103 protein-coding genes and 3 pseudogenes (2 of these 106 running past the window's edge) are annotated in these 111,488 nt (G+C 74.5%); 41 read left to right on the top strand and 65 right to left on the bottom strand.

The window, feature by feature from the left end; translation table 11 throughout:
• Positions 1-751 carry the 5' portion of a streptophobe family protein gene (locus ACWCXH_RS11525; RefSeq protein ID WP_449801188.1) on the bottom strand. 593 nt of this gene lie to the left of the window's left edge, so the window shows 751 of its 1,344 coding nt (coding positions 1-751); the start codon lies at positions 749-751; the stop codon falls past the left edge of the window.
• A 205-nt stretch (positions 752-956) separates the two neighbouring features.
• Between ACWCXH_RS11525 and ACWCXH_RS11530 the strand changes: the two genes are divergently transcribed.
• Positions 957-2,840, top strand: coding sequence for a DUF6777 domain-containing protein (locus ACWCXH_RS11530; RefSeq protein WP_449801189.1), 1,884 nt, complete (start codon positions 957-959; stop codon positions 2,838-2,840).
• Positions 2,841-2,969: 129 nt separating this feature from the next.
• On the opposite strand, the gene ACWCXH_RS11535 is transcribed toward ACWCXH_RS11530, so the two are convergent.
• Both ACWCXH_RS11535 and ACWCXH_RS11540 read right to left on the bottom strand, forming a co-directional pair.
• Positions 2,970-4,562: an LCP family protein gene (locus ACWCXH_RS11535; RefSeq protein ID WP_449801190.1), complete on the bottom strand. Its 1,593-nt coding sequence runs from the start codon at positions 4,560-4,562 to the stop codon at positions 2,970-2,972.
• The gene (locus ACWCXH_RS11540; protein WP_449801191.1) at positions 4,555-5,154 is read right to left on the bottom strand and encodes a DUF6542 domain-containing protein; all 600 of its coding nucleotides are present in this window, start codon (positions 5,152-5,154) and stop codon (positions 4,555-4,557) included. The genes ACWCXH_RS11535 and ACWCXH_RS11540 overlap by 8 nt, the downstream gene beginning before the upstream one ends.
• A gap of 276 nt (positions 5,155-5,430) precedes the next feature.
• On the opposite strand from ACWCXH_RS11540, the gene ACWCXH_RS11545 reads away from it, so the two are divergent.
• Both ACWCXH_RS11545 and ACWCXH_RS11550 read left to right on the top strand, forming a co-directional pair.
• Positions 5,431-5,637 carry an antitoxin gene (locus tag ACWCXH_RS11545; RefSeq protein WP_449801192.1) on the top strand — a complete coding sequence of 69 codons (207 nt, stop codon included), beginning with the start codon at positions 5,431-5,433 and terminating at the stop codon, positions 5,635-5,637.
• A gap of 83 nt (positions 5,638-5,720) precedes the next feature.
• A complete protein-coding gene (locus ACWCXH_RS11550; protein WP_449801193.1) occupies positions 5,721-6,404 on the top strand; it encodes a lytic transglycosylase domain-containing protein in 684 nt (227 codons plus the stop codon).
• A gap of 65 nt (positions 6,405-6,469) precedes the next feature.
• Here ACWCXH_RS11550 and galE read toward each other — a convergent pair whose 3' ends face one another.
• The 5 genes from galE to ACWCXH_RS11575 form a co-directional block, all read right to left on the bottom strand.
• The gene (gene galE / locus ACWCXH_RS11555; RefSeq protein ID WP_449801194.1) at positions 6,470-7,489 is read right to left on the bottom strand and encodes a UDP-glucose 4-epimerase GalE; all 1,020 of its coding nucleotides are present in this window, start codon (positions 7,487-7,489) and stop codon (positions 6,470-6,472) included.
• Positions 7,490-7,595: 106 nt separating this feature from the next.
• The gene (locus ACWCXH_RS11560; protein WP_449801195.1) at positions 7,596-8,219 is read right to left on the bottom strand and encodes a hypothetical protein; all 624 of its coding nucleotides are present in this window, start codon (positions 8,217-8,219) and stop codon (positions 7,596-7,598) included.
• Positions 8,220-8,300: 81 nt separating this feature from the next.
• A complete protein-coding gene (locus tag ACWCXH_RS11565; RefSeq protein ID WP_449801196.1) occupies positions 8,301-10,511 on the bottom strand; it encodes an RICIN domain-containing protein in 2,211 nt (736 codons plus the stop codon).
• Between the two features lie 279 nt (positions 10,512-10,790).
• Positions 10,791-11,231, bottom strand: a complete 441-nt coding sequence (locus ACWCXH_RS11570; protein ID WP_449801197.1) for a hypothetical protein — start codon at positions 11,229-11,231, stop codon at positions 10,791-10,793.
• 146 nt (positions 11,232-11,377) lie between these two features.
• Positions 11,378-12,160, bottom strand: coding sequence for a sigma 54 modulation/S30EA ribosomal C-terminal domain-containing protein (locus ACWCXH_RS11575; RefSeq protein ID WP_449801198.1), 783 nt, complete (start codon positions 12,158-12,160; stop codon positions 11,378-11,380).
• Between the two features lie 356 nt (positions 12,161-12,516).
• Between ACWCXH_RS11575 and ACWCXH_RS11580 the strand changes: the two genes are divergently transcribed.
• Positions 12,517-15,006 (top strand): cytochrome P450, encoded by a 2,490-nt coding sequence (locus ACWCXH_RS11580; RefSeq protein ID WP_449801199.1) that lies wholly within the window; start codon positions 12,517-12,519, stop codon positions 15,004-15,006.
• Between the two features lie 13 nt (positions 15,007-15,019).
• Here the strand turns inward: ACWCXH_RS11580 and ACWCXH_RS11585 are convergent, their stop codons facing one another.
• Positions 15,020-15,163 carry a DUF6126 family protein gene (locus ACWCXH_RS11585; RefSeq protein ID WP_449801200.1) on the bottom strand — a complete coding sequence of 48 codons (144 nt, stop codon included), beginning with the start codon at positions 15,161-15,163 and terminating at the stop codon, positions 15,020-15,022.
• 85 nt (positions 15,164-15,248) lie between these two features.
• Positions 15,249-15,596 (bottom strand): ArsR/SmtB family transcription factor, encoded by a 348-nt coding sequence (locus ACWCXH_RS11590; protein WP_449801201.1) that lies wholly within the window; start codon positions 15,594-15,596, stop codon positions 15,249-15,251.
• A 332-nt stretch (positions 15,597-15,928) separates the two neighbouring features.
• On the opposite strand from ACWCXH_RS11590, the gene ACWCXH_RS11595 reads away from it, so the two are divergent.
• Positions 15,929-16,633, top strand: coding sequence for a polysaccharide deacetylase family protein (locus ACWCXH_RS11595; RefSeq protein ID WP_449801202.1), 705 nt, complete (start codon positions 15,929-15,931; stop codon positions 16,631-16,633).
• 135 nt (positions 16,634-16,768) lie between these two features.
• Here the strand turns inward: ACWCXH_RS11595 and ACWCXH_RS11600 are convergent, their stop codons facing one another.
• Complete coding sequence (locus ACWCXH_RS11600; protein ID WP_449801203.1) at positions 16,769-17,914, bottom strand: glycoside hydrolase family 3 N-terminal domain-containing protein; 1,146 nt, start codon at positions 17,912-17,914, stop codon at positions 16,769-16,771.
• Between the two features lie 155 nt (positions 17,915-18,069).
• On the opposite strand from ACWCXH_RS11600, the gene ACWCXH_RS11605 reads away from it, so the two are divergent.
• Positions 18,070-18,351, top strand: coding sequence for a hypothetical protein (locus ACWCXH_RS11605; RefSeq protein WP_449801204.1), 282 nt, complete (start codon positions 18,070-18,072; stop codon positions 18,349-18,351).
• A gap of 1 nt (position 18,352) precedes the next feature.
• On the opposite strand, the gene ACWCXH_RS11610 is transcribed toward ACWCXH_RS11605, so the two are convergent.
• Positions 18,353-19,282: an NAD-dependent epimerase/dehydratase family protein gene (locus tag ACWCXH_RS11610; RefSeq protein ID WP_449801205.1), complete on the bottom strand. Its 930-nt coding sequence runs from the start codon at positions 19,280-19,282 to the stop codon at positions 18,353-18,355.
• Positions 19,283-19,301: 19 nt separating this feature from the next.
• The gene (locus ACWCXH_RS11615) at positions 19,302-19,799 is read right to left on the bottom strand and encodes a MarR family winged helix-turn-helix transcriptional regulator (RefSeq protein ID WP_449801206.1); all 498 of its coding nucleotides are present in this window, start codon (positions 19,797-19,799) and stop codon (positions 19,302-19,304) included.
• 136 nt (positions 19,800-19,935) lie between these two features.
• Here ACWCXH_RS11615 and ACWCXH_RS11620 point away from each other — a divergent pair, with 136 nt between their 5' ends.
• The 3 genes from ACWCXH_RS11620 to ACWCXH_RS11630 all read left to right on the top strand — a co-directional run bounded on the left by ACWCXH_RS11620 (position 19,936) and on the right by ACWCXH_RS11630 (position 23,208).
• Entirely contained in the window at positions 19,936-20,826 is an 891-nt protein-coding gene (locus ACWCXH_RS11620; RefSeq protein WP_449801207.1) for an EamA family transporter, read from the top strand.
• A gap of 29 nt (positions 20,827-20,855) precedes the next feature.
• Positions 20,856-21,494 carry an NAD(P)-dependent oxidoreductase gene (locus tag ACWCXH_RS11625; protein ID WP_449801208.1) on the top strand — a complete coding sequence of 213 codons (639 nt, stop codon included), beginning with the start codon at positions 20,856-20,858 and terminating at the stop codon, positions 21,492-21,494.
• 139 nt (positions 21,495-21,633) lie between these two features.
• Positions 21,634-23,208 (top strand): alpha/beta hydrolase, encoded by a 1,575-nt coding sequence (locus ACWCXH_RS11630; RefSeq protein WP_449801209.1) that lies wholly within the window; start codon positions 21,634-21,636, stop codon positions 23,206-23,208.
• A gap of 37 nt (positions 23,209-23,245) precedes the next feature.
• Here the strand turns inward: ACWCXH_RS11630 and ACWCXH_RS11635 are convergent, their stop codons facing one another.
• Both ACWCXH_RS11635 and ACWCXH_RS11640 read right to left on the bottom strand, forming a co-directional pair.
• Positions 23,246-23,533 (bottom strand): hypothetical protein, encoded by a 288-nt coding sequence (locus ACWCXH_RS11635; RefSeq protein WP_449801210.1) that lies wholly within the window; start codon positions 23,531-23,533, stop codon positions 23,246-23,248.
• An 18-nt stretch (positions 23,534-23,551) separates the two neighbouring features.
• On the bottom strand, positions 23,552-23,977 hold the full coding sequence (locus tag ACWCXH_RS11640; RefSeq protein ID WP_449801211.1) for a hypothetical protein: 426 nt from the start codon (positions 23,975-23,977) through the stop codon (positions 23,552-23,554).
• 465 nt (positions 23,978-24,442) lie between these two features.
• Here ACWCXH_RS11640 and ACWCXH_RS11645 point away from each other — a divergent pair, with 465 nt between their 5' ends.
• Entirely contained in the window at positions 24,443-25,900 is a 1,458-nt protein-coding gene (locus tag ACWCXH_RS11645) for a lytic transglycosylase domain-containing protein (RefSeq protein WP_449801212.1), read from the top strand.
• 69 nt (positions 25,901-25,969) lie between these two features.
• Here ACWCXH_RS11645 and ACWCXH_RS11650 read toward each other — a convergent pair whose 3' ends face one another.
• Entirely contained in the window at positions 25,970-27,004 is a 1,035-nt protein-coding gene (locus ACWCXH_RS11650; protein ID WP_449801213.1) for a DUF5954 family protein, read from the bottom strand.
• Positions 27,005-27,112: 108 nt separating this feature from the next.
• Entirely contained in the window at positions 27,113-27,604 is a 492-nt protein-coding gene (locus tag ACWCXH_RS11655; protein WP_449801214.1) for a GbsR/MarR family transcriptional regulator, read from the bottom strand.
• A 101-nt stretch (positions 27,605-27,705) separates the two neighbouring features.
• On the opposite strand from ACWCXH_RS11655, the gene ACWCXH_RS11660 reads away from it, so the two are divergent.
• Entirely contained in the window at positions 27,706-28,626 is a 921-nt protein-coding gene (locus ACWCXH_RS11660) for an ABC transporter ATP-binding protein (protein ID WP_449801215.1), read from the top strand.
• Positions 28,623-30,290 carry an ABC transporter permease gene (locus ACWCXH_RS11665; protein ID WP_449801216.1) on the top strand — a complete coding sequence of 556 codons (1,668 nt, stop codon included), beginning with the start codon at positions 28,623-28,625 and terminating at the stop codon, positions 30,288-30,290. Before ACWCXH_RS11660 ends, ACWCXH_RS11665 begins: the two co-directional genes overlap by 4 nt.
• A 246-nt stretch (positions 30,291-30,536) precedes the next feature.
• On the opposite strand, the gene ACWCXH_RS11670 is transcribed toward ACWCXH_RS11665, so the two are convergent.
• The 11 genes from ACWCXH_RS11670 to ACWCXH_RS11720 form a co-directional block, all read right to left on the bottom strand.
• A complete protein-coding gene (locus tag ACWCXH_RS11670) occupies positions 30,537-31,205 on the bottom strand; it encodes a histidine phosphatase family protein (RefSeq protein ID WP_449801217.1) in 669 nt (222 codons plus the stop codon).
• Positions 31,202-31,843 carry a class I SAM-dependent methyltransferase gene (locus tag ACWCXH_RS11675; protein WP_449801218.1) on the bottom strand — a complete coding sequence of 214 codons (642 nt, stop codon included), beginning with the start codon at positions 31,841-31,843 and terminating at the stop codon, positions 31,202-31,204. The genes ACWCXH_RS11670 and ACWCXH_RS11675 overlap by 4 nt, the downstream gene beginning before the upstream one ends.
• Positions 31,844-32,041: 198 nt before the next feature.
• Positions 32,042-32,812, bottom strand: coding sequence for a bestrophin-like domain (locus ACWCXH_RS11680; protein WP_449801219.1), 771 nt, complete (start codon positions 32,810-32,812; stop codon positions 32,042-32,044).
• Between the two features lie 97 nt (positions 32,813-32,909).
• Positions 32,910-33,770: a hypothetical protein gene (locus ACWCXH_RS11685; RefSeq protein ID WP_449801220.1), complete on the bottom strand. Its 861-nt coding sequence runs from the start codon at positions 33,768-33,770 to the stop codon at positions 32,910-32,912.
• Positions 33,771-33,996: 226 nt separating this feature from the next.
• Positions 33,997-35,403, bottom strand: a complete 1,407-nt coding sequence (locus tag ACWCXH_RS11690) for a family 2B encapsulin nanocompartment shell protein (RefSeq protein WP_449801221.1) — start codon at positions 35,401-35,403, stop codon at positions 33,997-33,999.
• Between the two features lie 451 nt (positions 35,404-35,854).
• The gene (locus ACWCXH_RS11695; RefSeq protein ID WP_449801222.1) at positions 35,855-36,703 is read right to left on the bottom strand and encodes a DUF1963 domain-containing protein; all 849 of its coding nucleotides are present in this window, start codon (positions 36,701-36,703) and stop codon (positions 35,855-35,857) included.
• Positions 36,704-36,864: 161 nt separating this feature from the next.
• Positions 36,865-37,377 (bottom strand): hypothetical protein, encoded by a 513-nt coding sequence (locus ACWCXH_RS11700; protein ID WP_449801223.1) that lies wholly within the window; start codon positions 37,375-37,377, stop codon positions 36,865-36,867.
• 163 nt (positions 37,378-37,540) lie between these two features.
• Positions 37,541-39,028, bottom strand: coding sequence for a MocR-like pyridoxine biosynthesis transcription factor PdxR (pdxR, locus tag ACWCXH_RS11705; protein WP_449801224.1), 1,488 nt, complete (start codon positions 39,026-39,028; stop codon positions 37,541-37,543).
• A 75-nt stretch (positions 39,029-39,103) separates the two neighbouring features.
• A complete protein-coding gene (locus ACWCXH_RS11710; protein ID WP_449801225.1) occupies positions 39,104-39,622 on the bottom strand; it encodes a hypothetical protein in 519 nt (172 codons plus the stop codon).
• Between the two features lie 73 nt (positions 39,623-39,695).
• A complete protein-coding gene (locus ACWCXH_RS11715; protein ID WP_449801226.1) occupies positions 39,696-40,208 on the bottom strand; it encodes a universal stress protein in 513 nt (170 codons plus the stop codon).
• A gap of 229 nt (positions 40,209-40,437) precedes the next feature.
• Positions 40,438-41,010 (bottom strand): hypothetical protein, encoded by a 573-nt coding sequence (locus ACWCXH_RS11720; protein WP_449801227.1) that lies wholly within the window; start codon positions 41,008-41,010, stop codon positions 40,438-40,440.
• Between the two features lie 239 nt (positions 41,011-41,249).
• Here ACWCXH_RS11720 and ACWCXH_RS11725 point away from each other — a divergent pair, with 239 nt between their 5' ends.
• Both ACWCXH_RS11725 and ACWCXH_RS11730 read left to right on the top strand, forming a co-directional pair.
• Positions 41,250-41,693 (top strand): GNAT family N-acetyltransferase, encoded by a 444-nt coding sequence (locus ACWCXH_RS11725; protein WP_449801228.1) that lies wholly within the window; start codon positions 41,250-41,252, stop codon positions 41,691-41,693.
• Between the two features lie 74 nt (positions 41,694-41,767).
• Positions 41,768-42,391: a DinB family protein gene (locus ACWCXH_RS11730; protein WP_449801229.1), complete on the top strand. Its 624-nt coding sequence runs from the start codon at positions 41,768-41,770 to the stop codon at positions 42,389-42,391.
• A 160-nt stretch (positions 42,392-42,551) separates the two neighbouring features.
• On the opposite strand, the gene ACWCXH_RS11735 is transcribed toward ACWCXH_RS11730, so the two are convergent.
• Positions 42,552-42,986 carry a CBS domain-containing protein gene (locus tag ACWCXH_RS11735; protein WP_449801230.1) on the bottom strand — a complete coding sequence of 145 codons (435 nt, stop codon included), beginning with the start codon at positions 42,984-42,986 and terminating at the stop codon, positions 42,552-42,554.
• A 276-nt stretch (positions 42,987-43,262) separates the two neighbouring features.
• On the opposite strand from ACWCXH_RS11735, the pseudogene ligD reads away from it, so the two are divergent.
• Positions 43,263-44,141 (top strand): annotated as a pseudogene (ligD, locus tag ACWCXH_RS11740) (non-homologous end-joining DNA ligase); the annotation flags it as partial.
• Positions 44,142-44,195: 54 nt separating this feature from the next.
• Positions 44,196-45,047: an ATP-dependent DNA ligase gene (locus tag ACWCXH_RS11745; protein WP_449801345.1), complete on the top strand. Its 852-nt coding sequence runs from the start codon at positions 44,196-44,198 to the stop codon at positions 45,045-45,047.
• A gap of 95 nt (positions 45,048-45,142) precedes the next feature.
• Here ACWCXH_RS11745 and ACWCXH_RS11750 read toward each other — a convergent pair whose 3' ends face one another.
• The 5 genes from ACWCXH_RS11750 to ACWCXH_RS11770 all read right to left on the bottom strand — a co-directional run bounded on the left by ACWCXH_RS11750 (position 45,143) and on the right by ACWCXH_RS11770 (position 47,733).
• Positions 45,143-45,724 carry a type 1 glutamine amidotransferase domain-containing protein gene (locus ACWCXH_RS11750; RefSeq protein WP_449801231.1) on the bottom strand — a complete coding sequence of 194 codons (582 nt, stop codon included), beginning with the start codon at positions 45,722-45,724 and terminating at the stop codon, positions 45,143-45,145.
• 3 nt (positions 45,725-45,727) lie between these two features.
• On the bottom strand, positions 45,728-46,036 hold the full coding sequence (locus ACWCXH_RS11755; protein ID WP_449801232.1) for a PRC-barrel domain containing protein: 309 nt from the start codon (positions 46,034-46,036) through the stop codon (positions 45,728-45,730).
• Complete coding sequence (locus ACWCXH_RS11760; protein ID WP_449801233.1) at positions 46,036-46,446, bottom strand: DUF3040 domain-containing protein; 411 nt, start codon at positions 46,444-46,446, stop codon at positions 46,036-46,038. Before ACWCXH_RS11760 ends, ACWCXH_RS11755 begins: the two co-directional genes overlap by 1 nt.
• A 68-nt stretch (positions 46,447-46,514) precedes the next feature.
• Entirely contained in the window at positions 46,515-46,958 is a 444-nt protein-coding gene (locus tag ACWCXH_RS11765; RefSeq protein WP_449801234.1) for an HAD family hydrolase, read from the bottom strand.
• Positions 46,959-47,154: 196 nt separating this feature from the next.
• A complete protein-coding gene (locus tag ACWCXH_RS11770; protein ID WP_449801235.1) occupies positions 47,155-47,733 on the bottom strand; it encodes a GNAT family N-acetyltransferase in 579 nt (192 codons plus the stop codon).
• A gap of 77 nt (positions 47,734-47,810) precedes the next feature.
• Here ACWCXH_RS11770 and ACWCXH_RS11775 point away from each other — a divergent pair, with 77 nt between their 5' ends.
• Complete coding sequence (locus ACWCXH_RS11775; protein ID WP_449801236.1) at positions 47,811-48,347, top strand: GNAT family N-acetyltransferase; 537 nt, start codon at positions 47,811-47,813, stop codon at positions 48,345-48,347.
• Between the two features lie 216 nt (positions 48,348-48,563).
• Here the strand turns inward: ACWCXH_RS11775 and ACWCXH_RS11780 are convergent, their stop codons facing one another.
• Complete coding sequence (locus ACWCXH_RS11780) at positions 48,564-49,883, bottom strand: geranylgeranyl reductase family protein (protein WP_449801237.1); 1,320 nt, start codon at positions 49,881-49,883, stop codon at positions 48,564-48,566.
• A 104-nt stretch (positions 49,884-49,987) separates the two neighbouring features.
• The gene (locus ACWCXH_RS11785; RefSeq protein WP_449801238.1) at positions 49,988-50,524 is read right to left on the bottom strand and encodes a transporter substrate-binding domain-containing protein; all 537 of its coding nucleotides are present in this window, start codon (positions 50,522-50,524) and stop codon (positions 49,988-49,990) included.
• A 268-nt stretch (positions 50,525-50,792) separates the two neighbouring features.
• On the opposite strand from ACWCXH_RS11785, the gene ACWCXH_RS11790 reads away from it, so the two are divergent.
• Positions 50,793-51,806, top strand: a complete 1,014-nt coding sequence (locus ACWCXH_RS11790) for an LPXTG cell wall anchor domain-containing protein (protein ID WP_449801239.1) — start codon at positions 50,793-50,795, stop codon at positions 51,804-51,806.
• Between the two features lie 91 nt (positions 51,807-51,897).
• Here the strand turns inward: ACWCXH_RS11790 and ACWCXH_RS11795 are convergent, their stop codons facing one another.
• The 3 genes from ACWCXH_RS11795 to ACWCXH_RS11805 form a co-directional block, all read right to left on the bottom strand.
• On the bottom strand, positions 51,898-53,007 hold the full coding sequence (locus ACWCXH_RS11795; protein ID WP_449801240.1) for a calcium:proton antiporter: 1,110 nt from the start codon (positions 53,005-53,007) through the stop codon (positions 51,898-51,900).
• Between the two features lie 92 nt (positions 53,008-53,099).
• The gene (locus tag ACWCXH_RS11800) at positions 53,100-54,584 is read right to left on the bottom strand and encodes a serine/threonine-protein kinase (RefSeq protein ID WP_449801241.1); all 1,485 of its coding nucleotides are present in this window, start codon (positions 54,582-54,584) and stop codon (positions 53,100-53,102) included.
• On the bottom strand, positions 54,581-55,342 hold the full coding sequence (locus ACWCXH_RS11805) for a serine/threonine protein kinase (RefSeq protein WP_449801242.1): 762 nt from the start codon (positions 55,340-55,342) through the stop codon (positions 54,581-54,583). Before ACWCXH_RS11805 ends, ACWCXH_RS11800 begins: the two co-directional genes overlap by 4 nt.
• A gap of 299 nt (positions 55,343-55,641) precedes the next feature.
• Between ACWCXH_RS11805 and ACWCXH_RS11810 the strand changes: the two genes are divergently transcribed.
• From ACWCXH_RS11810 to ACWCXH_RS11835, 6 genes are all read left to right on the top strand, one after another.
• Positions 55,642-56,064 carry a hypothetical protein gene (locus ACWCXH_RS11810; protein WP_449801243.1) on the top strand — a complete coding sequence of 141 codons (423 nt, stop codon included), beginning with the start codon at positions 55,642-55,644 and terminating at the stop codon, positions 56,062-56,064.
• Positions 56,065-56,218: 154 nt separating this feature from the next.
• The gene (locus ACWCXH_RS11815; RefSeq protein ID WP_449801244.1) at positions 56,219-56,662 is read left to right on the top strand and encodes an RrF2 family transcriptional regulator; all 444 of its coding nucleotides are present in this window, start codon (positions 56,219-56,221) and stop codon (positions 56,660-56,662) included.
• Positions 56,663-56,737: 75 nt separating this feature from the next.
• Complete coding sequence (locus ACWCXH_RS11820) at positions 56,738-57,922, top strand: globin domain-containing protein (RefSeq protein WP_449801245.1); 1,185 nt, start codon at positions 56,738-56,740, stop codon at positions 57,920-57,922.
• A gap of 100 nt (positions 57,923-58,022) precedes the next feature.
• Positions 58,023-58,784 (top strand): (Fe-S)-binding protein, encoded by a 762-nt coding sequence (locus ACWCXH_RS11825; RefSeq protein WP_449801246.1) that lies wholly within the window; start codon positions 58,023-58,025, stop codon positions 58,782-58,784.
• A 17-nt stretch (positions 58,785-58,801) separates the two neighbouring features.
• The gene (locus tag ACWCXH_RS11830) at positions 58,802-60,211 is read left to right on the top strand and encodes a lactate utilization protein B (RefSeq protein ID WP_449801346.1); all 1,410 of its coding nucleotides are present in this window, start codon (positions 58,802-58,804) and stop codon (positions 60,209-60,211) included.
• Positions 60,208-60,849, top strand: coding sequence for a LutC/YkgG family protein (locus ACWCXH_RS11835; RefSeq protein ID WP_449801247.1), 642 nt, complete (start codon positions 60,208-60,210; stop codon positions 60,847-60,849). The genes ACWCXH_RS11830 and ACWCXH_RS11835 overlap by 4 nt, the downstream gene beginning before the upstream one ends.
• On the opposite strand, the gene ddaH is transcribed toward ACWCXH_RS11835, so the two are convergent.
• Positions 60,836-61,663, bottom strand: coding sequence for a dimethylargininase (gene ddaH / locus ACWCXH_RS11840; RefSeq protein WP_449801248.1), 828 nt, complete (start codon positions 61,661-61,663; stop codon positions 60,836-60,838). The two genes, ACWCXH_RS11835 and ddaH, sit on opposite strands and share 14 nt — an antisense overlap.
• Positions 61,664-61,862: 199 nt before the next feature.
• The gene (locus ACWCXH_RS11845; RefSeq protein ID WP_449801249.1) at positions 61,863-62,756 is read right to left on the bottom strand and encodes a 4Fe-4S domain-containing protein; all 894 of its coding nucleotides are present in this window, start codon (positions 62,754-62,756) and stop codon (positions 61,863-61,865) included.
• 272 nt (positions 62,757-63,028) lie between these two features.
• Between ACWCXH_RS11845 and ACWCXH_RS11850 the strand changes: the two genes are divergently transcribed.
• Positions 63,029-63,811 carry an SGNH/GDSL hydrolase family protein gene (locus ACWCXH_RS11850; RefSeq protein WP_449801250.1) on the top strand — a complete coding sequence of 261 codons (783 nt, stop codon included), beginning with the start codon at positions 63,029-63,031 and terminating at the stop codon, positions 63,809-63,811.
• Between the two features lie 309 nt (positions 63,812-64,120).
• Here ACWCXH_RS11850 and ACWCXH_RS11855 read toward each other — a convergent pair whose 3' ends face one another.
• The gene (locus ACWCXH_RS11855) at positions 64,121-65,410 is read right to left on the bottom strand and encodes an MFS transporter (RefSeq protein WP_449801251.1); all 1,290 of its coding nucleotides are present in this window, start codon (positions 65,408-65,410) and stop codon (positions 64,121-64,123) included.
• Positions 65,411-65,585: 175 nt separating this feature from the next.
• Here ACWCXH_RS11855 and ACWCXH_RS11860 point away from each other — a divergent pair, with 175 nt between their 5' ends.
• Positions 65,586-66,884: a DUF5685 family protein gene (locus tag ACWCXH_RS11860; RefSeq protein ID WP_449801252.1), complete on the top strand. Its 1,299-nt coding sequence runs from the start codon at positions 65,586-65,588 to the stop codon at positions 66,882-66,884.
• Here ACWCXH_RS11860 and ACWCXH_RS11865 read toward each other — a convergent pair whose 3' ends face one another.
• The gene (locus ACWCXH_RS11865) at positions 66,885-67,040 is read right to left on the bottom strand and encodes a hypothetical protein (protein ID WP_449801253.1); all 156 of its coding nucleotides are present in this window, start codon (positions 67,038-67,040) and stop codon (positions 66,885-66,887) included. It lies immediately after the preceding gene.
• Between the two features lie 248 nt (positions 67,041-67,288).
• On the opposite strand from ACWCXH_RS11865, the gene ACWCXH_RS11870 reads away from it, so the two are divergent.
• Both ACWCXH_RS11870 and ACWCXH_RS11875 read left to right on the top strand, forming a co-directional pair.
• Entirely contained in the window at positions 67,289-68,494 is a 1,206-nt protein-coding gene (locus ACWCXH_RS11870; protein WP_449801254.1) for an alginate lyase family protein, read from the top strand.
• Between the two features lie 99 nt (positions 68,495-68,593).
• Entirely contained in the window at positions 68,594-69,481 is an 888-nt protein-coding gene (locus tag ACWCXH_RS11875; protein ID WP_449801255.1) for a chitosanase, read from the top strand.
• A 90-nt stretch (positions 69,482-69,571) separates the two neighbouring features.
• On the opposite strand, the gene ACWCXH_RS11880 is transcribed toward ACWCXH_RS11875, so the two are convergent.
• The 3 genes from ACWCXH_RS11880 to ACWCXH_RS11890 all read right to left on the bottom strand — a co-directional run bounded on the left by ACWCXH_RS11880 (position 69,572) and on the right by ACWCXH_RS11890 (position 72,893).
• Positions 69,572-70,786, bottom strand: a complete 1,215-nt coding sequence (locus ACWCXH_RS11880; RefSeq protein WP_449801256.1) for a serine hydrolase domain-containing protein — start codon at positions 70,784-70,786, stop codon at positions 69,572-69,574.
• A gap of 153 nt (positions 70,787-70,939) precedes the next feature.
• Positions 70,940-71,614 (bottom strand): response regulator, encoded by a 675-nt coding sequence (locus ACWCXH_RS11885; RefSeq protein WP_449801257.1) that lies wholly within the window; start codon positions 71,612-71,614, stop codon positions 70,940-70,942.
• Positions 71,615-71,633: 19 nt separating this feature from the next.
• The gene (locus ACWCXH_RS11890; protein ID WP_449801258.1) at positions 71,634-72,893 is read right to left on the bottom strand and encodes a sensor histidine kinase; all 1,260 of its coding nucleotides are present in this window, start codon (positions 72,891-72,893) and stop codon (positions 71,634-71,636) included.
• A 461-nt stretch (positions 72,894-73,354) separates the two neighbouring features.
• Here ACWCXH_RS11890 and ACWCXH_RS11895 point away from each other — a divergent pair, with 461 nt between their 5' ends.
• On the top strand, positions 73,355-74,038 hold the full coding sequence (locus ACWCXH_RS11895; protein WP_449801259.1) for a hypothetical protein: 684 nt from the start codon (positions 73,355-73,357) through the stop codon (positions 74,036-74,038).
• 225 nt (positions 74,039-74,263) lie between these two features.
• The gene (locus tag ACWCXH_RS11900; RefSeq protein ID WP_449801260.1) at positions 74,264-76,096 is read left to right on the top strand and encodes a phospholipase C; all 1,833 of its coding nucleotides are present in this window, start codon (positions 74,264-74,266) and stop codon (positions 76,094-76,096) included.
• A gap of 85 nt (positions 76,097-76,181) precedes the next feature.
• On the opposite strand, the gene ACWCXH_RS11905 is transcribed toward ACWCXH_RS11900, so the two are convergent.
• Positions 76,182-76,772: a TetR/AcrR family transcriptional regulator gene (locus ACWCXH_RS11905; protein ID WP_449801261.1), complete on the bottom strand. Its 591-nt coding sequence runs from the start codon at positions 76,770-76,772 to the stop codon at positions 76,182-76,184.
• Between the two features lie 91 nt (positions 76,773-76,863).
• On the opposite strand from ACWCXH_RS11905, the gene ACWCXH_RS11910 reads away from it, so the two are divergent.
• Positions 76,864-77,334, top strand: coding sequence for a nuclear transport factor 2 family protein (locus tag ACWCXH_RS11910; protein ID WP_449801262.1), 471 nt, complete (start codon positions 76,864-76,866; stop codon positions 77,332-77,334).
• A gap of 174 nt (positions 77,335-77,508) precedes the next feature.
• Here the strand turns inward: ACWCXH_RS11910 and ACWCXH_RS11915 are convergent.
• Positions 77,509-77,901, bottom strand: a pseudogene (locus ACWCXH_RS11915) (DUF1775 domain-containing protein); the annotation flags it as partial.
• A gap of 32 nt (positions 77,902-77,933) precedes the next feature.
• Between ACWCXH_RS11915 and ACWCXH_RS11920 the strand changes: the two are divergent.
• The gene (locus tag ACWCXH_RS11920; protein ID WP_449801263.1) at positions 77,934-78,431 is read left to right on the top strand and encodes a signal peptide protein; all 498 of its coding nucleotides are present in this window, start codon (positions 77,934-77,936) and stop codon (positions 78,429-78,431) included.
• A gap of 12 nt (positions 78,432-78,443) precedes the next feature.
• Here the strand turns inward: ACWCXH_RS11920 and ACWCXH_RS11925 are convergent, their stop codons facing one another.
• Complete coding sequence (locus tag ACWCXH_RS11925; protein ID WP_449801264.1) at positions 78,444-78,968, bottom strand: hypothetical protein; 525 nt, start codon at positions 78,966-78,968, stop codon at positions 78,444-78,446.
• A 69-nt stretch (positions 78,969-79,037) separates the two neighbouring features.
• Between ACWCXH_RS11925 and ACWCXH_RS11930 the strand changes: the two genes are divergently transcribed.
• The 3 genes from ACWCXH_RS11930 (at position 79,038) to ACWCXH_RS11940 (ending at position 81,332) form a co-directional block, all read left to right on the top strand.
• Complete coding sequence (locus tag ACWCXH_RS11930) at positions 79,038-80,000, top strand: alpha/beta hydrolase (RefSeq protein ID WP_449801265.1); 963 nt, start codon at positions 79,038-79,040, stop codon at positions 79,998-80,000.
• A complete protein-coding gene (locus ACWCXH_RS11935; RefSeq protein WP_449801266.1) occupies positions 79,997-80,191 on the top strand; it encodes a hypothetical protein in 195 nt (64 codons plus the stop codon). The genes ACWCXH_RS11930 and ACWCXH_RS11935 overlap by 4 nt, the downstream gene beginning before the upstream one ends.
• A gap of 79 nt (positions 80,192-80,270) precedes the next feature.
• Entirely contained in the window at positions 80,271-81,332 is a 1,062-nt protein-coding gene (locus ACWCXH_RS11940; RefSeq protein WP_449801267.1) for a hypothetical protein, read from the top strand.
• A 7-nt stretch (positions 81,333-81,339) separates the two neighbouring features.
• Here ACWCXH_RS11940 and ACWCXH_RS11945 read toward each other — a convergent pair whose 3' ends face one another.
• Positions 81,340-81,852 (bottom strand): hypothetical protein, encoded by a 513-nt coding sequence (locus ACWCXH_RS11945; RefSeq protein WP_449801268.1) that lies wholly within the window; start codon positions 81,850-81,852, stop codon positions 81,340-81,342.
• Positions 81,853-82,084: 232 nt separating this feature from the next.
• Between ACWCXH_RS11945 and ACWCXH_RS11950 the strand changes: the two are divergent.
• A pseudogene (locus ACWCXH_RS11950) lies at positions 82,085-82,255 on the top strand (hypothetical protein); the annotation flags it as partial.
• Between the two features lie 247 nt (positions 82,256-82,502).
• Here ACWCXH_RS11950 and ACWCXH_RS11955 read toward each other — a convergent pair.
• Both ACWCXH_RS11955 and ACWCXH_RS11960 read right to left on the bottom strand, forming a co-directional pair.
• Positions 82,503-83,393, bottom strand: a complete 891-nt coding sequence (locus ACWCXH_RS11955; protein WP_449801269.1) for an alkaline phosphatase family protein — start codon at positions 83,391-83,393, stop codon at positions 82,503-82,505.
• Between the two features lie 127 nt (positions 83,394-83,520).
• Positions 83,521-84,516 carry a phospholipase D-like domain-containing protein gene (locus ACWCXH_RS11960; protein ID WP_449801270.1) on the bottom strand — a complete coding sequence of 332 codons (996 nt, stop codon included), beginning with the start codon at positions 84,514-84,516 and terminating at the stop codon, positions 83,521-83,523.
• A 269-nt stretch (positions 84,517-84,785) separates the two neighbouring features.
• Here ACWCXH_RS11960 and ACWCXH_RS11965 point away from each other — a divergent pair, with 269 nt between their 5' ends.
• Positions 84,786-86,072, top strand: coding sequence for a serine hydrolase domain-containing protein (locus ACWCXH_RS11965; protein WP_449801271.1), 1,287 nt, complete (start codon positions 84,786-84,788; stop codon positions 86,070-86,072).
• A 6-nt stretch (positions 86,073-86,078) separates the two neighbouring features.
• Here ACWCXH_RS11965 and ACWCXH_RS11970 read toward each other — a convergent pair whose 3' ends face one another.
• Both ACWCXH_RS11970 and ACWCXH_RS11975 read right to left on the bottom strand, forming a co-directional pair.
• Positions 86,079-88,472: an ATP-binding protein gene (locus ACWCXH_RS11970; RefSeq protein WP_449801272.1), complete on the bottom strand. Its 2,394-nt coding sequence runs from the start codon at positions 88,470-88,472 to the stop codon at positions 86,079-86,081.
• A gap of 330 nt (positions 88,473-88,802) precedes the next feature.
• Complete coding sequence (locus ACWCXH_RS11975) at positions 88,803-91,604, bottom strand: AfsR/SARP family transcriptional regulator (protein WP_449801273.1); 2,802 nt, start codon at positions 91,602-91,604, stop codon at positions 88,803-88,805.
• A 309-nt stretch (positions 91,605-91,913) separates the two neighbouring features.
• On the opposite strand from ACWCXH_RS11975, the gene ACWCXH_RS11980 reads away from it, so the two are divergent.
• Complete coding sequence (locus ACWCXH_RS11980) at positions 91,914-94,766, top strand: BTAD domain-containing putative transcriptional regulator (protein WP_449801274.1); 2,853 nt, start codon at positions 91,914-91,916, stop codon at positions 94,764-94,766.
• Positions 94,767-94,788: 22 nt separating this feature from the next.
• Here ACWCXH_RS11980 and ACWCXH_RS11985 read toward each other — a convergent pair whose 3' ends face one another.
• The 3 genes from ACWCXH_RS11985 to ACWCXH_RS11995 form a co-directional block, all read right to left on the bottom strand.
• Positions 94,789-95,469 carry a sigma-70 family RNA polymerase sigma factor gene (locus tag ACWCXH_RS11985; RefSeq protein WP_449801275.1) on the bottom strand — a complete coding sequence of 227 codons (681 nt, stop codon included), beginning with the start codon at positions 95,467-95,469 and terminating at the stop codon, positions 94,789-94,791.
• 152 nt (positions 95,470-95,621) lie between these two features.
• Entirely contained in the window at positions 95,622-95,984 is a 363-nt protein-coding gene (locus ACWCXH_RS11990) for a hypothetical protein (protein WP_449801276.1), read from the bottom strand.
• A 186-nt stretch (positions 95,985-96,170) separates the two neighbouring features.
• Positions 96,171-96,596, bottom strand: a complete 426-nt coding sequence (locus ACWCXH_RS11995) for a hypothetical protein (protein WP_449801277.1) — start codon at positions 96,594-96,596, stop codon at positions 96,171-96,173.
• Positions 96,597-97,015: 419 nt separating this feature from the next.
• Between ACWCXH_RS11995 and ACWCXH_RS12000 the strand changes: the two genes are divergently transcribed.
• On the top strand, positions 97,016-97,354 hold the full coding sequence (locus ACWCXH_RS12000; protein ID WP_449801278.1) for a hypothetical protein: 339 nt from the start codon (positions 97,016-97,018) through the stop codon (positions 97,352-97,354).
• A gap of 7 nt (positions 97,355-97,361) precedes the next feature.
• Here ACWCXH_RS12000 and ACWCXH_RS12005 read toward each other — a convergent pair whose 3' ends face one another.
• Positions 97,362-98,825, bottom strand: coding sequence for an FAD-dependent monooxygenase (locus ACWCXH_RS12005; protein ID WP_449801279.1), 1,464 nt, complete (start codon positions 98,823-98,825; stop codon positions 97,362-97,364).
• Positions 98,826-98,892: 67 nt separating this feature from the next.
• Between ACWCXH_RS12005 and ACWCXH_RS12010 the strand changes: the two genes are divergently transcribed.
• A complete protein-coding gene (locus ACWCXH_RS12010; protein ID WP_449801280.1) occupies positions 98,893-99,573 on the top strand; it encodes a TetR/AcrR family transcriptional regulator in 681 nt (226 codons plus the stop codon).
• Between the two features lie 422 nt (positions 99,574-99,995).
• On the opposite strand, the gene ACWCXH_RS12015 is transcribed toward ACWCXH_RS12010, so the two are convergent.
• The 5 genes from ACWCXH_RS12015 to ACWCXH_RS12035 all read right to left on the bottom strand — a co-directional run bounded on the left by ACWCXH_RS12015 (position 99,996) and on the right by ACWCXH_RS12035 (position 107,383).
• Positions 99,996-101,111, bottom strand: a complete 1,116-nt coding sequence (locus ACWCXH_RS12015; RefSeq protein WP_449801281.1) for a S8 family serine peptidase — start codon at positions 101,109-101,111, stop codon at positions 99,996-99,998.
• Between the two features lie 344 nt (positions 101,112-101,455).
• Positions 101,456-104,830: a right-handed parallel beta-helix repeat-containing protein gene (locus ACWCXH_RS12020; RefSeq protein ID WP_449801282.1), complete on the bottom strand. Its 3,375-nt coding sequence runs from the start codon at positions 104,828-104,830 to the stop codon at positions 101,456-101,458.
• 63 nt (positions 104,831-104,893) lie between these two features.
• A complete protein-coding gene (locus ACWCXH_RS12025) occupies positions 104,894-106,330 on the bottom strand; it encodes a hypothetical protein (RefSeq protein ID WP_449801283.1) in 1,437 nt (478 codons plus the stop codon).
• Between the two features lie 64 nt (positions 106,331-106,394).
• A complete protein-coding gene (locus tag ACWCXH_RS12030; RefSeq protein WP_449801284.1) occupies positions 106,395-106,832 on the bottom strand; it encodes a hypothetical protein in 438 nt (145 codons plus the stop codon).
• Positions 106,833-106,927: 95 nt separating this feature from the next.
• On the bottom strand, positions 106,928-107,383 hold the full coding sequence (locus ACWCXH_RS12035) for a hypothetical protein (RefSeq protein WP_449801285.1): 456 nt from the start codon (positions 107,381-107,383) through the stop codon (positions 106,928-106,930).
• Positions 107,384-107,618: 235 nt separating this feature from the next.
• Here ACWCXH_RS12035 and ACWCXH_RS12040 point away from each other — a divergent pair, with 235 nt between their 5' ends.
• The gene (locus tag ACWCXH_RS12040) at positions 107,619-107,927 is read left to right on the top strand and encodes an immunity 53 family protein (RefSeq protein WP_449801286.1); all 309 of its coding nucleotides are present in this window, start codon (positions 107,619-107,621) and stop codon (positions 107,925-107,927) included.
• 276 nt (positions 107,928-108,203) lie between these two features.
• On the opposite strand, the gene ACWCXH_RS12045 is transcribed toward ACWCXH_RS12040, so the two are convergent.
• Positions 108,204-110,813 carry a hypothetical protein gene (locus ACWCXH_RS12045; protein WP_449801287.1) on the bottom strand — a complete coding sequence of 870 codons (2,610 nt, stop codon included), beginning with the start codon at positions 110,811-110,813 and terminating at the stop codon, positions 108,204-108,206.
• Positions 110,814-110,886: 73 nt separating this feature from the next.
• On the bottom strand, positions 110,887-111,488 hold the 3' end of the coding sequence (gene eccCa / locus ACWCXH_RS12050; protein ID WP_449801347.1) for a type VII secretion protein EccCa. Its footprint extends 3,334 nt past the window's final position; the window shows 602 of its 3,936 coding nt (coding positions 3,335-3,936); the start codon falls outside the window, past its right edge; the stop codon is at positions 110,887-110,889.

Genomic DNA, 111,488 nt, shown 5'->3' on the forward strand with positions numbered 1-111,488 from the left:
GCACGACGGCCATCGTCTGCCGGGCGTTGCCGTGCACGATCACGGTCAGCACGCCCGCCACCACCCCGATCGCCACGTACGCGAGCAGCAGCATCCAGAGCGCGAACGCGGCCGGGCGCACGGCCTGTTGGTAGGGCAGCAGGGCGGCCGGCAGCGGCGCCCGCCGGGACACCGCGAACGTGCCCGCGAGCACCACGAGCAGCCACACCAGCCCGATCCCGACCGTGCTGGGCCCGTCCGCGTGGAAGCCCACCTCGGGGGTCAGGCCGAGCGCGTTTCCGATGGCCTGCTCGATGCCGCCGCCGAGCGGGACGACGAAGGTGTGGGAGGCGCCGAGGGTGAGCACCACGAGGGCGAGCAGCCAGAGCACCACCGTTCGCACGATCCGGCCGAGCAGCTCGTCGCCGCCGGCCACCGCGCGGAACCGCAGTTGGCGCAGGAACACCTCGGCCATCACCACCGCACCGGCCAGGCCGACGGACAGCGGCATGGCGGTGATCCCGGCGTCCACGGCGGCGAACTGACCAGCGCCGCCGTCGAGTTGGACGGAACCGCCGACGGCGAGCGCCATCGTCGCGGCGAGCACGGACGGGAATCCGCCGTCCGGGAGGTCGTCCGCGCCGGCCAGCCAGAGGCCGAGCGCGGCCACCGCCGCCATCGCGGCGAGCCCGGCCACCACGACGGCGAGCGCGTCCAGCCAGCCGCGCACGGCGCCCGGCGGTCCGGCGGGGGCGGTCGCGGCCTGCTGCATGTCGCCTCCTGGTGTGCCCGGCCCCTGGGATCGGCCGCTTCGTTCGACCGGCTTCCAGGGTGGCCGAAGCGGGGTCGGCACGCGCGGCGACGGTGCGCGTGCCAGCTGTTGCGGCATCCGGGGCACGGGGGGAGAAATGGAACCCAGTGGCAGAAGCGTTCCCCGCCGGCCCCTCTGCGCCGGCCGCATGTGAAACGGAGCCACCATGAGTTACGAACCCCCTCCTTCCGGCCCGCCCAGCGTGCCGCCCCTCGGCCCCCCGTCCGGTCCCCTCTCGGGCGGCCCGCCGCCGCCCTCCGGGCCGCCCGGACCACCCACCGGCGGCGCCGGGCGCGGGCCGAACCGGCCGTGGTGGCGCTCCAGACGCGGCATCGCGGTGGGCGCGGGCGTGCTGGTGGCGGCCGTGGTGGCCACCGTGCTGGTCGTCAGCAACAGTGGCAACAAGACCGAGATGGTGCCGGCCGCCAATGAGGTCGCCCTGCAGACACCGGCCGATCCGGGCCCGGACCCGTTCACCCAATCGGTGGAAACCGCGCCGGTGACTCCCCCGGCCCCCGCCCCGGCGACCTCCCAGGCCCCCGCCCCGGCGACCTCCCAGGCACAGCAGCCCGGGCAGAGCGCGCAGGGCGGGCAGGGCGGGCAGGGCGGGCAGAGCGGGCAGAGCGGGCAGGGCGGGCAGAGCGGGCAGAGCGGGCAGGGCGGGCAGGGCGGGCAGGGCGGGCAGAGCGCGCAGGGCCGGCAGGGCGGGCAGAGCGCGCCGCCAGCCGCCCTCCACAGCGTGCAGGGCACGTCCTCCGGGCTCTACGCCGGGACGATGACCAAGTCCAGCTGCGACACCGAGCGGCTGATCTCGATGCTCTCGGCCGGCGACCGTGGCAGGGCCTGGGCGTCGGCCGCGGGCATCGAGCAGTCCGCGATCCCGGGCTACCTGCGCTCGCTCACCTCTGCCGACCTTCGCGTGGACACCCGGGTGACCAACCACAACTACAAGAGCGGCGCGGTGACGGAGTACCAGTCGGCGCTCCAGGCCGGCACCGCCGTGCTGGTGGACGCGCAGGGCGTGCCCCGGGTGCGCTGCTCGTGCGGCAACCCGCTGAAGCCCCCGCAGCTGGTGTCCAACGCCAAGTACATCGGGAAGCCGTGGGCGGGCTTCCAGCCGGCCACGCTGATCATCGTTGTCCCAGCGCCGCAGCCGGTGACCGAGATCGAGCTGGTCAACGTCGAGACGGGTGGCTGGTTCGTCCGCCTGACCGGGCGGATCGAGGTGATCGACCGGCATGCCGAGCCACCCAAGGGCCCGCTGGCGCCGGGCGTTCCGCCGCCTGCGCCGATGAAGCCGCGCACGCCGTCGGCGACGAGTTCGACGTCGACCAAGGGATCCACGTCAGCAACGCCGTCCGGTGCGACGACGCCCGGCCCGACCACCTCCGGCCCGACGACGCCCGGCTCCACCACAACCGGCCCGACGACGCCCGGCTCCACCACAACCGGCCCGACGACGCCCGGCGCGACCACAAGCGGCCCGACGACGCCTGGTGTCACGACGCCCGGTGTCACGACGCCCGGCCCGACGACGCCCGGTGTCACGACGCCTGGTGTCACGACGCCCGGCCCGACGACGCCCGGTGTGACGACGCCTGGTGTCACAACGCCCGGCCCGACGACGCCCGGCCCGACGACGCCCGGTGTGACGACGCCCGGTGTGACGACGACCGGCCCGACCACCTCCGGCCCGACGACGACCACCAAGACACCGACCGAGACCGCGACGACGACCACCAAGGCGCCCACCACCACCCAGTCGACCCAGGCGCCGACCGCCACCGTGACGGCTCAGACGCCCACCATGCTCACCAAGCCGCCCACCACCACCCAGTCGACCCAGGCGCCAACCATCATCACCAAGGCACCCGCCACCACCCAGTCGACCCAGGCGCCAACCGTGATCACCAAGCCCCCGACCAACACGGGGGGCGTCACGACCGGACCGACCGGAACCACGGGCACAACCGCTGGCCCGACCATGCCGGGCCCGACCCCACCGGGCCCGACCATGCCAGGCCCGACCATGCCGGGCATGACCCCCTGATCGCATGACTCCCCCGCTGCCACCGGCCGTTGCGAACGCCGGTGGCAGCGGCTCGTCCCAGGGCAGCAGGACAGCGGTGTCCTCGGGCCCGAGCACCCGCCCGTCCGCCGCCCCGCGCACGGCCGACTCTCAGTCCACGCAGGGGATCCCGCCGGCCTTGACCGCCGGCCCCTGCATCGGGAGGCCGGCCGCCGGATCGCCCGGGTCACCGGAGGGGGCGGCGGAGGGCGCGGCGCTGGGGGTGGCGGCGCGGGCGCTGCCGAGGGTGACCACGACGTGCCCGGCGGGCACGGCCGAGGCGGCGGTCGCGGTGACGCCGTAGCGGGCGGCGATCGTCTGGGCGTCGGCCTTGGCGCCGCTGCCGTACGTCACCGTGGTGGCCTTCGTCCGGCCCGACGCGTCGCCCACCTTCCCCGCCGGGTAGCCGAGTTCGGTGAGCGCCTTGGACTCGCCGGCCGCCGCGCCCGGCCCGGCGGCCGTCACCGCGAGGACGTCCACGGTCGCCTTGTCCTTGGCCGGCGTCGTCGCCGCCGTACTGGGCGCGGCGCTCGGCGACGCGGTGTCCCCGGCGTCCGGCGCGGCCTGGACGGGCGTCTTGTCGTGGCTGAACAGCTGCCGGACGATCTTCTTGATCAGGTCGGGGTTGACGGTGTTGACCTCCTGGCCCCCGACCGTCTTGAACCCGGCGATCGGCAGGGTGTTGAACTCGACGTTGCCGCCGGTCAGGTTGGGCGCCTGCTGGGCGAAGTCGAGGATGTTCCACTCGTTGTCGATGACGACGTCCTTCTTCACCACCCCGAACAGCTTCTGCATCTGCCCGAAGTCGTTGAGGATGCCCTGCTGCTTGAGCTTGTACTCGACCGAGGAGATGAACGCCTGCTGGCGGTGGGTGCGGTCGAGGTCGCCGTTGGTGAGGTGGTGGCGCTGGCGGACGAAGGAGAGCGCCTGGGCCGCGTCCAGCGAGCTGATGCCGGCGGGCAGCTTGAGCCCGGTGCCGCCGCCCTCGTGGGTCGCGGTGCGGGCGATGATCGGGTCGTCGACCGGGTGGTTGAGGCAGACCTGGATCGGCTCGACCGCCTTGGCGATGTCGTAGAAGCCGATCAGGTTGACCTCGGCGAAGTGGTCGATCGGGACGTCCAGGAAGCTCTGTACGGTCTGGATGGTGGCCGAGCGCCCGGCCTCGCGGCTCTGCCGCTCCGACTCCGCCTTGGAGAGCCCCTTGTTGGCGAGCTTCGCCTCCGCGGCCTCCTTGGCGATCCCGTACGCCTCCTTGATCTTGTGCATCTTGCCGTCCGCGCCGACGGTCTGCACGTAGTCGTCGCGCGGGACGGACAGCGCGGTGACCTTGCCGCCGTTGGCCGGGATGTGCAGGACGATCAGCGCGTTGGTGTTGTACCCGCCGATCTCGCTGGAGCCGGCGTGCAGTTCGTCCTCGACGAACTGCTTCGGCAGGTCGTTGCCGTCCATGTCCTTGCGGCTGTCGAGGCCGATCAGCAGCAGGTTCACCGACTTGTCGAGGTGCGGCGGGGCGTTCTTCTTGGCCTCGCCGAGCGCACCGGACTTGGTCATGCCGTCGTCGAGGCTGCGGTACTCGTACCAGGTGAAGCCGCTCGCCCCGAGCACGGCCACCGAGACGGCGCAGGCGATCGTGCGGCCCGCGACGGCGAGCGGGGCCGGGCCGCCGCGCGGGGCGCGCCCGCGAGTGGGCCTGCGGTCAGCCACGTCGGCTCCTTCGGTTGCCGTCCGGCGCTCCGCCTCCACCGGCCCGGCCCTCCGGCTGCCGCCGGGCGATCACCGCCTTGACCAGGGTCACCACGAGCGCGGCTCCCACCGCCGCGGCCATCACCGGGAACGCTCCGACGACCCAGCGCAGCGCGCCGGTGCCGAGCTGCTTGGTGTCCTGGTACTTGTCACCGTTGAACACGTACTCCGTGGCGGAGGCCGTGACCAGCACCACGAGCGGCGCGCCGGTCACCACCCACCAGCGGCCCGCCCTGCTGGCCAGCCCCGTCGCGAGCGCCGTCCCGAGGACGGCGGCCACGGCGAAGCAGATCCCGACGCCCGGGCCGTTCAGCTCGTCGGCGACGGCACCGAGCAGCGGCAGGACGACCGCCGCCAGCGCCACCAGGAGGCTCCGGCGCTTCCTCGCCTGCTGCCTGCGGCGCGTGGCCGCGCTCGCGCGCTGGCCACGGGCGCCGGACGCCGGGACCTGCTCGCCCCCGCCGGCCGAGCGCGACCGCTGCGCGGGGACGGTGGCGTCGTCGGGGCGCGGCCCGGCCTCCTGGTACGGCGTTCTCGCCCGCTGCCCGGCCATGCGCACTTCCCTCGATCGTTTCGGCTTACCGCTGCCACGGCGCGAGCGCGCCGCTCTGCGTGCCGGGACGCGAACCGTCCTGGCTTCGGTTCCCGCCTCTACAGGGTTGTAGAAGCGGGACTGGAGCATACAAACCCATTTCAGCAAAGTCACCCGTCGCACTCCGCACCCGCGGACCGTCCGGAGGCCGTCGCTAGGATGGTCATGATCCGAACGATCATGCCCCCGCCACGTCGGCACATCTACAGGAACGCATCAGAGGAGCGGAGCGTCACCATGTTTGAGAGTCTGAAGAACCTCGCGGACAAGGCCACCGACCTCGCCCGCGAGCACGGCGACGTGATCGGGCAGGGGCTGGACAAGGTCGGCGAGGCCATCGACGACAGGACGGACGGCAAGTACAGCGGCCACATCGGCACCGGCGTCGAGAAGGCGAAGGGCTTCCTCCGCGACCTCGACGGCGGGCAGAAGCCGGGCGAGTAGCACCTGCCGGAGGCGCGTCCGCACGTACGGTCGTCGAACGAATTCCGCACGAAGTTCCGAGCGAACGGGGAGGGCCGACAGCGGTGGGCGAAGAACGGAACGGACCACGCTGGGGGCGCTGGATCGCCGTCGGCCTCGTCGTCGCGGTCGGCTGGGGCACGATCCGCGGCGGCGACCACCCCGGTTCACCGTCCGCGGCCGCCTCGGCCTCCCCCTCCTCGTCCGCGTCCCCCTCGTCCTCCTCGTCCTCACCGGCCTCGTCTCCCCCGTCGCCGCCGTCGGGGCGCTACGACCCCGCCGACTACGCGAAGCCCGTGCGCGAGTACGCGGCCCAGGCGGGCGTCAACCCGCAGCTGGTGATGGCGATCCTCTACAACGAGTCCTACAAACCGCACGACCCCGACCTCGAACGGGCCTGGCAGCGCGGCAAACCCGACGCCTCCTTCGGCATCGCCAACATGCACCGCGCCGCGTTCGACGACACCAAGCAGGGCCGCGACTTCGCCACCCGCCGCTGGGAGGAACTCCCCGACGACCGCAACCTCGCCATCCAGGCCGAGGCCTGGCACCTGCGCGACCTCGCCGACCGGCTCCCCGCCAAACCCGCCGCCACCTACACCCGCGACGAACTCCTCGCCCTCGGCTACAACACCGGCGCCGCCAACATGCTCGCCTTCGCCCGCGGCGCCAAACCCGGCCCCCAGGCCCAGTCCTACCTCGACCGCCTCCACGACAACTGGCCCCGGTCCGCCGACGCGGTGAAGTGATCCGGCAGGTCCGCGCCCGCCCGGCCGTCGCGTCGCGGGTCGACTCCTCGACCCGCGGCGGGTGGTCAGGCCCCGGTCGTCAGGTGGGTGGTCCACTTGGTGCGCCAGGCGAGGGCGTCGGTGACGGCTTCGGTGATGGTGCGGCGCGGGGTCCAGCCGAGGAGGGTGCGGGCGTTGTCGATGGCGGCGTAGCAGCCGATGACGTCGCCGGGGCGGGGACCGGCCTCGCGGATGTCGAGGCGGGCGCCGACGGCCGCTTCGAAGGCGGCGACCAGTTCGCGGACGGTGGTGCCCTCGCCGGTGCCGATGTTGACGACGCGGTAGCGCTCGGCGGCGGCCGGGGCGATCACCTCGTCGAAGCGCAGGAGCGCCGCCACGTGGGCGTCGGCGACGTCCTGGACGTGGATGTAGTCGCGGATTCCGGAGCCGTCGCGGGTGTCCCAGTCGGTGCCGGTGACGGTGAACGGGGTACCGGCGCCGTGGGCCTCGATCAGCTTGCCGAGGGCGTGCGAGGGGTGGAGGTCCTGGAGGCCGGTGCGCAGCTGCGGGTCGGCGCCGATCGGGTTGAAGTAGCGCAGGGTGATGACGCGCTGGTCCTCGGCGTCCTCGCCGCGGGTCCAGTCCTGGAGGATCCGTTCCATCACCTGCTTGGTGCGCGCGTACGGGCTCTGCGCGTCGACGACGCAGGTCTCGTCGACGCGTCCGTCCGGGGTGGGCGCGTAGATGGAGGCCGAGCTGCTGAAGACGACGCGGGTGCAGCGGTGGCGCTGGAGGGAGTCGAGCAGCTCGACGGTCTTGGCGACGTTCTCGCGGTAGTAGTACAGCGGCTTGGCGACGGACTCGGGGACGACGATCCGCGCCGCGCAGTGCAGGGTGGCGTCGATGTCGGGGTGCTCGGCGAAGACCCGGTCGAGGAGGTCGGAGTCGGCGATGTCGCCCTGGTAGAAGATCCGGTCCTCGACGAATTCGGCCCGGCCCTTGGAGAGGTCGTCCAGCACGACGGGGGTGACTCCCTGGTCGAGCAGCGTGGACGCGACCGTGCTGCCGATGTAGCCCGCTCCGCCGGTGATGAGGACCTTCTTCATAGGCTTCGCTCCCTGTCGCGGGCCCGGCCACCGGGTGGTGGTCGGTCTTGAGAGCAGGGACGGCGGCGCGCAGTGGGCGGTTCCACCGGTTGCCCGGCAGGCACGGTCAGCGGCGGGCGCGGACGCGGAGCCAGTAGCCGACGGCGACGAGGAGGACGGCCGCGGCGGCGGTGCCGATGGCGGCCCAGGTGGTCGCGTCGGAGGTGGTGTCACGGGCGGTGGACGTGGAGGCGAGGGCGGCCGCGGAGGCGGCCGGCACCACGCTGCTGACAACCGGTGAGACGGTCGGTGCGGCGGACGACGGAACGGACGGGCCGGCCGGGGTGGCACCGCTCATCGCCGGCGCCGGGTCGGTGATCGCCGCCGCCTCGACGTCGAGTTCGCGCTCACCGTGCCCGAGCGAGGGGAACGCGCAGTCGACGGTGATCCGCCAGTGCCCGGCCGGGAGCGTCTCGCGCGTGGTGTACGTCCCGGGGTGGCCCGGGACGGCGACGAGGGGCCAGGGGCCGGCCGTGCGCCCGTCGCCGGAGGTCGCGGCGAGCGTGCCGGCGAACTCCTCGACGACCGGCTCGTGGTCGTTCTCGAAGGTGGCGACGGCGGCCACGTGGCCGTTCTGCACGCCGGAGATGTCGAGGTGGACGGTGTCGCCGTGGGCGGAGGCCGGGAGGGCGACGATGCCGAGGGCGGTCACGGCGAGCGCGGGGGCGGCGAGGAGCGTTCGGGTGCGCATGGCGGGTTCCTCGTGGAGAGCGGGTGCGGGGGGCAGGGCGGGGCCCTGGGTGCGTCCACCGCACCCAGGGCCCCGGGGGACTCAGCTGGTCTTCTGCAGCGACCAGTTCTGGTACGGCTGGCCGTTCGGCTGCTGGAGCTCCAGCAGCCAACCACCGTAGTACCAACGGTCGCTGATCCCGAGCACGAGCGAGCTGCCGGCCGCGGTCAGGCTGAACCCTCCACCGGAGGCGTTGAGCTGCCACTTCTGGGCGGCAGCGTCGGAGCACGGCCGCTGTGCGACGTACTGACCGGCGACCGGATCACCGCCCAGCTGCAGGCACTTGTCGGAGCGGACGGACTTGATCCGCACCGCGCCGTCGCCCGCGTCCTCGAACACCCACTTCTGGTTGGCGTAGCCGGTGCGCTGGTAGGCGATCGCGACGGTGCCGTCGTTCAGCGAGCTGCCCCACAGGTCGGCGGCCTGGCCGGTGAGGCCGTTGACCATCGTGTAGTGGGTGCCGGGCTGCGGGCGCCCGGCGTCGGCGGCGGTGCGGAAGGTCACGGCGCGGCCCGGCTTGGCGACCGCGCCGGCGGCGTCGCGGACGGCGACCGCCACGGTGTACGAGGTGCCGGGCGCGAGTCGGACGAGGCCGACGACGGTGGAGCGGACGGTGCCGATGGTCTGTCCGCCCAGCACGACGTCGTAACCGGCCGCGGACGGGACGCCCGGCCAGCTCAGCATGACGGAGTTCTGGGTGATCTGGCTGACCGTCACGTCGGGCGAACCGGTCCCGGTGGTGGGAGTGCCGGTCGGGGTCGGGGTCGTGGTCGGGGTCGCGGTCGGCGAGGGCGAGCCGGTCGTGCTGCTGCTGGGCGTCGGGGACGGCGACGCCGTCCGGGTGGGCGAAGCGGTCGGGGACGGCGTCGGGGTCGCGGTCGGGGTCGGCGAGGGGCCAGGACCGGTGCCGTTGCCCGCGATGAGGAAGCGGTTGTTGGCGACGTTCCAGTGCGAGGAGAGGTAGCTGCCCGGCTTCGGGTCGGTGCTGTAGTAGTCGTCATGCGTGCAGTCGAGCCGGTCGTAGTGCGAGCGGTCCGGGCAGACCAGCTTCATCTGCGGGTAGTACGGGTAGTCCGAGTAGCACATCAGGTCGTAGTCGTAGACGCAGTGGCCACCCTTGCTGGTGCTGGGCGCGCTGTTGTTCACCGCGCCCAGGTTGTGGCCGAGTTCGTGCGCCGCGGTGTGCCCGCCCCAGCAGCCGGAGTCCGTCCGGCCGTACGAGGGGCCGAAGTTGCTGAGGTTGTCCTGGCCGGAACGCTCGTCGCCGGCGAAGGTGCCGATGCCGCAGTACACCTTGGCATCGGTGAACATCATGTACTTGCGGTCCTTGCGGTTGAACCCCTGCGCGGCGAGGGCCCGGTTGCTCGCGTTGAAGTCCTGGATGTCCGCGTCGGAGACCTGCACGTTCAGCACGGAGGCGGAGCAGTCGGAGTCGGTGACGAAGCGGACGTGCCGCACGCCGCCGGTCTCCTGGGCGCTCGCGTTGTAGATGACGTCGACGTCGGCGGCCCACTTCTTGAAGGAGGCCAGGTACTGGGCGTAGCGGTCGTTGCCGGGGGCGTGGACGTACACCACCTGGATGCGGTTGCCGCTGCTGCCGTCGCCCTCGCAGACCACCGACGAGCCGCCGGACGCGGCGGGGGTGTTCTGCTGCGGGGCCCCGGCCGGGTCGCCGAGCAGCGCCTTCTGACCGGCGTCGAGGACCGGCGCGGCGCCCTTCAGCAGGTCGGCGGCGGACGGGGGCTGGGCGTTCGCGGCCGGGGTGAGCACCGGCGTCTGGGCGGCCGCGGCAGCCACCGGCGCGACGTCCTTGTGGATGTCGACGTCCTTCGGCGGTGCGTCCGGGCCGTGGCTGCACAGCTGGCCGCCGGTGACCTCCAGCGCGCCGGCGCAGCGGTCGCCGTTCGGCAGGCTCAGGCCGGCGTAGACCATGCCGCGGTCGGGCTGGTCCTTGGGTATCTCCTTGAGCGGGGCGGCCTTCTGGTCGCGCTTGGGCGCGGGCGCCTGGGTCGCGCCCTCGGCGGTCCCGGTCTCGCCGCTGCCCTCGTCGGACACCACGCCCGCCTGGTTGCCCGACGCCGGACCGTCCGCCGCGGCCGTGGCGTTGGTGCGGCTTCCCGCCGGTTCGAGCGCGCTCGAGATGCCGAGCGCACCCGCGACCAGACCGGCCGCGACCGCCGCGGCGATCAGCGTCGTCCTGCGGGTGAACCGCCTCCGCCTGCGTCGACGGAGCTCCGTGCTGCGGTGTCCCATCGCGTTCCTTTCCTCGTGCGACGGCTCGCGCCCCTGTGGTGACGGGCGCCGAGCCTTCCGACACATGGGAGAGCGGATGGGACGGGTGGGAATAACAGAAACTTCTTTCGAAAATTTTCGGGGCTCGTGAACGGGCTCCGTTCGAGGCCGCGTCAGAGCAGCGGCAGGGCGGAGACAGGACGGAAACAAAGCCGCGCCAGAGCGGCATCAGGGCGGCGACAGGGCCGCGCCAGGGCTGCGCCAGAGCGGCGTCAGGGCGGGCGAAGGCAGGGCCCCGCGTCAGGCGGCGGCGTGGGCGGCCTGTCGAACGGCCGGGACCGGGACCGGCCGGGTGCCCCGCCCGCAGCGCAGGCGGGCGAGTGCGGTGGCCAGCACCGCCGGGTCACCCGCGAGCCAGAGCCGCAGGGCAGCGGACAGCGCGGCGCTCGCCGGGCCCGCCGCCGGACCACCCGTCCGGGAGATCCGCTCGCCCAGCAGCGGCAGCAGGTCGGCGACCGGCGCGGGCAGCCACAGCGTCACGGCGCAGGGTGCGGGCCGGGCGAGCACCCGGCGCAGCCACAGGGCGGCGGCGTCGCCGTCCAGGGTGGGGATGACGTCCAGCAGGCCGTCCACCGCCACGTCGGAGACGTCGCCGCCGCGGCCGCGCGCCAGGGAGCGCAGCAGAGCCCGCTCGGCGGCGCTGATCCGGACGGTCAGCATGACCTCGTCGTCGCAGTCCATGGATCCCAGTTCCCGTCTCGTGGCGTCGGACCGGTTCGGTGGCGGAGCGGCGTGCGGGGGTTTCCTGCCCCTCGGCCGTCCCGTCCTCACCTCCCGGCCCTCGGCTTCGTGTCCACACCATTCCGAGCGCCGCTTCGCGCCGCCCCTCAACCGCCGTCCGGCACCGGTGCGATCAGGCCGTAGTGGCCGTCGTACCGGCGGTACAGCACCCGGCCGCGGCCCTCGCCGGGGTCGGTGTGGAAGACGAACGGCCGCCCGGTGAGCCAAAGTCGCCGGGCCGCCTGGCGCAGGCCGAGGCAGGGCACGGGCTCCAGGTGCTCGCCGAGCGGGAGGGTCGCGCAGGCGGCGGCGCCCTCGACCCGGACCGCCCGCAGCAGCCCGAGCCCGCCGCCCAGCGGCTGCCGGTGGACGACGCTGTCCTGGCCGCTGCCGGAATCCGTGAAGAGGTGGAACGAGCGGTCCAGCGCCAGCATGTCGCGTGCGGCCTGCTCGGGCGTGCGCAGCGCGAGGACGACCGGTTTGCGCCGGGCGATCCGCCGCTCGGCGAGCGGGCGGGCGGCGAACTGCGGACGGTAGGCGCTCTCGTGGACGGCGGCGAGCCCGATGTGGCCGTGCTCGCGCAGCCGGACGGCCCGGCCGGCGAGGGTGCCGAGCGCCAGGTCGACGGCCTCCCGGGTGGTGACGGCAGCGAGTTGCACCCGGACCGGCCCGACCTCGTCGAGGTCCACGTCGGCCTGCGCCACGGCGGGCCGGCTGACGGCCCGGCCGCGCACGCGCGTGAGCCGGACCCGGGCCGCGCGCATGCCGGTGCCGATCGCGGCGACCAGGTCGAGCGCCCGGCTCCGGGCGTACTCGGCGTCCTCGCGCGGCAGTTCGCCGCGGATCTCCACGCGCACGTCGAGGGCCGGCCGGGGGCGCAGACGCGTCATCAGGGAACCTCCTTGTCCGGCAACCATGCTGGACCGCCCGCGGCCGACCGGCGAGGGCCGAAAGACCCTGCTGCGAGGCAACCGGGGACGGGTCGGCGCACCGGCATCGCCACAGGTCGAGGCGGCCGCGCCCGCCGGGCGCCGGGAGCGCGCGGCCGGGTGTTGTCGATCGACCATTGGGGTGATCCGCCCGCGCGCGGCGAAACGCCCGTCCAACCGGCGCGTTTCTCATGTCGTGCGCCCTCTGGGAAGGGTGTACGCGGGGCTCCGTGCTGACCGGTCCCCCGCCTCCCGGCCGGCGCGACGGCGCATCCCGCGGTACCGCCGCCCCGGCCCATCTGGATAGAGGTAGTGTCATGACCCTGACGACAGGGGCACTCACGGCGAGCAGCACACCGGCGGCCGACCGGACACCGGTGGCGAACGGGACACCGACGGCACCCGACCGGTCGAGAACCGCCCCCGCGGCCGCGTGCCCGAGAACCGCGACCACGCCCGCGACCATCACGCCCACCACCACGACGCCATCGGAAACCCTGCTCCCGAAGGCCGCGAGAGCCGCCTCGCTCGCGGCCCGGGCGGCCGTCCCGCCGCTCGCCCCCGGCGCGCTCCCCGGCCTCGGCCACGCCGCCGCCCTGCTGCGCGACCCACTCGGCTTCCTCGGCTCGCTCGCCCGCCACGGCGGCGTGGTCCGCATCCGCCTCGGCCCGCGCACCGTCTGCGTGGTCACCGACGCGACGCTCGTCCACAAGCTGCTCGTCGCCCGTGCCCACGACTGCCCGCGCGGTGCCGTCCAGGACACCCTCAAGACGGCCTTCGGCGACGGCCTGCTGATGTCCGAGGGCCAGGCCCACCGCGACCGCCGCCGGGTGATCCAGCCCGCCTTCGGCGCGGACCGGATGGCCGAGTACGTCGCCGTCATGCACCGGGTCACCGAGGAACGGGCCGCACGCTGGCGGCCCGGCCAGGTCCTCGACGTGGCCAAGGAGATGAACCACCTCGCGCTGGAGATCGTCACCCGCTCCCTGTTCGACGCCCGGCTCAGCGAGGACGCCACGTCCGCCTTCCACCGCGCGCTGCCGGACCTGGTCAAGGGACAGATCATCCAGTCCCTCTACCCCCACCCGGCGCTGGCCCGGCTGCCGCTGCCCGTCAACCGCCGCTTCGACGCGGCCGTCCGGGTGCTCAACCAGGTCGTCGACCAGGCCGTCAACGGCCCTACCGGGCAGGCGGGTTCGGACGGAACGCTACCCGCCCTGCTGCGCGCCGCGACCGACCCCGCGACCGGCCGCCCGCTCACCGAGGCCGACGTCCGGTCCGAAGCGATCACCATGTTCGGCGCCGGGACGGAGACCGTCTCCACCACCCTCACCTGGCTGGTCGACGAACTCCTGCGCCACCCCCAGGTGGAGGCCCGTGTCCTCGCCGAACTGGACGAGCACCTGCCCGCGGGCACCGTCCCCACGCCCGACGCGCTCGCGCGCCTCACGTACACCCGCGCCGTCGCCCAGGAGGTGGTGCGGCTGCACGCGCCCAACGCGTTCCTGATGCGCACCGCGCAGGTGCCCGTCGAGCTCGGCCCCTACCGGATCCCGGCCGGCACCGAGCTGCTGTACAGCCTCACCGCACTGCACCGCGACCCGGTCCGCTACCCGAACCCGCTGAGCTTCCGCCCCGAGCGCTGGCGGGACGGCGGCGCCGGACGGCAGTCCTTCCTGCCGTTCGGGGCGGGCAAGCACAAGTGCATCGGCGAGGCCTTCGCATGGGCCGAGCTGACCGTCGCGGCGGCCGCGATCCTGCGCCGCTGGCGGCCGGTGGCCGTCCCCGGGGCGCGGGCCCGCGAGGTGGTGTGGACCACCGTCCAGGCCCAAGGGCTGCGGGTCCGGCTGACCCCGCGCGAGGGCGGGCAACGGCGCGAGGCCACGCCCGGCCGGTGTCCGGCCACCGCGCGCCGACCCGCCCGCCCGGACGGCGAACTGGCCGCCGCCACCGCCCGGCACGCCGACTGGACGCTCGACCGCGGACTGCTCACCCGCGCCGAGCTCCCCCGCTACCAGGCCTACGCCCTGCCCGAGTTGATCGGCCACGCGTACCCGCGCACCCGCGGCGCCGACCTCGACCTCCTGGTCGACCTCCTCGGCTGGTTCACCATCCTCGACGACCGCTTCGACGGCTCGCCCGGCCGCCGATCCGCCGAGGCGCGGGCGATCGTCGACCCGCTGATCGCCGTCCTGGACGGCGCCGAACCGGCCGCCGGCGAGGACCGGCTCACCGCCGTCTGGCGGGAACTGTGGGATCGCCAGAGCGGATCCGCCTCCCCCGTCTGGAGCGCCCGGGCCGCCCGCGAGTGGCGGGCCTGCCTCGCCACCTTCCCCGCCGAGGCCGAGCACCGCGCCCACGGCACCGTCCCGCGCCTCGGTCTCGCCGAGACGATGCGGCTGCGCCGCCACGGGAGCTGCCTCTACCCGTTCATGAACATACTGGAACGCGTCCACGGCGCCGACGCGCCCGCCGCGCTGCACGCCGAACCCGCCCTGCACCGGCTGCGCGCCCACACCGCCGACGCCGCCACGCTGATCAACGACCTGTACTCGCTGCAACGGGAGGAGCGCCAGGGCGCCGCCGCGTTCAACACCGTGCTCACCCTGCAACGTCTGCGCGGCTGCGGCCGCACGCACGCCGTCGGCGCGGTCCGCGCCCGGGTCGCGCAGCTGCGCACGGAGAGCGCGGTCCTGCGCCGCGAGCTCCTCCGGCGCCACCCGGAGGCCGACTGGTACCTCGACGGCACCCGGGAACTGGTCGACGGCGTGCAGACCTGGACGAGCACCAGCCACCGCTACCGATAGGCTCCGGGCGGCCCTACTTGCGCCCGCCGAGCGCGAACAGCAGCAGCACGAAGCCGGCGAACAGGTGCGTGGCGAAGATGTAGATGCCCGCACGGATGAGCATCGCCTTGCGGCGGCGCTTCTCCTCGCTCGTGCTGTCGGGCGTGCTGTCGCTCATGGCGGCGGGTTCTCCTCGGGGAATTGGTCGGTCGGGCCGAGCGGCTCGGGACCTCGGCTGATCAGGGCCTCGGCGGACCAGGGCCTCAGCGGCCCGGTAGCGCGATCCCGGGCGCGCGCAGCTCGGTGAGCAGCGCGCCCTGGTCGGTGATCAGCTCGGTCAGGATCCGCCGCGCGGCCCTCAGCAGCTCGGCGACGTCCGGGGTGCTGAGCGCGTACACCACGGTGTTGCCCTCGCGGGTGGCCGTGACCAGCTGGGTGCGGCGCAGCACCGCGAGCTGCTGGGAGAGGTTGGAGGGCTCGACCTCGATCTCGGCCAGCAGCTCGCGGACCGGCCGGGGGCCGTCCTGGAGCAGTTCCAGCACCCGGATCCGGACCGGGTGGCCGAGGGTGCGGAAGAACTCCGCCTTGGCCTGGTACAGCGGGACGGGCATCGTCCGCTCTCTCCCTCGTGTGTGGCTGGGTCGGCGGCCGGGCGCGGGTCGCGCGGCCGGCAAGCATCATCCCTGCGGATGAAGAATTCTTCAAGTCTTCACGGTGCCGGCACGGCACCGCCGCAGCCCGAGGGCGCGCCGCCACCTCGAACACCCTTCGCGGGGGCCGAGCCTGGATGCTGTCAACTTCCGTTCTCAGCTTTCGAGGTGACGTGTAGTCAGCATCACCCTACCGGCGTAAACGGCACCTTCGGGGCACAGATGCGCGAAAAGTGCCACGCGTGAGGTCGGCCCGGGCGTACCCCGCAGGGCGACGGCCTCGTTGGACGGGCATGAAGCGCCTCCTCGCCGCCGCGACCGTGCTGGCCCTCGTCGCCGCCGCGCCACCACCCGCGGCCCTGCTCGGCACCGCGATCCGCCGCATCCCCACCGACGACCGCGTCGTCGCGATCACCTTCAACGCCGCGTGGGACGAATCCGGCCTGGACGGCGTCCTCACCACGCTGCGCGACCGCGCCGCGCCGGCCGCCTTCTTCCCCACCGGCGACTTCGCCGACCGGCACCCCGGCGCCGTCCGCACCATCGCCGCCGCCGGCCACGGCCTCGGGAACCACTCCTACAGCCACCCGCATTTCACCGGCCTCGACCGGCAGGAGGCCCGCACCGAGGTGCAGCGCGCCGACGCCGCCATCCGCCGCGCCGCCGGCGCCGACCCGCTCCCGTTCTTCCGCTTCCCGTACGGCGAAACGACCCCCGAGGCGATCGACACGGTCAACGACCTCGGCTTCGCCGACATCGAGTTCACCCAGGACACCAACGGCTACCTCGGCCCCAACCACGGCATGACCGCCGCGAGCGCCACCGACCGCGCCCTCTCCGCCCTCACCCCGGGCGCGATCCTCCAGCTCCACGTCGGCGCCACCGACGAGGGCGGCCCCGGCCGGTGCCTCGACGCCGAGGCCCTCCCGGCGATCATCGACGGCGCCCGCGCCCGCGGCTACCGCATCGTCTCGCTGCGCACCCTCCTGCATGAGTGAGCCGCTCCGCGAACGGGCGCCGCTGCCCGGCAGGCATCTCGCGCCGATCGCGCGCAGGGCGGGCGTCCGAGCGACGCGCGTCAGTGGTCGGAGCACGACCTGCGCGCCATCCCACCCCGCCCGGACGTCCCGGCCTCAGTCGAGCGACGCTCGCAGCGCCGTGATGCGGGCGAGGGCGGCGTCGAAGGCCGACCGGTCCAGGCGGCCGGAGTCGAGGGCCGCGGCGACGGCGGCGGCAGCGTCCTCGCCCTGCTGCGGGTCGCGGGCCGAGCACAGGAGGAGGTCCATGCCGGCGTCGGCGGCGGCGACCGCGCGGGCGCCGGTGTCGCCGTACGGGGTGAGGGCGCCCGCTTCGAGCGCGTCCGTCACCGTCACGCCGCCGAAGCCGAGGCGGTCGCGGAGCTCACCCCGGACGACGGCGGGCGAGAGACCGGCCGGGCGCTCGGGGTCGAGCGCCGGGTACACCGCCCAGGAGGCCATGACCAGGCGGACGCCCGCCGCGATCGCCGCCCGGTACGGTTCCTCTCCGCGGGCGCGAAGCTCGGCGAGCGGGACGGGCAGGGTGACCGGGCGCTCGTCGGTGTTCTCGTCGCGGGCGGCGGAGCCGAGGCCCGGGAAGTGCTTCGCGGTGGCGGCGACGCCCACGCCCTGCTGCGCGGCGGCGAAGGCGCTGCCCAACCGGCCCACCACGGCGGGGTCCTGACCGTACGATCGTTCGTGGCCGTCGATGAAGTTGCCGGGGGTGTCGTAGACGTCGAGCACCGGCGCGAGGTTGACGTTCAGGCCCGCGTCCGCGAGGTTCTCCCCCGCGCCGACGCCCGAGCGTTCCGCCTCGGCCGACGGGTTGGGCGACAACCCGGTGGCGCGCGCGGAGAGTTCGGGCGCGCCGGGCAGCCGGCGGACCTTGCCGCCCTCCTGGTCGGTCATCAGCAGCAGCGGCTCCGCCACCGGCGACTCGGCCGCCGCCTGCCGCAACATGCCGACGGCCTCGGCCAGTTGCTCCGGGCTGGTGACGTTCTCGCCGAACAGGATGACCCCGGCCGCGCGGCCCTCGCGGATCGCCTGGAGCACGACGGGCGGCGGGGTCGGCCCCGGGTAGGAGTAGACGATCCGGCGGCCGGCGAGCAGACGGGAGTCGAGGCTGGACGGCATGGCCGTCCTCTCCGCCGGGCCCCACGCACGCGTCGGCGCCGTCGCCGAACCGGCCGTGACCGGCCCGAGCGCGGCGGCCAGGACCGCGAGCACCGCCGCGAGCCGGGCGGGCCGGCGGAGCGGGGACATCGGACCTCCCGGAACGGGGACGACGGGAAAGGGAACGCTTGCGAACACCAGACGCACACGGAACGACGGCGTACAGTCCGCCAGCGTACCCAACCCCCCACCGGCGCGCCCGGCGGGCCAACGGACCCTCCCGCTCCTCGACCAGACGCTCCCCGGTGGGACCGGCCACCCCGACCGCCGCGCCGGCCAGCCCAGCACCGCCACCCCTCGGCTCCGCGTTCTTCCACCCGGACAGCCCGGCCGCCCGGGCCGCCGCCTGCCACCTCGTCCGCGTCCAGGCCGACGCGGGCGGCGACGCGCTGGTCGGCCGCCCCCTGCACCCGCTGCTGACCGCCGCCGGGTCCTCCGACGTGACGGTCCGTCCGCGCACGGTCCACGCCGACGCCTCCCGCCCGTCCCTCGTCACGTCCTTCAAGGCGGTGGGGGTCAGGCCCTGACTCAGCGCCGCCCGCGCCACCACTCGACGGTCGTGCGGAACTGCTCCTCGACCGGGGTGGCCCGCAGGGCGAACGCGGCCTCGTAGGCGGCGGAGTCCATCACGAACGGGCGGTCGAACTGGTAGAGCGTCTCGCGGAGTTCGCGCAGCAGCGGGGAGACGAGCGACCCGACGCCGAGGACGGCCGGGGGCGTCCGGCGGACGGCGACCGGGCCGGTGCCCGCCTCCGTCGCGAGACCGGCCACCATCTCCCGGGCCGACCGCGGCGCCACCGTCGGCACGTGCCACGCCCGGCCCCAGGCGCGCTCGTCGCCCGCGGCCTCGGCCAGGGCGGCGGCCACGTCCGGGAGGTAGGTCCAGCTGTGCGGCGCGTCCGGGTCGCCGAGCACCGTGACGGGCCGGCCGGCCAGGACGCGGGGCACGACCCGGGCGGCGAGGTGGCCGCGGTCGGTCACGCCGGGGCCGAAGAAGTCGCAGGCCCGGACCTCGACCGCGCGGATCCGGCCTGCCTCGTGCAACGCCCGCGCCTGCTCCCAGACCGCGGCCCGCACCCGGCCCTTGCGGCCGGTGGCGGCGAGCGGCAGGTCCTCGGTCAGCGGACCGTCGACCGGGCCGTAGCCGTAGAGGTTGCCGAGCAGGACGAGCACCGCGCCGCTCGCCTCGGCCGCGGCGCACAGCGCGTCGGCGAGCGGCGGCAGTTCGGCGGCCCAGCGGTGCAGGGGCGGCGCGGCGCAGCCGTGGACGGCGACGGCGCCGCGCGCGGCCGCGGTCAGCCGGGCCGGGTCGGACGCGTCCAGCGCGAGGTGTTCGATACCGGGTTCGGCGGGCCGCCCCGACCGGGTGACGACGCGCACCTCGTGCCCCTGCCCGGCCAGCAGCCGCGCCGTGGCCGCCCCCGCGGGCCCGTATCCCACTACCAGATGAATACTCACGCGGACACCTTACGGTCCGTCACTCCGCGCTGTCGCCGAGGAAGGCCAGCATCGTGCGCATGGCCTCGACGAAGGCGGCGGTCTGCGCGTCGTCGAGGCCGGCGAGCATGCGGAACTCGGTGGCGAGGTGGGCGGGCAGGGCCCGGTCGATCAGGGCGTGACCCTCCGGGGTGAGAGCGACCTCGCGGCTGCGGCCGTCCTGCTCGCTGCGGGTGCGGGTGACCAGGCCGCGGGCCTCCAGCCGGTCGAGGCGCTGGGTGATGGCGCCGGAGGTGACCATGGCGGACTCCATGAGCCCGGTGGGCGTGAGCCGGTAGGGCGGGCCGCTGCGGCGCAGGGTGGCGAGGACGTCGAAGGAGGCCGCGTCCAGGCCGTGCTCGCCGAAGGTGCGGTTGAGCTCCGTGTCCACCAGCCGGAAGAGGCGTTTGAGCCGGCCGAACACCTCCATCGGGGAGACGTCCAGGTCGGGGCGCTCGGCGCCCCACTGCGCGACGACGCGGTCCACATGATCTGCCACGGATCCAGAGTAGGGGATCCACCCCTGGATTTCTTAGCAGTGAGGTAACCGTGAGCCACCTCACGTCGCCGGAGCGGCACGAAATGCCTTAGCGCTGAGATACATTGGCTTAGTGCTAAGAAATCGACTCGGGATCGTGCTGCTGACCGCACTGGCCCCCGCCGTCTGGGGGTCGACCTACCTCGTCACCACCGAATACCTGCCGCCGGACCGGCCGCTCCTCGCCGCCGTCCTGCGCTGCCTGCCCGCCGGACTGCTGCTCGTCGCCCTCACCCGCAAGCTGCCCCAGGGCGGTTGGTGGTGGCGTGCGCTGATCCTCGGCGCGCTCAACATCAGCCTGTTCCAGGCCCTCCTGTTCGTCGCCGCCTACCGCCTCCCCGGCGGGATCGCCGCGACGGTCGGCGCCATCCAGCCACTCGTCACCGCCGTGCTCTCGTCGGCGGTGCTCGGGGAGCGGATCACACTGCGCACCGTCCTGTCCGGCATCGCCGGCGTCGCGGGCGTCAGCCTGCTCGTCCTGCGGGCCGGCGCCCGGCTCGACGCGGTCGGCCTCGCGGCCGCGATCGGCAGCGCGGTCGTCATGGCCGCCGGCCTCGTCCTCGCCAAGCGCTGGGTCTCCCCCGCGCCCGTACTCGCCACCACCGGCTGGCAGTTGACCGCCGGCGGGCTGCTGCTCGTCCCGGTCGCCCTGATCACCGAGGGCGCCCCGCCGTCCCACCTGACCGGCACGAACGTGCTCGGCTACCTCTACCTCAGCCTGATCGGCGCCGCCCTCACGTACGTGCTGTGGTTCCGCGGGCTCCGGGCGCTGCCGCCGAACTCGGTGTCCTTCCTCGCGCTGCTCAGCCCGGTGGTCGCCACCGCGCTCGGCTGGCTCGCCCTCGGACAGGACCTCACCCCGATCCAGGCGCTCGGCGCGCTCGTCGTCCTGGGCTCGCTGATCGCCGCCCAGCGGCAGCGCCCGCGCGCCGCCACCCCGGCGAGCACCACACCCGCCGCATCGGCCCCCGCCCACGAGAACGCGTGAATCCCCAACCCACCGAAGGAGAAACCCCCATGCGCATCACCGTGTTCGGCTCGACCGGCAACGTCGGCGGCCGGGTGGTCGCCGAGGCGCTCGCCCGCGGCCACGAGGTCACCGCCGTCGTCCGCGACCCGGGCAAGCCGCACGGACTCCCCGCCGCCGCCGTGACCGCCGTCGGCGACGCCCGCAACGCCGAGGACGTGGCCCGGCTCGCCGCCGGCCAGGACCTCGTGATCACCGCCACCCGCCCGGCGCCGGGCAGCGAGGGCGAACTCGCCGTCGCCACCCAGGGCCTGCTGGCCGGCCTCGCCGGGACGGCAGTGCGCCTGCTCGCGGTCGGCGGCGCGGGCAGCCTCACCGTCCCCGGGACGGACGGCACGATCCTCGTCGACACCCCGGACTTCCCCGCCGCGATCCGCCCGATCGCACTCGCCTGCAACGAGCAGCTCGACCTCTACCGCGCCGACGACCAGGTCGACTGGACCTACCTGAGCCCGGCCGCCCTCCTCGAACCCGGCACCCGCACCGGCCGGTTCCGCCTCGGACGCGACGAATTGCTCGTCGACGCCGACGGCAACTCCGCCATCTCGATGGAGGACCTCGCCGTCGCCCTCCTCGACGAGGCCGAGACCCCCACCCACCGCCGCACCCGCTTCACCGCGGCGTACTGACCGGAACCGGCGCCCGGTCCGTCACCACACACACGACGGACCGGGCGCCGGCACCCCAGCAGAGGTGTAGCCAGCACCACCCCGGAAACGGATGCGTACGTGATCGCCTGTCAGTCGCCGGTCCGACAGGATTTCTGCCGTGAAGACAGCCATCAACACCGCCGCCACCGTGAAGTCCTCCGCATCCCGCGCCCGCCGTGCCGCGGTCGCCGTCGCCGCCGCCGTGGTGGCCGGGCTCGCGGTGCCCGCTTCCGCGAGCGCCGCTCCCCAGGACGCCCGCGACCCCGGTGACGCCGTGGCCGTGCCGGCCCGCTACAGCCAGCAGCACCTCGACTGGCAGCCGTGCGCCGGGCAGCCCGCCCTGGAGTGCGCCACCATGACCGTGCCGCGCGACTGGCACCACCCGGGCGCCGGGGCCGACCTGTCCATCGCCGTCTCCCGGCACCGCGCCGGGGACCCGGCCCACCGCAAGGGCACCCTCCTCATGGCCGCCGGCGGCCCCGGCGCGTCAGGCCTGCTGCGCCCGGCCGGCCTGGCCACCAGCGCCCCGAAGGTCGCCGGCGCGTACGACATCGTGAGCTTCGACCAGCGCGGCGTCGGGCGCAGCACCCGGGCCGAGTGCCAGAGCCCGGAGCAGTTCCAGGAGTTCCTGGCCGGCGACTACCGCGACCAGTCCCCCGAGGCGGTCGACCGGGTCATCGCCAACGCCAAGACGCTCGTGGCCAGTTGCGAGGAGCACAGCGGGGACCTCCTGCCCTACCTGACCACCGAGCAGACCGCCCACGACCTCGACCTGTTCCGCTCGCTGCTCGGCGAGCAGAAGATCAGCTACTACGGCCCGTCCTACGCATCGATGATCGGCGCCTACTACGGGACGCTCTTCCCGCACCGGGTCGAGCGGATGGTGCTGGACAGCAACATCGGCTTCGAGGGCACGTGGGAGGAGTTCGAGCTCGGCCAGCCGATGAGCTTCCAGCGCCGCTTCGACGAGGACTTCGTGCCGTGGCTCGCGGCGCGCGACAGCACCTACCACTTCGGCTCGACGCCGCAGGAGGTCGAGGACCGCTGGGAGAAGCGGCGCGCCGCGCTGCACGACAGCCCGATCGTCGAGGGTTCGCTGACCATCGGCCCGAACCAGCTCGACAACGGCGCGATCGGGGCGATCTACGAGGAGGCCAACTTCCCGTACCTCGCCCAGGCGCTGGCGGCCGTGGACAACTGGCAGGGCGCGGACGCCGCGGGCCGGGCCATGGCCGGGCAGGTGTTCGGCCACTACCTCAGCCCGGAGTTCCTCGCCGAGTACTTCTCGGTGACGTGCTCCGACACCCCGTGGACCAGGGACATGGACACCTGGGTCGAGCGGGGCGCCGAGAACACCGCCCGCTTCCCGCTCGGCGGCGCCCGGACGCTCGCCTTCAGCGCCGTCTGCGCGTCCTGGCCGAAGACCCACGCGCCGCACGTCAAGGTGACGGGCGCGCACCTGCCGCCGACCGTGATGCTCAACTCCGTGCACGACCCGGCGACGTACTACGAGGCCGCCCTCGGCGCCCACCGAGCGCTGCGCGGCTCGCGGCTGGTCACCGTCACCGGCAACGGCGACCACGGCCAGTACCCCACCGCGAACACCTGCGTGACCGACGTCGTCGAGCGCTACCTGCTGGACGGCGAGGCCCCCGAGCACGACCTCACCTGCCCTTCCCCGCAGGCCGGTTGATTCCTCCGCCGGGGCGCCCGGCGACCGGATCGAACGGTCAGCGGGCGCCGCGCCGCGTGCGCAGCCAGGCGACCGCGGCGACGAGTCCGGCCGCACCGCCGACGGCGAGCTTGATCCCGAGCTTGGCGACGAGCACGCCGAGCCCCGGAACGCTCCAACCCAGCCAGTGGAAGACCGCCAGCACCACGGCCGCACCGCACACGATGGCGAGGACGGTGGCGGCGACGGCGGCGGGGCCGGAGAGTTCACGCCGTTCGGCGACGGCCCCGCCGGACGGCCGGCCGGAGGAAGTACCCGTCAGATCGTCAGCATCCCCATGACCCATGCGGGCCATCGTACGCGGTCACCACCGGGCGTGGTGCGTGTCCCCGCAGTGCTCGCCCGTCTCCTCGTCGGGGAAGCTGACGGCCAGCGTGAGGCGGTACTCGTAGACGTCGTCGCGGTGCCCCGGCACGCGGGCCCAGGCGAGCGAGTGCACCTCCGCCCCGGGCGCCTGGTGGCACCACGCGGCGGCCTCCTCCAGCGCCCGCGCCGCCGAACGGCCGGTACACACCACGGCGGTGTACGCGGCCACGGCGACGTCGCCCCCGCTCCGGCCGGCCCGCGACACCGCCCGGACCGCGGCCGCCGCCTGGGTCAGGTCCCGGGCCAGGTCGTCCACCACCCTCGGGGGCGCCGGCAGGACCGGTCCCTCGGCGACGGCCTCCGGCAGGTTCGCGCTCACGATCGGGGCCTCCGTCCACATCTGCGCCTCTGTCCGCACGGTCACGGGCACAGCATGCCGGTCCCGGTTTCCTGGCATGCCCACTTTCATCACAACGTCACCCGTCCAGGGCGCAGTTGGGGCCGAGACCTGGCGCCGGCGCGTCCGCCCTGGTAGGGAGACGGCCCTCGCCGTCCGCGATCCGGGCAGGTCAGGCAGGTGGCCGACGGGCGGCGCCGGGGCGCCCTGTGGGCCGCGCACGCACCACCCCCTGCCCCGGACCGCCGGTCCGCCCCCCGCGTACGCCGGCCCCGCGCCGGTGCGCCCACGACCGAACGCCGCCCAACTGCCGTGCCCCGGCCGGGACCTGCGGAGTCGACTCCGGGATACCCGGCGGACACTCGGGTGCTGTCGGATCGTCGTGATACTAATCATCCGGGCGGCGGGATCGTCATCGACCGGCAGGCACGATGATGACGGCCCGTCCGTTCACGGGAACGACCGGACAGGCACACGGGGAGGGGCAACGGCATGACGGCGAGGTTCGTCAGCGCGGACAACGGGCGCAAGGTGCGGCTGGGCAAGCGGGTCACGGGGACGGCGGCGGCGTTCACCGCGCTCGCGGCCCTGACCGGCTCCCAGATGACCAACCTCGGCCTGGCCCAGGTCGCCGCCGCCGACTCCGTCACGGCCCAGGCCGACGACGGCACCACGGCCGCCACCCCCGGCATACCGGGCGGCGGCACCGTCCCCGCCCCCGGTACCGGTGCACCCGCCGACGGCGGCGGCACCGTCTCGCTGCCCCAGCCGCCCGGTGCCGTGCCCGGCGCGCCCGCCGCCGGCCCGTTCGCCGCCGCCGGCGCCTCGCTGCCCGCGACCGTCTTCGCCGCCTACAAGCAGGCCGAGGCCTCGCTCGCCACCCGCTCGCCCGGCTGCCATCTGCCCTGGCAGCTGCTCGCCGGGATCGGCCAGGTCGAGTCCGGCCAGGCCGACGGCGGCCAAGTGGACGCCAACGGGACGACCCTGCGTCCGATCCTCGGCCCGGTGCTCGACGGCACCGGCGGCAACGCCGCGATCCCCGACACCGACGGCGGCCGCTACGACGGCGACACCCGCTGGGACCGCGCGGTCGGGCCGATGCAGTTCATCCCGTCCACCTGGGCCGCCTGGGGCGTGGACACCCAGGGCAAGGGCAAGGCCGACCCGAACAACGTCTTCGACGCCGCCGAGGCCGCCGGCCGCTACCTGTGCGCCAACGGGCGGGACCTCTCCGACCCGGCGCAGCTCGACCGGGCGATCCTCAGCTACAACTACTCGGGCGAGTACCTGCGGACCGTCAAGAACTGGATGGCCCACTTCGGCAGCGGCTCCGTCACCACCTCCCCGGACCTGCCGGCCCCGCTGCTGCCGCTGCCGCCGTTCCCGACGTTCCCGCTGCCGGGGACGTCCACCGGGACCACGACCGGTACCGGCACGGGCACCACGGGGACGACCCCGGTCCAGCCGCAGCCGCAGCCCTCGCCGAGTGCGCAGCCGCCCACGCCCGGCACCCCGACCGCGACCGCGACACCGACCGCGACGACCGGCCCGAACCCGAGCCCGAACCCGACCGGGCAGCCGAGTCCCACCGCGGACCCGAAGCCGACGCCCAGCGGCTCGCCCTCGCCGTCCGCCACCCCGAGCGGCAGCCCGTCCCCGACGGCCACGCCCACCGGAACGCCCACGCCCACCGGGACGCCCACCCCGACCCCGACCGGCACGCCCACCGCCTGCCCGTCCCCGACGGCCACGCCCGCGCCCACCGGCACGCCGTCGCCGACCGCGACCCCGAGCGGCACCCCGACCCCGACGGCCACGCCGAGCGGCACGCCGACCCCCGGCTGCGCCACCGCGACGCCGACCGCCACCCCGAGCACCACTCCGAGCAGCACGCCGGCCACGACCCCGAGCGCAACGGTCTCCCCCTCGGCGACCCCGTCCGGTCGCTGAGGCGGAAGCACTGCGAGGCCCGGCCCCTGTCGAAGGGGTCGGGCCTCGCGGCCTTCCGGGAGGACGACGTCAGTCGTCGTCCTCCGGCCACAGCCCCGCCGCGCGGTCCCGGGCCTCCTGCACCATGATCGGCGGGTCCGGGTCCGGGTCCGAGGGCCGCGGCGGCTCCGGGCCGTCCGGGCCGAGCCGGATCACCGGCTCGACCCGCACCAGCCGGAACCTGCGCCCGGCCGCCTCGACGGTGTTCGCGCGTAAGGCGTCCAGCCGGTCGGCCGCGGCCGCGTAGGCGGCGAGATCCTCCTCGCCGAGGCCCGGGTCGGTCATCGGCGCGAACTCGCGCAGGTAGGCGGCGAGGATGTCGCGGGCGGCCTGCGGGGTCTCGCAGGCGCCGGTCATCGGTCCCCAGCGCCCGTCCCGCTGCTCGGCGACCGCGCAGTGCGCGGGCAGGACGAACACGTCGGGGTGGCGCGCGGAGGCGCGCCGGGCGTCCTCGCGGACCTCCTCGGTGATGGAGCGGCCGCTCGGCACCAGGGTCATCAGGTCGAGCCGGACGATGCCGTCGACCAGGGAGACGGCCGCAGCCGGGTCGATCACGAAGCCGTCGACGCGGGAGGGCGTCCGGTGGCCGTGGCCGACGGGCGCCGGGTCCGGATCGGTGGGGCGCGGCGGTTCGACCCCCTCCGGGCCGCCGCGCAGCACCTGTTCGGCACGGAAGACCCGGTACTGCCGCCCGGCGACGGTCAGTTCGTCGAGCTTCTCCCACTCCAGCCGCTCGTAGGCGGCGGTGTAGGCGGCGCGCTCGGCGTCGGTGATGTCCCAGGGGGCGGCCCACTGACCGCCGGGCTCACCGTGCGCCCAGCAGCGGAAGACGTGCCCGAGGTCGTCGCGGGCGCCCTGCGGGGTGCCGGCGTGGAAGCAGAGGATCCGCCAGGCCCCCTCGGGGGTGCGCTCGATCGAGCCGAAGACCGGCGGCATCATGAGCAGGTTCGGATAGCGTTCCCGCGATTCCCACGCCTCCAGGCCGGCCACGGCGGAGACCGGGTCGTCCGCGTGGGTGACCCGGATGGTGAGGTGGTCGGGGAAGGGCACCACGTCGTCGTCCATGCGGCCAGTGGTAGCGCGGCGGGCCGCCGCGCGGGGCGGCCTTGCGCGAACCGCCCTCGCACCGTGGGAGGTTGTGGGATCCTGCGGGCTGCTACGGACTGCTGCGGGCTACTGCGGGCCGGACTCCCCGGCCGCCTCCGCGGCCCGCCGGGCCCGCTCGACCCGCCAGCGGCCGAGCATGCCGTGCAGCTCGTCGATCATGAACTCGAAGAACTCGGCACTCTCCGCGAGCCGTTCGCCCGCCGCGGTGCCGGCGCCGACGATCGACTCCCCCTCCTTGAGGACCCGGATCCAGCGCATCATCATCTCGTCCCGCCGGGTCAGCGACTCGAACCAGACGTCACCCCGCACCCGGTAGCGGTCGCGCCGCGAGCCGGGCTCGCGCTCCTTGGAGACCAGGCCGACCTGGGTGAGGTAGCGCATCGCGCCGGAGACGGCGGCCGGGCTGATCTGCAGGCGCTCGGAGAGCTCGGCGGAGGAGAGCACGCCGCTCTCCTCGGCCATCAGGCAGGAGAAGATCCGCGACGGCATCCGGGCCATGCCCGCGACCACCAGCTCCGCCGCGAACCGCTCGACGAAGTCCGCCTTCTCCTGCTCCACCAACGCGCACCGTCCCGAGTCCCGTTCTCGATCTCTCCCGAGCGAACTTTAACGCCTTCCCAATATTCATGTTTTTCTGAAACTACGGTACCTTCAGCAGCATGACGAAGGCAATCACGCTTTCCGGCCTCCGCAAGAACTTCGGCCGGACCACCGCGCTGGACGGCCTCGACCTCGACGTCGAGACCGGCGAGGTGCACGGCTTCCTCGGACCCAACGGCGCCGGGAAGTCCACCACCATCCGGGTCCTGCTCGGCCTGCTGCGCGCGGACGGCGGCACCGCCCGCATGCTCGGCAAGGACCCCTGGCACGACGCCGTCGAGCTGCACCGCCGCCTCGCCTACGTCCCCGGCGACGTCGAGCTGTGGCCGGGCCTCACCGGCGGCGAGACGATCGACCTGCTCTCCCGGCTGCGCGGCCGCCTCGACCGCCGCCGACGCGACGAGCTCGTCGAGCGCTTCGACCTCGACCCCACCAAGAAGGGCCGCAGTTACTCCAAGGGCAACCGGCAGAAGGTCGCCATCGTCGCCGCACTCGCCTCCGACGCCGAGCTGCTGCTGCTCGACGAGCCCACCTCCGGGCTCGACCCGCTCATGGAGGTGGTCTTCCAGGACGTCGTCCGCGAGGCCAAGGAGCAGGGCCGGACCGTCCTGCTGTCCAGCCACATCCTGGACGAGGTCGAGAAGCTGGGCGACCGGGTCAGCATCATCCGGCGCGGCCGGGTGGTCCAGAGCGGCACCCTCGGCGAGCTGCGCCACCTCACCCGCACCACCGTCGAGGCCGAGACCCGGCAGCCCGTCGCCGGCCTCGACGCACTGCCCGGCGTGCACGACGTCCGCACCGACGGCGCCCGGGTGCACTTCGCCGTGGACGGCGCCGAACTCGACGCCGCCGTCCGGAAGTTGAGCGAGGCCGGGCTGCGCAGCCTGGTCAGCCACCCGCCCACGCTGGAGGAGCTCATGCTGCGCCACTACGGCGACGAGCTCGCCGACGAGCAGCGCCGCACCGGGGCCGCGCGATGACCGCGACCACCACCGCCCCCGGCACCCGCCGCGACGCCACCGCCGGGCGCGACCCCGGCACCCGCTCCCGGTTCGCCGGCACCGGCGCGCTGCTCCGCTTCGACCTGCGCCGCGACCGCGTCCGGCTGCCCGTCTGGGTCCTCGGCCTCGGCCTGCTCACCCTGGGCACCGCCAACAGCCTGCACACCGTCTACCGGACCGCCGCCGACCGCGCCTCGATCGGCCACGCCTCCGCGAACCCGGCCGTGCTCGCCATGACCGGCCCCCGGCACTACCTGGCCGACTACACGTGGGGCGCCATGCTCGGCCACCGGATGCTCGGGCTGACCGTCGTCCTCGCCGGCCTCATGAACGTCCTGATCGTCACCCGGCACACCCGGGCCGAGGAGGAGACCGGCCGTGCCGAGCTGGTCCGCTCCGCCGCCGTCGGCCGGCACGCCCACCTGGCCGCCGCGCTCGGCACCGCCGCCACCGCCGACCTCGCCCTCGGCCTGCTGCCGGCCGCCGGCCTGCCCGGCCTCGGCATCCCCGGCCTCACCACCGGCGGCGCCCTGCTCTACGGCACGGCGCTCGCCACCGCCGGGCTGCTGTTCGCCGCGGTCGCCGCCGTCGCCGTCCAGACCACCGCGCACACCCGGACGGCCTCCGGCCTCGCGCTCGCCGCGCTCGGCGCCGCCTACGCGGTGCGCGCGGCCGGCGACGCCGCCGACAGCGGCCTCGTCTGGGTCTCCCCGATCGGCTGGCTCCAGCACACCTACCCGTTCGTCGACGACCGCTGGTGGCCGCTGCTGCCCGCGCTCGCCCTCACCGCCGCCACCGCCGCGGCCGGGTTCGGGCTGAGCACCTGCCGGGACGTCGGCGCGGGTCTGCGCGCCACCCGCCCCGGGCCGCCCACCGGCAGCCCCGCCCTCGGCACCCCGCTCGGCCTCGCGCTGCGCCTGCACCGCGGCCTGATCGGCGGCTTCGCGACCGCCCTCCTGCTGCTGGGCGCGATGTACGGCTCGCTGCTCGGCGACGCCGACTCGATGCTCAAGGACGTCGACCAGATCCGGGAGGCCCTCGCCCGGCTCGGCGGGCACACCCTGTCCGACTCGTTCGCCGCGCTCACCATGCTCGTGGTGGCCGTCGTCGGCGCCGTGTACGCGGTCCTCGCGATGCTGCGCCCGCGCGCCGAGGAGACGGCCGGGCGGGTCGAGCCGGTGCTCGCGACCGCCGTGTCCCGGGCCGGCTGGCTGGGCGGGCACGTGGCGGCCGCGCTGATCGGCTCGACGGCCGTGATGCTCGCGGCGGGCGTCGGGTTCGGGATCGCGGGGGCCGCCTCCACGGGTGACGGGGGCGAGTTCCTCCGGCTGACCGGCGCCGCCCTGGCGTTCGCGCCCGCCCAGTGGGTGACGGTCGGCTTCGCCGCGGCCGTGTACGGCTGGCTGCCCCGGGCCACCGCGCTGGCCTGGCTGCTGCCGGCGTACGGGTTCGTGATCGGCTACCTCGGGCCGCTGCTGAAGTTCCCCGAGGGCCTGGACCGGCTCTCGCCCTTCGGCCACGTGCCGCGGCTGCCGGCGGCGGGCATGGACTGGACGCCGCTCGCCGTGCTCACCCTCGTCGCGGCCGGACTGGTCGCCTTCGGGCTGGCCGGGTTCCGCCGGCGCGATCTGGACGCGGGCTGACCACTCCGGGGCCGGCCCCGCTTCCTCGGGCCGGCCCCGACCTCTGCTCGTGGCACATGAGTTGCCGAGATCCGTGCATGGCCTCCACCGAGCGTCAAGCCTCCCGGCGAGCAGGTCACGTGCCAGCTGCGTGCGATCAGGGCCCCGCGGGGCGGCGTGTGGCCGGACGTCTGGCGTAGCCGGTGGGCGGGGACGAGACGGACGGGGCGCGGCCGCTCAGGGTCGGTGTCCGGTCCGGCCCCGCGCTCAGGAGTCGCCGTCCAGCAGGTGCTGGTGCACCTCCTGGAACGTCCACGGGCCGCCGGCGGTCCGGGAGAACACCCAGACGAGGTCGAAGCGGTCCGGCCACACCGACGGCGCACCGCTGCCGGTCGCGCCGAGCGCCTCGACGATCCGCGGGATGCGCCCGTGCTCCCAGCTGATGAGCACCGGCTGGTCGCCCGTCAGGACGGCCCCGGCGAGCTCGGTCTCCTGCGACTCGGCGTACGTCGTGTCGACCTTCAGCCCGAGCGCGGCGCCCAGCGGGGTGACCGTCTGCCGCATCCGGTGCGCCCCGGCGAGCGGGCCCTGGTCGGAGGCGGCGTGGATCCGGGCCGGCTTGCGGAGCCCGGCGGCGGGCGGGTCGAACAGCTTCGGCAGCGCCTTGGCCCGGGCCCAGCCGCGCTCGGTCAGTGACTTGTCGTCGTGCTTGCCGTTCTCGTCCAGGCCCGGAGTGCTGCCATCCGGCTTCTCGCCGTGCCGGATGATCATGATGAACGCGTCGCCTCCCGGGTCGCTCGCGCGGGCGGCGCTCGCGTTCGCGGCCTTGGCCGACTTCTTCGAGCCCTTCGAGTGCGAGGAGCAGCCGGTGAGCAGCACGGGGACGGCGGCGGTCAGGCCGGCGAGCAGGGCGCGGCGGGAGAGCGGGGCGGTCACGCGGCACCCCGCTCCAGACGGACCAGCAGGTCGACGGCCGTGTCGCCGTCTCCCCCGCCGCCCTTGTGTCCGTGGTCGGCACCGACCGGGCGCAGGACGCGCTCCGCGCGAACGGTCGTCAGGCCGTGGTCGGCGACGTCGGCGAGGACGTCCTCCGGGGTGTACAGGACGCGCGGGTCCTGCGGGCCTCCGACGCCCTCGGTGAGGTTGCGCAGGTCGTGCCCGATCACCAGCAGGGTGCCGCCGGGGGCGAGCGCGTCGGCCGCACGGCGCAGCGCGGCGCGGCGGTCACGGGCGGGCACCTGGAGGTAGGCGACCAGGACGAGGTCGTAGCCGGCGGCCGGCGGGTCGAAGGTGCGCGCGTCGTCGTGCCGCCAGGTGAGCCGGTCGGCGACCTCGTCGGGCAGGTCGGCGGTGAGCCGCTCGGCGCGCTCGATGGCGACGGCGGAGAAGTCCAGCCCGGTGACCTCCCAGCCCCGGGCGGCCAGCCAGATGGCGTTGCGGCCCTCGCCGGCGGCGACGTCGAGGGCGTGGCCGGGGGTGCGGCCGGTCAGTTCGCGGACGACCCACAGGTTGGGACCGGCACCCCACACCAGTTCCTTCGCGGCGTAGCGGTCGTCCCAGTCCTGACTGTCCATGGCGAGTCCTCCGTTCGGCGGGCCTGCGAGGTACCGGTCAACTTACCGGTCCGCGCAACCGGCGAGCTGGAAGGGCCCGGTGGCCCGGCACCCCTGACCGGAGCGCCTTGGCATGCTCCGCAAGGGGACGGTCGTCGAAGACGGCTCGGGGCCGCACGGATCGCTCACCGATCCGCACGGCCCCTCGGGCGCGTGCGTCTAGTCGCCGCCGAGGTTGAGTTGGGGAAACAGGTCGGTGAACGGCTGCGTGGTGACGGAGACGCTCCGGCCGAACGGTTCGTCGAAGTCCCAGATCATGAACAGCAGGAAGGCGATCAGCACGCTGAAGCAGCCCGCCAGGACCAACTCCCTTGGGGTGCGCCGGATCTGGAGCGCGAACAGCATGCCGAAGGTGACCAGCGCGCCGGCGATCAGGCCGAACCAGACCACCCCGGGCATGGTCGGCCCGGCGTTCTGCCCGCGCGCGTTGCGGGCTTCGTCGGCCGCGCTGATCCGGTCCATGACGGGCTGGTAGGACTGCGCCTCCAGCTCGTTCGCGGGCTGCCGGGTGGCGACGTCCGCACGCACCTGGTCCAGCAGTTCGGTCCCCTTGTCGGAGATCGCGCCGTGGTCGCGCATGTACTTCCACTCGGTCTGGACGACGTACGTCACGTAGGCGTCCACGTCGGCCCGGATCTTGTCACGGACCTCGGCCGGGTAGACCACCACCCGGTCGCTCACCTCCTGGAGCGACTGGGCCTCGCGGAGCACGTCGTCCTGGGCGGCGCCGCGCGCCTCCCAGACACCCGCGATCGCGAGGCCGAGGACGATCGCGTAGACCACGCCGATCATCATCGTGATGTAGTCGATGACGTCCGGGGTCTCGTGGGGCTTCACGATGCCCACCCGGCGGTGCCGCAACAGCACCACCGCCACGACGACAGCGCACGCCGCCGCCATGGCGATGGCCAACGCCACCCACTCGTCCATGGGGACTCCCTTCTCTGGCTCTGCTCGGTGACGGGGAATGTCGGGGTCGGGCCCGGACACGACCGGTCCGGGCCCGCAGGGTGTTCGGGAGTGGCGATCAGGAGCCGTTCGACCGGCCTCGGCCGCTGCCGCGGCCCGGGCGCAGCGCCGCCGCCACGAGCACCGCGGGCACGGTGACGATCAGCAGCGTCGTGGTGGGCTTGGCACTGCGGTGGTGCACCGGGACGGCGGCCAGGGGCTTGCCGGCCGGTACGTGGAACCGGAGCGGCGGCTCCGGGGCCGGCAGCGCGGGGCTCGGGGCGACCGGGCTGGGCGCGGGCGGGCTGGGGAGCGCCGGGGCGGGGCTGGGGGAGGCCGTCCGGGGAACGGGTGTCGCTCGCGGGGGCGCCTGCGGCGCAGTCGGGTGCGGCGAGGCCGGGGCGGGGGGCTGCGCGGCCGGCGCCGGTACGGGCGCGGGTGGCGGCGGGGGTGCCGGTGACCGGGGCGGCGGGGTGGGCACCGGGGTCGGGGTCGGGGACGGGGGCTGCGGCGTCGGGGTGGGGGTCGGCGTCAAGGTGGGTGACGGCGTGTGTGTCGGGGTCGGCGTCGGACTCGGGCACGGGCACGGGCACGGGTGGCGTCCCCAGTGGCCCCCGTGGTGCCCGTGGTGCCCGTGCTCACCGCGCTCGCCGTTCGGATCGACGGTGACCTCGACCTGGACGCCCACGTCGACCCCGACGCTCACGTCCTTCCCTCCCGGCCCGGCGTCCACCGAGACGTCCGTGTCGGTGCACACGCAGATGTCGACGACCGGTCCGTGCCGGTGCCCCCCGCCGTGCGGCTCCGCGCCGGCCGCCGAAGCGCCACTCAGCAGCGCACACATGGCGACCACGCCGACCGCGGCGCCGGCCAGCCGCACCTGTCGCCCGCGGACGGCGCCCCCTCCGTCGTCCACCGGTATCCGTCGGGGCTGCGGCATGGGATCCACACACCTCTCGGTCTCGTCGCATCGGGAACCAGTCGGGAAGAGGCGCCGGACTCGCTCGCCGAAGCACCCCCCGCCAGGCGGACGGCCCGCCTCCGGGGGCGGGCCGTCCGTCATCAGGTCAAACGATCTTCGAGCGGGCCGGTTACGGCTTCGGCTCGGTTCGGGAGCAAAAATCGACCGCCGCTGGCGGGCGGAGGCTCGGATTCCGGCCGCACGCTCAGTGGCGGCCGTGCGCGATCTCGACGTTCTCCAGGACGCCGACCGCGTCCGGCACCAGGATCGCGCACGAGTAGTAGGCGCTGACCAGGTAGGAGATGATCGCCTTCTCGTCGATGCCCATGAAGCGGACCGACAGCGACGGCTGGTACTCGTCCGGGAGGCCGGTCTGGTGCAGGCCGATGACGCCCTGGTTGTCCTCGCCGGTACGGATCACGAGGATCGAGCTCGTGTTCTCCTTGGTGATCGGGATCTTGCTGCACGGCAGGATCGGCACCCCGCGCCAGGCCGGCACCTGCTGCCCGCCGAGGTCGACGTGGTGCGGGTAGATCCCGCGGGAGTTGAGCTCGCGGCCGATCGCCGCGATGGCGCGCGGGTGGGCGAGCAGGTAGTCGGGGTCGCGGCGGCGGTTGAGCAGCTCGTCCAGGTCGTCCGGGGTGGGCGGGCCGGAGTGGGTCTGGATCCGCTGGTCGAAGTCGGCGTTGTTGAGCAGGCCGAACTCCGGGTTGTTGATCATCTCGAACTCCTGGCGCTCGCGCAGGGCCTCGATGGTCAGCCGCAGCTGGTGCTCGATCTGGTTCATCGGCTGGTTGTACAGGTCCGCGACGCGGGTGTGGACCTTGAGGATGGTCTGGGCGACGCTCAGCTCGTACTCGCGCGGCTTCAGCTCGTAGTCCACGAAGGCGCCGGGCAGTTCGAACTCGCCGTGGTGGCCGGCCGACATGGCGATCTCGGCCTCGCCGCGCTCGTTCTGCGCCTGCAGCGGCAGGGCCAGGAACTCCTGCAGGTGCTCTTGGAGGCTCGGCGCGTTGTCGCGGATCTGCTCGAAGTCGCGGCGGCTCAGGGTGAGGACGACACCGGAGGTGGCGCTCTTGACGGTGTACTCCCAGACGGCGTCCGGGTTCAGGATGGCGTCGTCGCCGAAGCGGTCGCCGTCGCCGAGCACGCCGACCACGGTCTCGTCGCCGTACTTGCCGGTGCCGATCTGGTTGATCTTGCCGTGCGCGATCAGGTGGATCCGGTCGGCCGCCTCGCCCTGGGTGACGAGCACCTCGCCGGGGCCGAAGTTCCGCTGCACGCAGCGGTCGGCGAGGGCGGTCAGCACGTCGTCGTCCTCGTAGCCGCGCAGCAGGGCGAGTTCGCCGAGCTCGCGGGGGATCACGCGGACCTCGGAGCCGGTCTTGATGAACTCGACCACGCCGTTGCCGACGGTGTAGGTGAGACGACGGTTCACCCGGTAGGCACCACCGTGGGCCTCGACCCAGGGAAGCACCCGGAGCAGCCAGCGGGAGGTGATCTCCTGCATCTGCGGTGCGGACTTGGTGGTGGTCGCGAGGTTGCGGGCAGCGGCAGTGGCGAGGGACTGCTGCTGTGCCTGCTGTGTCTCCGGGCTGATGTCCACGGGCATCGGCAGGGGTCTCCTTCATCTGGTCGTATCACACGGTCGGGTCGAGCCGAACCGCCCTGGGCGAAGGGCCATGACGGATCATCAGATGCGTGTATTGGTGGGGGCGTTCGCGAAGTGTGCGCGGCTGGGGGCGCCTCCTCCCGGCGGCCCATCCGGAACCCTAGATCACCGGCGCCCGGCCGGACCCGAATGGCGGCCGACTGCCCCCCGATAGGGTGAATCTGATCCGGATCCCCCCGGTCCGTGCCGAAGACCTGGCAAACCTCCGTCCGCCGCGCGGTTCCGCTTGCGGCAAGGGCGTGTTCAGGCGCGTGTTCCGGGCGTCCGCGGGCCCGGTCCGACCGCTCGGGGAGGCGGATCGCGGGACGACGGGAGGCGTGCGGCATCAACACGACGCACCGCCAGGCCGGTTGCGGCGTGGCGGTGCGTCGGTTCGTGCGCGGGCCGGTGGTCAGGCCACCTCGATGCCGTGGCGGACGCGGTCGAAGCACCCGGCGGCCAGGTCCTCGTCGGTGATCCAGAAGGAGACGTTGACGGTCTCGCCCCAGTGCGCGCCGACCGCCGAGGCCTCGACCTGGAGCAGCGGGCGGTGCCCCTCGTGCCGCCCGGTGTCGGTGTCGCACCAGCCGAGCACCCGGACGTCGGGGCTGGGCAGGTGGTCACGGAAGTCGGAGGCGAGGTCGAGCGCGACCATGAAGTCGTCGGGGAACAGGTCCTCCAACTCGCGGTCCTGGTACGACGGCGCGGACAGCGCCCACCTCGCCCGCACCGGGACGACGGCGAGCGGGGCGAAGCCGCTCCGGGCGGCCGGCTCGGACCGCGGCGGCGCCCCGGCGGGGACGTGCAGGACCCGGCAGCCGCGGCCGGCGTAGTCGGTGAACAGGTCGTCGTGGAAGAACAGCAGCAGCCCGTCGGCCGGCAGCGGCCACCGGCCGCCGGGCCCGGTGGTGCGGTGGGCCTCGGTCAGCCCTGCGCAGTCGAGTTGGGCGACGAGCTGCATCGGGTGCTCGCCGTGGACGGGCCACTCGACGTCCGCGGGCAGCGCGGCCGGCCCGCCGAGCCGGCCGACGGCAGGGCCCCCGGCGGACTCGTCGCCGCGGTCCGGGGTCGGGGCGAGGTCCGTGGACAGACCCTCCGGGGACAGGGCGAGATCCGGGGACAGGGCGAGGGAGGACCGGAGCAGCCGGTCCACGAGCGGGGCGGTCCGCTCTCCGGCCCGCTCCCGGATGGCGGCGTACACGCCGTACGGCATCGGCACGAGCAGGTCGTCGACGGGTTCGGTGCGCAGCGGTTCAGCCATGGTCCCCAGCCTGCCACCCGCCACCGACAGCACCGGGGCACGGGCCGGTGGGGTCACGAACGGCCCGTCAGGTGCCGGTACGGGGGGCGGCCGGCACCTGACGGGAGATCGGGGGATTCCGGGGGACGGGCGAGGGGTCAGGGGGGTCTACGGGAGCCGGGTCAGGCGCAGGACACCTGTGTGCCGGGAATGTTGACGATGCCGGAGTTGCTGGCCAGGCCGGTGTTGTACTCGTAGTAGAGGTAGGTGTACAGGTCGATCCGGGTACCCGCGCCGCAGGCGGAGTCCGGGGCGACGGTGTAGGTGATGGTGAAGCTGCTGGAGGTGCCGGGCGCGAGCGGCACGTTGTAGCGGGCGATGCCGCCGTGCACGTTCTCGCTGCACCCGTTGGTCTGGGTGCCGCAAGCGGTCGCGGTGAACGTGAGGCCCTTCTCCAGGGTGGTCGGGTAGGTCGGCTGGACGCTCTGGTAGACGAACTGGATCGGTGTGTCGTACGGGTTGGAAAGCGTCAGCGTCAGCGTGAACGCGCCGCCCGGGGTGGTCGTCGCCCGGTCCACGACGGCCGTGAGCGGCAGTGGCGCGGCGGCCTGGGCGGGGGCCGCGGAGAGGAGCAGACCGGCGGCCACGGCCGGGATCGCGGCAAGAGCGGAACGCCTCGGATGTGTTCTGCGCATGACCATGGAGCGTAGGGGCCGGTACCGGTTCCGTTGCACGCCTCCGCCCCGGCTCGTACCGGGTGACGACGCACGGGCGGACGCGGCGGGCCATTGCGCACGCGTTCCGTCCCGCGCCGCCGCCCGGCGCCGTACCCTGCCCGCCACGCGGCCGGCGCACGACTCAGGCCAGGGGCGGCAGGATGTCGCACAGGGCGGCGAGCGCCGCCGGGTAGGCGTGGTCGGGCGGGGTCGCGTAGCCGACCACGAGGCCGTCGGCCGTCGGCATGTCGGCCGCCGCGAGCCCCGGGTGCCGGTAGTCGGCGAGCCCGTCCACGGCCAGGCCCTGGTAGGCGGCGGCCTTGAGCACCGAGCGCTCGGTGCCGGGCGCGAGCCGCAGCACCGCGTGCAGACCGGCCGCGATGCCGGACACCGCGATGTGCGGGGCACTCTCGGCGAGGGCGGCCACCAGCCGGTCGCGGCGCTCCCGGTAGCGGCGGCGCATCCGGCGGACGTGCCGGTCGTAACCGCCGGAGTCGATGAACTCGGCGAGGGTCAGCTGGTCCAACGCGCTGGCCCAGCCCTCGCGTTCACCCTTGGCCGCGAGCACCCGGTCGACCAGGTGGTCGGGCAGCACCATCCAACCGAGGCGCAGCGCGGGCGACAGGCTCTTGCTCGCCGTGCCGAGGTAGACCACGCGCTCCGGGTCGAGCCCCTGGACGGCGCCGACGGGCTGGCGGTCGTAGCGGAACTCACCGTCGTAGTCGTCCTCCAGGACGAGCCCGCCGCGCCCGCGCGCCCAGTCGACGACGGCGGCGCGCCGGGCGGGGTGCAGCGGTCCGCCGGTGGGGAACTGGTGGGCGGGGGTGAGGAGGACCGTGCGGACGTCCTGGCGGCCGTGGCGCTGCGTCAACTCTCCGACCTGGGCGCCGTGCTCGTCCAGCGGGAGCGGCACGGTGGCGACGCCCGCCCCCGCGAGCAGCGCACGGTGGAAGGACAGCCCGTAGCCCTCGACGGCCAGCGGCCCGTTCTCCCCGGCGGGCAGGACGGCACCCGCGCCGTCGAACAGCAGCCGCACCGCGTGCGCGAAGCCGGAGCAGACGACGATCCGGTCGGGGTCGGTGCGCACGCCGCGGGCGCGGGCCAGGTAGTCGGCGAGGACGGTACGCAGTTCCCGCCGCCCCTGCGGATCGCCGGGCCCGAACGCCTCGTTGGGCGCGGCGGTGAGGGCGCGGCGGCCGGCGGCGAGCCAGGCGGAGCGCGGGAAGGAGGCGGCGTCCGGCTGCCCCTGGCGCAGGTCGTGGACGGGCCCGGGGCGGACGGAGGGGCGGCGGGCCCGGGTGGTCGGCACGGGCTCGGCCCGCTCGGCGACGGTGGTGCCGGAGCCCTGGCGGGCGGTGAGCCAGCCCTCGGCGACGAGTTCGGCGTAGGCCTCGGCGGCGGTGTTGCGGGCGAGGCCGAGGTCGGCGGCGAGCGAGCGGTAGGGCGGCAGCCGGGTGCCGGGGGCCAGCCGTCCGCTGCGGATGGCCTCGCGCAGGGCCGTCATCAGGGCCGCTCTGCGGCCGCCGGTGGCGGGCAGGTCGAGGTGGAGGTCATTGCCGGTCTGGTGGGCGGGGTCGGTCGGGCGGGCGGGATCGGGCTGGCGGGGGTGCGTGACCGGCGTGTCCGTCATGGTCATGCAGCCTATCTCCGCCGCGCCGCCCGCCCTCCGGTCGGCCCCGGCCCCGCTGCGCGGCGGTGGGCCCGGTCAGCGGACGCCGTACTGCTGCGGCGAGGGCCGGAACATCCGGTCGAACGCCTGGTACAGCTGCGGCCCCTTGGCGCCGGCCACGCTGAACCGGACGACGTCGCCGTCCGCCTTGCGCACGGCGGCCCGCAGGCCGCCCTGCGGGTCGGTCTGCTCGTACTGGATCCCGGCGATCTGCTCGACCGCGAGGGAATACGCTTTCGGCCTGCCGCTGCCGAAGAAGTCGGTGATCTGCTCGCTCAGCCACGCCAGGGCGGCGAACAGCATGGCGAGCCCGAGGCACCCGAAGAAGAGGACGGCGTTCGGCCCCTCCAGCTTCGTGAGGTGGGCCTTGTGGATGACGAAGCCGAAGCCGAACAGCGACACCAGCATCAGGACCAGGCAGATGCCGGTCCCGGCCAGGAAGATCCCGTGCCAGTCCCGCCCCGACTCTTCCGGCTCGGCCTTGAATCGTCTGTCCTCGAAGCTCAGCGTGACGCTGCCACCAGGCTCGGCCTGGACCCCCGTGATCTCGATCATGGGGGTGGAGCCTAGCGCCCGGGCGGGGACGGCCCCGCGCCCGGGTCGGCCACGGGGCCCGACACGGGGTCCGCTACGGGACGACGGTCACCGGCCAGCGCCCCGCCTTCACCAGTCGGACGGCCACCGAGCCGATCACCCGGTGCCCGGCCTGTTCGGAGGCGCCGACGACGACGGCGTCGGCCCGCAGCTCGTCCGCGAGCTTGGCCAGCCCCGTATAGGGGTCGCCGCGCATGGTCAGGAAGCGCCACTCGACCCGCCACACGTCCTTCATCCGCTGCTCGGCGTCGCGCAGGGCCGCCAAGAGGTCGTCGGCGATCTCCCGGGTGGTCTCCTCGACCGCCGCCCCCGCCAGCGCGGTGGCCGCGCCGAGCACGGGCTGCACGTAGGCCACCGCCAGGGTCGCGCCCTGCCGCCGGGCCAGGCCTGCCGCGTAGGCGGTGGCCCGCCACGAGGAGTCCGAGCCGTCCAGCCCGGCCAGGATCACCTTCGGCCCGTCCGTCCCCAGTTCGAACCCGGCGGGTGCGACCGCCGCCTCGTGCTCCTCGGCGCCGCCGGGGGCCTGTGCATCGCTGTCATTGCTCATGTGCCCGCCCCTCCCTCAGCCCCCGGCCGGGAGTGTCCCCACCCCTTGGCAGGGACATTCGCCCACACGCACCTCTTGATGGTTCTCCCCCGGCCTCCGGCCAGGGGGACCCCCATGCTTCGCTCGCTCATGGCCAGAGGCTATGCCCGCCGCCCGGAGTGAGGACACGGGGCGCTCCGGGTGAGGCCTGTGGTGCGGGCCACCCCGAGCGGCAGCCCCGTCGCGTTCCCTACTTCCCGGTCGGGCCCGTCGGGTAGTCCCAGTCCGTGCCGTCCCCCGCCGTCAGCAGGTGCTCGGCGATCGCCAGCGGCAGCGCGACCAGCGGGACGCCCGAGTCCAGCGGGATCCGTATCCGGTGCGTGCCGCTCGGCGCGCACACCTGCACCACCACCGCCGTCGCCCCGCCGACCAGCCGCACGGCGTCGAGCCGCGCCGCCGCCTCCGGACGGCCGACGTCGGCGGGGTAGGTGGTGAGCGTGAAGACGAGGTCCCCGAGGTCGTCCAGCAGATCCGCGTAGACCGCCAGCGGGGGTGCCGGGGCCGACACCGGCAAACGCGGTGCCACCCCGCGGTCCGGCTCCGCCCACCCTGCGACCTCCCCGCCGAGCGCCGCGAACAGCTCGTCCCGCGAGGCGCTCACGTCGAGCCGCACCTCTCCCCCGGACGTCCCGACGACCGCGACACCCGCCCCCGGGAACACGATGCGCTCCAACCGCCGCGCACCACCGGCATTCGCCCGCTGCAACGCGGCCGCCTCCCGCAGGAAGTACCCCCGCGCCAGGCTCTGCCGTCCGCCCCCCATGGCACGCCCCCCTCATCGGCCTTGACGGATGCTCACCAAGGCGCACGGTACCTCCGCGGGCGCGTCGGCCGTTAGCCGATTTCCGTCCAACTTCCCGCCACTGGAGGTGCGGTGAGGAGCGGGGAAGCCCAGCGGGGGCCTGGCGGGACGCCGCCCGACGAAGGATGCGGCCCACGCGCACCCGGGAGGGCGGGCAGGACGCCGACGAGGGGGCGGGGGCGCCCGCTAGCATCCGGCGGATGAGCCCTGAACAGATCCTCGAACAGCGCGACGGCTACGACATCGACACCGACCCCGCCCGGATCGACCTCGACCGGGTGCACCACTGGCTCTCCACCGACGCGTTCTGGGCCCTCGGGCGCAGCCGGGAAGTGGTCGAGCAGTCCGTCCGGGCGTCGCTGCCCTTCGGGGTGTACGCGGCGGAGGGCGGCGAGCAGGTGGCGTTCGCCCGGGTGGTCACGGACCTCGCCACGTTCGCCTGGCTGTGCGACGTGTACGTGGACCGCGCCCACCGGGGCCGCGGGCTGGGCACGCGGCTGGCCGCGGCCGTGGTCGAGCACCTGCGGCCGTACGCGCTCAAGCGCATCCTGCTCTCGACGGTGGACGCCCACGAGGTGTACGCCCGGGCCGGTTTCGTGCCGTTCCCGGATCCGGGGAACCTGATGATCGTCGGCGACCGGTAAATCCGCTCGCGGGCGCGGGCCGGGTGTGGCAGCGTTCGACCGTCCGCACCCCGCCACCGCCCGGAGGCGTCCCGATGCCCCTGCCGCCCCGACTCGTCCCGCTGCTGGCCGAGTTCGACTTCGCCCGCACCCGCCTGCACGGCCGGCTCGCCGGTCCCGCCGTCGACAGCGGCAACGGCACGGAGGTGGCCGTCGGGCCGCTGACGGACGACGAGTACCGCTGGGAGCCGGTGCCCGGGTGCTGGTCGGTGCGGCGGCACGCGGACGGGCCGGGCGAGCGCGCCACGCTGCTGGTCGGCGCGGGCGAGTGGGGGCGGGACACCGCCGGGTGGCCGCACCCCGAGCCGCCGCCGTTCACCACCCTGGCCTGGCGGCTGACCCACCTGACCGAGCTGCTGCTGCTGCGCGCCGACCACACGAACGGCACCCGCTCGCTCACCCGCGAGGCCTTCCCGGTGTGCGGCGACGCGCAGTCCGCGCTCGCGGCCTTCGACGCCGCCGCGAACGCCTGGCGGGAGGCGCTGCTGGCCGCCGACGACGCCGCGCTCGACACCGTCGGCCACAGCGCCTACCCGTACGGCGGCGACCCGGAGGAGGCGTTCCTGGACGTCGTCTGGTGGGTCAACCAGGAACTCCTCCACCACGGCGCCGAGATCGCGCTGCTTCGCGACCTCTACCGCTACTCCCCGCGCCGGTAGGCCGCCCGGGGCCTCGTCGCCAACGGCGCCGTCTCCCACGCCTGCAGCACCGACGGCAGGCCGCGAAACACCTGACGCACCGTCAACATCGACACGGCAACGGCGGGCCTCCGCACGGTCGTTCGCGCGGGGGCCCGCCGTCGCGGGGGCGTCCGGCCGGTCAGGCCTTCACGTAGACGCCATCCATGAAATCGATGATCTGCTGGTCCGTCAGGCGCTGGCCCTCGCGCCGGCCCATCGCCAGGTCGGCCTCGCTGATCATGCCGACCAGCCGCTCGCCGTCGATCACCGGGATGCGCCGGATCTGGTGCTGCTCCATCTTCCGCAGCACCGCGTCCATGTCGTCGTCGGCGCGCACGCAGTGCAGGTGGCCGGAGAGCTCCATGGCCGTCATCTTGGCCGGGTCCTTGCCCTCCGCCAGACATCGCACGACGATGTCGCGGTCGGTGATGATGCCCTTCAGCCTCTGGTCGTCGCCGCAGATCGGGAGCGCACCGACGTTCTTGTCGCGCATCATCTTCGCGGCCTCGGTGAGCGTCTGGTGCGCGCCGATGCACTGGGCGCCGGTGTGCATGATCTCTCGGGCAGTGGTCACGGGGACTCCTTCGTGAGTGGTTCCCCCCAGGTGGTTCCCCCCGCTCGCTCCCCCGTCAGCACCGCGAACCCGCGGTGTGACCGCACGATCACCATAGGCAACATCCCGCCCGCCCGCGACCCCGGGCTTTCGCCGAAAGCCGCCGCCCGGGTGAGACAGACCGCACGCCGACCGGTGTGCGGCCCGTTCGGAGGGAAACCCTCATGCGCAAGCGCCCGCCCCACGACCCGGGCAGACTGGCAGCGGGGGCCAGACCGACGGCTTCGGAGGCGGCCCATGCCGCAGATGGTGGTGGACGGGCGCACGCTCGCGCTCTCCCACCTCGACAAGGTCTACTACCCGCGGACCGGCACGCTGAAGGGCGAGGTCCTCGGCTACTACGCGGCCGTCCACACCGCGCTCCTCCCCCACCTGCACGACCGCCCCGTCTCCTTCCTGCGCTGCCCGGACGGCGTCGAGGCCGAGGTGTTCATCGCCAAGAACCCGCCCGCCGGCACCCCGCACTGGGTCCGCACGGTCGAGGTGCCCAGCGACAGCGGCGACCTGCGCCAGGTCGTCCTGGACGACGGCGCCGCGCTGCTCTGGGCGGCCAACCTCGGCTGCCTCGAACTGCACGTCCCGCAGTGGCACACAGCCGCGCCCGGGCTGGCCGACCGGCTGGTCCTCGACCTCGACCCGGGCGAGGGCGCGACCGTCCTCACCTGCCGGACGGTCGCCGGGCTGCTCCGGGAGCGGCTGGCCGCGGACGGGCTCGCCGCCTGGGTCAAGACCTCCGGCTCCAAGGGCCTCCACCTGCTCGTGCCGCTCGAACCCACCCCGAGCACCCGCGTCTGCGCCTACGCGAAGGCGCTGGCCGCCGCCCTGGAGGCGGACCACCCCGAGCTCGTCGTCCACACCATGGCCAAGGCCCGCCGGGCCGGACGGGTCTTCGTCGACTGGTCCCAGAACAACGCCAAGAAGACCACCGCCGCCCCCTACACGCTGCGCGCCCGCCCGCTGCCCACCGTGTCCACCCCGCTCACCTGGGCGGAGCTCGCCGAGGCCGACTCCGAGGACGACCTGGTGTTCACGCTCGGCGACGTCCCCGAGCGGCTCGCCGCCCACGGCGACCTCCTCGCCCCGCTGCTCGACCCCGAGCGTGCCCGCCCCCTCCCGGCCGGCCCGCCGCTCGAACCCACCCGCCAGGTGCTCCAACCGCCCGTCGAGGTCATGCGCCCGGCCGCCGTCGCGGCCGTCCCGCCGGCGGACGGGCTCGGCGGCGGGGGCGTGCAGTACGAGCTCAAACTGGACGGCTTCCGCTGCCTCGCCTTCGCCCGCGGGAGCCGCCCGGCCTACCTCCAGTCCCGCAGCGGGCGCGACCTCGCCCCCGAGTTCCCGCCGATCGCCGCCGCCGTCGCCCGGCTGCCCGAAGGGCTCGTGCTGGACGCCGAGCTCGTCGCGTGGCGGGCGGGCCGGTTCGCCTTCGAGGAGCTCCTGCGCACCCGCCGGGCCCGCGCGGGCGACGACGTCGCGCTCGGGCTGATCGCCTTCGACGTCCTCGCGCTCCCCGGGCGCGACGTGCGCCGGCTGCCGCTGGCCGACCGCCGCCGACTGCTGCTCGCGGCGCTCGCGGACGTCCCGCCGCCGATCCAGCCCGTCATGGCCACCACCGACCGGGCGGAGGCCCTCGTCTGGATGGAGCGCCTCGCGGCCACCGGCGTCGAGGGCCTGGTCTGCAAGGCCGCCGGCTCGGCGTACCGGGCGCAGGGCGCGGGCCGGGTCTGGGTGAAGTACCGCCGCACCGACACCGTCGACGCCCTCGTCCGCGCGCTCACCGGCCCGGCGGCCCGCCCGCACGCCCTCGTCGTCGAACTCGACGACGGCCGCGTCCTCCTCACCACCCCGCGGCTGACCGCCGTCCAGGCCCGCCAGATCGCCGAGGCCGCCCGCCCCCACCTCGCCCCGCCCGTCCGCGACCCCACCCACGGCACCGTCCACCCGCTCGGAACCCCCCTCCGCGCCGAGGTCACCCTCACCGGCCGCCCACCGACCGCCACCTACACCCGCCTGCGGGGCGACTGAACTCCAAGGCCCTTGCCCAGCCGAGCCATTGGAGGGAAGACCGGTTCAATTCACCTCGGTACCCCGCCTGCTGGGCCCCGCCGGCCCCCATCGGCTCACTGCCTCCGCTCCGTCGCGTGGGCGAACTCGGTGACCAGGGTGTCGTCGAAGACCGGGAGGTCGGCGGGCTTGCGGCTGGTGATCAGCGGGCCGGGGCCGTCGTGGCAGACGTGGACCTCGGCGTCGACCCAGTGGGCGCCGGCGTTGACGAGGTCGGTGCGCAGGCTGGGCCAGGAGGTGAGGGTGCGGCCGCGGACGGCGTCGGCCTCGATGAGCGTCCACGGTCCGTGGCAGATCGCCGCGACCGGCCGACCCGACGCGCAGAAGACGTGCACGAAGGCGACCGCGCCCCGGTCCTGCCGCAGGTGGTCGGGGCTCGCGACGCCACCGGGCAGGACGAGCCCGTCGTACTCGGCGGCCTCCGCGTCCGCGACGACCGCGTCCACCGCGAAGGTGTCACCCGGTGCCCGGTGCCGGACGGCCTGCACCCGGCCCGGCGCGGTGGACAGCAGCCGGGGCGTGCCCCCGGCCTCGGCCACCGCCTGCCACGGGGAGGTGAGTTCGATCTCCTCCACGCCGTAGGGCGCGACGAGGAAGGCGACGGTCCGGCCGGTGAGCGTGGTGGCGGGCCAGCGCATGGCTCACCGCGGGCCGGGGCCGGTGAGCCCGAGGACGTCGACGGCCACGGGCGGCGGCGCGGAGCGCACCCGGGCGCGCGGGCAGTCGAGGTGGACGACCAGCTCCAGGTGGTCGATCCGGGCGACCAGGCCGACCGGCACGAGCACGCGGGAGCCCGGCACCCACGACCCGGCGTCGACCAGCAGGTGGTCGCCGGTGTCCTGCTCGACCCGCCCGAGCGGGCCGTCGGTCGCCTCCACCTCGTAGCCGGTCAGGCTGAGTTCGGCGGCGTGGTGGGAGCCCGGGCGGTACTCCCACAGGTCGGTGGTCATCACACCTCCGGTTGGTCCCAGGGCCGCCGCTGGCGCCCCTCGGGGCGGTCGGGGCCGTCGGGACGGTCGAACGGGTCTCGGCGCCGGGCGCCGGCACGGCGGCGCAGCAGGACGGCCGCGGCAACGGCGACGGCCAGGGAGGCCGACCAGACCACGCCGAGGGCGGCGAGCACGGCCACGGTCGGGGTCCGCACCCCGACGCTCAGGCAGATCCCCGTCATCACGAGCGCGGTCACCACCACTCCGACGGGGATCCGGCGGGCCGCGCGGCGCAGAGAGGTCCGGACGCGGCCCGGCCGTTTGGCACCCATGGCGCTCAGCTTCCGGTCGAGGCGGGTGTCCTGGCGCAGCTCGGACTCGATCTCCTCGAGGAGCCGCCGTTCCCGTCCGCTCAGCGAGGGTCCGTCCATCTCGGTCACCTCCGACACACTTCCGGTGACGTGCTCGTACCCGGGCGGTTGCCCGGTACGGGCCTGCGCTAACCGCCTCCGGGACGGCCTGTTCCCGCGCCGACGGGCCCGAAGGCCCGGGGGCGTGCGAGCAGGCTGTCGTCCAGTACCCGCAGCAGGGCGGCGGAGTCGCGGTGGACCTCGGCCGCGCCCGCGGCCCGCAGGTCACCGGCGCCGTCCCGGCCGGTCTCCAGGGCGAGGCACAGCAGCCCGGCGCGGCGGGCGGCGAGCACCTCGCGGACGCTGCCGGCGACGTACACGGCGTGTTCGGCGGTGCCGCCGACGAGGTCGAGGGCGGCCCGCACGGGGTCGCTCCCGGGGGTGGTCACGGTCAGCGCGGGTGCCCCGGCGGGGCCCGGGGCGGTCAGGACGACCGTCCAGCCCCGGGCGGCGCATTCGCGCAGCAGGTCCGCGGCACCGGGCGGCGCGGGACGCCAGTCGGTGCCGAAGAGTGCCGTCGAGACCACGGTCATGGCCCACCGCTTCCCTTCCGGCCCCGTGCGCGGACGCGGGCCGCACACGGAACGCGCCCTTCCAGGTTAGGCCTCCGCCCCACCCGGCGCGCTGCCGGCCGACCGCCGGTTTCCGCGCCCGACCCGCCGGTGCGGACGCCGGCCCCGACCGGCCCCGCCGGACGGGACGGGCATGACCCTGTCCGCACTCGGCGCATCACCAGGGGTCGGTGGCCAGGCGGGCGTGGAGGTGTTCGTCGGTGTACTCCCGGCCGGCGGGGCGGTAGGACGCGCGGAGGGTGCCCTCGTAGGGGAAGCCGCAGCGCTCGGCGACGTGGCAGGAGGCGTCGTTGCCGACCGCGTGGGCGATCTCGATGCGGCGGGCGGCCGCCGTCTCGACGGCCCAGCGGGTGACGGCGGTGGTGGCACGGGTCGCGATGCCGCGGCCGCGGGCGGCGGACAGGAGCCAGTAGCCGATCATGGCCAGCCCGTCCTCGCGGTCCGTCCACTTCAGGGCGACGTTGCCGCACAGGGTGCCGTCGACGGCGCCGGTGATCGCGAAGGCGGCGGTGCGGCCCTGCGCCCAGCCCGTGTCGCAGCGGTCGAGGTAGGCCTCGGCGGCGGCCGCGTCGGCGGCGGAGAGCGGGTTCCAGCGGACGATCTCCGGGTCGGCCGCGGCGGCGACGAGGGCCTGCGCGGTGCCGCCCGGCAGGTCGAGGGCGCGGCCCCACGGGCGGAGCGCGACGTCCCCGAGGTCGAGTGTGGTGGGGCGGAAGGTCCGCTGGTCGGTGCTCATCCGCTCTTCCTATCCCGCTCCCCGGCCGCCCTGCCAGCGAATTTCCGGCAGCGGGGCGGCAGTGCGAGGATCGGCCCGTGATCGAGCTACTGACGGCCCGCACGGCCGAGTTGGACGGATCCGCGCTGGGCGGGGCCCGGGCCCTGCTGTTCGACGTCTTCGGCGCCGACATGACCGAGGCCGACTGGCAGCACGCGCAGGGCGGCGTGCACGCGCTGCTGCGGGAGGACGGCGTGCTGATCGGGCACGCGGCGGTCGTGCCGCGGGTGTTCCGGCACGACGGGCGGGAGTTGCGGGCGGGGTACGTCGAGGGCGTCGCCGTCCGGGCGGACCGGCAGGGGCGCGGGCACGGCACGGTGCTGATGGGCTCGATCGCGGGTCTGATCCAGGGCGCGTACGACCTCGGCGCGCTCAGCGCCTCGGACGCGGCCGTCGAGTTCTACGAGCACCGCGGCTGGCAGCGGTGGCACGGCCTGCTGTCGGCGGCCACCCCGCGCGGCGGGGAGCGGCCGACGCCGGACGACGAGGGCGGAGTGTACGTCCTGCCGGGGACGGCCCCGCTGGACCTGAGCGGTCCGCTGACCTGCGACTGGCGCTCCGGCGACCTCTGGTGACGGAGGGCGGCGCAGGGGCCGGCGTACACCTCGAACGCCTTGAGCATCTTGCAGTCGTGGTCGTTGCAGCCGGCGTCGGGACTGCGGTCCGTACGAACGGGGCGTTCCCCCACCCTCCATGTCCGGACCGGCACCAGGCAGGCGGAGATCCGGTCATCCGCCGATACGGCCCTGTCGATGCCGTGCCGAATCCCCGGCTTTCGGCCGACCTGCCGGTCACCTTCCCGGCGCGACCCTCCCGACCAGGTGGAGCAGCCGGTCGAGGGCGTCCTTCGCGTTCGGCTCGGTCAGGTTGACCATGAGCCGGAAGGCGATCTTCAGCAGGGCCGGGTGGCCGAGCCCGGCCGCGCCGGCGGCGGCGAGCAGCTTCGGGCGGCCGAGCAGGTCGGCGGCGAGCCGGCCGAGCGCGAAGTAGCCGGCGTAGGCGGAGCGCAGCGCCTGCGGGTAGGCGCTCAGGGCGAGTTCGCGGCTGCGGTCGGTGCGGCGGGCGAGCGCCTGGACGATCGTCTCGGCGGCGTAGCGGCCGGACTCCATCGCGTAGGCGATGCCCTCGCCGGTGCCCGGGCTGACCGTGCCGCCGGCGTCGCCGATCAGCAGCAGGCCCTCGGCGTAGTGGGGTTGGCGGTTGAGGCCCATGGGGAGGGCGGAGCCGCGGACCGGTTCGGTGACGGCGTCGGGGGCGTACTCGTACCGGGGCGGGAGCGCCTCGCACCAGCGGCGCAGCAGGTCGCGCCAGTCGAGGTCGATGCCGGCGGTGTCGAGCACCCCGAGGCCGACGTTGGCCGTGCCGTCGCCCATGCCGAACACCCAGGCGTAGCCGGGCAGGAGGCGGTGGCCGGGACCGGTGAGGTCGCGCAGGTCGAGCCAGCCCTCGAGGTAGGGGTCGTCGTGGCGCGGGGTGGTGAAGTAGGTGCGGTAGGCGACGCCCATCGCGCGGTCGGTGCGGCGGTAGCGCTTCATGGCGAGCGAGAGGCGGGTGGAGTTGCCGTCGGCGGCGACCACGACGGGGGCGTGGTAGGAGACGGGCCGGCGTTCGTCGCCGAGCCTGGCGGTGACGCCGGTGATCCGGCCGGTCCGGTCGTCGACCAACGGGCTTGCCACGTTGGCCCGTTCGATCAGCCGGGCGCCGGCCGAGGCGGCGCGGCGGGCGAGCAGTTCGTCGAAGTCGGCGCGCCGGCGGACGGCCCCGTACCCGGGGTAGGCGGAGAGCTCGGGCCAGTCGAACTCCATCGTGCGGCGGCCGGAGATCAGGCGCAGCCCGCGGTTGTGCAGCCAGCCGGCCTCCTCGGAGACGTCGATGCCGAGGTCGGTCAACTGCTTGACGACGCGCGGGGTCAGGCCGTCGCCGCAGACCTTCTCGCGGGGGAAGGCCGCCTTCTCCAGGAGGAGGACGTCGAGCCCGGTGCGGGCCAGGTGGTAGGCGGCGGTGGAGCCGGCCGGGCCCGCGCCGACCACGATGACGTCCGCGCAGTGATCCGTCCTGGCCGGCCCGGGGCCCGGACCTGGGTCGGTCAACTGCTGCTCTGGGCCGGGCATCGCGCACTCCCACGGGTCTGATCGGCTGCTGGGTCGGCGGACCCGACGATAGGGAACGCCGGCGCCCACCGCCGCCCGACACGCGGTCCCGCCCCGACGACCGGTCAATACCGGCCACCGGGGCGGGACCTGGGAGATCGGGCCAGAGGCCCGAAGGGCAGGTCGGTGAACTCGACGCGCAGGCCGAGGTGGTCGGCGACGGCGGCGATCTCCGGGTCGAGGCCGGTCGGCTTGCCGTCGCCGTCCCGGAAGTCGACCGGCGGGTAGTTGAGGTAGGAGCCGATCCGCAGGACGCCGGCGGCCTTGACCGCCTTCGGGAGGCCGGCGCGCAGGTCGGCCTGGCTGCCGGGGTCGGTGGCGGCACCGCTGCCGCAGCCGGTCAGCAGGAGGCCGCCGAGGACGGCGGCGGCGCGGAGCGGGAGGGGGTGGGGCGAAGGGACCCTGGGCAGGGTTGAAGGTGCGGTGCATCGCGATGCGTCTTCTTCGCAGGAATGCGGGCAGGGAGACGCCGCGCCGGAGTGGCTGCCGGGGTACGCAGCGCGGACCTCGTCGCCGTGTGCCCGGTTCGGGCCGCCCCGGGGTGCGGGGGCGGCCGGTCGGCGGAGGTCCGCCGTCGGGGGCGGTCGGGGCCATCCTCGCACTCCACGCCGAGGGCGCGTGCGGCGGGCCGCATCGCGGGACGAACACGGCTTCACCACAACCCGGTGATCCGATTGTTGTAACGGACTAGTCGGAACTTCCGTCCGAAATCGGGCAAGTGACACAAACGCGCCTTGCGCCGGGTTTCCGGGTGCGGGAACTTGTGTGCCCTCCCTTCGTACGTTTCCAGCCATCTGGCCGAAAACAGCCGGGGGTTTCCTCCCCACCGTGCAGGCTCGTCCCGGCCTGCCACACCCGATGGAACGACCCATGCACATCCGCTCCACCGCAGCACGCTCGCTCGTGGCCGTCCCGACCGCCGCCGCGCTGATGCTGCTCGCCCCCGCCGCCCACGCCGCCCCCGGTGGCAAGAACGCTCCCGGCAACAACGGCACCGTCAAGATCCACGACGCCGCCACCGGCCAGGAGGACACCCGCAACGAGCCCAAGGTCTGCACCTTCTACCTGGACTCGTTCGGCTTCGACGCCAACCAGGACGTCATCTGGGCGATCGCCGAGGTCCACGGCAACGACGAGACGATGGTCGCCTACGGCGACCTGCCGGTCGACGCCAACGGCGACGTCCGCACCGACGACATCAACCTGCCGGACGGCCAGTACAAGCTCTACTGGGCCTCGGTCCCGATGGTCGACGGCGTGCCCTCGCAGGACGACCCGGCCCTGGACAACCCGAAGCACAAGGTGTTCAAGGTCGACTGCGGCGCCGCGAAGCCGTCGAAGGGCCCGACCTCGGTGCCGAGCACCCCGGCCACCGGCAAGCCGTCGGAGAAGCCGAGCGGGAAGCCGTCCGAGAAGCCCTCCGACAAGCCGAGCGGCAAGCCCTCGGACAAGCCGTCCGAGAAGCCCTCCGACAAGCCCTCGGAGAAGCCGTCCGAGCAGCCGAGCGAGAAGCCGACCGGCGCCCCCACCACCGCCCCGGCCACCAAGCCGGCCGAGACCCCGTCGGCCACCGCCGCGCCGACCACCCCGGCCGCCGGCGGCACGGCCACCGGCGCCCCGACGGCCGGCCCGAGCACCGCGCCGACCGCGACCGTCCCGGTGCAGACCCCGCCGGCCGGCACCACGGTCAACCCGGCCAAGCCGCTGATCGTGCCCGCCAAGGTCAGCGTCCCGACCCCGATCAAGGGCGCCCCGGCGTCGGACGGCAAGAAGCTGGCCAGCACCGGTAGCGACGGCACCCTGCTGTACGCGGGCGTCGGCACCGCGCTGCTCGTGGGCGGCGGCGCCCTCGTCTTCGCGCGCCGCACCCGCCGCTCCTCCTGAGCGGTCCCACGGAACGGCTGAGCCCCTGGCACCGCCCGCCCTACCGGGTGGTGCCAGGGGCTCCCCTGTCCGTCCACGGCCTCCGTGGTCCTCACGGGTTCACCGCGAGGACCACGTAGGCCGCGAGGATCGCGATGTGCACCGCGCCCTGGAGGGGAGTGGCGCGGCGCGGGATGACGGTCAGGGTGCCCACCACGACGGTCAGGGTGAGCAGCACCATGTGGGCCGGGCCGAGGCCGAGGAGGAGCGGGCCGGTGAGCCACGAGGACGCGATGGCGACGGCCGGGATGGTGAGGCCGATGCTGGCGAGCGCCGAGCCGAGGGCGAGGTTGAGGCTCGTCTGCACGCGGTTGCGCAGGGCGGCGCGCAGCGCGGCGATGGTCTCCGGCAGCAGCACGAGCAGCGCGATCACGACGCCCACCACCGAGGACGGCAGCCCGGCCGAGGCCACCGCCGACTCGATGGCCGGCGACACGCCCTTGGCGAGGCCGACCACCGACACCAGGGCGACGCCGAGCAGCAGCAGACTGACCGCGGCGGCGCCGACGGCCGGCGGGCCGGCGTGCTCCTCCTCGTCCTCCTTGGCGAGCACCCGGCCCTCGGCGGTCACGGGCAGGAAGTAGTCCCGGTGGCGGACGGTGATCGTGGCGACGAACAGCCCGTAGACCACGATCGACGCGGTGGCCGCGAAGGCGAGCTGGGTGGTGGAGAACTGCGGGCCCGGCGAGCTGGTGGTGAAGGTCGGCAGCACGAGGCTCAGGGTGGCCAGGGTGGCGACGCAGGCGAGCGCGGCGCCGGTGCCCTCGGCGTTGAAGACGGCGGTCCGGTACCTGAGCGCGGCCACCAGGATGGACAGCCCGAAGACGCCGTTGCAGGTGATCATCACGGCGGCGAAGACGGTGTCCCTGGCCAGGGTGACGGCCTTGTCGCCGCCGTCGGCCATCAGGGTGACGATGAGCGCGACCTCGATGACCGTGACGGCCACCGCGAGGACGAGTGATCCGAAGGGCTCACCGACCCAGTGCGCGATGACCTCGGCGTGGTGCACGGCGGCCAGCACGGCGCCGGCCAGGAAGCAGGCGACGACGCCCACCACCCAGCCGGGGAGGTCCCGGTGCCAGGTCAGGGCCAGGTCGACGAAGGACAGCACCGGAACGACGACGGTCCATCGCGCGGTGGCCGCGCGGAGCTTCGTGATCATGCCGCGAGGATCCCAGACGGAGAGTCGCCCGGCCGGGTGCCCGCGCCGGTCCGGCGGGGGTCGCGGCACGACTCGTCCCCCGACCTGCCTGGTCACCCACCGTAGTCGCGGAGGTACGCGAGGACCCGGTCGACGTGCGCGCGGACCCGCTCCGGGACGCCGCCCGCGGCGGCCACGGTCTTGTCGCTGGTCCGGTAGGCCGCGGTGACGAGGGCGGGGAGGTCCCGCGTGAAGCCCCGGTGCTTGAGCTGCTGGTCGAGCCAGCACACGTAGTTGCCCATCGCGGCGATCGCGTCGCCGGGGTTCAGGTAGTCCTTGGGGCCGGGGTGCGCGGCGGCCTTGCTCCAGGCGTCGAAGACCGAGGGCGTCCACATCGCGATGCCGTACTCGCCGGTCTCGGGGCGGGCGGCGTTCGGGTCGAAGCCGCTCTCGGCCTTGAGCATCGCGGCCAGCAGGACCGGGGTGACCTCGGGCTCGGGGCAGCGCCGGGCGGCGTCCTCGATCATGCCGCGGTAGGCGGCCGGGACGTCGGAGCCCGCCGGGATCGCCCCGGACGGCGGCGGCGGTGCGGCGAGCGGCGCGGCGCCGGTCGGCTCGGGGCGTCCGGTCAGGGCGAGGACGACGAGGGCACAGGCCGCCAGCCCCGCGAGCGTGGCCCGGCGCAGCCGGCGGGCGCCCGCGCGGGCGGTGGCGGTGGCGACCAGCGCGGCGAGGTCCGCGCGGGCCCGCTCCTCGCGGTCGGCGGCCAGGCAGGTGGTGACGGCGGGCCGCCAGCGCCCGGGCAGGGCCTCGTCCAGCCGCAGCGGCGCGGCGCCCCGCGCGTACGCCTGGGCGGCGAGCGAACGGGCGCGGGCGGTGGCGCCGAGGAACGGGTGCAGGCCGCCGGTGAGCAGCTGGTGGGCGAGCACCCCGAAGGCCCAGACGTCGGCGCTGGGGCGCAGGGCGACGCCGCGCGGGCCGGTGCGCTCCGACCACCACTCGGGCGGGACGTGGTCGGGCGAGCCGAGCGGCGGGGCGTAGGCGTGGGTGCCCTCCAGCTCGGCGGTGAGGCCGAAGTCGGCGAGCTTGGCGGTGCCGTCGGGCATCAGCAGGATGTTGGCCGGTTTCAGGTCCCCGTGCACCCAGCCCGCCCGGTGCATGTGGGTGAGGCCCGCGCAGACCTGGGCGAGGATGCGGTCCGCGCCGGGGACGGCCCGGCCGGGGCTCGCGGTGGCGAGGACGTCCTGGAGGCTGTGGGCGGCGCGTTCCATGACGAGGGCGAGGGCACCGTCGAGCGCGGGGTGGGCCGGGTCGTCGACGGTGGCGACGGCGAGGGTGCGGATCAGGTGGGGGTGGTCGGCGCGGCTGCTGAAGCGCAGCTCGCTGCGGGCGACCTGGGCCATGGTGCGGCGCTGGCCGGGGCTGAGCCGGGCGGGGCCGAGGAGTTTGACGGCGACCGGGGCGCCGTCCGGACCGTGGGCGGCGTAGACGCTGCCCCAGGCGCCCGCGCCGAGGAGTTCGCCGATCCGGTAGCCGGCGACCGGGTAGCCGGCCGGCACGTCGATCGGCCGGTGCTCGGGCCGACCGGCGGGGCTCACGGCCGGGTGGCCGGGTGCCGGGGTGGGAGCAGGGCCAGGTGTTCCTCCCGGACGAGGTCGAACTTCAGGGCGAGGGCCGCGAGTTCCTCGCGCTTGCCGCCGCCGCGGTCGTCGTCGAAGGGCTCGCGCAGCCGCAGCTTGGTGAACACCAGGTAGTCGATGTGGTAGTTCACCGCCGAGCGGGTGAGCCCGTGGCAGGAGGGCAGGACGCGCAGCCGCGCGACGACGTCGGTGGCGCCGGGCACGGTGGCGGCGGAGGGCGAGCGCAGGCGGGGTTCGCAGAGCGCGAGCAGGACGAGGAAGTACTTGGCGGTGGGGTCGAGGGCGAACGGGCTGACGGTGCGTTCGCCGCCGATGCCGTCCGACTCGCTCTCCAGGTAGGCGTGTTGGGGGGCGAAGACCTTGAACGAGGCGGGCTCGCCGAGCGCGGGCAGCAGGACCCGGGAGAACTCGAACGGCACGGGTGCGCCGAGCCGGCCGGGTGCGACCTTGACGTGCTCGCCGGCGCCCTCCAGGTTCTCCACGACGTAGGTGGCGGTGGCGGAGAAGTTGGACAGCCGCCAGTAGTCCTCGGCCGCGGTGACCTCGCCGGCGCGCCGGGAGACGCCCTGGTCGGGCAGCGGGATGGGGACGGCCCGGCCGGGCTCCCCGCGCCCGAACACCGCCGTCTCGCCCGGGCCCATCCGCAGCAGTCCGGGCCGTCCGGCGGGCGCCACCGCCGTTGCCCGGTCGGGCAGTTGCACGATGACCGTGTCCACGTCGCCACCTCCGTGGGTCGGGTTGATGGTATCCGTCCGATCCGTCCCCGCGGCAAGCCGCCACCCGGACGAGTGAACCGGCACGAAACCGCCGCACCGCACTGACGTTCCATCGCACCGCACTGACGCACCGTCGCAACGGGACCCTTTCCGCGCGCTGAACGTTCGGCCACGATATTGCTGCACGTAGCTGAACGGTCACCATGAGTGTGACGCAACACACATGAGACATCGCCACGATCCGTGCAAGACTCATCTCACTCAGTGAGATCCCCTTAGTTTCCAAGGAGGTTCCGATCATGCGCGCTCGGATCGCAGCTGTGATGGCGACAGTGACAGGGATAGCGGCGTTGATCGCCGGGCCTGCCACGGCCGCCACGGCCGCCACGGCGACGTCCGAGAACAACCCGGCAGCCTGCGCCGCCGTGCTCAACCACCCGTGCGTCTGGCAGGAGAAGGACGCCACCGGTGTGGCCGGTGTCGCCCAGGTCTCCGCCGACCCGGGCCAGCTGACGCTCGTTCAGGTCGAGGTCAGGACGCAGAAGGCGTGGGGCAGCCCGTGGGAGACGGTCGCGAGTGCGACCACCGTCCAGCTCGGCTCCGCCCGGGCGGTCACCCCGCGCGTCGTCACCACCGACCTGAAGATGGTCTGCGCCACGGCCGGCCCCGCGCTGGACGCGACCAGGCAGACCACCACCTGTACGTACCCGTTCGCGGGCTGACCCGCCCCCGAACGGAGCCCAGGGCCGGCCGCCGGGACCACTCTCCCGGCGGCCGGCCCGCCGCCGTCCACCGCGCTGCCGCGCCACCGGGCCATCGGGCACGGGGTGTGCAGAAAATTGGAGCTCCAGAGTCGCATTCGGTACCGTTTCGCATGTGAGGCTGACCAAGAGCACCGACATCGCCCTCCGCATCGCCATGCGGCTGGCCGTCCTCGACGAGGAGGCCAACCCGACCACCCGCGAGGTGGCCGAGGCGGTCGGCGTGCCGTACACGCACGCGGCGAAGGTGGTCAGCAAGCTGCAGCACCTCGGAGTGGTCGAGGCGCGGCGCGGACGGGGCGGGGGGCTGGTGCTCACCTTCGCCGGACGGACCGGATCGCTCGGCCTGCTGGTCCGCGAGCTGGAGGGGGTCGGCGACGTCGTCGGCTGCGAGGACGACCCGCCGTGCCCGCTGCGGGCCGCGTGCCGGCTGCGCGGGGCCCTGCGGGGCGCACAGGAGGCCTTCTTCGCGGCACTCGACCCGCTCTGCATCGACGACCTGGTGGCCTCCCCCACCGGACCGGTGCTGCTGAGCCTCTCCACCAGACCCACCGACTGATCCGGCCCCACCCAGGGTCGCGCCTTTTGCGCGGCCTTTAATACGCATCTCAGATACCAGTTTGGAGCGAGCCTGATGCTGTCCGCCAAGAACGCCGAGGTGGTCGAGGCCACCCTGCCCGTCGTGGGCGCCGCCATCGGCGAGATCACCCCGCGGTTCTACGACCGGATGTTCGCCGCCCACCCGGAGCTGCTGCGCGACCTCTTCAACCGCGGTAACCAGGCCAACGGCACCCAGCGGCAGGCCCTCGCCGGGTCGATAGCCGCGTTCGCCACCGCGCTGATCGCCAACCCCGACCGGCGGCCGGACGCGATGCTGGCCCGCATCGCGCACAAGCACGTGTCGGTCGGCATCGCCAACGACCAGTACAAGATCGTCCACGAGCACCTGTTCGCCGCCATCGTCGACGTGCTCGGCGAGGCCGTCACCCCCGAGGTCGCCGCCGCCTGGGACGAGGTCTACTGGCTCATGGCCAACGCCCTCATCGCCGTCGAGGACCGGCTGCGCGCCGAGCTCGCCGGCCCCGACGGCGACCCGGCCGACCTGTGGCGCCGGTACACCGTCGTCGCCCGCCACCAGGAGACCGAGGACGTCACCAGCTACCTCGTCCGCCCCGCCGACGGCGACCCGGTGCCCGCCGGCCGCCCCGGCCAGTACGTCTCCGTGCGCACCGAACTGCCCGACGGCGCCCACCAGATCCGCCAGTACAGCCTCTCCGGCACCGCTGACGGCGCCCTGCGCTTCAGCGTCAAGCGCGAGGCCGGCGGCGAGGTCTCCGGCCACCTGCACGACCGCCTGCGGGCCGGCGACACCGTCGAACTCGCGCCCCCGCTGGGCGACATCAGCCTCGCCGACGGCGAAGGCCCGCTGCTGCTGATATCCGCCGGGATCGGCAACACCCCGATGACCGCGATGCTCGCCCACCTCGTCGACACCGGCTCCACCCGCACCGTCGTCTCGGTGCACGGCGACCGCGACCAGCTCGCGCACGCCTTCCGCGCCGACCTCGCCCGGCTCACCGCCGAACTGCCGGACGCCGCCGCGCACGTGTTCTACGAGCGCCCGCTCGGCGAGTGGCCCGCCGAGCGCACCGGCCTGGTCGACCTGAGCACGGTCGCGATCCCGGCCGGCGCCACCGCCTACCTGTGCGGGCCGCTGCCCTTCCTCCGCGCGGTACGCGGCCAGCTGCTCGACGCGGGCGTCCCGGCGGCGGACATCCACTACGAGGTCTTCGGCCCGGACCTCTGGCTCGGCGCCTGATCCGACGCCTGCCTGATCCGTCGTCAAATGGCCGCATCCGGGCGGTCCGCCGGATACGATCCCGGCGGACCGGCCGGTCCTGCAAACGAGAGGAGAGCGGATGCGGGTCGCGCTGTTCGCCACGTGCGTCAACGACGCGCTGTTCCCCACCACGGCGATCGCCACCGTCCGTGTGCTCGAACGCCTCGGCGTGGAGGTGGACTTCCCGTCCGAGCAGAGCTGCTGCGGACAGCCGCAGTACAACACCGGCTACCGGCAGGCCTGCGAGCCGCTGGTGCGCCGGACCGCGAGGGCCTTCGCCGACTACGACCACGTCGTGACGCCCTCCGGCTCGTGCGCGGCGATGGTCAGGGAGAACTACCCCCGCATCGGCGCCAGGGCCGCCGCCGAGGGGCGCGGCACCGGGCTCGCGGACGCCTCCCTCGCGCTCGCGCCCCGGGTGTACGAGCTCACCGAGTTCCTCACCGACGTGCTCGACGTCGAGGACGTCGGCGCGTACTTCCCGCACAGCGTCACCTACCACCCCTCCTGCCACGGCCTGCGCGTCCTCGGCCTCGGCGACCGGCCGCTGCGGCTGCTGCGCGCCGTCAAGGGCCTGGAGCTGCGGGCGCTTCCCGGGGCCGAGGAGTGCTGCGGCTTCGGCGGCACCTTCGCGGTCAAGAACGCGGCCGTATCGGCGGCCATGGCCGAGGACAAGCTGACGAACGCCCTCGGCACCGACGCCCAGGTGCTGTGCGGCGCCGACAACTCGTGCCTCCTGCACCTCGGCGGCATGCTCCGCCGGCGCGGCGGCTCCCTGCGCCCGCTGCACCTGGCCGAGATCCTGGCCAGCACCGAGCAGAACCCGTGGCGGGCCGCGTGAGTGACGTCTTCCTCGGCATGCCGGCCTTCCCGCAGGCCGCCGAACGGGCCGTGCGGGACGGGCGGCTGCGCGCCAACCTGCGGCACGCCACCCACACCATCCGGGACAAGCGCGCCCGCGCCGTCGCCGAACTCCCCGACTGGGACCGACTCCGCGCGGCCGGGAAGGCGATCAAGGACCACACGCTGCGCCACCTCGACCGGTACCTGGTGCAGTTGGAGGAGGCCGTCACGGCGGCCGGCGGCACCGTGCACTGGGCGGCCGACGCCGAGGAGGCCAACCGGATCGTCGCGGAGCTGGTGCGGGCGACCGGGCAGAGCGAAGTCGTCAAGGTCAAGTCCATGGCCACCCAGGAGATCGGGCTCAACGAGGCCCTCGCCGCCGAGGGCATCACCGCCTACGAGACCGATCTCGCCGAGCTGATCGTGCAGTTGGGCGACGACCGGCCCTCGCACATCCTGGTGCCCGCGATCCACCGCAACCGGGCCGAGATCCGGGAGATCTTCGCCGAGCGGATGGCCGCCTGGGGCCGCCCCGCGCCCGAGGGGCTCACCGACACGCCCGCCGAACTCGCCGAGGCGGCCCGGCTGCACCTGCGGGAGAAGTTCCTGCGCGCCAGGGTCGCCGTCTGCGGCGCCAACTTCATGGTGGCCGAGACCGGCACCCTCGTCGTCGTCGAGTCCGAGGGCAACGGACGGATGTGCCTCACCCTCCCGGACACCCTGATCTCCGTGGTCGGCATCGAGAAGGTCGTGCCCACCTGGCGCGACCTGGAGGTCTTCCTCCAGCTGCTCCCCCGCTCCTCCACCGCCGAGCGGATGAACCCGTACACGTCGCTGTGGACCGGACTGGGACCGTCGAAAGGGGCGCAGGGCGACGGCCCGTCCGACGTCCACCTCGTCCTGCTCGACAACGGCCGCACGGCCGTGCTCGCCGACCAGGTCGGCCGCCAGGCGCTGCGCTGCATCCGCTGCTCGGCCTGCCTCAACGTCTGCCCGGTCTACGAGCGGGCCGGCGGGCACGCGTACGGCTCGGTGTACCCGGGCCCGATCGGCGCCATCCTGACGCCCCAACTGCGCGGCACGGCGAGCCCGGTGGACGCGTCCCTGCCGTACGCCTCCTCGCTGTGCGGGGCCTGCTACGAGGTGTGCCCGGTGGCGATCGACATCCCCGAGGTGCTCGTCCACCTGCGCGAGCGGGTGGCCGGGCAGGGCGGACACGCACTGGAGCGGGCCGCCGTCGCCACCGCCGGGTACGTCCTCGACCACCCGGCACTGCTCACCGCCGCCGAGCGCCTGGCCGGGCGGACCCGCGCCCTGCACCCGCGCCGCCTGCCCGGGCCCGGGCGGGCCTGGACCGACACCCGGGACCTGCCGGAGGTGCCGGCCGAGCCGTTCCGCGACTGGTGGAGGAAGAACCGCCCGTGAACTCGAGGGACTTGATCCTCGGCCGGATCCGCGCCGCCCTCGGCGAGCCCGCCCCGCCGGACGAACAGCCGCTGGTGCGCGACTACCTGGAGAGCCATGCCCCGGACGACCCGGCGGCGCTGCTCGACCTGCTGCACCACAACCTCGCCGACTACCGCGCCCGCGTCCACCGCTGCACTGCTGCCGAACTGCCCGAGCGCGTCGCCGAGTTGCTCGCCGCCCGTGGCACCCGCACGGTCGTCCTGCCCCCGGACCTCCCGGCCGCCTGGCTCACCGCCGCCGCGTCCGTGCAACGGCTGGTCGACGACGGCACGCTCACCGCCGCCCGCCTCGACACCGTCGACAGCGTGGTCACCGGCTGCGCGCTCGCGATCGCCGAGACCGGGACGATCGTGCTGGACGCCGGCCCCGGCCAGGGCCGCCGGCTGCTCACGCTCGTCCCGGACCACCACGTGTGCGTCGTGCGCGCGCCCGAGCAGGTCGTCGCATCCGTCCCGCGCGCGCTGCCGCTCCTCGACCCGGCCCGGCCGCAGACCTGGATCTCCGGCCCGTCCGCGACCAGCGACATCGAACTCGACCGGGTCGAGGGCGTGCACGGGCCGCGCGCGCTCGACGTCCTCCTCGTCACGCCGGCCTGAGCTCCAGCGTGCAGCACTTGGCCCCGCCGCCGCCCTTGAGCAGCTCCGAGACGTCCACCGGAACCGGCTCGTAGCCCTCGTCGGCGAGCCGGCCGGCCAGGTTCTTCGCCGCCTCCGGCAGGAGCACCCGGCGCCCGTCCGAGACCGCGTTGAGGCCGAACACCTCGGCGTCGGCGCGGTCGGCCAGGATCGCGTCCGGGTAGAGGGAGCGCAGCGTGGCCCGGCTGTCGGCGTCGAAGGCCTCCGGGTAGTACATGACGTGGTCGTCGGCCAGGACGGCCAGCGCGGTGTCCAGGTGGTAGAACCGCGGGTCGACCAGGGTGAGGGTGGTCACCGGCACGCCGAACAGCTCGCCCGCCTCGGCGTGCGCCGCGCGCGAGGTGCGGAAGCCGGTGCCGGCCAGCACCCGGCGGCCGACCACCAGGTGGTCGCCCTCGCCCTCGTTGACGTGCCCGGCGCGGCGCACCTCGCGGTAGCCGCGGTCGCGGAACCAGTCCTGGTAGGCGGACGACTCGGGGGCGCGCTCCGGGTGGCGGAAGGTGGCCACCAGCGCCCGGCCGTTCAGGACGGTCGCGCCGTTGGCGGCGTACACCATGTCGGGCAGGCCGGGCACCGGCTCGATCAGCTCGACGGTGTGGCCGAGGCGGCGGTACAGCCAGTACAGGCGCTCCCACTGGCGAATGGCGAGCGCGGTGTCGGTGGGCTGCGCCGGGTCCATCCAGGGGTTGATCGCGTAGTCCACAGTGAAGTAGGTCGGCCGGCACATCAGGTAGCGCCGCGGCCGGGCGGTGCGCTCCGGGTTCTGACGGGTCATTTCTCTACCGTCCTTGGACAGCAAGGGTGTTCGGGTCCTGTTGCGGCTGCCCCGGCCACGCCGTCCGCACACCCGCGCAGCCTCCCCCGCCGGGCGCACTCCCCCGCGCACCCGGCGCGAGCCCCGGCGCACACGCACCACCGGGGACTCAGGGCCAAGGCTCCTCGGATGACCGGGGGACCTTCGCCCGGCGGGGCGGCTACCAGCGCACCGCCGAGAAGTCGACCGGGGCCGGACGCAGGGTCCGGCAGTACTCGGCGACGGCGCGCATCCGTTGGACGGCCTCGTCGACGGGCATCCGACGCCGCTCGCCGTGGCCGGGCAGCAGCCACTCGAAGCGCAGCGCGTCCACCGTGCGGTCGAGCGACGCGGAGAGCTCCTCGACGGAGTGCCAGACGACGGTGTCGAACACGGCGATGTCCCCGGCGGCGCGGGACCAGTGCAGGGTGTCCCCGGTGAAGAGGTGGCGCTCGTCGGCGAGGTAGAGCACGCTGCCGCGGGTGTGGCCGGGGAAGGGGTGCGCGACGACGCCCGGGGCGACTTCGGCGGGGTCGGTGCCGCGCAGCACCCGGTCGGCGTCGGGGGCTGCGTCCAGGTCGCCCTCGTGGATCCAGAGCCGGGCGCCGAGGCGGTCGGCCCAGGCGCGGCCGTGCACGGCGTGGTCACGGTGCGTCAGGAGGATGTCGGTGACCGGGCCGAGGGCCTCGTAGCGGGCGGCGAGGGACTCGGCGAACCGGGGCGTGTCGACCATCATCCAGCCGGTCGGGCGGCGCAGGAGGTAGGAGTTGGCGCCCGCGTTGCGCGGGGAGTTGTGGCCGAGCAGCAGCAGCCCGTCGTCGAGGGCCATCGGGAACGGGTCGGTGGCCGGTTCGAGCCGACCGCCGCCGGGGCGGATGGAGCGCGTGGGGCACGCGTGGGCGGCGGCGTACAGCTGCCGGCGCTCGGCGTCGTCACTCGGCTGGCGGACGAGCTCGGAGCGGCCCTCGCGCTCGCGGATCAGGCCGGGCGCGAGCTGGCGGGCGACGTCGCAGTTGGTGCAGCGGTCGTCGATGGTCCAGTTTCCGGGCACGCCGGAGGGACGGTTCTCAGTCATCGGGCTCCCCACTGGGCGGCGGCCGAGCGGCCGCTCCCCTCAAGCCTCGCCTTCGCGGGCCCGAAACCGGAAGGGGGCGGCCTCCTTGCGCTTTCCGAACCCGTCTGATCACCAGGGCTTTTGGGGGAGCGTCGACACGCTCCCGTCGTCCGCCCGGAGGGCGGGCCGGGCAGGAGTGCGCCGACGCTCCCCAGGGACGTGGCCGACGTCACGTCCCGGCAAGGGCCACCTACGGTGGCGTAGGTCACTTGATGCAGTGAACTATCTTCTTCATGCCGAATCTCCAGGAGACCCTTGACATCAGTTCGTATGCCGCCCTCGGCGACAGCTTCACCGAGGGCCTGAACGACCCCGGGCTCGACGGCGCCTTCTTCGGCTGGGCCGACCGCCTGGCCGGGATGCTCGCCGTGAGCAGGCCGAAGGGCGAGTTCCGGTACGCCAACCTCGCCGTGCGCGGGCGCCTGCTGGACCAGATCGCGGCCGAGCAGGTGCCCGAGGTCTGCCGGCTCCAGCCCGACCTGGTCACCTTCTGCGCCGGCGGCAACGACATCCTGCGCCCCGGCAGCGACCCGGACGAGGTGGCCGAGCGCTTCGACCGGGCCGTCGCCCAACTCGCCCAGTCCGCGGGCACGGTGCTGATCTGCACCGGCTTCGACACCAAGGACGTGCCGCTGCTCAAGCACCTGCGCGGCAAGATCGCCACCTACAACGGGCACATGCGCGCGGTCGCCGACCGGCACGGCTGCAAGGTCGCCGACCTGTGGTCGCTGCGTTCGGTGCACGACCGCCGCGCCTGGAGCGACGACCGGCTGCACCTGTCCCCCGAGGGCCACCAGCGGGTCGCCCTGCTGGCCGCCCGCTCGCTGGGCCTGCGCACCGAGGAGGACCCGGAGGCGCCGTGGCCGGCCGCGCCGTACGTCTCCGCCGCCGACCAGCGGCGCGAGAACATCCAGTGGGCCCGCGAGTTCCTGCTCCCGTGGGTCGGCCGGCGCCTGCGCGGCGAGTCCTCGGGCGACCACGTCGAGCCCAAGCGCCCTGACCTGATGCCGCTCTGACGTTCCGTCAGTGCGCGACAGGACGATCGTGGAACCACCGTTTCCCGTCGATCGCCACTCCCCTTGCAAGCATTGGCGCAGGTCGCGCACGGGCGAGTGACGAAAGGCGGGAGACGGTGACACAGCTGACCGACACCGCGGACGGGGCCGGGACGGACGCAGTGGACGGCGTGGACGGCGTGGACGGCATGGACCGCGCGGAGGCCGACCACGCGGACCCCGTCGCGGCGGTGCGCAGCGGCGGCTGCCGTCGGAGCCGGGGATCCGAGCGCTCAGTCCCGGGCCTGGGCCAGGAACGGCGCCACGCCACTAGGCGGTGTCGGGAAGCGGGACCTCGTCGGGCCGGCCACGCGTCGCGCCGGCCGTGTCGCGGCTCGATGGGCGGGTGCGCTCCGCCCATGCGGCCACCGGCGGGCCCGCCGCGCCCAGAGCCGCGAAGAACACGCCGAGCAGCAGCCAGCCCGCGTGGCCGAGTCCGAGGACCGCTGTCGTGAGGACCGCCGGAGCCAGGGCCTGCCCGGCGTCGAAGCCGACGCCGAAGAGGCCCTGGTACTGCCCCTGGGCGTGGTCCGGGGCGAGACCGAAGCCGAGCGCGAAGCCGCCCGAGGACTCCCACACCTCTCCGAGGCTGTGCACACCGACGGCGAGGACGGCGAGCCCTGGCGCGATCCAGGCCGGAACGTCCGCGGTCAGAGCCATCAAGGGGCAGCTGACCAGGAAGAGCAGCCCCGCGAGGCGGAACGCCCGGCCGCCCTGGCGCGGTGTTTCCACCCGGGAGCCGATCCTGCTCTGGAGCAGCACGCACACCCCGCTGTTGACCGCGTAGACCGCCGCCACGGTCCAACGGGGCGCGCCGGTGTGGGCGGAGAGCCAGATCGGCAGCAGGAGGGAGACGGCCTGGTACTGCAGGCCCATCGCACCGTAGAGCACGACGAAGGACACGAACGGCCGGTCGGACAGGACGGCCCCGCGGTGGTGCTCCTCGGGCCGGGGCAGGGGCCGGTAGTTCGGGACACCGCCCAGGGCGATCAGGCCGGCGCAGGCGAAGCTTGCGGCATTGGCGAGGATGAGCGCGGTGTAGGCCGGGCGGGTGCCGGCCGAGACCGCGAAGGCGGCGCCGAGGGTGCCCAGAACCACGCCGAGGTTGACGAACGTGCGGAGCTTCGCCCTGAAGGCGGCCGGGCGTTCACCGCCGGCACGGGCGATGAGCGCACCGCCCGCGGCGCCGCCCGCCGTTGCTCCCAGCCGGTCCAGGGTGGCGATGAGCGTGAACGTGACCCAGTCGTGGATGAAGACGAACGCGGCCATCGTCACGGCCTGCATCGTGAGGGCCGTCAGCCAGACCGTGCGCGGCCCGTACCGGTCGGCCAGGTTCCCGGCCGGGATCCCGGCCAGCAGCCCGACCAGCCCGGCGATCGTGAGGCCGACACCGACCCGTGCGGCGGGCAGGTGCACCACCAGCGTGAAGTAGAGCGCCGCAGCGGCGTTGAACAGCCCGTTGCCCACCCGGCTGACGAAGCTCGCGGCGATGAGGGCACGCTGTGGACCGCTTGGCGCCGGTAAGCCGGACATCCGCAGGCCGGCGCTCTTCCCGATCATGCGGCACAGGCTAGCAGCGCCCCGCGATCACGGTCGGCCGCCTGGGCACGCCCGCGGCGTGACCCGGCCCCGGCGTGTGCGGATGTCGTGCGGCCCCTCGGCCCGACGGGGCCGCTGATCATATGATGTGCGCCGGATCGGGGCTGGTCAGAGGCCCGAACAGCGAGGGGGAACCATGTTCGGCATCATCAGACCGTGCAAGCACCGACTGTCCGAGCGGCTCCAGAGCTCCTGGATGGCGCACCTGTGCGGGCTCTGCCTCGCGCTGCGCGACGACCACGGGCAGCTCGCCCGGACGGCCACCAACTACGACGGTCTGATCATCTCCGTGCTGGTCGAGGCGCAGAGCGCCCGCGACGACGCCTCCTGGCGGCGCACCGCCGGACCGTGCCCGCTGCGCGGAATGCGGACCGCCTCCGTCGCCAAGGGCGAGGGCGCCCGGCTCGCTGCGGCCGTCTCGCTCGCGCTCGCCTCGGTCAAGATCCGCGACCACGTCGAGGACCGCGACGGCGTCTTCGCCCGCCGGCCGGTCGCGGCCGGGGCGCGCGCCGTCACCCGGCGCTGGGACCGGCAGAGCGCGGGCAGCGCCTCGGCGGTCGGCTTCGACACCGCCGTCCTGCTCGACGCCGCCGCCCGTCAGGGCGAGCTGGAGCGCGCGCTGCGCCCGGGCGGGTCCGTCCTGCTGGTCACCGAGCCCACCGAGAGCGCCACTTCGGCCGCCTTCGCGCACACCGCCGGTCTCGCCGGACGCCCCGGCAACGCCGCCCCGCTCGCCGAGGCCGGGCGGCTCTTCGGCCGGCTCGCCCACCTCCTCGACGCCGCCGAGGACCAGGCCGCCGACGCCGCGAGCGGGGCCTGGAACCCGCTCACCGCCACCGGCACCGACCGCGCCGAGGCCGAACGCCTGTGCCGCGACGCCGTCCACGGCATCCGGCTGGCGCTGCGCGAGGTCGAGCTGACGGACCGGGCGCTGGTGCACGTCCTGCTCGCGCACGAGACCGGGCGCGCCGTCGACCGGGTCTTCGGCCAGTCCCACCACACCGCTGCCTGCCGCACCCGGACGGCCTCCGGCGACTACCCCCAGGACGCGCCCCCGCACCGGCCGTCGGAGAAGGCACCGGCACCCCCGTGGGTCCCGCAGGGCCCCGGCTTCGGGCCGGCTGGGCCCAAGCCCCCGAGCCCGCGCAACGTGCTGGCCGGCTGCGCGGTGTGGGCGCTGATGGCCTGCACGTGCCAGCTGATGTGCTGCGAGCACAACGACCCGTTCAGCCGGGAGCGGCGCAAGGGCTTCTGCGATCGGCACGACTGCTACGACTGCGGGTGCATCGGGTGCGACGACTGCTGCCGGTGCGTCAGTTGCTGCGGCGACGGGTCCAGCGGGTCCGGCGGGTCCAGCGGGTGCGACGGGTGCGACGGATGCGACTGCTGTGATGGTTGCGACTGCTGCGACGGGTGCGACTGCGGCTGCAACTGATCAGCCGTCCCGCCGCGCCACCACCGCCTCCCGGTCCGACGCCAGCGAACTCTCCAGCCCCGCCAGCAACCGCCGGAACCGCTCGGCGTCCTGTTCGCTCATCCGCCCCTCGGGCGGCAGCCCCGTCCCCGGCCACTCGGCCGCGCTCTCGTCCATGCCCTGGACGCTAGGCGCAAACGATCAACGCTCGATAAACGCGAACAACCGGTGGGCGCCCATCCCTTGAGGAGGGCGCCCACCGGCGTTTCCGGAGCCGGTTCACCGAACCCACACCACCAAGCCCCTTGGCGTGTCCATGGGGTGATGGTTCAATACGGCCCAGATGAAGTTAGGAAAGTTTCCTAACGAGATCTGACGTTTTCCCGATTCCCCATGCTCCTCCCCACGGAGAGGACGACTCCCCCATGAGTCGTAGGATCTTCAGGACCATCATCGCCACGGCGGCCGTCGCCGCACTCCTGCCTCTAGCCGGCGCGAGCACGGCGGCCGGCACGACCGCCACCGCCGCCGCCCGCCCGGCGGACGCCGCCTTCCAGCACCCGGGCGTGCTCGTCGGCGCTCGGCAACTCGCCTTCGCCAAGGGCCAACTGGACGCCGGAGCCGAGCCGTGGAAGTCCGCCTTCGCGAGCCTCCAGGCCGACCGGTTCGCGTCCCTCGACTGGCAGGCCAAGCCCCGCGAGAACGTCGAGTGCGGCTCCAGCTCCCACCCCAACAACGGCTGCTCCGACGAGCGAAACGACTCGATGGCCGCCTACGCGGACGCGCTCCAGTGGGTCTTCACCAAGGACCAGCGCTACGCCGACAAGGCCATCCAGATCATGGACGCCTGGTCGGGCGCGATCCAGGAACACACCAACAGCAACGCCCCACTGCAGACCGGCTGGTCCGGCAACAACTGGTCGCGCGCCGCCGAGCTGATCCGCTACTCCGGCGCCGGCTGGCCGGCCGCCTCGGTCGACCGCTTCGCCACCATGCTGCGCACCGTCTACGTGCCGCTGCTCACCCCGGGCAGCCCGCGCAAGAACGGCAACTGGGAGCTCATCCAGACCGACGCGCTCATCGGCATCGCCGTCTTCCTCGACGACCATGACCTGTTCGACCAGGCCGTCACGATGTGGCGCAACCGCCTGCCCGCCTACGTCTACCTCTCCTCCGACGGCCCGCTGCCGGTGCCCCCGCCGAACGCCGGGATCGACGGCCAGGACGCCATCGTCAAGTACTGGCAGGGCCAGTCGACCTTCGTCGACGGCCTCGCGCAGGAGACCTGCCGCGACTTCGGCCACACTGGCTGGGGCCTGGAGGCCGCCGCCCAAACCGCCGAGACCGCCCGCCTCCAGGGCCTCGACCTGTGGAGCGAGGGCCGCGAACGCCTCGTCAAGGCACTGGAGTTCCACGCCGCGTACGACAACGGCGCGAGCGTGCCGGACTGGCTGTGCGACGGCTCGCTGAAGACCGGCCTCGGCCCGACCGCCCAGGTCGCCTTCAACGAGTACCACGGCCGCGAGGGCATCGCGATGCCGCAGACCGAGCAATTCGTCACCGCGAACAGCCCGTTCGGCGCGAACTACTTCATCGGCTGGGAGACGCTGACGCACACCGGCACGCCCTGACCGACACCCCCACCCCCGCAACCCCGGAGAACCCCCGCAACCACGGAGAACCCCCGCAGCACCGAACAATCACCGCAAACCCGGAGAACGGAGTACATCATGCGAGTTACCCGAATCGCCCGCCTCGCCGTGGTCACCGCCGCGGTGGCCCTGGCCGCCGGCCCGGCCTGCGCCGCCACCGCCGCACCCACGACCCCCGCCACCGGCGCGGTCTCCGCGACCGCCTCGGTCGAGGCGGCCGCCGCCCGCCCGCTGGACGCCGGCGGCATGACCGCCGACCAGCGCCGCCGGGCCGACCAGCTGATCAGCATCTTCGAGAACAGCACCACCGAGATCCAGTACGGCTACGCCGAGAACATCAACGACGGCCGCGGCGTCACCGCCGGGCGCGCCGGCTTCACCACCAACGACGGCGACGCGCTCAAGGTCGTCCGCGCGTACACCGCCGCCGTCCCGGACAACCCGCTGGCCCGCTTCATCCCCGAGCTGGAGCGCCTCGCCGCCGCCGGCAGCGGCGACACCAGCGGCCTGCCCGAGGACGACTACATCACGGCGTGGAAGCAGGCCGCCGAGGACGCCGCCTTCCGCCAGGTCCAGGACGACCAGGTCGACCAGCGCTACTTCTCCCCCGCCATGAACCAGGCCGACCAGCTCGGGCTCACCACCGCGCTCGCCCGCGCCGAGCTGTACGACGCCTCGATCCAGCACGGCAACGGCAGCGAGTACGACGCGCTTCCCGCGCTGATCGGCCGCACCAACGCCAAGGTGGGCACGCCGTCCAGCGCCGGTGAGAACGCCTGGCTCGACGCCTTCTTCGACGTCCGGATCGACGACCTCAACAACCCCGCCAACGGCTCGACCGCGGACGAGTGGCGCAAGTCCGTCGACCGCGTCGAGTGCCTGCGCCGCATCGCCGCAACGGGCAACTACACCCTCGACGGCCCGCTGAACGTCACCGCCTACGGCTCCAGCTACACGATCGGCTGACGCACCCGCAACAAATGGCCGCCCTCGCCTGAGCGCGCGACCAGGTCCCCGGCCGGTGGCGGCCGGGGACCTGGTCGTTCAGCCCGGTTGTCAGGCGTGGCCGCCCAGCCCGAAGGCGGTGACGAGCACCTTCAGCGCGTACGGGTTCTCGGCGCCGGCCAGGCCGGTCGGGTTGACCGAGTAGACGACCTTGCGGCTCAGGTCACGGCTGGCGAAGACGCCGCTGGTGTAACCGGGGCGCGAGCCGGTCTTGCCCCAGGCCACGAGGCCGCCCTGCTCCAGGCGTTCGAGGCCCATGCTCATGCACGCCTTGTTGCCCGGGCAGTGGCTGCTGCCCGCGGCGACCGGCACGTCCGGGACGGTGAACAGCTTCTCCTGCTGGGCCGGCGGCAGCAGGCTGCCGCGGAACAGGGCGGTCATGAAGCGGTCGAGGTCGGGGGCGCTGGAGATCATGCCGCCCTCCGCCCACGGCCAGGGGCTCTGCTCGGTGACGTCCACCCGGTGCGAGCCGCCGTCCGGGTCGGCGACGGTCAGGTACGGGTGGCTCGCGGGGTGGCGCAGGCGCGCGTCGTCGGCGTCCGGCAGCGAGGTGTCGTGCAGGCCGAGGGGGCGGATGACCCGCTCGCGCAGCTCGTGGGCGTAGCTGCGCCCGGTGACCTGCTCGACGAGCAGCCCGGCGACGAAGGTGTTCATTCCGTTGTACTGCTGCTCGGTGCCCGGGTCGAAGGCCATCTTCTGGCCGGCCATGGTGGCGACGACGTCCTCCGGGTCGGGCCCGTCGAGGCGGTGGTCGGCGAACCACGCGGTGGTGCCGTCGCCCCAGAACCCGTCGGAGCCGCCGGGCAGTCCGCTGGTGTGGTCGAGCAGCTGGCCGACCTTGACCGGCGGGAAGTCCTTGGGGAGGACGTCCGGGAGGTACTGCTGGACGGTGCCGTCCAGGTCGATCCGTCCTTCGGCGGCGAGCTGGAGGACGACGGTGGCGGTGAAGACCTTCGAGATCGAGCCGATCCGGAAGCGGCCGCCGGTGTCCACGTCATCCCCCGACGTGGCGTCCAGGCTGCCGGCCGATCCGGTGACGCGGACGAAGGCGGCCGACACGTCGGCCTCGGGGCGCGCGTCGAGCGCCTTGCGGACGGCGGCCGGGTTCAGCGGCGGCAGCGCGGACGCGGTCGCCGAGACGCCGGCCGGGGCGGCGGACGGCTCGGCCGCCGGCGCGGGGGTGCCCGCTGCCACCGTCAGGGTGGCCGCCAGTGCGCCGGCGGCGGCGAGGACGGCCCAACGAGTGCGGTTGGCGTAGGGGTTCACGTGTGGTGCAACTCCAGACTGATCGTCAGACGAGCCGACTGTCCTTCGGCTCGGCGACGAGTCTGCCGACTCCGCCCCGTCAGGATCAATAAGGGTCCTGGTCGGTTCGACCCTGATCTTCCGTCAGGGTCGAACCCGATAACCGGAGTCGGGTCACCCCGGCAACGGGCGGCGCGGCGTGATGAGGCCGCTCTCGTAGGCGAGCACCACGGCCTGGGCCCGGCTGGAGATGCCGAGCTTGGCCATGATGCGGTTGAGGTGCGTCTTCACCGTGCCGACGGTCACCACCAGGTGGCCGGCGATGTCGGAGTTGCTCAGACCCGCGCCGACCAGGCGGAGCACGTCGAGTTCGCGCGAGGTCAGCGGGGTCAGCTCCCGGGGCGGCTCGGCCGCCCGGTCGACGCGCTGGGCGAAGGCCTCGATCAGGCGGCAGGTGACGCTCGGCGCGAAGAGCATGTCGCCGCCGGCCACCACCTCGATCGCGGTGAGCAGCCGCTCGGGCGGGGTCTCCTTCAGCAGGAAGCCGCTGGCGCCGACCCGCAGCGCGCCGTAGACGTACTCGTCCAGGTCGAAGGTGGTGAGGACGAGGACGCGCGGGCGCGGCTCGACGGCCCGGGCGAGGATGCGCTCGGTGGCGGCGATGCCGTCGACGTCGGGCATCCGGATGTCCATCAGCACCACGTCGGGCCGCAGTTCGGCCGCGAGGGCCACCGCCTGCTCCCCGTCGGACGCCTGGCCGCACACGGCGAGACCGGGCGCCGCCTGGATGAGCGCGACCAGTCCGGCCCGGATCAGGACCTGGTCGTCCACCACGAGCACGGTGGTCAATGGGTGCCCGCCCTTCCCGCTACCCGCCGCCGGGTCCGCCCCCCGCGGACGCCGGGCCCGGACGCGGCAGGGTGAAGGCGACCTCGAATCCCCCGTCCGGCGTCGGACCCGCACGCAACATACCACCGTGCGCCTTGACACGTTCATGCATGCCGATCAGGCCGTGGCCGCCGCTGTCGGTGACCGCACCCGGCGTGCGGCCGGGGGCGGGACCGGCGTCGCGAACGGCGACGGCGAGGGCGTCGGGCTCGTAGGACACGCAGACCCGCACCCCGGTCGGGCCCGCGTGCTTGACGGTGTTGGTGAGGGCCTCCTGGACGACGCGGTAGGCGGAGAGGTCCGGGCCCGGCGCCAGCGCGTACGGCTCCCCCTCGATCGCGAGCTCCACCGACAGACCGGCGCCCTCCACCCGCCGCACCAGCGCGGGCAGCCGCGCGAGACCGGGCGCGGGTTCGTCCGGCCCCGCGCCGCCCGCCGCCTGCGACTCCTCGGGCGGCACGCGCAGGACGTGGAGCAGACCGCGCATCTCCTCCAGCGCGTCCCGGCTGCTCCCGGCGATGGTGTCCAGGGCCGCCCGCGCCGTCGGCGGGTCGCTCTCGAACACGTAGCCCGCGAGACCGGCCTGCACCGCGATGACGGAGATGTGATGGGCGATCACGTCGTGCAGCTCCCGGGCGATCCTGATCCGCTCCTCGGTCACCGCCTGCCGGGTCCGGGCGGCCTGCGCGTGCTGCAGCTGCAGGGAGAGTGCGGCGAGTTGGACGTTCCGCTCGCCGAGTACGCGCAGGCTCAGCCCGAACGCCCACGCCGTCCCGACCCCGAGCGCCACCTGGGCCAGCGCCACCTCGGGAGACAGCACCCTGGTGGCCATCGCACTGTGGAGCCAGACCGGCGCGGCGCAGCAGGCGCCCGCCACCGAGACCCGGGTCGGGCGCAGCGCGGCCAGCGTGAAGACCGCGAACAGCGGCGCCCAGATGTTGGCCGAAGGCTGGTACCCGCCCGCGGTGTAGCCGGCGAGTCCGGCGCACGAGAGCAGCAGGACGGCCACCGGGGCGCGGCGGCGTAAGGCCAGCGGCAGGTTGGCCAGGAGGCTCAGCAGGTGGGCGGCGAGGTCGAAGCGCGGCCACCCCGGCGGGTGGTACTGGTGCGCGAACGACAGCGAGGCGGCGGCCAGGAGCAGCGCCAGTACGGCGTCGATGACGAGCCGGTGGGCCTCCCCGAGCCGCACCGGCCTTCGCAGGAGCCCCCTGAGCAGAGCGGGCTGCGCGTCTGTCTGCACCCGGGCAGCCTAACGACTCGACCTGTGAGGGAACTTGACGATCCGGAGGCCGGCAGGCGAGGCGCGGACCGGAGGGCCCCCGTCCCGCCTCCGGTCCGCACCCGCCCATCGGCGGCCGCTGCGCGCCGCCGCCCCGGACCCGGGACCGGGACGTTCCCCGCCGGGTCGCGGAAGACGGTGTCGCCCCACGGGTCCACGGACCGGACGTCCCCCGTGAGGTTCCGGCTCCGCCGGACCCGGGCCCCGGGCACGAGCACGACGCTACGAGCCGCATGCCGGCCCCGGCGTCCGCCTGCGGGTGGAACCTCCGGCACAGCCCCTGCGGCAGCCGGGCCTGCGCGTCAACCAGCGCGGCAGGCCGTTCCGGTGGAGCGTACGAACGGCCCGCTCGGCGACTGTGTCCGGGGGCGCTGGTACGATCCCGCGCAGTCCGAGACGAAGATCGAAAAGGCGGGACACAGGTGCAGGACGGCAGAGACACCGGTGCGCACGGGGACGAGCACGCGGCCGACCAGGAGCCCGAGACCACGCAGGCCGCCCGGCGCCGCAAGCTCGCCCTCGGGGTGGCGGCCGGGATATGCGCCCTCGCAGCGGTGGGCGGCGGCGCGGCGCTCCTGACGGGATCGGGCTCCTCGGGGGCGGCGCCGGTCGGCGCGGAGGTCTCCCCGACGGCCGAGCCCTCCCCTACGGCGTCCGCGTCGCCGACGCCCGCCCCCTCTGCGCCCCCGTCCGCGACCGTGACGGCCGAGCCGGCGGCCGCCGAGACACCGGCCGCGCCCACCGCCGACGCCACCGAGGAGGCACCGGGCGCGCCGAACGCGCCGGAGCCGTCCGCGAAGAAGTCCGCCCCGGCCGCCCCGGCCGCCCCGCCCGCCGCCGCGAGTCCGACGACGGCCCCGCACCCCAAGGGCGGTGCCACCAAGCCCCCGGCGGCCGAGCCGCCCGCCGACCGCCCGGCGCCCGGCATGCCGCCGGGGTGGACGGTCGCCCCCCGTCCGGAGCCGGTCCTGCCGACGCCGCCCAAGTCCTGCCCGCCCGGCTACCTCCCGCCGAGCTGGGACGGCTGCCACAAGCTCCCGCCCCCGATCGTGATCCCCCCGGCCACCATCCCGCCCGGGGCGCCGTTCACCCCGTCGACCTCCTGAGCGCGGATCCGGGCCGTCCAGGTCAAGGAATCGTCAACTCCTCCCCAAGAAGCGATGGTTGGCCGTCAACCGGGATCACCCTGACGGACGTCTCTGGTTTACTGTCCGGTAATCTGCGGCCGGGAACCGCGTTCACCTGTTCCCTTTAGCGTCTTGCCGCCGCCGGAGAGCGACTGCTCGCCCCGTGCGACCCCACTCATTGACGACATGTTCGAGGATCACAGCATGCACGCAGTCCCCACCCGCAACCGGTGGCTCCGGTACGGTGCCGGCCTCGTCGGGGCGATGTCCCTGACCGCCCTCGGCGGCACGCCGGCCGCGTTCGCGGCGGACGACCCGCAGACCGCCACCCCGATCAAGCACGTCGTGGTGATATTCCAGGAGAACGTCTCCTTCGACCACTACTTCGGCACCTACCCGAACGCGGCCAACACCGCCGACGACAAGGTGAAGTTCACCGCCAAGCCCGACACCCCGAAGGTGGACGGCCTCGGCGACGACCTGCTGAAGCACAACCCGAACCAGTTCCAGCCCAAGCGGCTCGGCCCGGCCCAGGCCGTCACGTGCGACCAGGACCACACCTACAAGGACGAGCAGCTCGCCTTCGACGGCGGCAAGATGGACAAGTTCGTCGAGCACACGGACGTCGAGAGCTGCAAGGCGCCGATGTTCACCCAGCAGGGCCTGGTGATGGACTACTACGACGGCAACACCGTCACCGGTCTGTGGAACTACGCCCAGCGCTTCTCGATGAGCGACAACTTCTTCGGCACCAACTACGGCCCGTCCACCCCCGGCGCGCTCAACCTGATATCGGGCCAGACCCACGGCGGCTACGCGGTCGACCCCAAGACCGGCCAGAAGACCACCGACGCGTACGCGGTCGCCTCCCCGGACGCGGGCGGCGTCGGCACCGTCATCAACGACCCCGACCCGGGCTACGACGACTGCTCCAGCACCGCGCACAACCAGCTGGTGATGACCGGCAAGAACGTCGGCGACCTGCTCAACGACAAGGGCGTCACCTGGGGCTGGTTCCAGGGCGGCTTCAAGCCGACCGCCAGCAAGGACGGCAAGGCCGTCTGCGGCACGTCCCACAACAACGTCGCCGGCGGCTCGTCCGTCGACTACAGCCCGCACCACGAGCCGTTCCAGTACTACAAGTCCACCGCGAACCCGGGCCACCTCGCCCCGAAGACCGTGGACGAGATCGGCCACAACGGCCAGGCCAACCACCAGTACGACCTGTCCGACTTCGACGCCGCCCTCCAGCACGGCAACCTGCCGGCCGTCTCCTACGTGAAGGCCGCCAGCTACCAGGACGGCCACGCCGGCTACTCCGACCCGCTGGACGAGCAGCACTTCGTCGTCGACACCGTGAACAAGCTGCAGAAGTCCAAGGACTGGGCCTCCACCGCCGTCGTCATCGCCTACGACGACTCGGACGGCTGGTACGACCACAAGTTCGCCGAGCCCGTGAACGGCTCGCACGACGCGGCCAACGACGGCCTGAACGGCGCCGGCCAGTGCGGCAAGGAGGCCGCCGGCGGCTACGCCGACCGCTGCGGCTACGGCCCGCGCCTGCCGCTGATGGTGCTGTCCCCGTACTCGAAGTCCAACTTCGTGGACCACACGCAGACCGACCAGACCTCCGTCCTGCGCTTCGTCGAGGACAACTGGAAGACCGGCCGCATCGGCGACGCCTCCTTCGACGAGCGCGCCGCCTCGATCGAGGGCATGTTCGACTTCAAGAACGCCCAGTCGTCCACCCTGATCCTCGACCCGACCACCGGGCAGGCGGCCAGCGGCACCACGCCGACCGGTCAGCCCACCGGTCAGCCCACCGACGGCTCCTCCACCGCCGCCGGCTCGCCGTCCGCCGGCGCGGGCAGCACCACCGTGACCACGGCCGCCGGAGCCTCGGCGAGCGGCCCGGCCCTGGCCGCGACCGGCGCCGACTCCAACACCGGGCCGATCGCAGCCGCGGCCGCGGCGCTCGTGGCGCTCGGCGCGGGTGCGGTGGTCGTCGCCCGCCGCAAGCGCGGTCGCCGCGCCTGACCCTCGCGCAGTCCTGACACCGCCGGGCCCTCCCTGGGCCCGGCGGTGTCGTGCGTTCGGGCCCCGGCCGTTCGGGCGTCGCCGGTCAGGCCTCGCGCGTTCCGGCCCCCGCCTGTCGAACGCCGGCCGCCCGCAGCAGCACGCGGGCGGCCTCCTTGGCCTCGGCGGCCGGCGTGGCGTCGCCGCGGACGGCGGCGGCGGTGATGGCGCCCTCGGCGAGGAGGGCCAGGTGGGCGCCGGTGGCGGGCGGGGCGCCGGCGGCAGCCGCGAGGCGGGCGAGGTAGCCGGCGAACTCGTCCTTGTGGTGGCGCGCGGCGGCGGCCACCGCCGGTGCGGCGGCGCCGAGTTCACCGGAGGCGTTGACGAACGCGCAGCCGCGGAAGCCCGGCTGGGCGAACCAGTCGGCCAACCAGTCGAAGACGGCGAGGAGTTGCCCGGCGGGACCGGTGGCGGCCCCGGCGACGTGGGCGGCGAGCTCGCCGCGCCAGCGCTCGTCGCGGCGCAGCAGGTAGGCCTCGACCAGGTCCCCCTTGGACGGGAAGTACTGGTAGAGGCGGCGCAGGGTGACGCCGGAGGCGGTCCGCACGGCGTCCATGCCGACGGCCTGGATGCCCTGGCCGTAGAACAGCTCCTCGGCCGCGTCGAGGATGCCGGTGCGCGTGACGTCGTGGTCCATCTGCCGTGCCCTTTGCGTGAGAACGTTGGTTCTCCTAGGGTAGCCGAGGAAGTGAGAACGATGGTTCTCGCCGCATCCGAGGAGATTGCGCATGTCCGCACAGCGCCCGCCCCTGCCCCCGTTCACCACGCAGACCGCCCACGAGAAGGTCCGCGCCGCCGAGGACGGCTGGAACACCCGCGACCCGCACCGCGTCGCCCTCGCCTACACACCCGACAGCCGCTGGCGCAACCGCGCCGAGTTCGTCACCGGCCGCGAGGAGATCGCCGCCTTCCTCACTCGCAAGTGGCAGCGCGAACACGAGTACCGCCTGATCAAGGAGCTGTGGGCGCACGACGGCCACCGCATCGCGGTCCGCTTCGCCTACGAGTGGCGCGACGACTCCGGGCAGTGGTACCGCTCGTACGGCAACGAGAACTGGGAGTTCGACGGGGACGGCCTGATGGCCCGTCGGCACGCCTCCATCAACGACCTGCCGATCACCGAGGGCGAGCGCCTGTTCCACTGGCCGCTCGGCCGCCGCCCCGACGATCACCCCGGCCTGACCGACCTCGGGCTCTGAGGCCCGGGTAGGAGGCCGCCTACGGGCCAGGGGCCGGTGCGGGCCGCAGGGCCCGCACCGGCCGGGGGTCAGGCCCGGGCGTCGGTGTCGCGGCCGCGGCGGCCGAGCTGGAGGCCGGCGGCCACGCCCAGGGCGCCGAGGACGATGCCCGCGATGCCGAGCGTGCGGGCGGACCAGGGCGGACGGGACCGGGTGGTCGGTCGGGAAGTCGATCTCCACCTTGACCGTGCTGTTCTTGTCGTCCTCGTTGGGCACGCGGAACGCGAAGGTCTGGTCGGTCGCGTTCTTCGGCACACTGGACGGCTGCACGGTGACGAGAGGGCCGCCTCGCCGCGCCGTAGCCACCACCCGTCGGCGACGGTCGCGGCGAGGTGGGCCGCGAAAGCGGCAGGCCCGGCGGGCGGCGCGGCGGGCGGCGCAGCGAGGGCGGAGCGAGGCGGGAAAGCGGCAGGCCCGGCGGGCGGCGCGGCCCGGGCGGATGCGGCGGATGGCGTTGGCGTGCACCGTGGATACGTACAGCCCGCCCGCGCGGCGACGGTCCGTGTACCCGCGGATTGCTTCGGTCACCGGGTGTGCTGTCGACGACCGAAGGAGGCGCCATGCCCAGCAGGAGGATCCCCCGGAGAGGTCTCGCCCTGACCGCCGTCGCCCTCGCCGCCCTGCCGGCCGCCGCGTTCACCTCGCCCGGGCCGGCGGCGGCCTCCGCTTCCCCGCCGGCTGCGGCGGCCGACGCCGCGCCGTCCGGTTTCGTGGACCTGTCCAGCAGCCCGCTGCCGACCGACCGCGCGGCGCACCTGATCACCATCACCTACCGCAACCCCTCCTCGGCGGACCAGACCGTCGCCCCGCAGGTCCTCGTCGAGTCGCCCGACGCGGGCCCCTTCCTCGATCCGTCCGACGTCAGGCTCGAACAGCTCGGCTCCGACGGGCAGTGGCACGCCGTTCCGCTCGCCAGCCAGACCGGCACCCTGTACACGCAACTCCCCTCGGCGAAGACCGTCCTCCACGGCGACCACACGCTCACCAAGCACTACCGGCTCACGGTCACCGATCCGGTCCAGGGCACGATCGAGCCGCGCGTGGCGCTGTACTCGTAATCCGCGGCCCGATCAGTCCGGGCGGCCGCCGGTGTGCTCCGCGAGGAAGGCCCCCGCGTGGGCCGCGGCCTCCTCCGCGCTCGCGTGGTGCGCCCCGCCGTCCGCAGCGCCGCAGGCCCCGTCCGCGCCGGTGGCCGTCCAGTGCCAGCCGCCGTCCGACGTCTGGACCAACCGCGCCGTCCCGCCGAAGAGTTCGAGGGTGCTCGCCGGTTGCGCGGGGCGCTGGACGGCGTCGGGCCACTTCTTGCGCGCGCCCTGCCGGGTGATGCCCCACACGGCGCCGAGTTGCTCGTAACTCGCCCCGTACGAGCCGGCGGTGCCCGCCGCCGTCGCCGTCAGCTGTTTGACCGCTCCGTCCACCACCTTCCACGCGGCGAGGACGGACAGGGCCACCTCGACCGGATCCGCGTCCCACATGCGGTTCCGTGCGAGCCCGGTCCGCCGCGAGCGGATGGCCGCGGCCAGGGGGTCCAGGGCGTCGCACAGCGCCTGGTCGAGTGCCGCCTGTTCTTCTCGGGTGATCTCGGGCATCATCATGCGACAACCATAGTTCACGATTGCGCTTCTGGTAACTAAAGTTACCGACGCGAGGGGGAGGTCCGTTTCATGGGTGTCGCATTCGACCCGGAACTGCACGCCGCGCTGGCGGCCGTCGGCGCGCCGGGGCCGCTCACGCCGGAGGGGCTCGCGCCCTGGCAGGCGCGGGACGCGGCGGCCCGACCCCGGCCGACGGTCGAGCAGCTGCGCGACGGCGGCCGGTTCGAGGTGGCGGAGCTGCGGGCGCCGGTCGCGTGGGACGGGAGCGAGGTCCGGCTGGTGACCGCGCGGCCCGCCGGGCTCGCCGGGCCGCTGCCGGTGCTGTACTACCTGCACGGCGGCGGAATGGTCTCCGGCAACGCGTGGTCCGTCCTCCCCCGCCTGCTGCGCGAGTCGGCCGCGCCGCTCGGACTCGCCGTCGTCTCCGCCGAGTACCGGCTGGCACCGGGGGCGCAGTACCCCGCGGCCGTCGAGGACTGCTACGCCGGGCTCGCCCGGGCAGCCGAACTCGCCGACGACCTGGGCCTCGACGCGAAGCGCATCGTCCTCGGCGGCAAGAGCGCGGGCGGCGGGCTCGCCGCGGCGCTCGCCCTACTGACGCGCGACCGCGGCGGGCCGAAACCGATCGGTCAGCTGCTCCTGAGCCCGATGCTCGACGACCGCGGCACCACCTTCTCCAGCCACCAGATGGCCGGCCGCGACACCTGGGACCGCACCTCCAACGCCACCGCCTGGCAGGCTGTCCTCGGAGACCGGTACGGCGTCGCCGATTTGCCGCCCTACGCCGCCCCCGCCCGTGCGACGGACCTGTCCGGGCTGCCCCCGGCCTACGTCGAGGTCGGGTCGGCCGAGACCTTCCGGGACGAGGCCGTGGCCTACGCGGACGCGATCTGGCGGGCCGGCGGCGCCGCCGAACTCCACGTGTGGCCCGGCGCGTTCCACGGCTTCGACACCCTCGCGCCGCAGGCGGCCCTCAGCCGGGACGCCCGCGACGCCCGCACCCGCTGGCTCCGGCGGATCCTCGGGCGGTGACCACCGGCCTGGTGCAGGTCGCCGGAGAACCCCACCAGTTCGGCGCGGGCTTGCGGGCGATGGTCATCACGCTCTCCGCTCCCGGTCCGGACACCCGGACGGACGTGACGGGCCGCCACAACGGTTCCACCGCGTCCGATCCGGACGACGGCACGGAGTTCCCCGCCGACGGGGCTGTTCCACGGCTGTGACACGTCATCGACCTGGCGCGGACCTGCGACTGGGAGGCTCCTTCCTGAAACGAGCAAGCGCATGAGGGGGACCTGGAAGATGTCCGTTCGCACCGCAATCCGCAACCGATTCGGCACCGTCGCCGCGATAGCCCTGATGACCACCGTCGGCACCGTGCTGGTCTCCGCCTGCGGCCCCAACGACAGCGGCAACGGCCCCGAGCCGACCACCGCTGCCCCGGGCACGGCCGCGCCGGGCAAGAGCGGCGGCACGGGCGGCGCGGGTGGCACGGGCGCCACCGGCGGTACGGGCGGCGGCAAGGAGACCAACGGCACCACCGCGGCCAACCACCTCACCATCAGCACCGGCAGCCAGACCGTCGTGATGAACGGCACCACCGTCGACTTCGGGACGGTCGTGCGCGACCTCGCGTGGTCGCCCGACGGCAAGCGGGCCGCGTTCATCAACGCCAACGGCGACCTCGTCACCGCCAACCCGGACGGCAGCGGCAAGGTGACCGTCGCCAAGAACCCGGGCGGGGAGACGTGGTCCCACCCGAGCTGGCAGCACGCCGAGCCGAGCGCGAGCGTCACGGACAGCCCCGGGTTCCTGGAGCACTTCAACAACATCGTGTTCTCCTCCGCCAAGGGCGGCGTCCTGACCATGGAGACGGTCCCCGTCAAGGGCGCCACCGCGCCCCAGGTGCTCACGCCGGCCATCTCCGACGGCGGCGGCCCGGGCGTCCCGCAGCCGCCCAAGACCGGCAACACCTGGTCGAACGCCGGCGGCAAGCGCGGCGAGGTCGCGTACGCCAACACGCCCGCGGGCGAGGTCTACATCTACGACGACTACATCCGGCCCAACACCCGCGACATGGGCAAGGGTTCACAGCCGGCGCTCTCCCCGGACGGCGAGCAGGTCGTCTTCGTCCGCTCCGTGAACGGGCACGACCACCTGTTCTCGAAGGACGCGCAGAACCAGGGCAAGGAGAAGGACCTCACCCCCTCGGCGACCACCGACTACACCGAGCCCGCGTGGTCCCCGGAGGGGAAGACCATCGCCGTCCGCACGCCGGACGGGATCAGCACCCTGCCCGCCGACGGCTCCGCCGCCCCGACGCCCGTCTCCACGTTCAAGGGCCTGCCCGCCTTCCGGCCGTGACCTCGCGTCAGCTGCGCGCCAACTCGGCGCGCAGCTCGGCGAGGTGCTCGTCCGCGTTCTCGTGCGGGAGGTACTCGACCACGTCGAGGAAGCGGAACAGCACCCGGGTCTCGGTGACGGCGTACTCGTAGTCCCCGTACCCGACCACCGCACCCGTACCACCACGCACGGCGCCCCGGACGACAGCGGCAGTCAGCCCGTCCGGGGCGCCGTCGGCCGTGTTGCGCCGACGGGCGTTGGGCCGGGCCAGGTACGGGCAGACCATCGAGGCGTACAGCATGCAGGCCCGGTGCCCCGGCCCCTCCATCGTCGGCGCGAGGTTGCGGTACGGCTGCCCGGCCGCCAGCGCCTCGGCGATCGCCGCACTCTCCGCCGCGCCGACCACCCGCCACACCGGGCCCTGCGGCATCAGCGCGTCGCACACCGAACAGCGCCGCTCCAGCGCACAGTTCGCGCTGCGCCCGTAGTCGGTCAGCGCGAACTGCGGCTCGTCCCCCTCCCACGGAGTGATCGCCGGCACGGGATACCCGCGCACGTCACGGGGCCGGCCCTCAACGGCCGGCGGCATCGGAACGGAATCGAAGCGCACGGGCCATGCTTACCACGGACGGCTCGTCCCGCGGTCACCCGGGCTACTCCTCCCCACCGATCAGCAGGCGTGACGCGCTCTCCGTGGCGCCCTCGCCGCCGCCCCTCAGGAGGACCTCGCCCAGCAGCGTGACGTGGTGCACCACCGCGCCGCCACCCTGGCCGTGGGCGCGGCCGCCGCCATCGCCCTGACCACCGGTGCCGCCAACGCCGCGAGCAGCCTCTCGCTCAACAGCTCCGGCCCGGCCGTCGCCTGCCTCCAGCGCGGTCTCGACGACATCAACAGCGCCGGCCTGAAGGTGGACTCCCAGTTCGGTCCGCTCACCCAGCAGGCCGTCGAGAACTACCAGAGCGGGCACGGCCTGCAGCCGGACGGCATCGTCGGCCCGCTCACCGGCGGCTCCATCAAGAACCTCATCAGCCAGACCTACTACGGCCTGCACCGCGCCGGCGACCCCACCGGGGACTCGGTGGCTGGCTGGCGGACTGCAGCGGCCAGCTGCCGGGCTGATCCCCGCACAGCGGAACGGGTCCGGCACCAGGTGGTGCCGGACCCCCTCCATCGACCACGACTCCGGCGTGTCAGTTCCAGATGCCGGAGATGTCACTGGCGTTGGCCGCGTTGCCCGCGTGGGTGCTCAGGCCGGCCAGGTCCTCCAGGGTGTGCAGGACGTCGTAGTGGTTGTAGGTGGTGGCGGCGCTGCTGCCGGGGGCGACGTGGGCGCCGTACAGGACGGTGGGGATGCGGTTGCCGGCGAGGCGGTTGTCCTCGTCGAAGGTGACGAGGAGCAGGCTGTTGTGGCTCGCGGCCCAGGTGGCGTAGGCGCCGAGGTTGGTCCTGAGCCAGGTGTCGCCGGTCTTGACCGAGCAGTCGTGCATGTCGTTGCACAGGTTCGGCACGACGAAGGAGACCTTCGGCAGGGTGGTGTAGTCGGTCGGGAACTGGGCGAAGGTGCGGGCCGAGTTGAGGTCGACGTTGCCGAAACCGAACCACGGGTCGTGCTTCTGCGCGTAGTTGCCGCTGCTGCACACCGTGCTGCCCTGGGCGGGCAGGGACTCGTTGTAGCTGGCCCAGGTCTTCCCGGCGGAGGTGAGCTCGGAGGCCAGGTTCGGGGCCTGCAGCCCGCCGACCGTCACACAGCTGTCGTCGGTGATGCCCTGGGTCGAGCCGGAGAACAGCGCGTAGTAGTTCGGCTGGCTCGGGTGCGTGATCGCGTACGACCGGGTGAGCGTCGCGCCGCCCTTGGCCAGGGAGTTGATGTACGGGGCGCTGGTGCTGCCGATGACCTGGCTGTAGGCGTGGTTCTCCAGCACGACCACGATGACGTGGTCGGGGGCGGGCAGGGCGGCGGCCTGCGCGGTGGGGGCGGTGGCGGCCCACAGGCCGGCGGAGGCGGCGACGAGGGCGGCCGCCGAGGCGACGGCGGTCGCGGTGCGGCGGGAGCGCGGACGGGGCTTGGCGGGCGTCGGCATGACGGGTCCTCACGGGAGCGGGAACGGGAAGGGTCCGGCGGGAGGCCGCCCGGCGGCAGTGCGCCGGGCGGCCCTCCTGGGCGTGTTCTGCGTGCTCCTGGTGCGTGACGTGCGCGATGGGGCTCGACTAGTACGGCTGGCCGTTGGCGAAGTCGGTGCCGAAGGTCGACTCCAGGGTGTCGAGCACACCGGCGTCGGTGGTGATCAGGCCGAGCTCGCGGTTGTTGTTCAGCGAGTTGTCGGAGAAGTTCTCCGAGCCGGCGAAGACCTTGGCCGTCGACGTGCCGTAGTCGGCGACGATCGCCTTGGCGTGGATGTACAGGCCCGTGGTGGACGAGTACGTGACGATCTTGCCGCCGGCCGCCGTCACCTCGTCGAAGTAGCTGCCGTAGGTGTCGGGGCTCATGCCGACGACGCGCACGGTGACGCCGCGGCTCGCGGCGGCGGCGACGGCGTCCACCAGGGCCTGGTCGCCGAACTCCAGCTCCTGGACGTCGAGGGAGGTCTGCGCGCCGTTGATCAGCGCGAGCAGGCGGTCCTGCGAGTCGGTGGGCGACCAGACCAGGTTGTCACCGTCCGAGGGGGCGATCGAGGTCTTCGCGTAGTCGGCGTTGAAGACCTGCTCGACCGCGGCGACGTCGTTCGCGTCGGAGTCGAAGACGCCGTAGTCGCGGCTGGACGAGTAGTAGGTGGAGTCCAGGTTGCCCGTCAGGATCAGGGACTTCGCGCCGTCCACGGTGACGGTCTTCTGGTGGGTGTAGACGTACGCCGACGAGGAGTACGTCACGCCGACGCCCGCGGACCTGAGCGCCGAGTAGGCGGCGCCGTTGACCGAGGTGTGCTTGGCGTCCAGGATCACCCGCACCTTGACGCCCGCCTGCTTGCGGCCGATCAGGGCGTTCACCGCGGCGGTGTCGCGCAGCTCGTACATCGTCACGTCGACCGACTTCGTCGCGGAGTTGATGAAGTCGTGGACGAGGCTGTGGCTCTGGTCCGGGAACACCACCGCCGAGTAGGTGCCGGTGAGGGTGTCGGCCTGGGCGGTGCCGGCTATCGACGCGACGCCACCTGCGGCGGACAGCAGGACGGCGCAGGCGCGGCGGGCGATTCGGGACAGGGGCATGCGGAACTCCACGTTCGACGGTGGGGGCTGTGGGGGCGCACAGGAGCACTTGAGGTGTGCCGAACAAGTATGCGGCCCATCGGTTTACGCGGGTAGAACCCAACAGGTAAAGCCTTGACCCCCGTTCGGGAAACGGAGCATGGAGTCGATCGGGTTCACCGGCCGGTCGCGTCGCGGCTCACGTTGCGGTGACGGCCCCGGCCCGTGATAGTGGATCTTCGAACGGGCGCGGTCCGACGCCGCGTCAGCAGACCGGAGAACAGAGGAACATGGCGAAGATCAGCCTCCTGCGCCCCCTGGCGGTGGCCGCCGCCGGCGTGGTCCTGATGGCGGCCGGCGCCGCGCACGCGGCCGCCGACGGCCAGGGCACCCCGAGCGCGCCCGCACCCGACACCGCCGCGGTGCTCGCCGCGCTGCAGACCACGATGAAGGCGGGCGCGCCCGGCGCCTTCGCCGTCGTCCGCGACCACGACGACCCGTCGCTCGACCGGACGCTGACCGTCGGCAAGGCCGACCTGGACGGCACCCCGATGAAGGCCGACCGGCGCTTCCGGGTGGGCAGCAACAGCAAGATGTTCGCGTCCGTCCTCGTCCTGCAGCTCGCCGAACAGGGCCTCATCGACCTCGACAAGCCGCTGCGCGACTACCTCCCGGCCGGTACCCTGCCCGACGGCTGGACGATGACGGGCCGCCAGGTCATGGAACACCGCGCCGGCATCTACGACCACACCAACGACCTCCTCGAACAGCCCGGCGAGGAGACCACCGCCGCGTTCGAGGCACGCATCCGCAACAACGTCTACGACCCGCGCGACCTCGTCGCGATGTCCGTCAAGCACGGCATCCAGTACACGCCGGGTACCCAGTACTCGTACTCCAACACCGACTTCGTGCTCATGGGCCTCGCGGTCGAGCACCTCACCGGCCGCCCCTACGCCGACGTGCTCCAGGACCGCGTCCTCGACCCGCTCGGGCTGCACGACACCTCCTTCGTCGTCCCCGACGAGAAGATCCGCGGCGCCCACGTCACCGGCTACCTCACCAACGACGACCGCACCAAGCCGCTGCTCGACTCCACCGAGCAGACCGCCTCCTGGCTCTGGGCCGCGGGCGGGGTCATCTCCTCCGCCGAGGACCTCGACACCTTCCTCACCGCCCTCATGGCCGGCAGCTCCGGCGGGCTCGTCTCCGACGACTCGCTCAAGCTGATGGAGGCCGCGATCCCGACCCCCAGCGCCCACGTCTCCTACGGCCTCGGGCTGCGCCGGATCTCGCTCAGCTGCGGTGACGTGTACGGGCACGGCGGGATCGTCCAGGGCTTCCAGACCCAGTCGTTCACCACGCCGGACGGGCACCGCACGGTCGTCGTGTTCGCCAACGCCTCCAACAACGGCGCGGTGACGCAGGGTCTGATGGGCGCGCTGGAACCGGCGTTCTGCGGGAAGAAGCCGACCCCCGCCGCGCCGCGGTCGAACGTGCGCTCGGCGGTGCCGAACGGCACGGCCCCCGCTGCGCCCGACACCACGATCCCGGCGGTCGAGGACAGCCGGATCTGACCCCGCTCAGCCGTTGACGGATGCCGCGCCCGTCCGGCGGCGACCCGGGCGGCTGTCCGTGCTGAGGTCCGTGAGCGCCTCGGTGAGGAGCTCACGGGCCTCGTCGGCGCGGCCCTGCTCGATCAGGGCCGTGCCGAGCTCGGTCAGCGTCCTCGTCATGCTGTCCGGGCGGCCGATGGCCTCGTAGTGCGTGAGCGCCTGCCGGAAGGCCTTCTCGGCGGCCGGCCACTGCTTCAGGGCCGCCCGGTCGAGGCCGAGTTCGTGCGCCGTCATCGCCGCCAGGAAGTGCATCAGCGGTGTCTCCCAGCGTTCCACCAGTTCCAGCGCACCCGCCAGCGCCAGCCGGCGGGACTCCACCGCCCCCTCGGCCCGGCCCACGTCGCGCAGGCAGTTGGCGGCGCCGCGCAGTGTCACCAGCCGCCCGATCCGGGCGGCCCGGTTGTCCACGGCCGCGAAGGCATCGGCCGCCCGGTGGTAGGAGTCGGTGGCCTCCTGGTGCCGGTGCAGCCTGCGCAGGCCGCTGCCGAGATACGTCAGCGCCCAGCCCTCCTGCTCGCGGTCGCCGATCTCGCGGGCCGACTCCAGCCCCTCACCGGCCAGTTCGATGCCACGCTGGTAGCGGTGCAGACAGGTGACGTACGTCCAGGCCAGGTAGTTCAGGTGGACGGTCTCGGCGCGCCGGTCGCCGAGGGCCCGCGCGGAATCGACGGACAGCTGGAAGACCTCCCCCCAGATGTCCCAGCTCAGCAGGCGGTCCGAGAACCAGTGCATCGCCTCGGCGGTGTCCACCACCTCCTGGTGCCGGCCCGCCCCCGCCGCCCGGTACATCGCCGCCAGCCACTCCGGGTGCTCCTCCTCCAGCCAGCGCGCCGCGTCCGCGATCGTCAGGGGCGCCGTCGCCGGATCGGGGTCGCCGGGCGCCTCGTCGCCACTGGTGTCCGGAGCGAACCGCAGGCCCGCCGCCGAGGCGCGCGCCAGCAGGCGCCCGGCCGCGCCCAGTTCGGCGGCGCGCACCTCCTCGGCGCTCTCGTCGGCTGCCAGTCGCTCCCCCGCGTACAGCCGGACCAGGTCGTGCAGGCGGTAACGCTCCGGGGTGGTGAGCTGGACCAGCCCGGCGTCCGTCAACTCCTCCAGGCAGCGCTCGGTGCGCACCGCGGACAGCCCCGCATAGGTCGCGGCGACGGCGGCCGTGAAGTCCGGCCCGGCGGTCAACGCACAGCGACGCAGCACCAGTTGGGACTCGACCGGCAGCCGGCGGTAGGACAGGGCGAAGGCCGGGCGGACGGCGAGGTCACCCGTCTCCAGCAGGTCCAGCCGGTTCTCCTCGGCGGCGAGCTGCCGCACCAGCCGGCTCACCGGCAGCTGCTCGCGCGCCACCAGGCGCTGCCCAGCGATCCGCAGCGCGAGCGGCAGGTAGCCGCACAGGCGGGCGAGTTCGGCCACCGCGTCCGGCTCGGCGGCAATCCGCTCCCGGCCGGCGATCCGGGCGAGCAGCGTCGCCGCCTCGGCGGGTGCGAGGGCGTCCAGGCGCAGGCGGTGCACCGACTCCAGGCCGGGCAGGGTGTTGCGGCTGGTGACGATCGTCACGGCCGGACCCGAGCCGGGCAGCAACGGGCGGACCTGCGCCTCGTCGGCGGCGTTGTCCAGGACGAGGACGAGCCGGCGCTCGCGCACCAGCGCCCGGAACAGCCCGGCCCGCTCCTCCGTCCCGGCGGGGACGGCGCCGTCGTCGACGCCCAGGGCGCGCAGGACCTGGCCGAGCGCGTCGCGGGCGGCCAGCGGGGTGGGGGCCATGCCGGCCAGGTCGAGCGAGAGCTGGCCGTCCGGGAACCGGTCGGCCAGGCAGTGGGCGGCGTGCAGGGCGAAGGCGGTCTTGCCCAGGCCGGGCTGGCCGCTGACCAGGACCACCCGGGGGTGGGTCGGGTCGTCCTCCCGGACCAGCTCGTCCAGGCGGGCGAGGGCTTCCTCGCGGGCGGTGAAGTCGGCGATGTCCCGGGGGAGGGCGAGGGCGCCGGGGAGCACGGACGCGGCGGGGGCCGCGGGGGCAACGGACGCGGCGGGCGCGGGCGCGGGGGTCGCTGACGCCTGATCGGCCCCGGCCGCTTTCGCCGCCTTGGGGGCGGCCTGCGCGGGGACGGTCGCCCGGGTGCCGCGCGGGCGTCCGGACTGGGCGGCCCGCTCCAGGGCCAGTGCGTCCGCCGCGTCGAGGCTCAGCGTCGCGGCCAGCGCCTGCACGGTGCGGCGCTGCGGCCCGCGCGTCCGGCCGCGCTCCATGTCGCCGAGGGCCCGCAGGCTCACGCCGGAGCGTTCCGCCAGGTCCTCCTGCGTCAGACCCGCCCGCACCCGGTACCCGGCCAGCAGTCCGGAGAACTCCCCGCCCCCGGCGACCGCGTCGCTCATCGACCCCACCCCTGACCCTGCCGGTACTTCTGCCACTGTTTGTGCCTCAACCACTACACGCAGGCAGAAGTATGCACGGTTTCACGCGGGCTCGGTGCCACGGCACCGCTGGTCGGCACGTACACAAACGGACCGTGGCGGGCGGACGGGCCGCCGGGCCACCGGACGGACGAGCACGCGCCACCGGTGGCAGAACTGCCGGTAGTTCTGCCTGTTCACGCGCAGGCGGAACGGCGGAAGAGCAGAAGTGGGAGAGGCGGAACCGGAGCGGCCGACACGGGGCGGGCGTCCGGGCCGGGGCGGGCGTCGGTGCCCGGCCACGGCCGGGGCTCAGGCGGCGCCCGACAGGAGCGTCTCCGCGCGGCGGCGGGCGGCGGCCGCGTCGCCGGTGCGGCCCACGGTCTTCAGCAGGTCGGCGAGCAGCGCGTGGGAGCCCGCCTGGAGCGCGGTGTCGGAGAGCGTCCGGCCGAGGACGACGGCCAGGTCGGCACAGTCGAGGGCGGCGCCGACGCGGCCGAGGGCGTGCAGGGCGCGGGCCCGGCTGTGGGTCGCGCGGACGGCATCGGCGGTGTGCGCGGCGGCGAGCCGGACGGCCTCGTCGGCGTGGGCGAGCGCCCGGACCGGGGAGCCGGCGAGGACGAGGGCGTCGGCCAGGTCGATGAGGGCGTCGGCGAGGAGGTGCGCGGCGTCGGGGGTGCGGGCGGCCGCGACGACGTCGGTCAACAGCGGGACGGCCTGGTCGTGCCGTCCGGCCCGGACGAGCGCGCGGGCGACGCGGGCCCGGGAACGCAGGCGCAGGAGCGGGTCCCCCGCGACGGTCACGGCCCGGTCGAGGTGCTCGCCTGCGGTGCGGTGGGCACCGCGGTCGACGAGGAGGACGGCGAGGTCTGTGGAGAGCCGGGCCACGGCCTCCGGGTCGTCGGCCGAACGGGCCGCGCGCAGACCGGCCTCCGTCGTGGCGCGCCAGCGGGCGCGGTCGTGCTCGACGCGTTCGCGGCCCGGGTGTCCGTGGCCGGTGTGCTCGTGGGCGATGTGCTCGTAGAGCGCGGCCGCGCGGTGGGCGAGCTGCCAGGCGGCGGTGGTGCGGCCGTGTTGTTCGGCGCAGAGCACGGCGGCGCGGATGGCGCTCTCCTCGCGCCGGAACCAGGCCGCGCCCTCCCCGCCGTCGGCGGACCGGGCGGCGGTGGCGGCGAGGTAGTAATCGATCAGCCGGTCGAGTGCGGCGAGCCGTTCGTCGCACCCCAGGTCGGCGGCCTGCCGGGCGGCGTAGCGGCCGACGAGGCCGCGCCGGGCGTACCGGCCGGGGGTGCGCTCCTCCAGGAGGTGGACGGCATCGAGGCGGGCGAGGTGGGCACGGGCCGCGGCGGTCGGCAGGTCGCCGAGGGCGGCGGCGGTCGCGGTGCCGATCTCGCTGCCGGGGTGGAGCCCGAGGAGGGTGAAGAGCCGGGCGGTGGCGGGGTCGAGCGCGCGGTGGGTCCGGTCGAGGGTGGCGGCGACGCCGAGGGGGCCGCGGCCGGTGCCGGTGAGGGTCGCGAGGGCGGCCTGGTCGTCAGCCAGTTCGGCGGCGAGGTCGTCGAGGCTCCAGCCGGGGCGGGCGGCGAGCCGGGCGGTGGCGAGGCGCAGGGCGAGCGGCAGGCGGTCGCAGCGCTCGGCGAGTTCGGCGGCGGCTCCGGGTTCGGCGGCGAGCCGGGCGGGGTCGAGGGTGCGGGCGAGCAGGGCGGCCGCGTCGTCGGGGGTGAGCGCGTCGACCGGCAGGGGGACGGCGCCCTCGCGGACGAGCAGGTCGCGCAGCCGGTGGCGGCTGGTGACGACGGTGACGGGCGCGGGCTCGGACGGCCCGGCGGGTGGGGCCGGCAGGAGGGGCGCCACCTGCTCCGTGGAGCGGGCGTCGTCGAGGACCACCAGCACCCGGCGGCCCGTCAGCAGTGCCCGGTAGCGCTGAACGCGCTCGTCGAGCGTGGCGGGGACGGCCGGCTCACCGAGGGCGGCGAGGAACTCGCCGAGCACGTCGGCGGGGTCGCGGGGCCCGGACTCGTCGAAGCCGCGCAGGTCGGCGTGGAGCAGTCCGTCGGGGAACTGCTCGGCGGCCTGGTGGGCCCAGTGCTGGACGAGGGCCGTCTTGCCGACCCCGGCGGGGCCGGTGACCAGGACGGGCCGCCCGGTGCGGGCGGGCGCGAGGGCCCCGTCCAGGCGGCGCAGGTCGGCCGCGCGGCCGACGAACCGGCGGTCGGCGGATGGGAGTTGGGAGGGTATGGCCTTCGGGCGGGGCGGGGACACGGTGGTGGCGGGACGAGTGCGACGCTCGCCGTCCTGCCGGGCGAGGCGCTCGCCGGCGCGGCGCAGTTCGGGGCCCGGTGGGCCGTCGAGGCCGACGGCCACCCGCTCGTACCAGGCCGCGGCCTCGTCGCGCCGACCGGCCTGGTCGAGGCAGGTGACGAGCCGGGCGGCCACGCCCTGCCGGGTGGGGTGCGCCGTCACGGCCTCGGTGAGCTCGGCGACGAGCTCACCCCCGCGGCCCTGCTGGCACAGCCCGTCGGCGAGCCGGTCGAGGGCGCGCAGGCGCAGGTCGGTGACGCAGGGGGCGGTCCGTTCGCGCAGCAGGGCCGATCCGCAGTCGGTGAGCGCGGGGCCGTGGAACAGGTCGAGGGCGGCGCGCAGCAGCGGGAGCGCCGGGTCGGCGGGTGCGCTGTCGGCGGCCGGGCCCCGGCCGTGCGGGTTGTCCTGGCCCTGTGGGTTGTACGGGCCGAACGAGGCGTGCGGGCCGTCCGGGTGCAGGACGCCGGCGCGTTCACAGAGGCCGGCGAAGCGGACCAGGTCCACCCGGTCGGGTCCGCCGGTGAGCACGTAGCCGGCGCCGCGGGTGCCGAGCGCGAGGCGCTCGCCGCCCCGGTCCTCCGCACGCTCCTCCCCCAACACCTGGCGAAGTACGGCGACATGGCCCTGCAGGGCGGCGCGGGCGGTGGGCGGCGCGGCGCCGTCCCAGACCAATTCGATCAGTTCCTCGGTGGCCACGACCCGGTTGAGCCGGACGGCGAGCGCGCTGAGCAGGGCGCGCCGCTTGGGGGCCGAGGGCGTGACGACCGTCCCGTCGTCGCGCCGGACGGCGACCGGTCCGAGCAGGTCGATGCGCATGTGGCCCCTCGTCTGCCTGATCGGCTCGTTCGTCGGCGTGGTCGTTCGGCGGCGTGGTCGTTCGGCGGCGTGGTCGTTCGGCGACCTGATGGATCGTCGGCGGGTGGATCGAGTCGTCCGAGGATAGGCCCGATCGGTCGGGCTCCGCACCGGTGCGACCTCCGGCGATCCATGCGACCGTGATCGCTTCTCTGCCGATCCTGGTCGATCCTGTTCGATCACCCGCCAGGACAGGACGAATTCGTTCAGTACACTGCACCACCCCGGGACCGACCGGCCCGGGTGTCGTGGGGCGAGGTGGGGCGACGCGTGGGGATTCGGCTCCTCGGTCCGGTGGAGCTGCGGACCGGGGACGGCGGGTTCGTCGCACTCCAGGGCGCGCAGCGGCGGGCCGTGCTCGCGCTGCTCGCGCTGCACCTGGGGCGGGTCGTCGGGGTGGACGCGTTCTGCGAACTCCTCTGGGACGACTGGCCGCCGGCCAGCGCGCGGGCGGCGCTGCAGGGGCACGTGGCAGCGCTGCGCAAGGTGCTCGCCACTGGCCCGTTCGTGCTGCACACCCGCGCACCCGGCTACCTGCTGACCGGCCCGGTCGACCTCGTGGACGCGCTGCGCTTCGACGAACTGGCCGCCCGCGCCGCCACGCTGGCCGAAGCGGGCGACGGCGCCGCGCACGCCGAGGCGATCACGCTGCTGGAGCAGGCCCTGCGGCTGTGGCGGGGCCCGGCGCTCGCCGACCTGCCGGGCACGGCGCTGCGCGGCACGGTCGCGGGCCAGTTGGAGCAGGCACGGACCGCGGCCCTGGTCTCCTGGGCGGCGCTGCGGCTGCGACAGGGCACCGGCGCCGCGGCCGTGCCGTCCCTGGAGCAGAACGTGCGGACGAACGGGCTGCGCGAGGAGGTGGCGGCGCTTCTGGTGCGCTGCCTCCACCAGGCCGGACGGCCGGCCGACGCGCTGCGGGCCTACCACGAGGCGCGGACCCGGCTCGACGGCGAACTCGGCATCCGGCCCGGCCCCGCGCTCCAGGCGGCACTCGCCGAGGTCCTGGCCGACGACGCGACGGTCGGACGGCCGGTGTACGGGCCGGCCGTGGTCTCGCGCCCGGCCACCGAGGACGTCGCGGCCACCGCGGACGCCGCGGACGGAAGCCCGGTGCCTCGCCGCCTCCCCCGCCGCCCGCTCGACTTCATCGGCCGCGAACCCGAACTGCGCTGGCTGGACCGCGAGTGCGGCCCCGCCCGCACCGGCGACGGCCTCGCCCTCGTCGTCGGACCGGCCGGCGCCGGCAAGAGCACACTGGCCGTCGCCTGGGCGCACACCGCCGCCGACGGCTACCCGGACGGCCAGCTGTACGCCGACCTGCGCGGCCTCGACCCGGCCGGTCCGGCCGACCCCACCGAGACGCTCGGCCGGTTCCTGCGCGCGCTGGGCCTCGACGAACCGGCCCTCCCCGCCGACCGGGCCGGACGCGCCGCGCTCTACCGCGCCCTGACCCGGGACCGGCGCCTGCTCGTCGTCCTCGACGGCGCGGCCGACGCGGACCAGGTCGCCGACCTGCTCCCGCACGGGCCCGGCTGCGCCACCGTCGTCACCGGCCGCGGCCCGATGGAAGGCCTGGTCGCCGTCGAGGGAGCGGCCTTGTTGCGCCTGGCCCCGCTGCCCGAGGCCGACGCGCTGCGCCTGCTGGAGCAGGTGCTGACACCCGAGCGCGTACGGGCCGAACCGGACGCCGCCGGCCGGCTCGCCGCACTCTGCGACCACCTGCCGCTCGCCCTGCGGATCGCCTCCGCCCGCCTGGCCGCCCGGCCGGACTGGACGATCGCCGCGCTGGCCGCCGACCTCGCGGACGAGCACACCCGGCTGGCCGCCCTGGAGGGCGACGGCACACTCGGCGTCTCCGGCGAGCTGCTCCGCACGCACCGCCAGCTGTCGCCGCACGCAGCCGAGTTGTCGACCGTTCTAGCTGCCCACCCGGCCCCGGAGGTGGACGTCCTCGCGAGCGCGGCCCTGCTCGGCGCCGACCCGGCCACCGCCCGCCGGGCGCTCGGCGAGCTCACCGCCCACCACCTGCTGACCGGCACCCCGCACGGGCGGTACGGCCGGTCCGGCCTCGTCCGCCTGTTCAGTGCGGAGCTGCTCGGCCGACGGCCCGAACCGGATCAACAGCTCCCGGCGGAACGGCTGTTGGACTACTACGTGGAGGCCTCACGCACCTGCGCCGAGCACCTGGAGCCCGGCCAGGAGGCGTACGGCGACCGCGTCCACCTCCCACCGGCCCTCCCGGCACTCGCCGGGCCGCGGGCCGCGATCGACTGGTTCCGGGCCGAGGAACCGACGATCCGCGCGCTGGTCGCCTCCGCCGCCCGCACCGACCCGGCCCGGGCCTGGCAGCTTGCCGCCGCCTGCGAACCGCAGTACTACGCCGCCGGACTCTTCACCGAGTGGCTGAGCTGCATGATCGCGGGCCGGGAGGCCGCCGCGCGGTGCGGCGACCGGGTGGGCACCGCACGGATCGACGTCGCCCAGGCGACCGCCCTCCTCGGCCTGCGCCGCTACCAGGAGGCGGTCGACCGCGGCCGCAGGGCCCTCGCCGGCACCCGCCCCGAGGACGGCGCCGTCCACCTCCGGGCGCTCAACGCCCTCGCGGTGTCGAGCGCCCTCGTCGGCCGCGCGGAGGAGGCCACCGGACTCACCGCCGCCGCGCTCGCGTTCGCGACCGGCACCGGCGAACCCGGCCGCCTGTCCACGACCCTCGCCCACGGCTCCCAGGTCAGCCTGCTGGTCGGCGACCGGGAGGGCGCCCTTCGGCAGGCCCGCGAGGCCCGGACCCTGCTGCCCGGATCGGCGGTGACGATCTGCCACCTCTGGTCGATGCTCACCGAGGCCCACGCCCTCCAGCCGGTCGCCGACGAAGAGGCCTGCGAGATCGCCTGGCGCCGCGCGCTCGCGGCCTGCGAGGAGGCCGGCCTGCTGCACCTCCTCGCCCTCGCCGAGCAGTCCTACGCCGCCTTCCTGGCGGGCCGCGGCCGGGCACCGGAGGCCGTCGAGAGGCTCCGGTCGGCCCTCGACCGCTATCGGGCGGACGGCCGGCTCCCGTCGTCCATGGGCGGTTTCGTCACCGCGATCGACGAGCAGCTGGACGCGCTGACCCACCGCCACTCCTGACGCACGCCAGTCTTGAGGGCCGTCAACTCGCTGCGGTCTTCGGGGCGTACTCGTGCTCGACCGCCTTCGACGCGTAGCCGTTCTCGGCCGCGAGGACCGGGCGCATGGCGCGGATCGCGTAGAAGTTGCGGGACTTGACCGTCCCCGGCGGCACCCCGAGCTTCGCCGCCGCCTCCACCACCGAGCGGTCCTTGAGGTGCAGTTCGACCAGCACCTCGCGGTGGTGCTTCTGCACCCGCCGCAGCGCCAGGGCGATGTCCCGGGAGGCGACCACCCGCTCGTACGGGTCCTCGGCGACCGGCCGGTCCTCCACCGGCTCGCCGAGCACCTCGGGCGCGCGGGAGGCCGCAATCCGGTAGTGGTCGATGGCGATCCGCCGGGCCACCGTGAACAGCCACGGGCGGCTGTGCTCGGGCCCGGCCTTCAGCGCCTCCGGGTGCTGCCAGGCGCGCAGCAGGGTCTCCTGGAGGATGTCCTCGGCCTTGCCGCGGTCGCCGCGCGTGGTGCGCAGCAGGACGTTCAGCAGGTAGCCGCCGTGCAGCCGGTGGATCTCGGCGAGGTCCCGCGGGTCGAGGGTCGGTCGCCCCGCCCGCTTCGCGGTGGCTGGCTCCACGCCGGGCTCCGCGGCAGGAGCGGGCCGGGCGGCGGACTCTGCGGGCTGCTGGACGCCGGGGGCGATCGGGGCGACAGGCTGCTGGGACACGCACTACCTCACAGAGCGGTCGGGGTCAGGGGACAGTCCGACCGGATCCCCCCGGCGGCTGTGACCACAGGCTGTCAACGGCCGCCAAGGATGCGCCAACTCCGCGCCAACGTCCGCCCCCGCTCCCTTCCCCCACAAGGGCGACCCCGTCCTCAGGCCGCGTCCCGCTCCTCGTTGAGCGCCCGGACCAGGTCCTGGACGCCGTCCTCGCCGCGGTGCTCGATCAGCACGGCGACCCACGTGGTGAACCGCTCCCGCTCCTCGGCCGACCAGCCCTGCGCCGAAGGGTGCTCGTCCACCACCATCGCCGCCGCGAGCTCCAGCAGCCCCGGCGACGAAACCGGCCGCCAACGCCCCGGCGGCAGCCCGTTCAGCGCCACCCGCCGGGCGACGGCGATCACGTCCTCCGCCGCCCCCGGCGGCACCGGCAGCGCCGGCGGCCCCGGCACCGCCTGCGCGCCCTCGGCCAGCAGCGCCGCGATCAGTTCACGCGGTTCCGCGCGCTCGGTTCCCATGTTTCGTCGTCCTCCCCCGTCCCGCGTCCGGGACTCGCTCCGTCGTTCCTTCGGGCCGCCCGGAACCGGCCGGACGTGCCCCGGAGACGGTACCGACCGGTAGCCCGGTCCGGTCGGGGGTTTGCGGACAGCGGAACCCGCCGGCCGGGCCTGGTCGCCGCCCGGCCGGCGGCTGGGCTTCGCGTCCTAGAAGGTGGTCCAGTCGTTGGCGTCCGGGGTGCCGAGCGTGCGGATCCGCTCGCCGTCGCGGTCGTCGAAGGTGTCGGTGGCGATCCGGAACTGGGCGCCGCTGGGCCGAATGCCGTACAGCACCACCTGCTCGTCGGCGATGCCGTTCAGTTGCAGTGACGTGCACCCGCCGGCCGGAACCTCGTGCGTCGCGAGGTTCCCCCGCTTCGGGAAGACCGCGAACGACGAGTAGCTGCCCTTCGAGCACAGGACGAAGTTCGGGCCCGGCGCCAGCGTCGGCACCGTCGTCGGCGTGACGGCAACGGTGGGCGTCCGGTTCGACACCGGGGTCGACGCCTGCGCGGTGGTGACGCCGGCGAGGCCCACCGAACCGACGGCGAGCAGCAGGCCGGCGGCGCCGGCGGTTCGGGTGGTGATGCGCATGATTTTCTCCAAGCTCGATTCGGATGCGTCCTGACCAGCTCAACGGAGCTCCCGGTGAACGGGGTTCAGCACGGTCCCGGCGGACACGGCCCGTGCACCGCCTGAACCCGGAGCGCACCGGCCGCCGTAGTTCCGGCTGGGCGGGCCGGCCCGGGACGGGCGGAGGAGCGGCCCCGGCGGCGGACGAACGAACCGGGAGGCACATTTGATGGCCTACTCCGACGGCGCGCATCCGGGCTTCCAAGTCCCGTGGACCGAGCTGCTGTTAAGGCCTGGAGCGGACGCCAGCACGTCGTCCTGCCCCGTCGCCGCCCCAGGCTCCGGGCGGCGGCAGTCCTCGAACTGGCCGCCCTCACCGGCGACGCGATGGCCGACCGCCGGATTTGACCGGCCCGGCCGCCGGATGATCGGCTCGGGCCATGACCGGCGAACCCGTACCCGACGAAGCGGTGCACCTCCTGAACGCCCTCCTCGGGGACGCCTACCCGGAGCTGTCCGCGCAGATCCCCCATCTGCGCGTCGCCGGCCACTGCCCCTGCCCGTGCCCGAGCATCGACTTCTCTCTGGACCGGACGGCGGTGCCCGCGGCGCCCGTCGTGGACAACCCGTTCGCCGAGGCCACCGTGCTCGACGAGACCGGCGAACCGGTGGGCGGCGCCCTGCTGTTCGCCTTCGAGGGGTACCTGTCCAACCTGGAGGTCTACTCCTGGACCGACGATCCGGTCACCCGGCTCCCGTCCCCCGACCGGCTCGCCTGAGCGGACCTCACCCGAACCAGCGGGCCAGGGCCGTGTCGAGCGGCGTGCCGTCGGTGTCGGTCCAGGCGAGGTAGCCGTCGGGGCGGATCAGGAGGGCCCCGGCCCCGTCGACGTCCTCGTCGGTCTTCGCCAGGACGTGCTCGACCCGGTCGGCCCGGTCGCCGACCGACCGGCGCCTGCCGTCGAGGGACAGCAGCAGGCCGCGGCCGGAGCGCATCAGCGAGCTCGCCCTGGCCGGACCGTCCTCGGTGGCCAGCTCCAGGTCGATCAGCCGGGGGCCGACGCCCGGGTAGTGGAGGTCCAGGCCGGACATCATGCCCGAGACGTACCGGTGGGCATCGGGCAGCCGCAGCAGGTCGGTCACGATCTCGCGGACCGCGTCGATCTCCTCGTCCCGCCCGGGGTTCATGATCACGCCCTGCGCGCGGGTGTGGCGCAGCACGCGCGCGGCGACCGGGTGCCGCTCCTCGTGGTAGCTGTCGAGCAGGTTGGCGGGCGCCCAGCCGTTGATCGTACCGGCGAGCTTCCAGCCCAGGTTGACGGCGTCCTGGACGCCCAGGTTGACGCCCTGTCCGCCGATCGGCATGTGGATGTGCGCCGCGTCCCCGGCGAAGAACACCCGGCCCTCGCGGTAGCGCTCGACCTGACGCACGGCGTCGCCGAACCGGGAGGCCGCGCGCAGTTCGCCCAGCACCGTCTCCGGCCCGTACACGGCGTGCAGGGCCTCGCGGACCTCGTCGGCGGAGACCGGCGCCGTGTGGTCCGGGCCGTCCCCGGAGAGCTTGCCGAACAGCATCCGGTACAGGTCCGGGCCGATGGGGTGCAGGATCGCGTGGAAGCCGTTGGCCGCCCTGGTGAACTCGCTGAAGTGTCCGGGCTCGGTGCGGACCCTCTCGGAGCGCGAGACGAGGGTGAGGTCCGCGGCCACCGCGGACATCCGGCGCTCCCGGCCGGGGAAGGGGGCACCCAGCAGCCGGCGGACCGTGCTGTGCCCGCCGTCGCACGCGACGAGGTAGCGGCCCCGGATCTCGCCGCTGCCGCCGTCTTCCGCTCGCCACTCGGCGGTGACTCCGTCCGCGTCCTGCGCGACCGCCGTCACCTCTCGGCCGCGGAGCACGGGCACGCCCCGCTCGGCGAGGAGCCCTTCGAGGTGCGCCTCCAGTGCGGCCTGCGGGACGCCGACCGGGTGCGGGTACCGGGTGCGCCACGGCGCGCAGTCCAGCTCGACCGGCAGGCCGGCGAAGTGCCCGCCCGAACTCTGCCGGGACGGCAGTTCCGCGAGCAGCGGCTCCAACAGCCCGCGCAGGTCCAGCACTTCGGCGGTGCGCGGCTGGAGGCCGCCCGCCCGGGACTGGGTGCTGCGGGCGAGCAGCTTCTCCGTGACGACGACCGGTATCCCGGCCAGCGTCAGCTCGTGCGCCAGCATCAGCCCGGTCGGGCCCGCCCCCACGACGATGACTTCGGTCTGCACAGCGACCTCCAACGAAAGGAACCAGGTGCAATTCTGCACTCAGTCTACCATGGGGTAGACTGAGTGCATGAATCAGCAGATGGGCCTGCGGGAACGCAAGAAGGAACGCACCCGGGAGACGATCGCGGCGACCGCGATCCGCCTCTTCCTCGACAAGGGCTTCGACCAGGTGTCGATCACCGAGATCGCCGAGGCGGCGGACGTCTCCCGGCGCACCCTCTTCGCCTACTTCCCGACGAAGGAGGACCTCGTCCTGCAGCGCTTCGCCGACCACGAGAGCGAAGCGGCCCGCATCGTCCGCGCCCGCCCGGACGGCCGGCCCCCACTGGAGGCGCTGCGGGCGGCCCGCCTCGACGCCCTGGCCCAGCGCGACCCGAACACCGGCCTGTGCGACGACCCCGAGGTCATGGCCTTCCTCCGCCTGATCACCGACACCGAGAGCCTGGCATCACGGCTGATCCGCTACACGGAACGCGGCGCCGAAGCCCTGTCCGCGGCTCTGCAGGAGGCCGGCGTCGACCCGCTCGCCGCACGCCTCGTGGCCGCCCAGGTGATCGTGGTGCAGCGGGAACTCGCCATCATGAACCAGGAACACCTGGCCGCCGGCACCTCCGCCGACGACCACTACCCGGCCGCCGTCCGCGCGACCGAGCGGGCCTTCGACCTGCTGAGCAACGGGCTGGGGGGCGGGCCGGCCCGAACGGCGGACACCCGCAGCTCGACCGCCTCCGCGGCCCCGGAGGCATAGGCTGCCGTCCCGGCCGATCCACCGCCCCGAGGAACAGCCCGTGCCCAGCCGCACCAGCATCCGCCTGATCGAGCCCACCGACGCCGCCACCATCGCCGCGCACCGCGTGCGGGACGTCGAGGCCTTCCGGCCGTGGGAACCGGCCCAGCCGCCCGAGTACTTCACCCCGGAAGGCCAGGCGGAGCGGATCGACCGCCTGCTGGCCGGCCACCGGGCCGGCACGGTCTGGCCGGGCGTCGTGCTCGCCGACGACCAGGTGATCGGGCAGGTCACCATCGGTGGCATCCTGCCGCAGCCACACCTGCGCCGCGGCACCCTCGGCTACTGGATCCTGACTTCGGCGCTACGAGGTGATGGCGGCGCAACGCCGGGGAAGCGCCCGGGACGCCATTGGCCGGCATTCCGGACTGCTCGGGGTGCGGCTACAGCGCGTCGTCGGCCTTTGCCGGTCGCCAGCGGCGGGCGCGGCCCCGGGGGGACACGGCTCCGGCGATGGCTACCAGGCCGATCGCGCCCAGTGCCGTCAGGGCCACCGCCGTTGCCTGGGCCGGCGCTTCGGATGCGGGACGGGTGGGGGGCATCGCCAGCGCCGACGCGGTCGGGGTGGAAGGACCCGGGCCCGGGGAAGTCCCGTGGTCGAGCGCCGTCGTCACGGCGGAGACCAGGTCCACCGTTCCGTAGCCGAGTTGAGAGTCGGGCAATGGGCCGCCCGGGCGGTATGCGGTGGCTTCGAGGCGGGCCGTCAGCTGCTCGGCGGTGAGGGTCGGGCGGTAGCCGAGGACCAGGGCCGCCGTGCCGGCGACGAAGGCCGTCGCGAAGCTCGGGCCCGCACCCGTGTAGTAGCCGCCCGCCGCCGGTCCGGGGCCGGTCACGGCGTCGCCCGGGGCGGCCAGGTCCACCCGGCCGCCGACCGCCGCGTTCTCCGGCAGCGCCCCGGCCGGGCCGAGGTCGCGGACGGCGAGCACCTCGGGATATTCGGAGGGGTAGACGGGGGCCGGTTTGGTCTGCGCGCCGGGTGCGCTGTCGGGCGCCGCCGGGGCGATGATCAGCGCGCCCTTGGCCCGGGCCCGGCGCACGGCGCCGGCCAGCGCGTCGTTGCCCTCGGGGACCGTGACGCCGACGGCAATGATGCGCGCTCCCCGGTCGGCCGCCACCGTGATGCCCCGGGCGAGCCGGTCGGCCGTGGTCGTGCCGGTGTCGTCCGTGACGCCCACCGCCAGGACCCGCGCGTGGGGCGCCAGGCCGGAGAAGCCGGTGCCGTCTCGGCGGTCGGCGGCGATCAGCCCGGCCAGGAAGCTGCCGTGGCCCACGCAGTCGTGGGCCGGGTCGGCGGCCCCGTCGAGCCTGGGCGCGAAGTCGGTGCGGCCGGTGAGCAGTCCGGAGCCGTCGCCCACCCCGGAGCCGAGCACCGCGACCGTCACTCCGTCGCCACGACTCAGCTGCCATACCCGGTCGGGCCGCAGGAACGTCTGCGGCCAGGGCGTGAGTTGGGTGCCCTTCGCCGACGCAGGCAGGCAGCCCGCAGGCTTCCCGGACACCTCCCGCCTCACCTGGCTGACTCCCGGCAAGGCGTCCCCCGGTGAAGAGGAGGTCGTGGGCGCCGGCGTGTCGGCCCATGCGGTCCCCGCGGGAAGCAGCAGCGCAGCGGCCAGCGCCGTCGCCGACACCCGCGCTGCCAAGGGCCGTCGACCGGCGGTGGCCGGGGAGGGGGTCGACAGCGCGGGCGCATCCCCACACGCGTCCCCCACAGACGCCGACACCCCGGCTGCCGGTCCCCTCCCCTCCCGGATCCACCGGCCGACGGCTGTCATGGGGGCGGCCGGGACTCCGGCCACCGGTTCCGAAGTCAAGAGGAGCCCCCGATCCGCTCCGTCCCCCCGCCTCACGCGAAGCTGCCGATGCGCTCGGCCGGGATGTCCTGGGGCAGCAGGAGGCTGAGTTCGTCCAGGTCCGCGATGTCCAGGCGGGACAGGCGGCCCGCCTGGCGGGTGATCATCGCCTCCAGCACCTGCCGCGCGAAGCGGCCGTTGCCGAAGGAGTTGTCGCGCGGGACGGCGCGGAAGAGGGTGCTCAGGGCCGTCAGGGTGTCCGGGGTGCAGGTGTAGCCGGCGGCCTCGGCCTGGAGGCGGACGATGGTGACGAGTTCGTCGTCCGAGTAGTGGTCGAAGGTGATCTCGCGGGAGAAGCGGGACGCCAGGCCGGGGTTGGAGGCGAGGAAGCCGCGCATCTCCTCCTGGTAGCCGGCGACGATGACGACGACCTCGTCGCGGTGGTCCTCCATGAGCTTCATCAGCGTGTCGACGGCCTCCTGGCCGAAGTCGCCGCCACCGCCGTGCCGGGGTGTCAGCGTGTAGGCCTCGTCGATGAAGAGCACGCCGCCGCGAGCGCGTTCGAAGGCGTCGCGGGTGAGCTGGGCGGTGTGGCCGATGTAGCGGCCGACGAGGTCCGCGCGGGCGGTCTCGATGAGCTGGCCACTCGGCAACACGTCCAGTTCGGCGAGGAGTTCGCCGTAGAGGCGGGCGACGGTGGTCTTGCCGGTGCCGGGCGGGCCGGAGAAGACGAGGTGGTGGCTGATGGTGGCCGCCGGGAGGCCGGCCTCGATGCGGCGGCGGGTCTGGCGGGTGAGGTTGACGAGGTCCTCGACCTGTTCCTTGGCCGCCGTGAGGCCGACCATCGCGCGCAGCCGGTCCAGCAGGCCGGGCGCCGTCGGTTCCTCCTCACCCGCCGCGGCCCGGGCGACCACCGCCGCGGCCTCCTCGCCTACGTCGGCCGGGAGGAGCAGGGTGAGGTCGGCGTTGTCGAAGTGCTCCAGTTCGGCGAGCCGCCCGGCCTGCCGGTCGACCATCTCCTCGAACACCTTGCGCGCGGCCCGCCCGTTGCCGAAGTCCGGCCCCTTGGGCATCCGTTCGAAGTGGACGGCGAGGGTCTCGCGCGTGCCCTCGTCGAGTTCGTAGCCGTGGCTCGCGGCCGCCCGCTCGACGATGGTGGTGAGCTCGTCGTCGCTGTAGTTCTCGAACTCGACGGTGCGGCTGAAGCGGGAGGCGAGGCCCGGGTTGGAGGCCAGGAACTCGCGGATCTCGTCCTCGTACCCGGCGACGATCACCACGAGGTCGTCGCGGTGGTCCTCCATGAGCTTCACGAGGGTGTCGATCGCCTCGCGGCCGAAGTCGGGGCCGCTGGCGCCCGATCCGGCGGAGAGCGTGTAGGCCTCGTCGACGAACAGCACGCCGCCGAGCGCCTCCTTGACCACCTCGGTGGTCTTGAGCGCGGTGCCGCCGATGATGGACGCGACGAGGTCGGCGCGCGCCACCTCGGTGAGGTGACCGCTGCGCAGCACGCCGAGTTCGGCCAGGATGGCACCGTAGAGGCGGGCGACCGTGGTCTTGCCGGTGCCGGGCGGGCCGGCGAAGACGAGGTGGCGGCTCATCGGGAGGGCGGGCAGACCGGCCTGTTCGCGGCGGCGGGCGAGCTTGTTGAGGTTGACGAGCGTGGCGACCTGGTCCTTGACGCCCTCCAGGCCGACGAGGGTCTGCAGGACGGCCTGCGGGCCCTGCTCCTTCACCGGGGCGGCGGCCTCGCCGACCTGGCCGTCCGAAGTGACCTCCGCGGCGGCCTGCGTCGTCGCGGCCGCCGCGGCGGGCGTGCCGTGGGCGTCCGCGGAGCGGTTGTCGCGGCTGTCCAGGTGCTCGACGGCGAGCCGTTCGGTCGGCTCGGTCTGCCGAAGTCCCGCGCCCTCGTTCTCGGCGACCACGCAGTCGCTCAGCCGGACGGGCTCCGCGGACTCCGAACGGACGCCGTCCACACTGTTGTTGGTCATCCGGCAGCCCGTCAGGGTCGCCCGGGCGCCGGGCCGGAGGTGCAGGCCGTGCCGCCGGTTGGCCCGCAGGCCGGCCCGGGTGGCGGTCAGTTCGCCGTCGTGCTCGACGCTCACGCCGTCGTACGCGTTGTCCTCGGCCTCGACGTCGCGCAGCGTCGCGACGCCCTCGGCGCCGACCGAGATCCCGCAGCCCTTGCTGCCGCGCACGGTGCTGCCGCCGACGTAGGTGTTCGCGCCGTCCTCGATCCGCACCCCGTCGCGTCCCGAGTCGACGACGGTGGCGTCCTCGATCCGGCCGCGCCCGTCGCGCAGCACCTCGACGCCGTGCCCGGCCGCGGCCGTGACGGCGAGGCGGCGCAGCAGCGGGTTGGCGCCGTCGCGGACGACGACCCCGGCGCCGGCCGCGTCCCGCACCTCCAGGCGGTCGAACTCGGCCGCGCTCTCTCCGGTCAGCTCGACGCCGTCGGTCTCGCCGTCGCGCACCACCGTCCGAACCAGGCTCGGCCCGGCGGACTCCCCGACGTGGATGCCGGCCTGGACGGCGGACGTCACCTCGCAGTCCTCGAAGGTGCCCCTGGAGCGTCCGGCGACGTGCAGGCCGTTCCCCTGCGTGCGGACCGCCCGGCAGCGGCGGAGCAGCGGGTCGGTGCCGTTGGTGAGCACGTAGCCGTGGGCGCGCACGGCGCTGACGGTGCAGTCCTCCAGCTCCACGCGGGCGGTGGAGCCGATGAAGACGCCGAGCGCACTGTCGCGGATCTCGGTGCGCACCACGCGGGTGGCGCTCTGCTCCTCAAGTGCGATGGCGGGCTTGTCCGTTGCGGATATTTCACAGTCCTCGACCACGCCGCGGGACTCGCCGTTGGCGCACACGCCGTTGCCCCGGGCGTCGCGCAGCACGCAGCGGCGCACGGTGGGGTTGGCGCGCTCGCCGATCACCAGGGCGGAGGTGCCGAGGTGCTCGATCACGCTGTCCTCGATGACGCTCGCGCCGGTCGAGGTCTCCACCAGGCCCGCCCCCGCGGGGTTCACCACCCGGCAGCCGCGCATCGCCAGCTCGCCCTGCTGGCGGGTCAGTACGGCCGTCCACGCACTGCCCGCCACCTCGCAGTCCTGGAGGGCGAGCTGGCCGCGCGGCACGTCCACGGCAGGCAGCTCCTCGTCCCGGCCCTGGAGCACCAGCCCCGTCAACTGCACTGCCTCGGCCAGCACTTGGAGCACCGAACCGCGGCGCGGGCTGATCCGCACGCTGCCCCGGACGTCCTCGGCCGTGATCGTCACCATCTTGGTGACCACCAGGTTCTCCTCGTACCGGCCGGGGCGCACCGAGATCACCGCGCCGCTGCGGGCCGCCTGGAGGGCCTCGCCGATCGTGCGGTAGAAGCCCGGCTGCGAGCCGGACTCCCGCTGCTCCGCACAGACCGTCAGCACCGCGCGTGACATGCCGGGGGATTCCCTTCGTTGGTGATCTCGGGTGAGGTTGAGGGGCTCAGGAGGTGGAGGAGCTCAGGAGGTGCAGGTGGCGCGGATCGCGCTCGCCGCGTGGTGGGCGTGGGACACTCCGCCGCCCCAGTCCACGCCGCGGGTGTGGAGGGTGACGGCCAGCGAGCCGCCGCTGTAGGCGAAGCTGCCCACGTCCACCCAACTTCCTTGGCTGGAGGTTTGGTTGACGATGAAGGACCGGCCCGATCCGCCGCTCTGCACCGTGTAGTACGTCGGGTGGCCGCCGACCTTCGTCACGTCGCCGCTCGCGGGGACGTAGACGGACAGGGCGCAGGTGCTGACGTTTCCCACGGTGAACGTCCACACCACCGAGGCGGAGGGGTCGTCCTTCGAGGCGTCGCCGTACATCGGGACCGAGGTGTAGCTCCCGTTGCAGCCGTCCCCGCTCCAGCCGCCGGAGTTGCTGATCCAGCCCTCGATGCCCTTGCTGAACCGGCCGTTCTCCCGGTAGGAGCCCTTGCCGCTGCACCCCGGGCCGAGGACCGTCACCACGGGCGGCGGGTCGGCGGGCTTCGCGGGCGGGACGGGCTGCTGCGGGGCCGGTTGCTGGGGCGCGGGCTGCTGCGGCGCGGGCTGCTGCGGGCCCGGGACGGCGGGCTTCGCGGCCCCCGGCGCGGGCTGCTGCGGGGCGTTGCCGCCGGAGCCGCCGCCCGACGAACCACCCGTCGTGGCAGCCGAGTTGCCGCCGCCCTGGTTCACCGTGCCGAGCTGCCGGGGCGCGGGCGCGCCACCGGCCCCGGGCACGCCGGCCGCAGGGGCCCCGGCCGGCCGGCCGGGGGCGGGCGGCTGACCGGCGTCCGTGCTCGGCGCGGCCGCGGCGGGGTCGCCGAGGGGCCCCGCGACACCCGGTGCGGTGCCGCCGGGTGCGCCCGGGTCTCCGGGCGCCGCGCCGTTGCCGCCGCTGCCGTTGCCACCGTTGTTGCCGTCGGTGCCCGGCACGTACCCGTTGCCGCCGTCGCCGCCGCCCTGCCCGTACCCGGGCGGGTTGTCCGCCTGCGCGGGACCGTGCTTCGGATCGCCCCCGCCCAGCTGCGTCACCACGACGGACGTGCCCACCAGCACCAGGCCCACGGCGACGGCGGCCGCGACCATCGGACGCGATACCCGGCCAGGGCGGGGGCCGTTGGCGGCGGCCGTGGCGCCCTCACGGTCCGCCACGGCCGCCTCCGCGAGCGCCTCCGGCGTGGCGGCGGCCGTCTCGGCCTCGACCAGGGGGTCGGACCCCGGCGGTGCCGGCGGCGGGGCGGGCGCGGTCCCGGCCGGCACCTCCGGCGCGGACCCCACCGCGCCGCGCGAACCCGGCTCGGAGAGAGCCGGACCGATCTCGGCCGTCTCGTCCACACCCTCCGCCTCGACCGCCACGGCCCAGTTGACCACGGGAAGGTGGAACCCGGGCGAACCCTGGCCCCCCTCGCCGCGCTTCTCCTCGCCCACGCTCATCCCCTGCACTCGACGCCACTCCTACAAGCACCGACGGACGGCGCCCCCGCTCGCGTTCAGTCCGCTACTGCCCGACCGCCCACACCGCGGCCCGCTCCGGCTCCGGCGGCGCCAGGACGAACGCCGCGGCCCGCTCCAGCACCTCCCGGCCTGGCCGGACGCACGGGCCGTCCCCCTGTGCCCGGACGTGCGCGAGCAGGCTCGGCTCGGGCGCCACGCCGTGCGTCTCCAGGTAGTAGGTCACCGTGTCGGTCCAGATCCACTGCCCGTCCGTCCGGAAGCCGAGCGGCACCACGCCGCGCCGCTCCGGATCGACCACGTCGTCCATCAGCGTCGGCGTGAGCAACACGGCCGCCCCGCCCCGCAGGTAGCGCACCACGGTCCGCCGCTCCGGCCCCTCCGCCAGCCGGAGCCGGCTGGGCGCGAACCCAGGGCCCATCACCGGATCCACGGCGTCGAAGACCGCCGCGAGCCTGAACCCGTCCCGCTCCGCCTCGTTCACCTTCGGCACTCCTCCCGCACGTCCGGCACGTTCCGCACCGGGGCCCACGTCCTCTCCGACGGCCGGCCGACGGCGGAAGGTTCAGCCGGGACCGACTACGAGACCGAGGCCCACCCGGTCCAGTTGCCGTTGGTGTCACGGGCACGCGCCCAGATGTGCCCGTCGGAGCCGATCGCGCCGATCTCGAAGTTGCCGAACCCCATGTCCGAGGCGAGGATGCCGACCGGGCCCGCCAGGATGCCGCCCATGGAGAGCCAGCCGCTCTTGTGGCCGGCCCTGTCGGTGGTCCAACGCGTCCACACCGCGTGGTCGGTGCCGATGACGAACACCTCCTGACGGCCGTCACGGAAGTAGTACGTCGCCGTGCCGTCCCCGTACGCGCCGCCGCAGAGGAACTTGCCCTCCCACACCTTGCTGCTGCACGTGCCCACACCACTGCCGCCCGAACCCATGCCGCCGCCGCCCGTGCCCGCCGCACTCGCGGGCGCCGCGCCGACGGCGAGGGCGGCGAGCGCGGCCACGGAGGCCGCAACGGCCTTGATCTTCTTCATGATTGCTCCATTGCTCCAGGGAAGAGACACGGGGATCGACCGGGGACGGGTGAACACGTCGGCCCCTCACAAGTGCTGACGCAGGCCCCACCGGAACGGGTTCAACCTGCCCGGTGCGCAATCCGGTTCGACGGAACGTGCCCTGATCGCGCGACCGGGCGCAGCCAGGCCTCCGCGTGCGCGGCGTGACCGGCCGGCGTCGGGTGCCCGGGCCGCAGCAATGCCATGTCCTGCCATGAGCGATTCGGAGCATGTCCTCGACTGGCTTCAGGCCTGGTACGCCGATCAGTGCAACGAGGACTGGGAACACGAGTGGGGCGTGACGGTCGCCACGCTCGACAACCTCGGTTGGACCGTCACGATCGACCTGGAGGAGACGGACCTGGAGGACTGCGAGCACCCCCGGCAGGACGTCAACCGCATTACGCAGGACTGGGTGTGGGTATGGACCTCCGAGAAGCAGTTCCACGCCAGGTGCGGGCCCGCCAACCTCACCGAGACCCTCACACTGTTCCGTTCGTGGGCGACCGCCAATACTCCCTGAGCCGTGGAGCTCCTCACGAAATGACCGGATCAGGACGCCGTCACCGGCGCTGTCCGGTGGCGTAGCCCCTGGCCGTGGGCAAGGATCACCCGGGTCTTCCTGCCCAGAGAGGTCCCGTGGCCGCCACGGGGCCGATGGATCTTGCCGTGCTTGCCGCCGACGACGGCAACAGCGCTCCGGGCAGTGCTGGACGCGCGGTCGGAATCAGCACGCCGAGGTGAGCCATCGCCGGCAGTGGCGCGGGCTCCGGCCCGCCGAACCCACGCAGTTCCAGGGTCAGCCCCCCGCCCCCAAGTCCAGGCGGTAGTGCGCCGGGTGGGGCGGGCGGACGCGGTCGGCCGGGGCGATGGCGTCCCGGCGGGCGAGCCACGTGCGGAGACGGTCGGGGGCCGGACGGATGCTCCCCACCTCGTGGAGCAGCACACGGGCGGGGACCCCGGCGGCCCGGTCCGGCTCGTCGACGGCCACCACCTCGAAGCCCGTCCCCGGTGCGAACACCACCGCCGCCGGCTCGCCCGGCTCGCCGAACGCCGAGCAGCGCCGCCCGCCGACGGACCACACCGCGAACTCCACCCCCGCGTCCTCCCCGAGATCGGCACCCACCGCGGCCAGCCCGCTCACCGGCGCCCGCTCGGTGAAGACCGCACCGGGCGTGAAGCGCGCCAGGTCGCATCCGTCGGCAGGGGCCGCGAGCAGCACGCCGCCGTAGTGGCTCGGGAGCCGCCGCAACCCGGCTGTGAGGCACCGCAGGTACGACCCCAGCGGACCGGGCACCCCCGTCCGGGCCGCCGCGACGAGGTCCTCGCGGGCGACGGGGAGCGCGGACTCCGTGTGGTGCACCAGGACCGCGACGAGCTCCGGCCCTGGGTCGCCCCCGGCGGCCTGCGGGCGCAGACCCGGCAGCCTGGGCGACGCGTCCTCGGCGCGGCGCGCGAGGCGCGGGTACGCGGACCCGAGGAGGGCGACGAGGGCGGCGCGGTCCCGTGCCGGGGTCGGGGCTTCGGCGGGCTGGGGAGGGGCTGCGGCGGTCGGGGTGGACGGTTCGTCCGCCCGGCCCGACGACGGCTCACCCGGCCTCGGCCCGGCGACGGCCCCGCCCGCGCGCTGCGCGATCGCGCCGCCGTCCGTGTCCGGTACGGCGGCTCCGCTGGTGGCAGACGGCGACGCGCCGTCTCTCAGGCCACCGACGGCGGAGACCGGAGTCGGCGCGGGTACGGGCTCGGGAGCGGTCTCGGGCGGCTCCTCGCCCTCCGGGGCTGCGGCCTCCGGGCGTGCCGGGGACGCCTCGGCAGCGCCCCGATCCGGCGTCTTCGGCGGGGCAGGTACCGAGAAGTCGGTCCCGTCGACTTCTGCCACCGTGGCCGCATCGCCGCTGTGGAACGCCGACGGATCCTCGACGGGTGCGGGAGGCCCATCCGGCGCCGGATTCGTGTCCACCGTCGAAGCCGACGCCTCCGGCGTCCCGGCAGCGGCCGGCGGAAGGCCGGGCTCCGGCGCCGTCCCGCCGACGGCACAAGGCCCGGCCGCCGCCCCAACGGGAACGGGAGCCGACGCCGCCGGCTCCCCATGCCCGTGCGGCAACCCCGGCGCCGGCGTGCCGAGGGCCGCACGATCCGGCGCCGGGACGGACGCCCCCGCCCCCGGGGCGGGCCACAGGGGCTCCGGCCCCAGCCAGTCCATCCCGTGGAGCCGGGCGCAGAAGCGGCCCACCGTCTGCGACTCCGCGTCCATGGTGCCCGCCACCACCAGGCCGAGCCGGGGCGCGGACGGGAGGGTGGCGAGGGCGTCGCCGAGGCGGGCCCAGGTGTCCTCGGTGACCGGGCGGCCCGGGGTGCCGACGACGAGGAAGGGGCGGGCGGGGTCGGGGCGGCGCATGCGGGGGCCGCGGTTGGTGGTGCCGGTGGGGCGGAGCCACAGGCCGGCCGCGACGGCCTCCAGTTCCCAGCCGGGGAAGGCGGGGTAGCGGGCGGGTCCGGGGGCGGTGGGGGCGTCGGGGCGGCCGCGCCAGCCGACGGCGGTGACCTTGCGTTCGACCGGGCAGGCGGCCAGTTCGGTCAGGTACGGCTCCCAGCCGGCCGTCCCGTCGGGCGCCACGTGTACGTGGCGGTGCCCGGCGCCGTCGCGGACGGGCAGGCCGATCGCGGCCCGCACCTCGTACCGGAGCGAGGCGGCCACGACCGCGGCCAGCTCGACGAGTTCGATCGGCTCGGCCCACGGGGCGCTGAGCAGCAGCATCGAGTCCGGGCTCGCCGCCGTCATCGACTCCGCTGCCGCGGGTACGAGTTGGACACCCGAAGGCAGCCTCCCCGACGGCTCGCCGATCACGAGCACGACGGCGCCCTCCCGCCCCGAGGCGTGGTCGAGGATCGCGGGCCGCCCCACAGGTGTCCCGGACGTCGCCCAGAACCCGCCCCCGGCCAGCGGCGTGAGCGTCGCCGCTGCGGGCCACCGCTCGCCCAGGGCCTCCGCCTGTCCGCCGCCCTGCCGACAGCGCCACCAGGAGCCACCCACGGCCCGCAGGGTGCCGTCGGACTCGACGGACACCACCGCGTCCGGCGCGACGACCGTCAACCCGGCGCGCCCGGCAAGACGTTCGGCCGGCCGGCGACCGTCCGGCCCCGGCGCGGCGAGGCCGGAGGCCGCGAGGACGAGCGTGTCCGCGCCCGACCCGAAGGCCGCACGCGTCAGTTCGGGCAGCGACGCACGCAGCACGGGCGCCGCGTCCTCGGCCGCCGCGAGGACCAGCAGGCTGTGTGCCTCGGCCTGCACCGGCGCCAGGGCCGCCGCCAACCCCGCCGCCTCCGCACCCGGCGGCGCGATCACGAAGTGCGGCCCCAACCCACGCAACGTCGAACGTTCGACGTCCTCCGTCGTCACCTGGCTCATCGATCGACCCCCATCCACCCACCCACGTCGGACAGCCGACCGCTGTCCACCCCCGCCGACCCTCCGCCGACCACTACGCGCCCAGCTCCCCGCCCGGGCCGCCCGACCCCGTCAGGCGGCCGGTCTGCACCTGAACCGTCCGTCGCCGCGTGATGTACAGCCCGCGCCCCGCCGGGAACTCCCTCGGCTTGAGGTTGCCGAACAGGTATCCCTCGGACGGGGGGCAGGAGAACAGCAGCGTCGGCGAGTTGACCTCCTGGAGCTTGCGGACCAGCGGGTCGCCCATGGCCCGTGCGATGCCGTTGGCGCCGCGGACGACGACGAGGTGGAGGCCGATCTCCGCGCCCTGGGCGAGGTCGTCGAGGAGGGCGGCGAACGGGTGGGCCCCGGTTCCGGCGCCGACGAGGTCGTAGTCGTCGACGAGGATGAAGAGTTCGGGCCCCTCCCACCAGTCCCGCAGCTTGAGGCGGGCGGGGGTGATGTCGGCGGGCGGGATGCGGTTCTTCATCGCGCGCGACGCCCCGTCGACGATCTGGCGGAGCTTGTCGACGGCGACCGCGTAGCCGAGCCGGTACTCCTCCGGGACGGCGTCGTAGAGGCCGCGCCGGAAGTCGACGAGCATGATGCGCGCCTCGGCGGGCGTGTAGGTGCTGGTGATGCCGCGGATCACGAGTT

It is taken from the genome of Kitasatospora sp. NPDC001660 (assembly GCF_053596725.1).

Bases quoted from the DNA above. Each gene is read 5' to 3' on its own strand.
- ACWCXH_RS11530 (WP_449801189.1), top strand. From the start codon at position 957: ATGAGTTACGAACCCCCTCCTTCCGGCCCGCCCAGCGTGCCGCCCCTC.
- ACWCXH_RS11540 (WP_449801191.1), bottom strand. From the start codon at position 5,154: ATGGCCGGGCAGCGGGCGAGAACGCCGTACCAGGAGGCCGGGCCGCGC.
- ACWCXH_RS11545 (WP_449801192.1), top strand. From the start codon at position 5,431: ATGTTTGAGAGTCTGAAGAACCTCGCGGACAAGGCCACCGACCTCGCC.
- galE (WP_449801194.1), bottom strand. From the start codon at position 7,489: ATGAAGAAGGTCCTCATCACCGGCGGAGCGGGCTACATCGGCAGCACG.
- ACWCXH_RS11560 (WP_449801195.1), bottom strand. From the start codon at position 8,219: ATGCGCACCCGAACGCTCCTCGCCGCCCCCGCGCTCGCCGTGACCGCC.
- ACWCXH_RS11565 (WP_449801196.1), bottom strand. From the start codon at position 10,511: ATGGGACACCGCAGCACGGAGCTCCGTCGACGCAGGCGGAGGCGGTTC.
- ACWCXH_RS11570 (WP_449801197.1), bottom strand. From the start codon at position 11,231: ATGGACTGCGACGACGAGGTCATGCTGACCGTCCGGATCAGCGCCGCC.
- ACWCXH_RS11575 (WP_449801198.1), bottom strand. From the start codon at position 12,160: ATGACGCGTCTGCGCCCCCGGCCGGCCCTCGACGTGCGCGTGGAGATC.
- ACWCXH_RS11580 (WP_449801199.1), top strand. From the start codon at position 12,517: ATGACCCTGACGACAGGGGCACTCACGGCGAGCAGCACACCGGCGGCC.
- ACWCXH_RS11585 (WP_449801200.1), bottom strand. From the start codon at position 15,163: ATGAGCGACAGCACGCCCGACAGCACGAGCGAGGAGAAGCGCCGCCGC.
- ACWCXH_RS11590 (WP_449801201.1), bottom strand. From the start codon at position 15,596: ATGCCCGTCCCGCTGTACCAGGCCAAGGCGGAGTTCTTCCGCACCCTC.
- ACWCXH_RS11595 (WP_449801202.1), top strand. From the start codon at position 15,929: ATGAAGCGCCTCCTCGCCGCCGCGACCGTGCTGGCCCTCGTCGCCGCC.
- ACWCXH_RS11600 (WP_449801203.1), bottom strand. From the start codon at position 17,914: ATGTCCCCGCTCCGCCGGCCCGCCCGGCTCGCGGCGGTGCTCGCGGTC.
- ACWCXH_RS11625 (WP_449801208.1), top strand. From the start codon at position 20,856: ATGCGCATCACCGTGTTCGGCTCGACCGGCAACGTCGGCGGCCGGGTG.
- ACWCXH_RS11635 (WP_449801210.1), bottom strand. From the start codon at position 23,533: ATGGGTCATGGGGATGCTGACGATCTGACGGGTACTTCCTCCGGCCGG.
- ACWCXH_RS11645 (WP_449801212.1), top strand. From the start codon at position 24,443: ATGACGGCGAGGTTCGTCAGCGCGGACAACGGGCGCAAGGTGCGGCTG.
- ACWCXH_RS11650 (WP_449801213.1), bottom strand. From the start codon at position 27,004: ATGGACGACGACGTGGTGCCCTTCCCCGACCACCTCACCATCCGGGTC.
- ACWCXH_RS11660 (WP_449801215.1), top strand. From the start codon at position 27,706: ATGACGAAGGCAATCACGCTTTCCGGCCTCCGCAAGAACTTCGGCCGG.
- ACWCXH_RS11665 (WP_449801216.1), top strand. From the start codon at position 28,623: ATGACCGCGACCACCACCGCCCCCGGCACCCGCCGCGACGCCACCGCC.
- ACWCXH_RS11675 (WP_449801218.1), bottom strand. From the start codon at position 31,843: ATGGACAGTCAGGACTGGGACGACCGCTACGCCGCGAAGGAACTGGTG.
- ACWCXH_RS11680 (WP_449801219.1), bottom strand. From the start codon at position 32,812: ATGGACGAGTGGGTGGCGTTGGCCATCGCCATGGCGGCGGCGTGCGCT.
- ACWCXH_RS11685 (WP_449801220.1), bottom strand. From the start codon at position 33,770: ATGCCGCAGCCCCGACGGATACCGGTGGACGACGGAGGGGGCGCCGTC.
- ACWCXH_RS11690 (WP_449801221.1), bottom strand. From the start codon at position 35,403: ATGCCCGTGGACATCAGCCCGGAGACACAGCAGGCACAGCAGCAGTCC.
- ACWCXH_RS11695 (WP_449801222.1), bottom strand. From the start codon at position 36,703: ATGGCTGAACCGCTGCGCACCGAACCCGTCGACGACCTGCTCGTGCCG.
- ACWCXH_RS11700 (WP_449801223.1), bottom strand. From the start codon at position 37,377: ATGCGCAGAACACATCCGAGGCGTTCCGCTCTTGCCGCGATCCCGGCC.
- pdxR (WP_449801224.1), bottom strand. From the start codon at position 39,028: ATGACGGACACGCCGGTCACGCACCCCCGCCAGCCCGATCCCGCCCGC.
- ACWCXH_RS11710 (WP_449801225.1), bottom strand. From the start codon at position 39,622: ATGATCGAGATCACGGGGGTCCAGGCCGAGCCTGGTGGCAGCGTCACG.
- ACWCXH_RS11715 (WP_449801226.1), bottom strand. From the start codon at position 40,208: ATGAGCAATGACAGCGATGCACAGGCCCCCGGCGGCGCCGAGGAGCAC.
- ACWCXH_RS11720 (WP_449801227.1), bottom strand. From the start codon at position 41,010: ATGGGGGGCGGACGGCAGAGCCTGGCGCGGGGGTACTTCCTGCGGGAG.
- ACWCXH_RS11725 (WP_449801228.1), top strand. From the start codon at position 41,250: ATGAGCCCTGAACAGATCCTCGAACAGCGCGACGGCTACGACATCGAC.
- ACWCXH_RS11730 (WP_449801229.1), top strand. From the start codon at position 41,768: ATGCCCCTGCCGCCCCGACTCGTCCCGCTGCTGGCCGAGTTCGACTTC.
- ACWCXH_RS11745 (WP_449801345.1), top strand. From the start codon at position 44,196: ATGCGCCCGGCCGCCGTCGCGGCCGTCCCGCCGGCGGACGGGCTCGGC.
- ACWCXH_RS11750 (WP_449801231.1), bottom strand. From the start codon at position 45,724: ATGCGCTGGCCCGCCACCACGCTCACCGGCCGGACCGTCGCCTTCCTC.
- ACWCXH_RS11755 (WP_449801232.1), bottom strand. From the start codon at position 46,036: ATGACCACCGACCTGTGGGAGTACCGCCCGGGCTCCCACCACGCCGCC.
- ACWCXH_RS11760 (WP_449801233.1), bottom strand. From the start codon at position 46,446: ATGGACGGACCCTCGCTGAGCGGACGGGAACGGCGGCTCCTCGAGGAG.
- ACWCXH_RS11765 (WP_449801234.1), bottom strand. From the start codon at position 46,958: ATGACCGTGGTCTCGACGGCACTCTTCGGCACCGACTGGCGTCCCGCG.
- ACWCXH_RS11770 (WP_449801235.1), bottom strand. From the start codon at position 47,733: ATGAGCACCGACCAGCGGACCTTCCGCCCCACCACACTCGACCTCGGG.
- ACWCXH_RS11780 (WP_449801237.1), bottom strand. From the start codon at position 49,883: ATGCCCGGCCCAGAGCAGCAGTTGACCGACCCAGGTCCGGGCCCCGGG.
- ACWCXH_RS11790 (WP_449801239.1), top strand. From the start codon at position 50,793: ATGCACATCCGCTCCACCGCAGCACGCTCGCTCGTGGCCGTCCCGACC.
- ACWCXH_RS11795 (WP_449801240.1), bottom strand. From the start codon at position 53,007: ATGATCACGAAGCTCCGCGCGGCCACCGCGCGATGGACCGTCGTCGTT.
- ACWCXH_RS11810 (WP_449801243.1), top strand. From the start codon at position 55,642: ATGCGCGCTCGGATCGCAGCTGTGATGGCGACAGTGACAGGGATAGCG.
- ACWCXH_RS11820 (WP_449801245.1), top strand. From the start codon at position 56,738: ATGCTGTCCGCCAAGAACGCCGAGGTGGTCGAGGCCACCCTGCCCGTC.
- ACWCXH_RS11825 (WP_449801246.1), top strand. From the start codon at position 58,023: ATGCGGGTCGCGCTGTTCGCCACGTGCGTCAACGACGCGCTGTTCCCC.
- ACWCXH_RS11830 (WP_449801346.1), top strand. From the start codon at position 58,802: ATGCCGGCCTTCCCGCAGGCCGCCGAACGGGCCGTGCGGGACGGGCGG.
- ddaH (WP_449801248.1), bottom strand. From the start codon at position 61,663: ATGACCCGTCAGAACCCGGAGCGCACCGCCCGGCCGCGGCGCTACCTG.
- ACWCXH_RS11845 (WP_449801249.1), bottom strand. From the start codon at position 62,756: ATGACTGAGAACCGTCCCTCCGGCGTGCCCGGAAACTGGACCATCGAC.
- ACWCXH_RS11850 (WP_449801250.1), top strand. From the start codon at position 63,029: ATGCCGAATCTCCAGGAGACCCTTGACATCAGTTCGTATGCCGCCCTC.
- ACWCXH_RS11855 (WP_449801251.1), bottom strand. From the start codon at position 65,410: ATGATCGGGAAGAGCGCCGGCCTGCGGATGTCCGGCTTACCGGCGCCA.
- ACWCXH_RS11860 (WP_449801252.1), top strand. From the start codon at position 65,586: ATGTTCGGCATCATCAGACCGTGCAAGCACCGACTGTCCGAGCGGCTC.
- ACWCXH_RS11865 (WP_449801253.1), bottom strand. From the start codon at position 67,040: ATGGACGAGAGCGCGGCCGAGTGGCCGGGGACGGGGCTGCCGCCCGAG.
- ACWCXH_RS11870 (WP_449801254.1), top strand. From the start codon at position 67,289: ATGAGTCGTAGGATCTTCAGGACCATCATCGCCACGGCGGCCGTCGCC.
- ACWCXH_RS11875 (WP_449801255.1), top strand. From the start codon at position 68,594: ATGCGAGTTACCCGAATCGCCCGCCTCGCCGTGGTCACCGCCGCGGTG.
- ACWCXH_RS11900 (WP_449801260.1), top strand. From the start codon at position 74,264: ATGCACGCAGTCCCCACCCGCAACCGGTGGCTCCGGTACGGTGCCGGC.
- ACWCXH_RS11905 (WP_449801261.1), bottom strand. From the start codon at position 76,772: ATGGACCACGACGTCACGCGCACCGGCATCCTCGACGCGGCCGAGGAG.
- ACWCXH_RS11910 (WP_449801262.1), top strand. From the start codon at position 76,864: ATGTCCGCACAGCGCCCGCCCCTGCCCCCGTTCACCACGCAGACCGCC.
- ACWCXH_RS11920 (WP_449801263.1), top strand. From the start codon at position 77,934: ATGCCCAGCAGGAGGATCCCCCGGAGAGGTCTCGCCCTGACCGCCGTC.
- ACWCXH_RS11925 (WP_449801264.1), bottom strand. From the start codon at position 78,968: ATGATGATGCCCGAGATCACCCGAGAAGAACAGGCGGCACTCGACCAG.
- ACWCXH_RS11930 (WP_449801265.1), top strand. From the start codon at position 79,038: ATGGGTGTCGCATTCGACCCGGAACTGCACGCCGCGCTGGCGGCCGTC.
- ACWCXH_RS11940 (WP_449801267.1), top strand. From the start codon at position 80,271: ATGTCCGTTCGCACCGCAATCCGCAACCGATTCGGCACCGTCGCCGCG.
- ACWCXH_RS11955 (WP_449801269.1), bottom strand. From the start codon at position 83,393: ATGCCGACGCCCGCCAAGCCCCGTCCGCGCTCCCGCCGCACCGCGACC.
- ACWCXH_RS11960 (WP_449801270.1), bottom strand. From the start codon at position 84,516: ATGCCCCTGTCCCGAATCGCCCGCCGCGCCTGCGCCGTCCTGCTGTCC.
- ACWCXH_RS11965 (WP_449801271.1), top strand. From the start codon at position 84,786: ATGGCGAAGATCAGCCTCCTGCGCCCCCTGGCGGTGGCCGCCGCCGGC.
- ACWCXH_RS11970 (WP_449801272.1), bottom strand. From the start codon at position 88,472: ATGAGCGACGCGGTCGCCGGGGGCGGGGAGTTCTCCGGACTGCTGGCC.
- ACWCXH_RS11975 (WP_449801273.1), bottom strand. From the start codon at position 91,604: ATGCGCATCGACCTGCTCGGACCGGTCGCCGTCCGGCGCGACGACGGG.
- ACWCXH_RS11990 (WP_449801276.1), bottom strand. From the start codon at position 95,984: ATGGGAACCGAGCGCGCGGAACCGCGTGAACTGATCGCGGCGCTGCTG.
- ACWCXH_RS11995 (WP_449801277.1), bottom strand. From the start codon at position 96,596: ATGCGCATCACCACCCGAACCGCCGGCGCCGCCGGCCTGCTGCTCGCC.
- ACWCXH_RS12000 (WP_449801278.1), top strand. From the start codon at position 97,016: ATGACCGGCGAACCCGTACCCGACGAAGCGGTGCACCTCCTGAACGCC.
- ACWCXH_RS12010 (WP_449801280.1), top strand. From the start codon at position 98,893: ATGAATCAGCAGATGGGCCTGCGGGAACGCAAGAAGGAACGCACCCGG.
- ACWCXH_RS12020 (WP_449801282.1), bottom strand. From the start codon at position 104,830: ATGTCACGCGCGGTGCTGACGGTCTGTGCGGAGCAGCGGGAGTCCGGC.
- ACWCXH_RS12025 (WP_449801283.1), bottom strand. From the start codon at position 106,330: ATGAGCGTGGGCGAGGAGAAGCGCGGCGAGGGGGGCCAGGGTTCGCCC.
- ACWCXH_RS12035 (WP_449801285.1), bottom strand. From the start codon at position 107,383: ATGAAGAAGATCAAGGCCGTTGCGGCCTCCGTGGCCGCGCTCGCCGCC.
- ACWCXH_RS12040 (WP_449801286.1), top strand. From the start codon at position 107,619: ATGAGCGATTCGGAGCATGTCCTCGACTGGCTTCAGGCCTGGTACGCC.
- ACWCXH_RS12045 (WP_449801287.1), bottom strand. From the start codon at position 110,813: ATGAGCCAGGTGACGACGGAGGACGTCGAACGTTCGACGTTGCGTGGG.